This is a genomic window from Starkeya sp. ORNL1 (assembly GCF_012971745.1).
Taxonomy (GTDB): domain Bacteria; phylum Pseudomonadota; class Alphaproteobacteria; order Rhizobiales; family Xanthobacteraceae; genus Ancylobacter.
In genome coordinates this window covers 5471127-5586469 of record NZ_CP048834.1, presented here as the reverse complement: position 1 = coordinate 5586469, position 115343 = coordinate 5471127, and the positions used below count along the sequence as shown (strand labels likewise).

Here is a 115343-nt window from a genome sequence, read left to right as displayed (position 1 = left end):
GGAAGATCGTGTCATTCTTGCCCCACACAATCAATGTCGGCGGCTTGTGCTTGCGGAAGTACGCCTGCACCGCTGGGTAGAGCGGTAGGTTAGTGCGATAGTCATAGAATAGGTCCATCTGGATTTCAGCGTTGCCCGGGCGGTCGAGTAGCGCCTGATCGTGAATCCAATTGTCCGGCGAGATGCGGCTGATGTCAGCAACGCCGTCGGTGTACTGGAATTTCGTGGTCTCGGGGGCGACCAGAACGTGCAATGCCTTTCGATGGCTCTCCGAGTGATCGGACCAATACGCCTTGATCGGGTCCCAGAACTCTTTCAGTCCTTCATCATAAGCATTGCCATTTTGTACGATGAGGCCCGTTATCCGCTCAGGGTGTTTCAGGGCCAAACGCCAGCCTACTGGCGCTCCATAGTCCATTACATACATTGCATAGCGAGTAATGCCGAGCTGATCGAGCAGCCCGTCGACGAGCTCGCCGAAGCGATCGAACGTATAGTCGAACTTGGCACGATCGGGCGCCTCGCTTTGCCCATAGCCAGGATAGTCCGGGGCAATCACGCGATAGCGATCCGCCAACGCCGGAATGAGATTGCGGAACATATGCGACGATGTCGGGAAGCCGTGAAGCAACAGCACGACAGGAGCGTCTACAGGCCCCGCCTCGCGATAGAAGATGCCGACTCCTCCAACTGCCCTTGTCAGGTAGTGAGTCACAGCATGCGGCTGATCTGAAACTACATCGGCAGTCATGTCACTCTCCAATTCAAATAACGCTTGCGGTGCTGGTCAACCGACGGCCGGCTCGGCCCGAGGCTCTCAAGTTCTCTCGCGCACACATTCTTGTTCAGGTAGACGCGTACTCGTGAGCCCGGGGGCTCATTCCAGCGGTTACCGAGGCCCGGGAAACGATGAGCAACTGTAAGCGCTTCCGAGGCTCTCAAGCTCTCTCGCGCACACGTCCTTGCTCAGGCCCCCATTCACGATGAATCGATCGCACATTCCAACGGATGTGCAGAGAGTCAAAATAAGTGCGTAGCTCATTGACTTGCCTCGAAGTCGCCGCACACCGGGATCATCTATTGTCGACCGAGAAATGATACGTCGTTCATCCTGGAACGATTGCGTAATCGCACGTGATAATGGGAATACGCTACAGCATATGGGCCGGTCTATGAGGATGCACGTGTCTGGGCGAAATCATGATCTCGATAGAGGGCCGAGCAGCCCGCAGGACCCCAATTACGCGTGGCCTCACGACGTGACGTAAGGTCTGAAATGACCAGTTCGGAGACGGTTATAAAGATACGTCGCGCGCAGCCGGTTCGGCGCAAAGGGATTTGAGCGATCTGCCGCGCTCGAACCTCGCGAGGCTCTAGAATGTGTACCATGCGCAGATATCGATGAGACTTTCCGCTCGCAAGGATCTGCACGGCCGGCAAAGGTCACTCGCGGCCTCAGGCGACGGTTGTTGGAGCCTCGGGCAGAGCGATGTGAAATGCTGCCCCAGGCCCTTCATTGTGCTCCGCCCAGATCGAACCGCCATGCAACTCGACGATTGCCCGGCAGAGCGGCAGTCCGACCCCCATGCCGTTGGCTTTGGTGGTGAAGAAGGATTGAAACGGCCGATCGAGGTCTTCGCCGTCTATCCCGACGCCATTGTCCACGACCGATACGCAGATACCTCCGGCGCGCCATCGCGACCGAATACTAAGTTCGCGCGTCCGATCCTCGACGGGTGCCGTCGCGGCGAGACTGTTGCGCAGTAGATTGACAATCGCCTGGTTCAGCAATGTCCTGTCGCCCAACACGTACTGCGCCGCCGGCGGGAGGTCGATCCGCAGCCGCACTCTCCTCCGCATGAGCTCCGGTTTGATCTGCGAGACACTCGTTGCGATCACCTCATTGAGATCGAGCTTCATCAGGGTGAGCTCTCCGCTCCCCGAGAGCACGCGTATACAGCGAAGGATTTCACCGGCTCGCAGGGCACTCTGAACGATTTCGTGAATATTCGCACGGGCCTCGTCGCGGGGGACTTCGATGCGATCCAGCAAATGCTTGCCGACCTGTCCGTGCAGAGCGATCGCGGCGATTGGCTGAGCCAGTTCGTGAGCGATGGCGATGATCCAGCCCTCAGCTCTTGGCTGTTGCTCGCTCGACGTCTGCCGATCGAAGTACGGTGGGGAGGCAATGCCCGTGTCGTGCATGTCTAGCTCCCGAGATAGAAATGCTGGGCGCCAGGTCGGGATTGCCGTCGCCGGGGTGATCGGTTGGGCGACATATCCGGCTGGTCATTGCGCGACCCGGTCGAGATGGCGCTGCTGCGCTTGAGTGCCTGGCGACCGTCATCCGTCGTCAGCGCACTGATTCCGGCCTCCATTTCAGGGGTTGCCATATCAATCAGCCTCTCCAGCAATCATCGACCTTCGCGCGAAATGAATGACGCGAGCGGAGAGCGCGGCGTCCGCCGCCGCCGGAATGGACGCGGTGGCGGGCACGTGATGTGGGTACGCAGAGCGGCCATCTCCCTCGGGCCACCCGAGCAGGAGCCCTCGGCCGTCGATGCGGAGCCGTTTGTCGGTAACGCGATCGACTTTCACGCGAGCCTCCATGTCAGAAATCTCGATGTTGGTGCGGCTGGCCGTGGGCGCGATCACACACCCTCGTAGACCAGGCGCGTGAAAAAGCCGGGGTCGATGACGAAGTTGCCCCATTTGGCGTCAAAGGCAGCGGTGGGCCTGGCGGCGACGGCCTCGTCGCGCGACCTGCCTTGCTTCTTGAGCGTGGCCACGTTGTCCCGGATGGCCACGAGCATGTCGCGGAATTCCTTGAGCTCCGCCCTGTTGCTGACTGGCTTGCCGTGACCCGGAATGATGATGGTCTCGTTCGTCGTTGCCGCGAGATTGGCGTCGGATGCGGCGATCATCCCGTCAATGCTGCCGCCGGTCGAATAGTCGATGAAGGGATAGATGCCGTTCCAATAGGTGTCGGCGACGTGGACGATGTTGGCCTCGGCAAAGGTGACGGAGATATCGCCGTCGGTATGCGCCGGCCCGTAATATTTCAAATCGATCGACGAGCCGTTGAGCTTCAGATGGTGCTCGGTCGCAAAGACGTCAGCCGGGATCCCTCCCGAGGACAAGGGAAGGAAATTATAGTCCCAGTCCTCGACGCGCTGGATCTGCGAGAGATATTTGCGGGTATTGTCCTGCGCGATGATCCTGGCGCCTGCCGCATGCAGCCATTCATTGCCGTTGGCGTGGTCGAAGTGCCAGTGGGTATTGACGAGGTGGGTGATCGGATCGGCACCGAGTTCGGCAAGTGCCTTCACGATCTGCGGGCGGGACACGCCGATGCCGGCATCGATCAGCACCTTGCCGTCCGGGCCCGTCAGCACGGCGATGTTGCCGCCCGAGCCTTCGAGCACGCTGATATTGTTGCGCAGCTTGTGCGTGACGATGGGCGATACCGCGGCGCTGTCCTTGATCAGGCTGACGAGGCCGCGGGCCTCTGCGAAGGCCTCGCGAGGCGTGAGCCAGCCGCCGGTCGCGGCAAAGGTCGCGCTGCCGACGCAGCAAAGGCAGAAATGCCGGCGCGACAGTGCATGCTGCTGGATACTCATGGCGTCCTCATTCTGTTTCGCGAAGGCGCAACCGCCCCCGCATGCAGGCTCCCGAACCGAACGGCGTTCATGTTGCTCGGCAGGTGGGTTTGTCAGAAACGCGTCAGGCCTTGATGAAAGCCAGCAACTCGGCGTTGACGCGGTCCTTAAGGGTCGTGCAAAGGCCGTGCGGCGCGCCCTCATAGACGACCAACTTGGCCCCCTTGACGATCTGCGAGGAAAGCAGGGCGGAATCGGCAATCGGCACGATTTGGTCGTCGTCGCCATGCAGGATCAGAGTTGGAACGTTGATCTTCTTCAAGTCCTGGGTAAAGTCGGTCTCCGAGAATGCCTTTATGCAGAAATACGAGGCCGGGAAGCCCGCCATCATGCCTTGCAACCAGAAGGACTCCCGGACGCCTTCGGAGATCGTCGCACCCGGCCGGTTGTAGCTGTAGAAGGGCAGGCTGAGATCCTTCCAGAACTGCGAACGGTCCGCCTGCACGCCGGCACGCAGGCCGTCGAATACTTGGATCGGCAATCCACCCGGATTGGCCCCACTTTTGAGCATGACTGGGGGGATAGCGCCGATCAGGACTGTCTTGGCGACGCGCCGGGTGCCGTGGCGGCCGACGTAGCGAGCCACTTCTCCACCGCCCGTTGAATGCCCCACATGGATCGCGTCTTTCAGATCGAGCATTTCGACCAGCGTCGCCAGGTCGTCGGCATAGGTGTCCATGTCGTTTCCGTCCCATGACTGGCTGGAGCGACCGTGCCCGCGCCGATCATGGGCTATGCAGCGATAGCCGCTGCTGGCGAGGAAGAACATCTGATCCTCGAACGCATCTGCACTCAACGGCCAGCCATGACTGAACACGACCGGCTGTCCGACACCCCAGTCCTTGTAATAGATTTCGGTACCATCTCTCGCCCTGAAGATTGTCAAGTTCTCCACTCCCCGCAAGTGTTGCTGTCGAGGGCGCTCGTCTTCTGATGATAATGCTGGTCTTGTAGATTGGATATTTGCCAGTGCAGATGCACCGCTCGCTATATCGCGTCGCGCCGTAGTGCGGAATTTTTGCCCCTGGCCGTCCCCTGCCCCCGCTTGAACCAGCATATTGCCAAGGGCTTAGGGACAATCGCATCCCCGCGTCCTATCGTCTTTCCAGATCGCAACGTTGCCTGCCAGATTGCACGATCAACGTCCGGGCCCATCATCACCGATTGAGGGCGCGAACTGTGGCATCGTTCGGAACGGCGCGACCCGGCACGAGTGAATGTGTCGGCCGCGACTACAGTCGAGGAGGATCGGCGGGTCGTCGTCCGGTCAAGCCGACGCTGGTGTGTCCGACGAAATGTCCGTTCCGACAATGTGGGCGAGCGATGCGAGGCTGTCGCGCCAGGTTGCCATCTCATCCAGGTGATCGAGGCACATCACGTGAAGAACGCCGAACCCGCCGGACTCATGCTTCATTTGCTCGATCTGCTCAGCGACGGACTCTGCGGTGCCGATCATCCAGCAATGCCGGGCGCAATACTCAACCGTCACGTCGCTGTCCGCGACATCAGGATGATGCTTCAGCGCCGCGAGCATGCCGCTCCGGGCCAGCAGCGGAAGGAAGTTCTCGCGATAATAGCGACCCATCTCACCGTGAACTGTCCGCCTCAATGCCTCCGCCCAAGTCTCGGCGACGTAAACACCGCGACTGACCCGCCACGCGTCGCGCGGCGGCGGCGCGCGGCCAGCCTGCTCCGCTCCTTCGCACACTGCACGCCAATGACCGCGCAAATATCCAGTCGAATAACAAAAACTGATCGGAAGCCAGCCGCGCGCGCCCGCCAGCCGCAGTGTCGGCGATCCCTCGGACAGGCCAGTCACACCGATCGGCGGATAAGGCTTCTGCAACGGACGTATATGATACGAACACAACCCGTCCGGACTATCTTGTGGCCGCCTCGCGGTCCAGAATCGTCCCTTATATTCGAACGGTCCCTCGCTTTCCCAAAACCGGACCATGATGTCGATCGCTTCTTCCATCATCAGGCGATTGAGCCCGGATGGCACGTCGATGTTGAACATTTGCAGGTCGGGCGTGTTGCCTCCCGCGCCGATGCCGATCATCAGCCGGCCACGCGCTATATGGTCGAGCATACTGATGCGATGGGCGAGTTCGGCCGGATGATGAAACGGCAACATGAAGCCGCCGGGCGCCAGGACAATTCGCTTCGTACGAAGGACAGCTTGTGCAATGAGCAGATCTGGGGACGGATGAGGCTCGGCGGGCAAGTTATAGTGCTCACCAATCCATACCTCCCTGTAGCCAAGACGATCGAGATACTCGATGGTATCAAGATCGTGATAGTGCCCCTCTGCAAGACTGCGATAAGGGGGGTGGGCCGGCATCATGAACGCACCGAGTTCCATTTGCGTCTCGCTGTTACAGCTGCCGGTGTATACGTCAGGGGCGTTGCTTTACGTAAATGCAGTTCCGTCGTTTAGCTCACATTTGCACGCGCAGCCGCTCGCGGAACAACCTTTACCCGAAGCCAGTTCGCAAGTTCCAGGCCGTGCAGTGAGGGTTCGATTACTTCTCGGCTTAGTTCGTGGCGATGAATTAGATCTTCGCGGGCAGCGTCCTCGCTCACCGCGAGATAATCCGCCACCATCTGTTCCACCTCGCCGATACTGTGGATCAAGCCATCCGCAATCAAATGGCGCGCCGCTCGCCTGAGGAGCGCTGCCATTTGCCTCAGGTCATACTCAGGATGATATTGAACGCCCCAGAATGAACGTCCGTTTTCCTCGATCTCGGCTGCCTGAATGGCGCTATGGTCGTTGCCCGCGAGCAGCCTTGCTCCTGAAGGCAAGGTGCAGACCTCATCCTGATGGATGCACAACACGTCAAAGGCATCCGGCTTTCCCTGAAACATGCCGTGCGCGCGCCCGGCGGCGTTGAGCGTGATCCGCCGGCCGACTCCGAACTCGAGCCCTTTGAGATGCCGCCGAACGCGACCGCCGAGCGCCGCCGACATCACCTGAAGCCCCCAGCAACTGCCGAAACATGGCACTCCAGATTCGAACGCGGCTCTCGCGAACGCCATTTGGTGAAGGACGATTGGTTGATCGTCATACGCACTGAATGGCGAACCGGTCCATGCCACACCGTCCAGATCGGACAAAACCAGACCTGGCGGAAGGAAGTCGCCATCGCCGGCCGCAAGAGTGAGAAATTCAATCTCGGTAGCGATTCCCCCAGACTGCGATCGAAGAGCCTTGGTGTAGATCTCGCCGTGGGGCAAACCGCCATGTGCAATCAGCTCAGCTCGAGTGGTGGAAGGCGCACTGTCGACGATAAGCACCCGGGCTCTCATGAGATTTCGTCTCACGTCCGCGCGCGAGCGGATGGGTTGCATAGGGTAGAAATGCAATCACCTACAGTCGTGCCACAATGGAATTGAATTGACGGATTCATTTGTATAGCCACGATCTTTCGTACGCTCGGTCAGGCGCGGCTCTCGATAGTCAGGGTCGTTGACAACAATAGCACAAGGCGCCAAGACTTCTATCGATCAACTTCCCACGCATGAGCGTGGGAGATTGCTGGCGTTGCCCGAAGCCGCCCCTCTGGACCGCCGGCGGCCGCGGCGAAATATCGGGAGCGTCTGCCATCCCTACGTTGGTCAAGGCTGTTCTCTCTCTGCGACGACATCGCCGGGCCTTCGACTGGATTAGCCGTGTGCAAGGGCCACTGATCGGCCTTCTCGTGCTGTGCCTGCTTTTCGCGTGCGTCTCGCCGGTGTTCCTTAGTGTTCGCAATGCCTTGAACATATTGGATCAAGTCACCGTGCTAGGTATCCTGGCAATCGGCATGACCGGCGTCATCATCATTGGCGGGATCGATTTGTCGGTCGGCGCATTGCTGGCGGTCGCGACAATGACAATGGGTGCCGTCTGGCGGGATTTTGAAGCGCCATTCGGTGTGTGCATCATTCTCGGTCTTCTTGCCGGCTCTCTCGGCGGGCTGGTTAACGGTCTACTGATCACCCGCGCGAAGCTGCCCCCGTTCATTGCCACGCTGACGACGATGTCGGTTGCCCGCGGCATCGCCAACATTACTACCAACGGCGCGCAGGTTGTCGGTTTCCCCGACTGGTTCACATCGCTCGCCACCGTACGGCATTTCGGCTTTCTCTCGGTAACGGTCGGGCTTTTCATTGTGCTTGCCATCTGCGGATTCATGTACCTTCGATTTCGTGCCACCGGCCGCATGCTGTATGCGATCGGAGGTAATGCCGAGGTCGCACACTTGGCGGGCATCCGGGTGCAGCCGCTGACCCTCATGGTCTATGTCGCGTCCGGCCTATTGTCGGCCATTGCCGGCGTTGCGCTTTCGGCAAGGCTGGATTCCGCACAACCGAGTGACGGATTCGGCTACGAACTCGATACTATCGCAGCCGTCGTGATCGGCGGAGCGAGCCTGAGCGGCGGCGTCGGCAGTATCGGCGGCACCGTGGTTGGCGTGCTGATCATCGGCGTCCTCCATAACGGCCTCAACCTCGTCGGTGTCTCGCCGTTCGTACAGCAGGTGTTTATCGGCATTGCCATCGCGATCGCGGTCGCGATGGATAGGTTCAAACGGCAGGAAGCGTGAGCCACGCGCGGCAGCGCGGCGGCAGTCTTGGGAGATCCTTCACACCAGGGAGTCGAACAATGCAGACCGGGAAAATGATTGTCGCCGCAACGCTCGTTGGGCTCAGTGCCGTCGCTTGGCGCCCGGACTCGGCGCACGCACAGGAAGTCGGCCTTGCTGTCGCCAACCTCCAGTCCAACTTCTTCAACGAGATAAAGCAGGCCGTGGAGGCCGAGGCGAAGGCAAAGGGCGTGACCTTGACCGTTGTGGATGCACGTGGCGACAGTGCGACGCAAGTCAGCCAGGTCCAGGATTTGATCACCAGGGGGATCAAGGCGCTAATCTACATTCCGGCAGGCGCTACCGCAGCCGGGGTACCGGTGAGGGCCGCGCGCGCTGCGAATATTCCCGTGGTCGCAGTTGATCGCACCGCGCCGGATGAACCGGCGGAAACGTTTATCGCCACCGACAGCGTCGCTGCCGCACGCACGCTCGGCAATGAAGTTTGCGCTATCACCGGCGGCAAGGGCAACGTCGCGATTATCCAGGGGCAGCTAGGTACGACACCGGAAGTGGACCGGGACAATGGATTCAACACAGCGCTCGCAGCATGTCCGGGTTTGAAAGTGATCGCCAAGCAGGCCAGCAAAGGGTGGCACCGTGACGAAGGGTTTGCGATCGCTCAAGATATGCTGCAGCGCCATCCAGACATCACAGTTTTATTCGGGCGCGCGGACGCGTTGGCGCTTGGAGCAGCGCAGGCGGTGAAGGTCGCCAATCTCGACCACCAGGTTGTGATCGTCGGCTTTGACGGAGATACGTCCGGGCTGCTCGCGGTGCGAGACGGAACTCTCGCCGCGACAATGACGCAGAAGACGCAATTCATGGGGAAGCTCGCGCTGAATTCGGCACTTGATCTCATCAAGGGCGTCAAAGTGCCGGCAATGCAGTTGCTGCCAGCGGAGTTGACCACGAAAGCCAATGTTGCGCCGTTCATCGCTACGCATCCGTGAGCGAGATGGGCTCGCTGGCGGGCCTGCTGCAGCAGCCGGGCCATCGCACTGACCGTGACGTCCCAAGATTATCCTTGGTCGGCATGTGCAAGGCCTTCTCGGGCGTCGAAGTGCTGCGCAGCGTGGATCTCGACGTGCACGAGGGTGAGGTGGTGGCGCTGCTCGGCGAGAACGGTGCCGGCAAATCCACGCTCTCTGCGATCATCGCCGGTTCCATTCGTCCAGACGCCGGGAGCATGACGTTCGAGGGGCGACCCTATGCACCGAACGCGCCGCGCGCGGCGATCGACGCGGGCGTCGTGTTGATCCATCAGGAGGCCCGGCTGGCTCCGGATCTGACGATCGCGGAGAACGTATTTATCGGCCGGCAGCCGATCCGCGCCGGCCGGGTGGATCGCGCCTTCATGCGTGCGCGAACGCGAGAATTGCTCCTGCGGCTGGGCCTCGATGCGTCGCCGGATCGGCTTGTTCGCACGCTTGGCGTCGCCGGCCGACAACAGGTGGAGATTGCGAAGGCCGTCAATCGCAATGCTCGCCTGCTAATCCTCGACGAGCCGACCGCCCCCTTGGGCCGTGCCGAGACGGAGCGTCTGTTTGCGCAGATTGCGCGGCTCAAGGCCGACGGTGTTTCGCTCATTTACATAAGTCATCGGCTGGAGGAGATTGCCCGCATCGCCGACCGCGTCGTGGTGCTGCGCGACGGAAGTTGCGTGGCCCAGCATGCCAGTGCGGATGTACCTGTCGGCGTATTGCTGCGCGACATGGTCGGCCGAACCGTCGATCGGCTGTTTCCAGTCGCCAATCCGCCGCGACCGAATGAAGTTCTGCGCGTGGAAGGGTTCACCTCCAGGAGCGGCGCCTTCCGCGACATTTGCTTCTCCGTGAACGCCGGCGAGATCTTCGGGATCGCCGGCATCATCGGCGCCGGACGCACCGAATTGGTGCGTTCGATCGTGGCCGCCGATCCGCTGGCCAGCGGGCGCATTCTGATCGAGGGCGAGCCGCGGCATCTGGCCGACCCTGCTGCGGCGATCCACGCTGGTATCGTGCTGGTGCCGGAAGATCGAAAGCTGCAGGGCTTGATCTTGCAGCACAGCGTTGCCGACAATCTGACCCTTGGCAATTTCGACAAGGTCTCGCGACGTGGCTGGTTTCGGCCGACTGCCCAACTGGGCCTGGTGCAAGGCCTGATCGACAGGCTCGCCATCAAATGCAGCCCCGGGCAGCGCGTACAATATCTTTCCGGTGGCAACCAGCAGCGAACGATGATCGCGCGTTGGATCGCTCGCGAGCCAAAAGTGTTCATCCTTGACGAACCGACACGCGGAATCGATGTCGGCGCGCGCGCGGCGATATATGGTCAGATTGTCGATCTCGCACGGGCTGGTATAGCCGTGGTGATTGTCAGTTCGGACATCGAGGAAGTGCTGGGCTTGTCTCATCGTGTAATGGTGATGGCCCGTGGCCGTCAGATGGGCGTACTCGACACCGCCGCCGCCGATGCAGTTGCTGTGATGGCGCTGGCGACCGGGTGACACATTCCGTGACTCATGCCACCCGGCTTCGTGTCTGTCGCCAGGCGTGCGGTGGCTGACCGACGAAGCGCTTGAACACATTCGTAAAATGCGCCTGGGTCTGAAACCCGAGTTCAACTGCCACATCGATCACCGCCGCGTTCGGCGACAGCAGGAGCTGTTGCGCGCACTCCACGCGGCGGCGCAACAGGTATTCGTGCGGACGAAGACCCGTGGCGGCGCGGAACTGAGCGGCGAAATGCATTCGGGTCAGGCCGGTCGCAGCTGCTATCTCCGCCAGACCAATCGGCTCGCCCAGATGGGCCTCGATATAATCAAGGGCCCGCTTCAAGCGCCATCTTACCAGGCCGCTCGGGGCAGATCGCTCGGCGTCGGACACGGCCGGGCGTGACGCCAGCAATCGGCTGACAATAGCGATGCTGAGAGAGTCGGCGTAGATCGGCCCAAACGTGCCGCCAAGCTCGTCTGCAGTGAGCAATGCCAGGCCGAGCCGCTCAATGACCTGGTCCCGAAAGGGTGCGCCGTCGGCCATGAACAGGTGATTGCGTCTTTCTGGTGCCTTGCTCGCGCACTCGGCAACAAGGTCGTTCGAAATATGCAGATGAAGCTCGTCATAAGCGCCACGGAAGACACACTCTGTTGTCACTCCAGGGCGTGTCACTTGTATCATGCCGGGCGTCAGGACCCCATCGTGCACCGGCCGACCGGATACCGAAAGTCGGATATCCATCCGCCGAAGACCAATACACATGAAATGGAAATTGTCTGGCGTCTGGGCGCGCACGTGGCGCGTCTCGTCCTTCATCGACTGCCATCGAGTAGCCATCACCCTCGGCGGGGCCGCCCCTCCGAGTGGAATTGGCGGCGACGCGCGCCAGCCAACTTCTTCTTCAGACCGCGGTGCCAGCCGCAAGGCGGCGGTTGGGAAGTTGACGACGGTTCCGACGTGAGTGGCAGAATGTGTCATGGTTCACCTCCACGGTGAGACCTGCTTACATTGGGCCGGCTCTTCCTTCCTTGGGGAAGAACTGAGAAGAGCCAAGCATTTCTGAAGAATCCTGAAACCGCGGGCCACGGACCCGCCGCCCAGGTGCCGTGTTTGGGCAACACTGAACCTCGGTTCGCGCGGCGAATTCCTTGGGATGCCGGAGCAGATGTAACACCAGCTGCCGGGCCACGACCGAGCGCTCGCCCTCACTTCCCCTTCTTCGCCAGCCAGGCCTTCAGGAAAGCAATCTCTCTCTCCTGCGCCTTGATGATCTCTCCGGCTACCTTTTTCATTTCGCGATCTTTGCCGTATTGAAGCTCGACCTTCGCCATGTCGATCGCGCCCTGATGGTGCGGGATCATGCCCTGCGCGAAGTCGATGTCGCTGTCTCCGGTGTAGGACATCGTCATGTCCTGGTGCATGCGGGCACTGGCCTTCTCGAAAGCATCGGTCGAGGGGCTCGCCGCCGCGGTCGTGGCGCTGGGCTGCGTGTCGCCACCCTGGTTCATGCCAGGCATGGTCTGCGCCGACGCGACGCCTCCGAGTAGCAACAGGACTATGGCGCTGGCGGGTGCGGAACGAGTGAAGCTCATGATCTGATCCTCCTGAGTGGGGATGCGCGACGCGTACCGCCCTACGACGGTGGCGCGACGCGTCGCCGGATAAGCCATTGCGCAAACCCGCTCGCGAAGATGCGCGAGCGGCCGCTGATTTTCGTGGCACAAGTCATCATGGATCACCTCCACGGTGATCCCTGTTTACATGGCTCCTGCACCGATATCCTTGAGGAAGTACTGAGAAGACCCAAGCATTTCTGAAGATTCCTGAAATCGCGAACTAGCGGGCTCCCAGTCGGACGCCATTGCGGGTCAGTGGTGAACTTCACAGGAAGTGCGAGGCAAACTATGGTCGTGTCATCGTTGGATTTCGGGGAGCACATTGATGAGTTCCGAGGTTCAGGCCCCCCATTCTGCACTGCGCCCCGGGAACGTCGCGGTGGTGACGGGCGCGGCGAGCGGCATCGGCCGAGCGGCAGCGCGGCGATTTGCGGAGCTCGGCCTGCGAATTGTCCTCATCGATCACGCGGATGCGGTGCTGGACAGCGCGGCTGCCGAGATGACCAGCGTGGCACGCGGTGGTGCCGACGACGTCCTGCCAGTACAGGCGGATGTCGCCGATTATGCCGCGATGGCGCGGCTGCGCGACGTCGTGGCGGACAGGTTCGGTGATGTCTCAGTGCTCATGAACAACGCTGGCATCAACGACAATCCCGGCAACACCTGGTCCGGGCTGGATGGCTGGCGCCGGGTCATCGACGTAAATTTCTGGGGCGTCGCTCACGGCATTCACGCGTTCGTGCCATCGATGGTGGCTTCGGGCCAACCGGGATTGGTGATCAATACCGGCTCCAAGCAGGGTATTACCACGCCACCGGGTAATCCTGCCCACAACGCTTCGAAGGCCTGCGTGAAGGTCCTGACCGAGGCGTTGGCGCACGAGCTGCGGACTATCGAGGGATGCGGTGTGACCGCTCACCTGCTGATCCCCGGATTCACTTTCACCGCCATGACCGGACGCGCGGAGAAACCGCCCATGGCGTGGACTGCCGACGCGGTGATCGACTTCATGCTGGCCGGCCTGGCGAACGCGGAGTTCTACATTCTCTGCCCGGACCACGAGACGCCGCGCGCGCTCGACGAAAAGCGCATTCGGTGGGCGGCAGAAGATATGATCTGCAGTCGCCCCGCACTGTCGCGCTGGCACCCCGAGCACGCCGAGGCATACCGGCGCTTCATAAGCGACATATGACGGCGTATCAGCGCCTTACCGATCGCTTTGCCCGCATCGCCACGGTCAACGAGGCGTCGAGTGTGCTGCTATGGGACGCGGCGGTGATGATGCCGCCGGGCGGCGCCGCCGCCCGCGGCGACCAACTCGCGGTGCTTGCCAGTACGGCACATGCGCTGCTCACAGATCGCCGTGTCGCCGATGACCTCACGGACGCGGAGGCTGCGACCGGCTTAGCAAATGACCCGTGGCGGTTCGAGAATTTGCGCCTGATGCGCCACGCCCACACAAGGGCTGTTGCGCTGCCCGTGGATCTCGTGGAAGCTCGGACGCGCTCGAATTCAGCCTGCGAGACGGTCTGGCGCGATGCCCGGCGCGATGCCGATTTCGATCGCGTGCGGCCCTATATGGCTACGATGGTCAGGCTGGTTCGCGAGACAGCCTCGGCGCTGTCCGAAGCGCTTGAGATGTCACCCTATGACGCTTTGATAGACGGTTATCAACGCGGCATCGGAGAAGCGGACCTCGAGCCGGTATTCGCGGCCTATGACCGCTTCTTGCAGCATGCGTTGCCGCGTGCCGAGGCGTTGCAGGCGAGCCGACCCGCACCGCACGCGCCGCAAGGACCGTTTCCTATCAACGTGCAGGCGACACTATGTCGGCAGCTGGCAGCCACGGCTGGGCTGGATTTTGACCATGCTCGGCTCGATCGCTCGATCCATCCGTTCTGCCGCGGCGTGACCAGCGACGTGCGCATTACCACCCGGTACGACGAAGCCGACTTCGCCAAGAGCCTGCTGAGCGTGCTGCACGAGACGGGACACGCGGTGTACGAACTGCATTTGCCGACAGCTTTCGCGCGCCAGCCCGTCGGCCAGGCGGCCGGCGCCGCCGCGCATGAGAGCCAGGCATTGATCGTCGAAATGCAGGCGTGCCGATCAGATGCATACCTGACGTGGCTCGGTCCGGTGCTTCATCGACATTTCGGTGGTGACGCCCTGCCGTATGAACCGGAAAATCTCGGGCGCCTGTGGCGCCGCGTCTCACGCGGCTGCATCCGGGTCGGCGCTGACGAGCTGACATATCCGGCCCACGTGATCCTGCGTTTCCGCCTGGAGCGCGCGCTGATCGCCGGCAGCCTGAATGTGGCCGATCTGCCCGGAGCCTGGAACGACGCGATGCGCGCGCTGCTCGGCGTCGTGCCGCCGAATGACGCGTTGGGATGCCTTCAGGACATCCACTGGTACGATGGCGGCTATGGCTACTTTCCCAACTACACGCTGGGCGCCATGGCGGCAGCTCAATTGATGGCTGCTGTGCGGCGGGCTACGCCCGACCTTGACGACGCGCTAGGCCATGGTGACCTGTCGCCGCTACAAGACTGGCTCCGAAAGCATGTCCATGGACACGGCAGCTTGTTGGGTTTCAACGATCTCCTGCGCCACGCGACAGGAAAACCGCTGGACCCGACCGACTTCGAGACGCACCTCGCTGCGCGATATCTCTCATAAGCGCTACTCGGGCGATGACGAGGACGTGGACAGAAGTGACAGTGATCGCAAGCGTCACAGGCCGCCACGCGTGCCTAGATGGCCCCGGCCTCTTCGAGGAGTGAGCGGGCGGTGATCAGATCGACAGTATCGAAGCCCTCGGTAAAGCGCTCGTAGACTGCCCTCAAGGCGACGACTGCATCATCCGTCGAAGTTCCTGCGTACTGCAATCGGGCCAGACTGGTGGCGGCTCGGAGTTCCCAGAACAGTGCGCCCTGATTGCGTGCGTGTCCGATTGCCGCCTGGAAGGATCCGGCCGCCGCCGCTATTGCGCCCGGTGTGCCTGATTGCAGGATGATTTCTCCCTTGGTGCGGACTAACTCGGCGAAGCACCACATTTCGCCGTTACTTTCGGCGCGTCCGAGACCTTCGTCGATCATGCCAAGGGCTGTGGCTAGCTGCCCGGTTTTAGCGAGGCCGGTCGCGAGAACGCCGAGAAAGATCGGGAAACGCATCGACCAACCCGCCGATCGGAAAGAATTGAGAGACGAGCGGATAATCTCCATGCCGCGTGTCGTATCGCCGCCCTCGATCAGAAGGTTCCCTTCCAGACAACGGCCCCAATTTCCCCAGAAGTCGAGATGGTATTTGCTGGCAAGCCCGGTCAACATCGTGACCGCCTGCATGGCAGAGGAAAGATTTCCCGTCATGAGTGCAATGGGGCACAAGGCTTCGGCAAGCGCGTAGCATAGTGAAAGTACATGCCCGGAGGTTTGTGCGTCGTCGATGCTGGCCTCCGCGTGACGCAATGCCTGGTCGGCGTACCCCTGCAGCCATAGCACCCGGGCAAACATGGCGCGGGCCAGGATGTCCTGGTGATAATGAAAGCGCAGGACATGCTGTCCATCGCCTGGCGCAATATAATTGGCCAGAACATGTTCGAGATGCTGCCGGGCTTCGACCTGGCGTCCGCGATAGTGCATGGTCACGCCAAGCAGCCGCTCGCCGACAAACATGTCGGCCGGATTGGCGGCACGTCGCGCGACCTGAAGAAACCTTTGGGCAATCGGCTCAGCTGTCAGATTTTCTCCATTGTTGAAGCAGCAGGTCCATAGTGCCCATAATGCCTGTAGTTGATAGTTGGGATCGTCCAGTTCTGTTGCGATAGCGAGCGTTTTACTGAGTACCAGCTTGGTTTCGCGCTGCAGTCCGGTTGTGCTCAGCAGAGAGATGCCGAGCGCCGCGTGCAGTTGCAGCGTGACCCGGGGCCCCAGTTCGGTGTCCGGCGTGAGGGCGTTCAGCGCACGTTCGACCCGCTCTCGGCACTCGACGAGAAGCGACATGGCAAGCCAGACTGGAATTCCGCAGATCGTGAGTTGCGTTCCGATTGCGACGTCGCCTTGCGGCGAAAATGCCCAATCCAGAGCGGCGCGGATGTTGTTGATCTCGGGAGCCATCCGGGAGCCCCGCTCCGCGTCGAGCCGAGCAGTCAGTCGGTCGTCGGAGGCCGAGAGAAGCTTGACGCAGAATTCGGCGAGGCGTCGGAACTTGATGTCGAACTCCCCACTCTCTCGCAATCTTTCCAACGCGTAGACGCGCGTTGTTTCGAGAAGCCGCCACCGCTCCGGCGCACTCGTGCGATCGAGGTAGATCAGGGATTTTCCGACGAGGCTGGCGATATCGTCGACTGCAATCCGCTGATTGACTGCGCTGCGATCCGCTACGGCAACGGCCGCCTCCAACGTGAATCCCGCCGCAAAGACGGCAAGGCTCCGAAATAGCGCCCGCTCGCGTTCCGATAGCAGGTCGTAGCTCCAATCGAGGGTTGCCCGAAGCGTTTGGTGTCGCGGTAGGGCCGTACGACGCCCACTCGTCAGAAGTGTGAAGCGGTCGTCCAGGCGGCGCACGACCTCGCTCAGACCGAGCGTCGCCGCCCGCGCGGCTGCGAGTTCGATGGCAAGAGGGATTCCGTCGAGGCGTTTGCAGATCGTGGCGATATCGGCGAATTCGCTCGGGTTTATCTCATCACCCATGCCGCCCGATGCCTTGCTCCGTGCAATAAACAGTTGGACCGCGCTGTGATCGAGCATTTCGTTCGGGGCCAGCGACTCCCGTGCTGGCACGTCGAGCGCGCGGACGTGGAAGGCGAATTCCCCGTCGATTCGCAGCAATTCGCGGCTGGTTGTCAGTAGGGTTGCGTACGGACAATTGTGCACAACCGCTTCCGCCAACTGCGCCGCGGCTTCGACGACGTGCTCGCAATTGTCGAGCACCAGCAGGAGTGTTCTCTCTCCGATTGCACGAGCGACCGTTACTGGGGAAACACTGTCGCCTCCATGGGGCAATCCGAGCGCGCTTGCAAAGGCAGATATCACCAGGCTGGGATCGGACAGCGAGACCAATTCCACCACTGCGCAGTCGTGTCCATTACGTTGGCAGAATTGATGCGCCACCTCCATCGCCAGTCGTGTCTTGCCAATGCCGCCGGGCCCAGTCAGCGTCACCACCCGATATGCCGACAGGAGCTCGCTCAAACGTTGCATGTCGTTGGCGCGTCCGATCAACTCGGTGCCTGCCACTGGTAAGGCTCGCGCGACCAGTGGGATAGCGGGTGACAGCGTCTCCGTCTCGACGGATTCCGACATCGACTGCTCGGACCTTGTCGTCCAGTCACCCAGCAGACGGTAGCCACGGCCGGATGCCGTTTTCAGCAATCCACGATCTGCGCCGAGAGCTTTGCGGATTGCCGATATATGGACCTGGAGGGTGTTGTCATTGACGAAGGCACCCGGCCAGATGCGGTCCATGAGTTCCCCCTTGGTAACCATCGCGCCCGCCGACCTGACCAACACCTCGACGACTTCGAATGCGCGACTTCCCAAGGGAACCGGAACTCCTCCATGCCTCAGTTCCCGGCCCTTAAGATCGAGCTCCCATCGCGTGGAAGAACTGACGATGCCCTCACGATGATCGTTCACTTCGTTCCCCATGCGGGATTCTTGCAGTGACCTAGGGATCTGCTGGCAAGCAAGAAACTGGCCGATTTATCCTTAGTCTGCAATGATTTCGTCCGTTCTGATCGCCGCTCGACAGGCGTAGTGGACGAAGTCCGCCCGGATAAAGGTGCCGTTGCGGCGCTCGGTATCAAACACGGGGATGAGGGCAGAGCGGCCGTAACGACCCGGAGATCGCGAATGCGGCGATGGCGGAAGCGGCCTTCCGCGAAATGCGGCCAGAGCGCCCGTCGAGCAACGATCACCAGCGCCTTGCGTGGTCGATTCTCTCTGCGGCAAAACGGACGCCGGCCGTAGCAGAGGCGCGTCGAGGACGATCGCTGCTCTCTCAACGCTAATGCTCGACTGTAGCTTGCCTTTTATTTTCTGCCGCAAACTCCAACATCGTTCGCGTAAGCCGGCGCCACTTTCATCGCGGGAGACTTATTCTCAAGCTCGGCCTGTCTTGCAAACTCCAACTCCATGTCGATGCCGTAGAGCGCAAAGGCCGAGCGCGACCGCCGTCACGAGCCCGGCGAAAACCGGCCTAGTTTTGAGATCGGGCGAATCGGATCAGCGTGGCGGCCGGATGCCACTGTTCCGGCCGCAAATTGTCGAGTCAGTGAAACGAGCGATCCCGAGACCACACGTCACTGAACACCGCAGAGATCGGCGGCGCGGTCCAGCTGGCTAGTTCTGGAGGAAGCGTTGCCGCCAATGTTGAGGCTCGCCTCGTGAAGATGAGGAAGTTAGGAGGGCAGTGAGCGCGGCATTTTTTTGTCCGCTAACGTCCGTCAATGCGCGCAGGCCGATATTCGACGGATATTTGGTGCATCACCAGCGAAAGAGGCTAACCCCTTGCAATTGCTGGCGCTCCCAACCGGAATCGAACCGGTGTTTTCGCCGTGAGAGGGCGACGTCCTAGACCGCTAGACGATGGGAGCGTCGCGGCAGGCCGCCCTCTTAGGGCGAAACTCCTGACCGATCAAGGGGTGATCGACATATCCACCGAGAAACCCGCTTGCGCGCCTCGCCGCAGCTCACCACCTCACGGTTCCGGCGCAAAGCCGATGCGTCCGCGCGGGGCGTGGCTGCTTGCATCGAAGAACAGGGTCTCGACCATCCCGCCGTCGCGCTCCACCGTGACGGCGATGATATCGCCGGACGGGACGGCGGAGAGCACCTTCGCCCCCTTCGGCAGCAGGATCGTGCCGGAAACTTGAGCCGGCACGCTTTTCCATCCGGCCACGACCCTGTATCCGATGGCGCCGAACAGGGCGAGGAAGCCGAAGCCCATCAGCAGGCCGGAAAAGGCGGCGAAGCCGCGCAGCTTGCGCAGCACGCGCTCCGCTGCCGGATCGAGCTTCTCGTCTTGGTCAGGAGAATTCATGCAGTCACCGTCGGACGAGCCCCTGGAAGAATTGGATGACGCCGCGCCCGGCGCGGCGGAGGCGGCGCGCGTCGATATCATCGCCAGCCCGGATGATGAAGGGCTGCGGCTCGACCGCGTGCTGGCGAGGCACCTGCCCGAGCTGAGCCGCACCCGGATCCAGGCGCTGATCGCCGGCGGCCAGCTCTCGCGCGATGGCCGCGCGCTGACCGCCTCCTCCAGCAAGGTCGCGAGCGGCGAGCGCTTCGCGCTTACCCTGCCCGCTCCCGAGCCAGCCGAGCCCGAGCCGCAGGACATCCCCCTTGCGATCATGCATGAGGATGACGATCTCATAGTCATCGACAAGCCGGCTGGCATGGTGGTGCACCCGGCCCCCGGCAATCCCGACGGTACGCTGGTCAATGCCCTGCTGTTCCATTGCGGGGCCAGCCTCTCAGGCATAGGCGGCGTGCGGCGGCCAGGCATCGTGCACCGTCTCGACAAGGATACTTCCGGCCTGCTCGTGGTCGCCAAGAATGACGCCGCCCATCGCGCACTCGCCGCCCAATTCGCCGATCACGGCCGCACCGGGCCGCTGGAGCGCGCTTATGTCGCTTTTGCCTGGGGCGAGCCGTCGGCGCCGCGTGGCACGGTGGATGCGCCGATCGACCGCCACCCGGTCTCGCGCGACCGCATGGCGGTACGTGCCGGTGGGCGCTTCGCCATTACCCATTGGGAACGGCAGGCTGTCTATGCTGATTCACAGGGCCGTGCGGTCGCCTGCCGGCTGGAGTGCCGGCTGGAAACCGGACGCACGCATCAGATCCGCGTGCATATGGCGCATATCGGCCATCCATTATTGGGGGACGAGACCTACGGCATCAGTCACCGCACCAAGGCGTCACGGCTTACCACCGAGGCCCGCGTCGCGCTGGAAACCTTGAGCCGGCAAGCCTTGCACGCGGCACGGCTCGGTTTCGAGCATCCCGCGAGCGGGGAATTCCTGCTGTTCGAGAGCCCGCTGCCGGCCGATCTCGCGGTATTGGAAGCCGCTTTGGCGGGCTGAAACACGAGCTTGCCTCAACGCAACGTGACCATGGCAAACGTTGCGCTTTCCGGTTTTGTGTCACCTGCTGTATCATGCTTTCAGCGGCTGGCTGAATGCGGCCGCGACCTGGTCGCCCGTTTATGGGGACCGTACGAGAGGAAGGAGGGCGCTCAATGGCCCGTTCCGCAATCACTATCCCGTCCGCCGAGGGCGGGCTGTCCCACTATCTGGAAGAGATCCGCCGGTTCCCCATGCTGGAACCGCAGGAGGAATATATGCTCGCCAAGCGCTGGCGCGAGCATGAGGATCCCGAAGCGGCATCGCGCCTCGTCACCAGCCATCTGCGCCTCGTCGCCAAGATCGCCATGGGCTATCGCGGCTATGGCCTGCCCATATCCGAGGTGATCTCGGAAGGCAATGTCGGCCTGATGCAGGCGGTGAAGCGCTTCGAGCCGGACAAGGGCTTCCGCCTCGCCACCTACGCCATGTGGTGGATCAAGGCGTCGATCCAGGAATACATCCTGCGCTCCTGGAGCCTGGTGAAGATGGGCACCACGGCTGCGCAGAAGAAGCTGTTCTTCAACCTGCGCAAGGCCAAGAGCCAGATCTCCGCGCTGGAGGAAGGCGATTTGCGCCCCGACCAGGTGAAGCAGATCGCCACCAAGCTCGGCGTCGCCGAGCAGGACGTGATCGACATGAACCGCCGCCTGTCTGGCGACGCTTCGCTCAACGCGCCGATTCGCGGCGATGTCGAGGGCGGCGGCGAGTGGCAGGACTGGCTTGCCGACGATCGCGAGAGCCAGGAAGCGGTGCTGGTCGAGCACGAGGAACTGGACAATCGTCGCTCGGCGCTGGCCGGTGCGTTGTCGGTGCTGAACGACCGCGAGCGCCGCATCTTCGAGGCGCGCCGGCTGTCGGACGATCCGATGACGCTGGAAGATCTCGCCACCGAGTTCGGCGTGTCCCGCGAGCGGGTGCGCCAGATCGAGGTACGGGCCTTCGAAAAGGTGCAGAAGGCGGTCATCGATCGCGTGCGCCACATCGAAACGCCGGACGCGCGCGAGCATTCACCGGCGCTCTGAACTCCAAGGAAGCCATCCCGGAACGGCCGTAAGGCGGTTCCGGGAAGAACTCCCAGCCGCATCCTTCGCGGCCCGGCTTTGCCGGGCAGCTCAGGATAAGGTTGCTCCTGTAACCACGTCATCCTGAGGTGCTCGCGCAGCGAGCCTCGAAGGATGCTGAAGTAGGCGCGTCCACCCCCAGAATCGAGATGGCCGGCACGAGGCCGGCCATGACGTCACTCTGAGGGGTAGCGCGCCCTACGCCGACAGCGACATCCCGCCGGCACCACCACCCGCCTGCAGCACCGGCGAGACTTCCCGCGCCCGCCGCACATCGAAGGCGAGCACGTCGCGGATGCTCAGCACGCCGACCATCTGGTGATCTTCCAGTACCGGCAGATGGCGGATGTGATGGCTGTCCATCAGCGCCCGCACATGGTCGACGGTGTCTTCCATGGTGCAGGAGATCATGTTGCGCGACATCAGGTCGGCCACCCTGGCCTTCAGCCCGGCAGCGCCGCGCTCGGCAACGGCGCGCACCACGTCGCGCTCGGAGAAGATGCCGACCACGGTGTCGCCCTCGGAACCGCAGGCATCCTTCACCACCACGGCGCCGATGCGCTCGCGGTTCAGCAGCGTCGCCGCCATCTCGACCGTTTCGGTCATGCGGATGGTGGGAACGCGGGCGTTCTTCGATTTCATGAGATCCGCGACAAGCATGGCGACCTCCCTCTGGTTGCCGGGGCGACGCGTTCGAACTCTTAGTCTTTGGTCGAATTCTGGTATGCAATACACCTGACGTCAATGAAAACCGATTCCGCAATGCGGCAAACCTCTTCTTCAGTGCGCGGACAGCAAAAAGGCCGGGATTTCTCCCGGCCTTTGGTGTTGGTGAAGGTGTGTGTGGTCAGAGGTTTTTGACGATCTCTTCAACCATCTTCTTGGCGTCGGCGAACAGCATCATGGTGTTGTCCTTGAAGAACAGCTCGTTCTCCACACCGGCATAGCCCGAGCCCATGCCGCGCTTGATGAACAGCACCGTCTTGGCCCGCTCCACGTCGAGGATCGGCATGCCGAAGATCGGCGACTGCGGGTCGGTCTTCGCCGCCGGGTTGGTCACGTCGTTGGCGCCGATCACGAACGCCACGTCGGCCTGCGCGAACTCCGAGTTGATGTCCTCGAGCTCGAACACCTCGTCATACGGCACGTTCGCTTCCGCCAGCAGCACGTTCATGTGCCCGGGCATGCGCCCGGCCACCGGATGGATGGCGTAGGAGACCTCGACGCCCTCCTCCTTCAGCTTGTCCGCCATTTCCCTGAGCGCGTGCTGCGCCTGCGCCACCGCCATGCCGTAGCCCGGCACGATGATCACCTTGGCCGCGTTCTTCATGATGAACGCCGCGTCCTCCGCCGAGCCCTGCTTCACCGGACGGGTCTCCACCACGCCGGCAGGTCCCCCCGAGGTCTCGCCGCCGAAGCCGCCGAGGATCACCGAGATGAAGGAACGGTTCATCCCCTTGCACATGATGTAGGACAGGATCGCGCCGGAGGAGCCGACCAGCGCACCGGTGATGATCAGCGCGGTGTTGCCCAGCGTGAAGCCGATGCCCGCCGCCGCCCAGCCGGAGTACGAGTTCAGCATCGACACCACCACCGGCATGTCGGCGCCGCCGATCGGCACGATGATCAAGCCGCCCAGCACCAGGCTGACCAGCACGATCAGCCAGAACACCAAATGGCTCTCGGTCAGCACCAGCACCACGACCAGCACCACCAAGAGGATGGCGAGGCTGGCATTGATGACGTGGCGGCCCGGCAGCATGATCGGTTTGCCGCTCATATTGCCGTTCAGCTTGGCGAACGCGATCACCGAGCCGGTGAAGGTGATGGCGCCGATGGCGACGCCGAGGCTCATCTCCACCAGCGCCTGGCCGTGGATGGCGCCGACCGCGCCGATGCCGAAGGCTTCCGGCGCATAGAGCGCGGCGGCCGCCACCATCACCGCGGCGAGGCCCACCAGCGAGTGGAACGCGGCCACCAGCTGCGGCATCTGCGTCATGGCGATGCGCTTGGCGATGATGGCACCGGCGCCGCCGCCGATGGCGAGCCCGCCCAGCACCAGCGCCCAGCCCCATGCCCCGTGCGGCGGGCTCGCGCCCAGCGTGGTCAGGATGGCGATCCCCATGCCGACCATGCCGAACAGATTGCCCTGGCGCGACGTCACCGGGCTCGACAGCCCGCGCAGCGCCAGGATGAACAGCACCCCGGAGACGAGATACAGCAGAGCGACCAGATTGGCGTTCATTGTTCCCCGCCCCTCACTTCTTCTTCTGGTACATGGCGAGCATCCGGCTGGTGACCAGGAAGCCGCCGAAGATGTTCACGCTAGCCAGGATCAGCCCGATGAAGCCGAAGCCGCGGGCAAAGCCGGTGCCTTCCGCCGCCAGGTCCACCCCGACCGCCAGCAGCGCCCCGACCACGATCACCGAGGAGATGGCGTTGGTGACGCTCATCAACGGCGTGTGCAGCGCCGGCGTCACCGACCACACCACGTAATAGCCGACGAACACCGCCAGCACGAAGATCGCCAGCCGGAACACGAACGGGTCGATCGCCCCGCCCGACAGCCCGTGCGCCGCCGCTCCTGCCGCCGCCGCAGCAGCATCGGCGTATGCCGCCGCGGCTTCCGCCGCCTGCCGCGCCACTTCCGCCGCCGCCTTCGCCCCTTCCACAGCCTCGATCGCTGCCGGATTGGCCATGTTGCTCTCCCCGATCCTGCCGGGCCGGCCACCTCGGGCCGCCCGCCGCTTCCCTCTGTTCTTGGCTCGCCCTCATCCCGTCCCCGGGCTTCACCCGGGGATCAACCCGGCTCCGAAGCCCTGGGTGCCCGGATCAGGCCCGGGCATGAGGGTGGTGTTGGAAGACCCCTACGACGCCGGCGCGTCCGCCGCGACATCCGCAGGCTTGAACGACGGGTGCACCACCGCGCCGTCCTTGGTCAGCAGCGTCGCCTTCACCAGCTCGTCGTCCCACTTCACGGCGAGGCTCTTCGACGTCTTGTCGATCAGCGTCTCGACGAAGGCATAGAGGTTCTTGGCGTAGAGCTGCGACGAGGTCGCCGCCAGTCGCCCCGGCACGTTGAGGTAGCCGACGATCTTCGCCCCATTGGCCGTCGTCACCACCTCGCCGGGGACCGCACCCTCGACATTGCCGCCGCGCTCCACCGCGAGGTCGATCAGCACCGAGCCCGGCTTCATCGAGGCCACCATCGCCGCCGAGACCAGCTTCGGTGCCGGACGGCCCGGGATCAGCGCCGTGGTAATGACTATGTCCTGCTTGGCGATGTGGCTCGCCACCAGCGCCGCCTGCTTGGCCTGGTACTCCGCCGACATCGCCTTGGCGTAGCCGCCCGCGGTCTCCGCCTGCTTGAACTCCTCGTCCTCGACCGCGATGAACTTGCCGCCCAGGCTCTCCACCTGCTCCTTGGCCGCCGGCCGCACATCGGTCGCCGACACCACCGCGCCGAGCCGCCGTGCGGTGGCCACCGCCTGCAGCCCCGCCACGCCCGCGCCCATCACGAACACCCGCGCCGCCGGTACCGTGCCCGCCGCCGTCATCATCATCGGGAACGCCCGGCCGAACTCGCCCGCCGCATCCACCACCGCGCGGTAGCCGGCGAGGTTGGCCTGGCTCGACAGCACGTCCATCACCTGCGCCCGGGTGATGCGCGGCATCAGCTCCATCGCGAACAGCGAGGCCCCGGTCGCCGCGATCGCACCGAGTTCCGCCTCGTGGCCGTAGGGATCGGCGATCGCGATCACCAGCGCCCCCGGCTTCACGCCCGCAAGCTCCCCAGCCTCCGGCCGGCGCACCGCCAGGATCACGTCCGAGCCACTGATCGCCTCGGCATTGGAGGGCACGATCGTCGCCGCCACCGCCGCATAGTCCGCGTCCAGGATCCCCGACCGCAGTCCCGCCCCCGACGCCACCACAACCTCGGCCCCCAAGGCCGCAAACCGCTTCGCCGTGTCCGAAGACAAGGCTACCCGTGGCTCCAAATCAGAGCTCTCTTTGACAACCGCTATCCGCATGTTCCCTCCGACTTTCTTATTCTCACGCTTTGTCCCAGCTATTCTTCCAATACAACAAGCAAATCCTTGGCGTCGATCGAATTACCCGGCGATACCAGAATCTGCGCGACCGTACCGGCGCGCGGAGCATGCAGCGCGGTTTCCATCTTCATCGCCTCGATGGTGAGCAGCACGTCGCCGGCCTTCACCTCCTGCCCGGTATGCACGCCGAGCGAGGACACCGTGCCGGGCATCGGCGCGGCGACGTGCAGGTCGTTGCCCAGTTCCGCCTTCGGCCGGCCGGCAACCTTCGGCACCGCGGCGCGATCGGCGGTGACGATCATGCGCGGCTGGCCGTTCAGCTCGAAGAACACTTCGACGAGGCCGTCATCACGGGTCTCGCCCAGCGCAGTGAGGCGCACCAGCAGCGTCTTGCCGCGTTCGATCTCGATGGTGATCTCGTCGCCGGGCTTCATGCCATAGAAGAACACCGGCGTTGGCAGCGCGGACACCGGGCCGAACTTCGCCACCACCGGCGCGAAGTCGGAGAACACCTTCGGATACATCAGATAGGAGGCCAGTTCCTTGTCATCGGCGGTGTGGCCGACCAGCTTCGACACCTCGGCCCGCTCGGCCTCCAGATCGGCGTCGGCGAGCAGCGAGCCATAGCGCACCGTGATCGGCGGCTCGCCCTTCAGCGCCTTCTTCTGCAACGCCTCCGGCCAGCCACCGAGCGGCTGGCCATATTCGCCATGCAGCATCGCCACCGCAGATGCCGGGAAAGCGACATCGCGCTTCGGGTCGAGCACGTCTGCTGCGGAAAGCCCCTGGCTCACCATCATCAAAGCGAGATCGCCCACCACCTTGGAGGACGGCGTCACCTTGATGATGTCGCCGAACAGGTCGTTGGCATCGCGATAGGCCTTCGCCACCTCGTGCCAGCGGCTCTCCAGCCCCATGGAGCGCGCCTGCTCCTTGAGATTGGTGAACTGCCCGCCTGGCATTTCGTGCAGATAGACCTCCGAGGCCGGCCCCTTGAGGTCGCTCTCGAAGGCGGCGTACTGGGCACGCACGCCTTCCCAATAGAAGCTGATGCGGCGGATCGCTTCCGGATCGAGCCCGGTGTCGCGCTCCGAGCCGCGCAGCGCTTCGACGATGGAGCCGAGACAAGGCTGCGAGGTCATGCCGGACATGGCGTCCATGGCGAGGTCGACGGCATCGACCCCCGCATCCACCGCCGCCAGCACCGAGGCGCCGGAAACACCCGACGTGTCATGGGTGTGGAAGTGCACCGGCAGGCCGATCTCTTCCTTCAGCGCCTTGAACAGCACCTTGGCCGCCGCCGGCTTGACAAGGCCGCCCATGTCCTTGAGGCCGAGGATATGGATGCCGGTCTTCTCCAGCTCCTTGGCCATGGAGATGTAGTATTTGAGATCGTACTTCGACCGCGCAGGATCGAGCATGTCGCCGGCATAGCAGATCGCGCCTTCCACCAGCTTCCCGGTCTTCAGCGCCTCGTCGATCGAGACGCGCATATTCTCGATCCAGTTGAGGCAGTCGAAGACACGGAAGATATCCATGCCGGCATCCGCCGCCTGGCGGATGAAGAAGCGCACCACATTGTCGGGATAATTGGCGTAGCCGACGCCGTTGGCGCCGCGCACCAGCGTCTGCGTCAGGATGTTCGGCACGCTGGCGCGCACCTTGGCGAGCAGCTCCCACGGGTCTTCCGACAGGAACCGCATGGCGACATCAAATGCCGCGCCACCCCAGCATTCCAGCGACAGCAGCTCCGGCACGCCGCGCGCATAGGAATCCGCGACGCGGGCGATGTCATAGGTGCGCATGCGGGTGGCAAGCAGCGACTGGTGGGCATCGCGCATCGTGGTGTCGGTGATGAGCACCCGCTTTTGCGCCAGCATCCAGTCGGCGAAGCCCTTCGGGCCGAGCTGTTCCAGCAGCTGCCGCGTGCCCGACGGCGGCGCGTTGAGGAAGGCCGGCGGCTCCGGCACCCGTGCGGTGGCGGACGGCCGGGCGCGGCCCTTGGTCTCCGGATGGCCGTTCACCGTGACATCCGCGATCCAGGCCAGCAGCTTGGTGGCGCGGTCGCGGCGCGCACCGAAATCGAACAGCTCGGGTGTCGTGTCGATGAAGCGCGTGGTGTAGCGGCACGACGTGAAGTCGTCATGCGTCAGCACATTCTCGAGGAAAGGCAGGTTCGTGGCGACGCCGCGGATGCGGTATTCGCGCAGCGCCCGGTACATGCGCGCGATCACCTCTTCGGCGGTCGGCGCCCAGGCGGTGACCTTCTCCAGCATCGGGTCGTAGAAGCGCGTCACCACCGCGCCGGAATAGGCGGTGCCGCCATCGACGCGGATGCCGAAACCCATGGCGCCGCGATAGGCGGTGATGCGGCCATAGTCCGGGATGAAGTTGTTCTCCGGATCCTCGGTGGTGATCCGGCACTGCATCGCATGGCCGTTGAGATGGATGCCGTCCTGCGCCGGGATTCCGGTCTCGGTGACATCGCCGATGTGGCCGCCTTCGAGGATCTTGATCTGCGCCTTGATGAGGTCGAGGCCGGTGACGACTTCCGTCACCGTGTGCTCGACCTGGATGCGCGGATTGACCTCGATGAAATAATAGGCGCCGGTGTCGGAATCCATCAGGAACTCGACGGTGCCGGCGCCGATGTAATTCGTCGCCTTGCCGATGGCGAGCGCGGCATCGGTGAGTCCCTTGCGGGTCGCTTCGTCGACATAAGGCGCCGGGGCGCGCTCGATCACCTTCTGGTTGCGGCGCTGGATCGAGCAATCGCGCTCGAACAAGTGCACCAGATTGCCGTAAGTGTCGCCGAGGATCTGCACCTCGACGTGCCGGGCGCGGCGCACCAGCTTTTCGAGATAGACCTCGTCCTTGCCGAAGGCGGCCTTGGCCTCGCGCTTCGCGGTCATCACCGCGTCGAGCAGCTTGTCCTCGCTGTCGATCGGGCGCATGCCGCGCCCGCCACCGCCCCAGCTTGCCTTCAGCATTACCGGATAGCCAACCTGCGCGGCCTGCCGCAGCACCTCGGCCTTGTCGTCGGGGAGCGGATCGGTCGCCGGCATCACCGGCACGCCGACCGAGATCGCAAGGTTGCGCGCCGCCACCTTGTTGCCGAGGTCACGCATGGTTTGCGGCTTCGGCCCGATGAAGACGATGCCGGCCTCGGCGCAGGCTTCCGCGAATTCGGGGCTTTCGGACAGGAAGCCATAGCCGGGATGGATGGCGTCGACCCTGGCTTCCCTGGCGACGCGGATCACCTCATCGATCGAGAGGTAAGCGTCGATCGGGCCCAGCGGCTTCGCAAGCCATGGCCCGCGGCCGATCAGATAGGCTTCGTCCGCCTTGAAGCGGTGGAGCGAGAGCTTGTCCTCCTCCGCATAGATGGCGACCGTGGTGATGCCGAGCTCGGTCGCGGCGCGGAACACGCGGATCGCGATCTCGGATCGGTTGGCGACGAGGAGCTTCTTGATTTTCCGGGTCATGGGTGCGGCCAGCCTGTGATGATGCCTCGGCAATCGTTACGTGCGTAGACCTTCACCCGTGCGGCCGACCCGCCCTGAGCAGAGACGAGCCCCCGACATGACCCCGCCGCGGCAGGAAAACCGCGCGGTGTCAGGATGCAGGACGCAACTTGCGATGCACGAGGCATGCCGCGGCATGCGAGCGCATCCTCAGAGGCTTCCCGCGTCGGAGAATGTATTGGTATACAGAATTACGAATGCCAGCAAGAGGCCCCGGCCATTGTTCGAAAGTCGTACCCTTTGCCGGCTTCGTCGCCAAATCGACACGCTGCGGTGCAAGATAACTGCCGAGAGACAGCGCGCCGGTTTTGGTTCATATCAACACGTCGGCGGCAACGCGGACATCCGGCAGAAGCCGGTCACCAGACGGAGGAATCCATGCACAGCAGGCGGGAACGCGCGACCAAGATCGTGGCGACCCTCGGCCCCGCTTCTTCGAGCCCGGAGAAGATCAAGGCTCTCTTCGAGGCGGGCGTGGACGTCTTCCGGATGAATTTCAGCCATGGCACGCAGGCCGATCACGGCCGCATCTATGGCATCGTCCGGGCGCTGGAAAAGGAAACCGGCCGCCCGATCGGCGTGCTCGCCGACATGCAGGGTCCGAAGCTGCGCCTCGGCAAGTTCGTCGACGGTTTTATCACACTCACGCCCGGCACGACCGTTCGCTTCGACAGCGATTCGGCGCCGGGTGATGCCAAGCGCATCCCCATTCCGCATCCCGAGATTCTCGAGGCCCTGCATGAGGGCTCGACCGTGCTGCTCGACGACGGCAAGGTCCGCGTCCGTGTGGCGAAGAAGGGCCGCGGCTTTATCGAGGCCGAAGTGGTCGCCGGCACCCGGCTGTCCAACAACAAGGGCTTCAACGTTCCCGACGTGGTGCTGCCGGTCTCCTCGCTGACCGAGAAGGACAAGGGCGACCTCGCCTTCGCCCTGGACCTCGGCGTCGAATGGATCGCGCTGTCGTTCGTGCAGCGGCCCGAGGACATCCTCGAGGCCAAGGAACTCATCCAGGATCGCGCCGACGTCAATCTGAAGCTGGAGAAGCCGGCGGCGGTCGAGCACCTCACCGAGATCATCGAGCTGTCCGACAGCATCATGTTCGCCCGCGGCGACCTCGGCGTCGAGCTCTCGCTCCCCGAATTGCCGGCGCTGCAGAAGCGCGTCATCCGCGAGTCACGCCGCCTCGGCAAGCCGGTCATCGTCGCCACCCAGATGCTGGAATCGATGATCACCGCGCCGGTGCCGACCCGCGCCGAAGTCTCCGACGTCGCCAACGCCGTCTATGAGGGCGCGGACGCCGTGATGCTCTCCGCCGAGAGCGCGGCCGGCCAGTATCCGGTCGAGGCGGTGGCGATGATGGACCAGATCATCAAGCAGGTGGAATGCGACCCTGGCTATCGCGCCATCATCGATTCGCAGCGCCCCGAGCCCGGCCACTCGATTGCCGACGCGGTGACGCAGGCCGCCTACCACGCCGCCAACGCCATCAACGCTGCCGCCATCGTCACCTACACGCTGTCGGGCACCACGACGCTGCACGCCGCGCGTGAGCGCCCGCGCATCCCGATCATCGGCATTGCCAGCCGCCTCGCCACCGCGCGCAAGCTGGTGATGTCCTACGGCGTGCATGTCGTGCATGCGCCGGAGGAGATCCACACCTTCGCCGAGATCGCCAGCAAGGCGACCCACATCGCCACCGACCAGGGCTTCGCCGGTCCGGGCGATCGTCTCGCCATCACCGCCGGCGTGCCCTTCGCCCAACCCGGCACCACCAATGTGCTGCGCCTCGTGACCATCGAGAAGAAGGCGGAGAAGTCGAAGCCGGACTCCAGCGCGGCCACCAGCCACAAGCGTGCGGCAGCGAAGAAGGCCGGCGGCACTGAAGCGGCAGTGAAGAAGTCCCCTGCCCGCAAGACCGCCGCCCGCCGCAGCGCGGGCACCCGGCGGGGGTGAGGCGCCATCGCCTAGATCGCAGGAACACCGTCATCCCCGGCCTCGTGCCGGGGATTTCGTTTTCAGGCTTCAATCGTCGTCATCCCCGCCGCAGCGAAGCGGAGAGCCGGGATCGCAAGAAGGTGTCGCTCGACACTTTCCTACGATCCCGGATCGGCCTTCGGCCGTCCGGGATGACGGCAATTGGGGAAGGCCTACCCCTCCAGCGCCCGCAAATGGCGGATCGGGCGGCCCGGCGAGATCGATTGCGCCGCGGCGACGATGGCGTTGGCGTCGATGCCGTAGTGCTTGTAGAGATCCGCGATAGTCCCGGTCTGGCCGAAATGCTCGACGCCGAGCGTGCGGGTGCGATGCCCCGCCACTGCGCCGAGCCAGCCGAGCGTCGCCGGATGCCCGTCCAGCACCGTCACCAGCCCGCAATCGTGCGGCACCTCGGCCAATAGCCGCTCGATGTGGCTGCGGGCCTTGACGAGGCCGCGCTCGCGCGCCCGTGCCGAAGCGGTCCAGCCGGCATTGAGCCGGTCGGCGGAGGTCACGGCGAGCAACCCGACATCCTTGCGGTCCTCGGCCATCAGCCCGACCGCCTCCATCGCTTCCGGCGCGACGACGCCAGTATAGACCACCACCACCTGCGCATTCGGCCCCGGCCGGCGCACCCAATAGGCGCCGTCGATCATGTCGCGCGCGAGTTCCGGCGTGATGGTGCGCGAGGGCTGCGCCAGCGTACGCGTCGACAGCCGGAAATAGACCGAGCCGCCGGTCTCGTCGCGCAGCCAGCTCTGCTCCTCGACCTCGGAGGCCGGTCCATCTTCGCGCTGCATGTAGTCGAACGCCCAGCGCAGGATGACGGACAGTTCGTCGACATAGGCCGGCTCGAAGGCGGCAAGTCCGTCCTGCGCCATGCCGATCAAAGGCGTGCCGATCGACTGGTGGGCCCCGCCCTCCGGCGCCAGCGTCAGGCCCGACGGCGTGGCGACGAGGATAAAGCGCGCATCCTGGTAGCAGGCATAGTTCAGCGCATCGAGCCCGCGCTGGATGAACGGGTCATAGAGCGTGCCGATGGGGATCAGCCGCGCTCCGAACAGCGAATGCGACAGGCCGAGCGCGCCGAGCAGGATGAACAGGTTCATCTCGGCAATGCCGAGTTCCATGTGCTGGCCCTTGGGCGAGAAGGTCCAGTCGAAGGTCGAGGGGATGCGCTCCTGCCGGAACAGGTCCGCCACCGCCTCGCGTGCGAACAACCCGCGCCGATTCACCCAGCCGCCGAGATTGGTGGAGACAGTGACGTCCGGCGAGGTGGTGACGATACGATCCGCCAGCGGGCCACCGATCCGCGCGATCTCCGCCATCAGCAGGCCGAAGCCCTGCTGGGTGGAGAGTTCGCCTTGCTTCAGCGCCGGCAGCTCGGTCGGCACCTCGATGCTCGCCGCCTCATAGCGCCGCTTGCCGAGCGCATTGAACGGCACCCTGGCGAGGAAATCGTCGAACGCGGCCGACGCCACGTCGAGCCCTTCATGCGGGTCCCATTCATGGCCCGGCCGCACCTTCATGGCAGTACGGAAAACATCCATCTGCGCTGGCGTCATCAGCCCGGCGTGATTGTCCTTATGGCCGGCGAGCGGCAGGCCGTAGCCCTTGATGGTGTAGGTGATGAACAGCACCGGCCGGTCATGGTCGATGCGATCGAAAGCTTCGATCAGCGTCGGCAGGTCGTGCCCACCGAGATTGGTCATCAGCGCGGAGAGCTCGGCATCGGAGCGGCGCTCGAGCAGTGCGGTGACCGGGCCCTGGTCGCCGAGGTCGTCGAGCAGGCGCTTGCGCCACGCCGCCCCGCCCTGGAAGGTCAGCGCCGAATAGAGTTGGTTCGGCGCACGGTCGATCCAGTCGCGCAGCCGCTCGCCGCCGGGCTCATTGAAGGCCTCGATGAGCTTGGCGCCGTATTTCAGCGTGACGACGTCCCAGCCAAAGGCGCGGAACAGCGCCTCCAGCCGCGCCGGCAGACCTTCGCGGATGACGGCGTCGAGGCTCTGGCGGTTGTAGTCGAGAATCCACCAGCAATTGCGCAGGCCCTGCTTCCAGCCCTCCAGCAGCGCCTCATAGATGTTGCCCTCGTCCATCTCGGCGTCGCCGACCAGCGCGATCATCCGGCCTTCAGGCATCTCCCGCCCGAATTTGTGGGCGCGGACATAGTCCTGCACCAGGCTGGCGAACAGCGTCTGCGCCACGCCGAGGCCGACCGAGCCGGTGGAGAAATCGACGTCGTCAATGTCCTTGGTGCGCGAGGGATAGGATTGCGCGCCCTTGTAGCCGCGATAGGCCTCCAGCTTCTCGCGGGTCTGGTGGCCGAGCAGATACTGGATGGCATGGAAGATCGGGCTGGCATGCGGCTTCACCGCGACGCGATCCTGCGGCCGCAGCACCTTGAAATAGAGCGCGGTGAGGATAGTGGAGAGCGAGGCGGAGGAGGCCTGATGACCGCCCACCTTCAGCCCATCGGCGCTCGCCCGTACATGGTTGGCGTGGTGGATGGTCCAGGCGGAGAGCCAGGACACTTTCCGCTCCAGCGCGGCGAGAATGGCGAAATCCGTAGTCCGGGTACGCGCGTCGCTCATCGGCCCGACCTTCCCATGAAGTCGGCCTGAGAATGCGCTCGCCGCTATTGCGCAGGCAATACATAGTTCCTCGATTGCAGACCGTACCTTCGTGTAGATACGAAAATGTGCCCCGCCATACCGGAGCTTTCATGCGCACCCTGATCGCCCTCCTCGCCTGTCTCCTCACCCTTGCGAGTGCCCGCGCCGAGCCGGTCGAGGCGACGCCGCGCATCGCCGTGCTGTCGGCCTATGAGCCGGAGTGGAAGGCGCTCCAGGCCGTGGTCGAGGCGCCGCAAGCGCAGACCTACAAAGGCGTCAACGTCGTGCTCGGCCGTATCGAGGGCAAGCCGGTGGTGCTCGGCCTCACCGGCGTCAGCATGGTCAACGCCGCGATGACCACGCAGATGATCCTCGATCGCTACAATGTCACCCGCATCGTGGTCACGGGCGTTGCCGGCGGCGTCGATCCGTCGCTGAACATCGGCGATGTCGCGGTGCCCGAGCGCTGGGGCGAATATCTCGACATGATCCTCGCCCGCGAGACGCCGGCCGGCTACCAGCTGCCGGCATGGGCGGAACGCGATTTTGCGAATTTCGGCATGATATTTCCGCAGAACGTCGAGGTTGTCCGCGCCGGCCAGGATGGCCCCAAGCCGCAATTCTGGTTCCCGGCCGATGAGGCGATGCTCGCAGTCGCGCACAAGGCGGAAGGCGTCGCCTTGCAGAACTGCACCACGGCGACGGTGAATGTCTGCCTGCTGCACAAGCCGAAGGTCGTCGTCGGCGGGCAGGGCGTCTCCGGCTCCGCCTTTGTCGACCATGCCGGGTTCCGGTCCTATGTGTTCGACACCTTCAAGGCGCGGGTGCTGGACATGGAGACCGCCGCCATCGGCCATGTCGCGGCCACCAACAATGTGCCCTACATCGCCTTCCGCTCGCTGTCCGACCTTGCCGGCGGCGGACCGGGCGAGAACCAGATCGAGATTTTCGAGCAACTCGCCGCCGACAATTCGGTGAGCGTGATGCGCGCCTTCCTGAAGGCGCTGCCGGACTGAAGGACGGCGTGATTTAACCGGCGATTAACCATAAGCCGCCGATGCTGCGCCAAGCCTGAATCAGGGCGGGCGGGGATCGATCATGACGCGGCACAGGCAGGCGAAAGCGACCGGCGCGGCGGTTCCGCTTGCGGTTCTTGCCTGGCTGGTCGCGCCGGCCTCGGCCGCCGACATCGCCTGCCAGCTCACCGCCGCCGCACTGCAATGCGGAGGCACCGCGGCCGGCACGCAATCCACCGCTGTCGGCGATGGCTCGCAGGCAACTGAGCCCAACACCACGGCAGTCGGCCAGCAGGCGACCGGCTTCGGCGCGAACTCCTCCGCCTTCGGTCAGCTCGCCGTCGCCAATGGCGTTTCCTCCACCGCCATCGGCCAGAACGCCAACGCCAATCTCGACTACACCACCGCCATCGGCGCCGATGCGGCGGCGCAGGGCGAGGATGCCTCCGCCTTTGGCCAGGGCGCCAAGGCCAATGCGGCTGGCGCCACCGCGGTCGGCCAGGATGCCATCGCCAGCAAGACGCAATCCACCGCCGTCGGCCGCAGCGCGCGGGCGAGCGAGGTGGCCTCCACCGCCATCGGCGAGGACGCCATCGCCAGCGCCGCAAATTCAACTGCGCTCGGCCAGGGTTCGCGGGCCAATTCCACCGCCTCGACCGCGCTCGGCCAGAAGGCGATCGCCAACGGCGTGAACGCGACCGCGGTCGGCCAGAACGCCACCGCCAATGCCGACGGTTCGACCGCGCTCGGCATGACCGCGGCGGCCAATGCGGTGAATTCCACCGCGGTCGGCTACAATGCGACCGCCAACGGTGTCGGCGCCACTGCTGTTGGCCAGGGCTCGATCGCCGCGGCCGCCGGGTCGACCGCGCTCGGCCAAAGCGCCAATGCCTCGGCTGCGCATGCCACGGCGATCGGCGACGGCGCCAATGCCTCCTTCGCCAATTCCGCCGCCATCGGCACCGGCGCCACCGCGACCCGCGCCGACCAGATGGCGTTCGGCACCGGCTCCAGCACCTATACGTTCGAGGGGATCACCTCCTCCGCCAGCCGCGCCGCGCAGTCCGGCCCGGTGCAGATCGTCACCACCGATGCCAACGGCAACCTCGCCAGCGCCGACGTATCCGACCTGTTCGACGTCCGCCCGATCATGAAACAGATCGACGAGGTCAATGAAGGCGTCGCCATGGCGATGGCCATGGGCACGCCGACGCTGCCCGACAGCAAGAACGTGGCGGTGAGCGCGCAGTGGGGCACGTTCGGCAGCGAGAATGCCGTGGCGATCTCCGGCATCGCCCGGCTGATGGACGACAGCCTGTTCCTCACCGGCGGCATCGGCTTCGGCCTCAACCAGGGATCGATCGGCGGCAAGGCCGGCGTGATGCTGGCATGGTAAGCCGGCTCATTAATAGGTTGCGCATCGCCGCTCTGACAGTGGCGCTGCTCGCGCCCGCCCTTCCCGCGCGGGCGACGGAAATGCCGTCTCCGGCGGTGCTGCTCGCACTGTTGCGCGGCACGCTGAGCGCGCTGAACCAGGCCAACGTAACCGGCAATTATTCGGTGCTGCGCGATCTCGGCGCGCCGGCGTTCCGCGACGCCAATTCCAGCGCCGCATTGGCAGACCGCTTCCGCATGTGGCGCGAGCGCAAGCTCGACTTCGCTGCCGTGCTGCTGCTCGACGCCCAGCTCGCCCGCGCGCCCGCAATAGGGCCGGACGGCGCGCTGCGGCTGTCGGGACATTTCCCGACCGCGCCGCTGCGCGTCGATTTTGACCTCGCCTACCAGCCGGTCGGCGGCAATTGGCGCCTCGTCGCCATCGATGCCGATGTGAGCGCCGCCGATCCCGAAGTCACCGGGTCGATCCCAACCACGGCTCCCAAGCCGGCACGGGTGGCGCAGCAGCCGGCGCTTCCCGATCTCACGCCGCCGCGCATCGCCATCCCCACCCCGCCCGGCGACCGGCCGCGGATTTAAGGTATGTCGTCATCCCGGCCGCAGCGAAGCGGAGAGCCGGGATCGCGTGACGAGAGCGCACCTTACCTTCCTGCGATCCCGGATCGGCCTGCGGCCGTCCGGGATGACGCGAGCAGGTTGGAATCCTCACTGCGGTGCCGGCACCGTCGGGTAGCCTTCGATCGGCGTCGAAGGCGGGCCGCTATCGAGCGTCTCCTGTCGCGAGGAGACGCTGCGCGAGCGCGCCGGGCGCGGCGGAACGGGCTCTGGGCCCATATAGCCGTCGAGCACCGTGCCGTCGCCCTGGATCCCGGTGGGATAGGTGAGCGGACCGCCCGGGCGGCCGAGCCCCTCGGACTCCGGGAGCGGGCGGCCATAAGGCTGCCAGCCGCGCGGCAGATAATAGCCGTTGATGCTGTAGCGATACATGATTCCGAGCAGGCTCTGCTCGGTAGCTCCGGTCTGGCAAAGCCTGAGCTTCACCGTCAGCACGCCGCGATCGCGCGACACCGGGCTGAGTGACACCTGCGATTCGATGCGCTGCCACGCATAGATGCACAGGTCGTTCGACCCGGCGCGGCCGATGGCATAGCCGAACGGCCCATAGCGGTTCTGCACGAAGAAGGTGGAGGTGTGCATGGCAACGCCGGGCAGCACCTCCTCCATTTCGTCGGCTAGGCTTTCTTCCGAAAGCCGGTCGTCTTTCCGGTAGTTGTCGCGGCCGGTACGCCCGTCGATCGGACCGAAGAAGATGACGTGGAAAGAGTTCTGCCCCGGCGCCGTGGATCGCGTGCCGAGCACGACTTCCTGCTCGAGCGCATTGAGATAGCGCGTCTCCAGCACCGTCAGCACGCTCGGCCCACCCGGCTCGGGCAGGATCAGCGATTGCGAAGCCGGCACCTCGATCGTCATGGTGGCGACCTTGGGATCCTCGCCGCGCAGCGAAAGTGCGCAGCCGCTGGAGGCGAGCGCGAAGCCCAGCATGGCGCCAGTCGCCGTCCGCCTGGTCCGCCGGAGAGCCCGTGGAGGGCCGCACCGCCCGGCGTTGAGACCGCCGCTGGTTTCGCTCTTCGCCACGTCGCAGGTTCGCCTGGTTCGATCGACAGGAAGCCACGGCGCAAGAGCACCGAATCAATCAGTGACTCTGACTTTAGCCTGAGGATTCCCGTGGTGGAATCGAGCGGGACGGGAGAAAAGCGCTTAAATCGGATAGATTTCCCTAACCTCTCCGTCCTAGAATCGGTGAGTGGTGCCGGTCTCCGGCAGAAAGTCGGCAAACAGGGACCCGAAGCACAATGCGTAAGGCATGGATCGCCGGTCTATGGGCCATCGCCTCGCTGGTCATTGTCTTTCTCATCACGCTACCAATCAGTCTTCAGGCGCATCTCATCGCCGGCTGTATCGTGGTACTAGTAATTATACTTTTGAAGATGTTTGCGCCGGTCGGCGCGCCGCGCATGATCGCGCTGGCCCTCGGCACCGCCATCGTGCTGCGCTACGTTTATTGGCGTACTACCAGTACCTTACCGCCGATCGGCCAGATCGAGGACTTCATCCCCGGCTTCCTGCTCTACGCGGCGGAGATGTATAGCGTGGGAATGCTCGCGCTCAGCCTGTTCGTGGTCTCGATGCCGCTGCCGCAGCGCAAGGCGCCGGCGATTCCTGCCGACAAGGTGCCCACGGTCGAGATCTTCGTGCCGAGCTACAATGAAGACGCGACGCTGCTCGCCTCCACCCTCGCCGCTGCGAAGGGCATTGATTACCCCGTCGACAAATTCACCGTCTGGCTGCTCGACGATGGCGGCACCGACCAGAAGTGCAACCAGGACAATCCCGCCGCCGCGCAGGAAGCGCAGGACCGCCGCAAGGAGCTGACCGCGCTCTGCGAGGGGCTCGGCGTGCGCTATCTCACCCGCGCCCGCAACGAGCACGCCAAAGCCGGCAACCTCAATAATGGCCTCCAGCACTCCACCGGCGACCTGATCGTGGTGTTCGATGCCGACCACGCCCCGGCGCGCTCCTTCCTGAAGGAGACGGTCGGCTATTTCCTGCAGGACCCAAAGTTGTTCCTGGTGCAGACCCCGCACTTCTTCATCAATCCCGACCCGCTGGAACGCAATCTCGGCACCTGGGACCACATGCCGTCGGAGAACGAGATGTTCTACGGCATCATCCAGCGCGGCCTCGACAAATGGGACGCCGCCTTCTTCTGCGGCTCGGCGGCGGTGCTGCGGCGCGAGGCGCTGAACGAGACCAACGGCTTCTCCGGCGTCTCCATTACCGAGGATTGCGAAACCGCGCTGGAACTGCATACCCGCGGCTGGCACAGCGTCTATGTCGACACCCCCTTGATCGCCGGCTTGCAGCCGGAGACCTTCGCCAGCTTCATCGGCCAGCGCTCACGCTGGGCGCAGGGCATGTACCAGATCCTGCGCTACCGCTTCCCGCCGGGCCGCCGTGGCCTGACGCTGCCGCAGCGGCTCTGCTACATGTCGAGCACGCTGTTCTGGTTCTTCCCGATCTCGCGCATGATCTTCCTGATCTCGCCGCTGTTCTATCTCTTGTTCTCGCTGGAGATCTTCAACGCGTCCGGCGCCGAGTTCCTGGCCTATACGTCGACATATATGCTCGTGAACCTCTTGATGCAGAACTATCTCTATGGCCGCTACCGTTGGCCTTGGATTTCCGAACTCTACGAGTATATCCAGTCGATCTATCTGTTCCCTGCGCTGATGTCGGTGATCGCCAATCCGAGCAAGCCGACCTTCAAGGTCACCGCCAAGGGCGAGACGCTGGACGAGAGCCACATCTCGGAGATCGGCAAGCCGTTCTTTGTCATCTTCGCGCTGCAGATCGTCGCCGTGCTGCTGACCTTCTGGCGCATCTTCACCGAGCCCTACACCGCCGACGTCACGATCGTGGTCGGCGGCTGGAACATGCTCAACCTCATCATTTCCGGCTGCGCGCTCGGCGTGGTCTCGGAGCGTGCCAATCGTCGCCGCAGCCACCGCGTGAACGTGGCGCGCCGCTGCGAATTGATGATCGACGGCAAGACCGTGCCGGCAGTGGTGGAAGATGTCTCCATCGGCGGCGCCAGCATCCGCGCGCCGGCCTCCGGGCTCGGCGACATCACCCGCGGCAACATCGCCACCATCCGCTTCAAGCCGCAATCGGATATCGGTATCGACACGCTGCCGCTCAGCATCCGCAGCATCAAGCACGATCCGGATGGCCAATTGCTCGGTGTCCAGTTCCACCCGGAAGTGCCGCTGCATCACCGCCTGATCGCCGACCTGATCTTCGCCAACGCCGATGAGTGGAAGAAATTCCAGTATTCCCGCCGCAACAATCCCGGCGTGCTGCGCGGAACCATCCGCTTCTTCATCATCGCGCTGTACCAGACCGGCCGCGGGCTCTCCTATCTCATGCATCTGCACAAGCTGCGCCGCGCCGGCGCGCGTCCTCCCGTCGTCGAAGCCAAGCAATCATGATCCACGCCCGCTTCGTCTTCGATCTCGGACGGGGGTTCGCCCTCGCCTGCCTGCTCGCCTTGGCCGCAGGCAATGCCGAGGCGCAGCCCGCCTTCAACATAAGCCCGCCGGGCGGAGCCCCGGCAGCGACGGCGCCGCCCGCTGCGCAACCCTTCGGCATGCCGCCCGGCAATGCGCCCTCGCAGGGCAGCACACCGGCGGCGCCGGGCACCTCGCCATTCCCGATGGGCGCGCAGACGGGACAATCGGCAGTTCCGCCCCAGCCCTACCAGCCGCCGGCTCCTTCTTCGGCCCAGCCGCCCGCACAGGCGCAGTCCCCCGCCGCGCCCACGCCTTTCCAGATGCGGCCGGGACAGCCCGCGCCGCCAGCCGCGGTCTCCGCCCCGGCAGCGACGCCCGGCACCGCGCATGCGATGCGTACGCCCGATCGATACATCGTGCCGCTGAAGCGGCTCCGCTTTGAGGGCGAGATCGATTCCCGCGCCTGGGTGACCAATGTCAGCGAGGAGGAGGCCGGCCGCGCCGCCACGCTGCTGGTCGGCTACACCAATGCCGTCGTCGTCATGCCGGAGGCCTCCCGGCTGCGCGTCACCATCAACGGCCAGAGCATCATCGAGACGCCGATCACCTCCTCGCAGGAGGTCACCCAGATCGTGGCGCCGATCCGCGCCGGCGTGCTGCGCGCCGGCGCCAATCTGGTGCGCTTCGAGGTGACCCAGCGCCACCGCACCGACTGCTCGGTCGCCTCCACCTATGAGCTGTGGACCGACATAAACAATGCCGCGACCGGCATCGCCTATGCCGGCGGCCTGCCGCCCTTGACGGGCGGGCTCGACGATCTGCCCGCGGTCGGTGTCGACGAGAATGGCGCCACCCGCATCCGCGTCGTCACCCCCGGCCCGCTGGAGGGCGGCGGTAGCGCCCGCGTGCTGCGCGCGGTGCAGGGCATCGCCTTGCGCGGCCGCTTTCCGCACCCCGTCGTCTCGGTTTCCGACGGCGCCGCCGGCCCGACCCCGCGCGGCACTGTCACCCTGGTGCTCGGCACCGCCGTGGAGTTGCCCCGCCTGATGGGCTCGCCGCCGGCGGAAGCCGCGATGCAGCCGGTGGCGCGCTTCGTCGCCGACCGCCGGCTGGGCGGGCCGACCCTGGTGGTCGCCGGCCCGCTCGCGAGCGACGTCGACACCGCCATCGACCGCTTGAACACGCTGCCGGTAAGCGCGCGCAACAGCGTCGCCACCTCCGGGCGCTTCGCCCCGGATGCCCCGCTCTTCACCGGCGCACGGCGGGTGCGGCTCGCCGATCTCGGGGTGTCGACGCAGGAATTCTCCGGCCGCCGCTTCCGCGTGCGCTTCGGCATCGCCTTGCCGGCCGACTTCTATGCCACCGCCTATGGCCAGGCGCTGCTGCTGATCGACGCCGCCTACACCGCCGCGGTCCGTCCCGGCAGCCATGTCGACGTCTATGTGAACGACCAGATCGCCTCGACGCTGACCATCGGCACGCGCGGCGGCGGACTGTTCCAGCGCCAGCCACTGAAGATCCCGCTGACCAATTTCCGTCCCGGCATCAATCGCGTGTGGATCGAGGTGGTGCTCGACACCGAGGCCGACGCGCGCTGCCTGCCCGGTGCCACGCTGCCGGGCGACGACCGCTTCGTGCTGTTCGATTCCTCCGAATTCGTCATGGACGGCTTCGCCCGCATCGGCCGCACGCCGGACCTCGCCGCCTTCGCGGCGCGGGCTTTCCCCTATCGGATGGACGTCAATCCGCTCGCCGTGGTGCTGGCCCGGCACGATGCGCCGACCGTCTCCTCCGGCGCGACGCTGATGGCGCGCCTCGCGCTCGCCAAGGGCGAGCCGATTCCGATCGACTCCTCGCCGGCGTCCTCGACGCTCGGCGAACGGCCTGCCATCTTCGTCGGCGCCATCGGCCAGATCGCTCCGGGCATTCTCGGCCAGGTCGGCATCGCCGAGGCGACACGCGTCAACTGGGTCGCCGGGCCGGGCGATGACGCCGCGGCCCGGCCACCGGGCAGCGACGCCAGCTATGACGATGTGCTGCAGCGCTTCCGCAGCCGCCAGAAGCCGGGAGGCGACGGCAGCGCCGCTCCGGAGCCGGGCACGACTACACCCGACGACACGCCGGAAGTGTATGAGCGCTGGCGCGAGAATCTTTCCGGCGGCGGCGGGATCGGCGGCATGCTCACCAGCTTCGAGGGCTGGACCAAGCGCACCTTCGGCATCTCCTATTCCTCGCTGCGCATCGGGGAGGCTGAACAGACCCTGTTCGAACCGCCACCACGCACCTCGGTGCTGCTGGCGCAGGGCCTCGCCCCGAATGGCTCCTCGACCTGGACGCTGGTGTCCGGCCGCACTGCCGAAGGGCTGGCCGCCGGCATGGACAGCTTCACCGCGCAGGAGGTGTGGACCCGCATCTCCGGCCAGGCCGTCGCCTACCAGGCCGCAACCGGCACGCTGGAGCAGCGGGACGCGGCGCAATATCGCTTCGTCATCACCGAGCCATTGGGCTTCGCCAATTTCCGTATGGTGGCGGCCAATTGGCTGTCCATCAACATCCTGCCCTATGCGCTGATCCTGGTGTTCTGCGGCATCGTGCTCGGGACCGCGACGACCTTCCTGCTCCGCCGGCTGGGACGCACCGCATGATCCGCTTTGTCTTCGTCGTGCTGGCCGTGCTGTGTGCCGGCCTGCCGGCGCGTGCGCAGGCTCCCAACATGATCGCCCCCGATGCATGGACCGCCTATCTCGCCCGGTTCGTCGATGCCAGCGGGCGCGTCGTAGATGACGGCAATGGCGGCATCAGCCACAGCGAGGGGCAAGGCTACGGCATGCTGCTCGCGTACCTGGCCGGTGACCGGGCTGCCTTCGAGCGCATCTGGACCTTCACCCGCACCGAACTCTTGATCCGCGACGACGGCCTCGCTGCGTGGCGCTGGGACCCCAAGGCCAATCCGCACATCACCGACATCAATGCCGCAAGCGATGGCGACATACTGATCGCCTATGCGCTGGCCCGTGCCGGGCGCGCCTGGAACGAGCCGGGCTATCTCTCGGGCGCCACCCGCATCGCCAAGGCGATCGGCAAGCAGGCGGTGAAGCGCGAGGGCGGCCGTCTGGTGCTGATGCCCGGCGTCACCGGCTTCTCCACCAGGGAGCGCAAGGACGGCCCGGTCCTTAACTTGTCCTACTGGATCTTCGAGGCCTTCCCGGTGCTGGCGCAGCTCGCCCCCGAGGTCGACTGGGCCGGGCTTTCCAAGAGCGGCCAGGCGCTGATCGCGGCCGCCCGCCTCGGCCCGGCCAAGCTGCCGCCGGACTGGCTCTCGGCCCCCGCGGGAGGCGCGCTGGTCCCGGCGCAGGGCTTCGAACCCGTGTTCGGTTACAATTCATTAAGGATAGTTCTTTACCTTTTGCGGGCAGACATAAAGGACGCGGGCACTCTCGAAGTCTTCAAGCGGAACTGGATCGTCGAGAACGCGGGCAGGCCCGCAATCGTCAACATACCGACCGGGCGCGTGCTCACGAGGCTCGACGAGCCCGGTTACCGTATGCTCGCCGCGGCGCTCTCCTGCGCGCTCGACGGGGCGGCGATTCCCGACGACCTGCGCCGCTTCGAGCCGACGCTGTATTACCCGTCCACCCTTTATCTGCTGGGCATGTCGATGGTGGCTGAGAAATATCCGCGATGTCTTTGAAGAAAGCCGTTCTGCTGTTCTTGCTCGGGGGCGCCGTAGTCCCCGCCATAGGCCAGCAGATCGATCTTCCCGGCACTGCCAAGACACCTGCATCGCCCGCCAATCCCGCTACCGCCAACGCGCCGAGGCCAAAGGTCGACGAGACCGCGCTGCGCTATTTCGCCTCGCAGGGCGACACGCGCCGGCTTGAGGCCGAGACCGCCCGGCTGCGCGCGCTCTACCCGGACTGGACCCCACCGACCGACCTGTTCGGCCCGGCGACACGCTCCGATCCGGAGCTCGAGCGCATGTGGCAGCTTTATGCCGACGGTAAATATGGTGATGTCCGCAGCGCCATCGCCGCGCGCCAGGCATCCGAGCCTGCCTGGGTGGTGCCGCCGGAATTGCTGGCCCGGCTCGACGAGGGCGAGGCGCGTCGCCGCATCGTCAACGCCTCGGACGCCCAGCAATGGGGCACGGTGCTGCGCGTCGCCACCGAGACGCCGGGCGTGCTGACCTGCGCCAATGTCGACGTGCTCTGGCGCGTCGCCGAGGCCTTCGGCAAGACCAACGCGCCGGACCGCGCGCAGGATGTCTATGGCTATGTGCTGAACACGTGCACCGACACCGGGGAGCGTGTCGCCACGCTGCAGAAGGCGATCCAGCTGCTCGATGAGCCGCGTGTCGCCGTGCTGATCAAGCTGGAGCGGCCCGGCCCGGATGGCCAGGGCGAGTTCGCCGTGCTGCGCGACGATCTGGTGCGGGCCCGCATGGGCCGCGCCGCGCAGGACGAGAAGCAGACCGTCCCGGCCGACGACATCGCCACCATGGAGCGGCTCGCCAAGGCCGGCACCACGCCGGACGACGCGCTGCTGCTCGGCTGGTATCTCTACCGCCATAACGAGCCGGCGCGCGCACTCGACTGGTTCAAGATCGCGCTCGACCGCAATGGCGGCGCCAAGGCCGCCGAAGGCTATGTGCTCACCCTGATGTCGGGTGGCCGGGCGCTGGAAGCCGAACCCGTCGCCTATCAATGGCGCGATGCCACGCCGGAGAACCGCAAGGCCTATCTCGACGTGGTGGTGAGCCTGCTTGCCGCCGATCCGCCGCCGCGGCTCGATGCCGGCATCCTCGCCCGCTTCTCCCCGGTGGTGATCGCCGACAAATATGTCTCGGGCGCGCAGGCCATCGGCTGGTACGCCTACAATACCGGCCAGCTGCGCACCGCCGCCACCTGGTTCCGCACCGCGGTCGACTGGGCACCGGACGACGAGCCTTCGGCCTATGGCCTCGCCGTCACCAGCCTGCGCCTGAAGGACAAGGCGACGCTGGACGCCATCGTCGCCCGCTGGCGCACCCGCTCCGAGCGCATCCTTGCCCTGGTCTCGCCGGAGGTCCGGCGCCGGCTGGAACGCCAGGGCGGAATGGCTGTTGCCGGGCTCGCGCCGCAGCCCGCCCAGCAAGCACTGCCGCCGCTCGCTCCTGTCGCGCCAGTTGCCAGCCGAAACGCGCCGCTGCCGCCGTTCGATCCCCCACCCGCCGCTCCGGCGCCGCGACCGCGTGTCGCCGCGGCGCCCATCGATCTCGCACCCGAGGTCGACGACTACGCCGCGCCGGTCTCGAAGTCCGAACGTCGCAGCTATGGCGCGTCTTCAGGTGGGTCGGTGTCCGGCACCGGCGCCGCGGCCGCGCTGCAATCCAAGCGCTTCGGCCAGTGCGTCGCCATCACCGATGCCGGCTTCCGCGCCGGACGCCTCGCGCCGGCCGATGCACTGGCCCGCGGCTGGTGCCTGATGGAGCTGCTGCGCCCGATGGAGGCCGCGGCCGCCTTCGACCTCGCCATCAAATACGGCTCTGGCAAGACCGCGGAAGACGCCGCCTATGGCAAGTCGCTCGCCTATCTGCGCAAGGGCATGACCAATGCCGCGCAGGTCGCCGCTATCGAGGCGCCGCAGGATCCGCGACGCTCGACCCAGTTGAGCGCCGACATCCTCGCCCAGCGTGCGCAGGCGGCCTACAATGACGAGCGCTTTGTCGAGGCGATCATCGCGCTGGATGAGCGCAGCCGCCTCGTCCCCGAGCAGCAGGACCTGATGATGCTGCGCGGCTGGTCCTACTACCATCTGCGCGATCTGCAGTCGGCCGACCGCATCTTCAAGGCGCTCGCCGCTACTGGCAATCCCGACGCACAGGCCGGCGTCAGCGCCATTCTTGCGCTGACCAAGAAGGTGCGCGACGGCTAGCCCCCACTCGCTTGTTTCCCTCTCCCCATTGGGGTGGCCCGCGAAGCGGGTCGGTGAGGGGGAGCACGATTGTGGAGTGGCGAAGACCCCTCACCCCAACCCTCTCCCCCGACGGGGAGAGGGAGCTTACCCCCGACGAGTGCGGGCGGATGGCGGAAGAGAGTGGGAGTCGAACCCACCAAGGACCGTCTCGCGGCCCCTCCCGGATTTGAAGTCCGGACGCCCCACCAGGGACGACTCTCTTCCATCTCGCTGCTGCGCCGGCTCATCTTCACCAGGCGGACCGAACAGGTCCAGCCGATGCGGATTGATGCGGCGCAGATCGCCGCGGCGCAGCGTCACGCCATGGCGGTCCAGGAATTCCAGGATCTGGATCGCGACCTTGCGGCCGACGCCGTGAACCTTCCCTTCACCGGCGCCCTCGATGCGATCGCGGAAGCGGGCGGCGGTGAACTCGCCCCTCTCGCCCTCGGCGGCAAGCTCGCGGGCGATGCCGACCAGTTCGGCGACAGTGGCGCGCAGGAAGAAATGATCGTGCGCCACCTCGTCGGCCCGCCCCATGCGGCCCAGCAGCCGCAGCAGGCGGCGCACCTCGGGCTCGGCCTCGTCCAGCATGCCGGCAATGTCGCGCACCCGCGGCGGACGCAAGCGCTCCGCACCGCCAAGCCGTGGGCGGATTTCCTCCCACAGCACCTCATCCTTGGGCGTCAGCCGTACCTCATGGCCGGCGAGCCTTACCCAGGCGCCTTCGAGCGCGAGCACATCGCGCTTCGCCAGCATCTGGAGGATGGCGGCGAACACCGGCTTGCCGAGCGTGCGGTCGAGCGCGAGGCGCAGCTTCTCCACGCCGATGCCCGGCAGATCGGGATTCTCGGCGTGGAAGATGCCGAGCGTCTCGATGAGGGCGGTGGTCACCTGCTTCCAGCGTATGGCGGAGAGCACCGTCACCACGCCGCCCGTCGTGATCGCCGCGAGATCAAGCTGTGCAACCAGCGCGTCGACCGCATCCGCGGACAACGCCCGATCGCGCGCAAAGGCGGTGAGGTCGAGATGGAAGGGGGAAGCGGCGAGCAGCGCCGTAACCGCCTCCGCAGCATCGGGGATGGCGTGCGCCGTCACCTGCGCCAGCCGCTCCGGCGTGCGCCGCTTGCGGGCGGGAGCGCGCAGATCGACGAGGCGTCCGCCGCCGATGGTGCGTTGGGCCGAGGTGTCGCGAATGACGTAGCGGTCGCCCGCCGCGGCCGCGATCGGCCGCTCCAGCACCAGCTGGACCAGCGCCCGGCCGCCCGGCCTCACCGTCTCGGCGTCGAGCGGAACGATGCGCGCGCCGACCTCCGCACTGGCGTGATGGAACCGTACCGGGAACCACTGGCCGATCGCTTTCGGTTCACTTGCCAGCACGCGCAGCGTGGCGTCGATGCGCTCGGTCGGCGCGTGCAGGGTCGGGTCGAGCACCATGTCGCCGCGCTTGATCGCCTCGTGAGTGATGTCCTCGCCCGCGAGGTTCAGCGCGCAGCGGTCACCGGCCCGTCCGGTCTCCGCCGGCCGGTTCTGCGCATGGATCGAGCGCACCCGCGCGCTGAGGCCCGACGGGCTCACCGTGACCCGCTCGCCCACCGCGATGTGTCCGCTGAGCACAGTGCCGGTAACCACCGTGCCGGCTCCGCTGAGTGAGAAGCTGCGGTCCACCGCCAGCCGGAAGCGTCCATCGGCGCCACGCGCCGACAAGGCGCCCGCGGCTGCAATGAGGCGGGCACGCAGTTCCTCGACACCCTCCCCGGTGATGGACGACACCGGCAGGATGTCCGCGCCATCAAGGCTGGTATCCGCCAGCGCCGCTCGTATCTCGGCCTCCACCGCGCCGCGCCGGTCGGCGTCTGCGAGGTCGGCCTTGGTCAGCACGACGATGCCGTTGGCGATTCCGAGCAGATCGAGGATGGCAAGATGCTCGCGGGTCTGCGGCATCACGCCATCGTCGGTGGCCACCACCAGCAGCGCGAAATCGATGCTGCCGGCGCCGGCCAGCATGGTGTGGATGAAGCGCTCATGGCCCGGCACATCGATGAAGCCGATAATGCCGGCATCGGTCGGAAGATAGGCGAAGCCGAGATCGATGGAGATGCCGCGCGCCTTCTCCTCCTTCAGCCGGTCGGTATCGACCCCCGTGAGCCGCCCGACGAGAGCGGTCTTGCCGTGGTCGATATGGCCGGCAGTGCCGACGATCATGAACGCACCTCCGCACCGCGCAGCGCGTCCATCTCGCGCAATGTGTCCAGCCCGCGCAGCGTCTCGAGGAAGCCGGCCTCGTCCTCCAGGCAGCGCAGGTCGAGCAGCAGCGCGCCGTCATTGATGCGCCCGATCACCGGCACGTCGAGCCGGCGCAGCGCGCTCGCGAGTTCGTCGAGCACCCGCCCCTCGGCGCGCAGCGAACGGATGGCGAGCCCGGCGCTCGGCAGCATCTCCAGCGGCAGCGCACCGGAGCCGATCTGGCTGCTGCACGGCGCGACCTCGACGGTGAAATCCGCCCCGAGCGCTCCGGAGACTGCCGGCACCAGCGCGCGGCCGCGCTCTGCGATCTCGCCGGCGGGAAGCGCCAGCAGGCGCAGCGTCGGCAGCCGGGCGGCCAGCCGATCGGGATCGCGATAGAGCCGCAGCGTCGCCTCCAGCGCCGCGAGCCGGACCTTATCGACCCGCAGCGCGCGCTTCAGCGGGTTCCTGTTGATGGCGACGATCAGGTCGCGCCGGCCGACGATGAAGCCGGTCTGCGGTCCGCCGAGCAGCTTGTCGCCGGAGAAGGTGACAAGGTCGGCGCCGTCGGCCACCGCCTCGCGCACCGTCGGCTCATGGGCGAGGCCATAGCGGGCGAGGTCGGCGAGCGTGCCGGAGCCGAGATCGTTCACCAGCGGCACGCGCTTGGCGCGGGCGATCTCCGCCAGTTCGCGCGCCGGCACCTGCTTGGTGAAGCCCTCGATGCGGTAGTTCGAGGTGTGCACCTTCAGCACCAGCCCGGTGGCGGCATTGATGGCGCCGTCATAGTCGCGCGGATGGGTGCGGTTGGTGGTGCCGACCTCAACCAGTTGCGCCCCGGCGCGCGCCATGATGTCCGGCATGCGGAAGGCGCCGCCGATCTCGATCAGTTCGCCGCGCGAGACGATGGCCTCGCGGCCATTGCCCAGCGTATTGATGACGAGCAGCACCGCCGCGGCATTGTTGTTGACGACGGTGGCGTCCTCGGCGCCGGTCAACTCGCACAACAGGCCGCGCACATGGTCGTCGCGCTCGCCGCGCCGGCCGCCGTCGAGATTGAACTCCAGCGCCACGGCAGAGCGCATGGCGGCGACCGCCGCCGCGATCGCCTCTTCGGCCAGCAGCGCGCGGCCGAGATTGGTGTGCAGCACCGTGCCGGTGAGGTTGAACACCGGACGCAGCGAGGGCTGCGCATCCGCAACCAGGGCGGCGAGCGCCGCATTGGCGATGTGCTCGGCGTCCGGTACGGCGGTCAGATGCTCCGCGTGCCGGCGCACCTCGGTGAGCGCGGCGCGCACCGCGCGTGTGGTCTCCAGCCGGCCGAAGCGATCGATGGCGGCGAGCGCGGCAGGCGCCTTCAGCACCGTGTCGACCGCGGGCAGCGCACGCAGCGAATGATTGGCGTCCTCGCTCATCCCCACCTCCTCAATAGCCGAGCAGGAACGGGTTGAAGGCGGCGCGGCGATACGGCCCCTCGCGCATCAGCAGATCGAGCGCGAGGCTGGCGACATCGTCGGCCAACGGCTCGATGCCCACATCCTTGTGCTGGTGCAGCACCTTCACATAGGTGCGGCACTCGTCGCAGGTCTCGGCCTTGATGGTGCCCTGCCCGCCCTCGATCTCCTGGTAGCCGATGCCCTTGGTCGAGCCGCACGAGGTGCAGCGGATGCGGACATAGTTCCACAGCGTGCCGCACAGCGCGCAGGCGCAGAAGCGCGAGCCATGCGCGGTCGGCCATTCGACGATGAGCGAGGCGACCGGCGGCCCGCCGCAGACCGGGCAGAGACCATCGCCCACCGCGACCAGCTGGCTCACATCGAGGCGGGACGCCAGCCGGGCGAAATGCACCTGGAGCGCGGCAGCGACATAGACGTGCTCGGCGAGCGCTTCGACCGGGATGGCATGGCCCAGCACGTTCGACACCATCTCCGCGCGGGCGATGGCGTCGGCGCGGGAAACGCGGCCGAGCGCGTTCGCCGCGGTCTCCGGCTTCGGCACGGCGCGCACGGCATCGAACAGCGCGTCGAGCGTCGTCTCCACCACCTCGTCGAGCGCGAAGCGGGTGCGGTCGAGCGGCGGCATCTCGAATTCGCGGGCGCGGGCGAGTGCCTCGACGTCCGGTCGTTCCGGTTCCGGCAGGCCGGGCAGGATGGCGGCCTGCGCCTCCACGATGCCGGCGACGAAATCGAGATAGGGTGCCATCTCGCTCACGGCGCTGAGCTCGCGCAGCCGCCGGGCGCGGTTGGTGAAGAGCACAAGTGGATCGGGAAGGACGGCGAAGGGCGGCGTCGAGACGTCGCCGATTGCGGTCGGGTCTGGCTGGATCAGGCTGGACATCGGAACCTCACGAACCGCACGGGCCACGTGTACGAATACACAACCTTAAGGCGCTATTCCGGCCGGCACGCGTATGTGCCGGTGTCGGCTGCCAATCCTGGATCGTCGCAGCGTTCTGGATGACGCTGTAGAAACGACTTTATTCCGCCGGCGTTCCCGAGGAACCGCCCGGCTTGCGGACCAGTTCGCGCAGCCATTTGCGGTGATGCCGCCACGCCCAGCCGCCGCTCACATGGCCGCGGGTCATGGCGCTGAAGGTGCCGCGCACCCAGATCGCCGCATAGACATGGATGATCCAGACGCAGATCGCGAACACCGCCGTCGCCGCATGTATCAGGATGGCGATACGCTTCTGCTCGATGGTGGTGAACTGGAAAAAGTACTGGTCCCAGATCACGATGCCGCTGGTGATCAGCACGATGATCAGGGCCGACATCGACCAGAACACGAATTTCTGGCCGGCATTGTACTTGCCGACCTCAGGCAACCGCTCCTCGTGGCCGGAAAGCACATCGGAGATGCGGGCGAGCCAGGTGCCGTCCTCGCGCTTCGGCAGGTTCGCCCGCCAGAAGCGGAAGAACAGGCCGGAGAAGGAGAAGAACAGCACCACGCCGATCCAGGGATGGATGATGCGGGTGGTCTGCCCACCGCCGAACAGGCCGGTGAGGAAGAACAGCTTCGGCGTGAACAGCGCCATTCCCGACAAGGCGAGCAGCACCAAGCTGATCGCGGTGATCCAGTGATTGACGCGAGCGCCGGCCGAGTAGCGGTCCACTGTCATCGGAGGACCGGGATGCACGCTGTCGCCGGGCTCGACATCGTCCGGCGCATTGGCTTTGGGATCGAGGTCGGTCATGTCCGCCCTCCTTCGGTGAGCTTCTCCGCATTCTCCTCATCCTGTTCCGAGACCTTGTTGGGCCCGGCGATGAGGTGATGGAAGAAGCCGGCCGCCACCGCGAAGCCCATGGCGGCAAGGCCGACATATTTGGTCATGCCCTTCCAGGTCTCGACGATCGGCGATATGCGCGGATTGTCCGGCAGGCCGGCATAGAGCGAAGGCTGGTCGGCATGCTGCAGCACATACATCACATGGGTGCCGCCGACGCCTTGCGGATCATAGAGGCCGGCATTGGCATAGCCACGCGACTTCAGGTCCTTGATGCGCCCATCGGCCCAGCCCTTCATCTCCTCCTTGGTGCCGAACACGATGGCCTGCGTCGGGCACGCCTTCTGGCAGGCGGGGCCCTGACCGACGGCCACCCGGTCCGAGCAGAGCGTGCACTTGTAGGCGGTGTGGTCGACCTTGGAGATGCGCGGGATGTTGAACGGGCAGCCCTTGATGCAGTAGCCGCAGCCGATGCAGTTCTCGTGGATGAAGTCCACGATTCCGTTGGAATACTGCACGATGGCGCCGGGCGACGGGCATGCCTTCAGGCAGCCCGGGTCCTCGCAATGCATGCAGCCGTCCTTGCGGATGAGCCATTCGAGATTGTCGGTCTCGGGATTCACCCACTCGGTGAAGCGCATCAGCGTGAAGGTGTTCTCGGTCAGGTCGTGCGGGTTGGTGTAGCTGCCCGTATTGAACCCGATCTCCTCATGGAGCTGGTTCCATTCGAGGCAGGCCGCCTGGCACGCCTTGCAACCAATGCACTTCGACACGTCGATCAGCTTCGCCACCTCGGTGAGGCGCGTGGCCGGCGGCGTCACATCGGACGCCGACCGCCGAATCAGGTCCTGCTCGCCGAATTTCGGCGGCTGGGACGGGGCGACGGAGGGATTTGGAATAGGCGGGAACATCTCTATCCTCCTCCCCTCAAGCCGTTGCCGGACCAGTGGACGCTTCGATATTCACGCAGAACGCCTTGAACTCCGGCGTCTCGATATTGGCGTCGCCGACATAGGGCGTGAGCACGTTCGCCCCGAAGCCCTTGCGTGCGGCGCCGACGAAGCCCCAATGGATCGGGATGCCGACGATATGGACGGGCTTGCCGTCGCAGATCAGCGGGCGGATGCGCTTCGTCACCACGGCTTTCGCGAACACCGAGCCGCGCTTCGACCAGACACGGACCCAGCCGCCGCCGGTGATGCCCTTCTCCTTGGCCAGTTCCTCCGAGATCTCGACGAAGAATTCCGGCTGCAGGACCGAGTTCACATGATTGTTCTTGGTCCAGTAGTGGAAATGCTCGGTGAGACGATAGGAGGTCGCGGCATAGGGGAATTCCGGCGAGGCCACTGGAGCGAAGGTCGGCAGGTCGTCCTTGAACACGCGAGCGGCAGGATTCGACTGCACCTTGGGCGAGATCAGGTTCACCACCGGCGATTCGAACGGCTCGTAATGCGCCGGGAACGGTCCCTCCCGCATCAGGCCGCGCGCAAACAGCCGCGAGACCCCTTCCGCGTTCATGATGAACGGCCCGACATCCTGCGGCTTGGCGGTCGGCGCGATGTCCGGCACGTCGTAGCCGCTCCACTTGGAGCCGTCCCACTCGATCAGCTTGCGTGAGGGATCCCACGGCTTGCCGTTGATGTCGCAGGACGCGCGGTTGTAGAGGATGCGTCGGTTGGCCGGCCAGGAGAACGCCCATTTCGAATAGGCGCCGGTATTGTCCGGGTCGGAATTGTCGCGGCGCGCCATCATGTTGCCGGCTTCGGTGAAGGAGCCGGAATAGATCCAGCACGCGCCGGAGGTGGTGCCGTCGTCGCGATAGGCGCCGAAGCCGGCAAGTTGCTTGCCCGCTTCGAGCAGCTTCTTGGTCGGATCGTTCGGATCGGCCACGTCGACGAGAGCCGAGCCGTTCATCTCCTTCGAGAGCTCGGCCGGCGTCGGCTCGTCCGGGTCCTTGTAGTTCCAGGTGAGGTTGAGGATCGGGTCCGGGAACGGCCCGCCCTCCTTCTGGTACAGGGCCTTCAGGCGCTTATAGATCTGCGACATGATCCAGACGTCGCTCTTGGCGTCGCCCGGAGGCGTGCCGCCGGGCCAGTGCCATTGCAGCCAGCGGCCGGAATTTACCAGCGAGCCCTCATCCTCCGCGAAGCAGGTGGAGGGCAGCTGGATCACCTCGGTCTGGATCTTGGCCGTATCAACCTGATTGTAGACGCCGTGATTCTCCCAGAAGCGCGCGGTCTCGGTCTGCAGCGGGTCCATGACGACCAGCAGCTTCAGCTTGGCGAGCGCCTCGGCGAGCTTCCCCTTGTTAGGGAAGGCCTGCAAGGGATTGAAGCCCTGGCAGAAATACACGTTCATCTTGCCGTTCTTCATCAGCTCGAAGGCGCGCAGGATGTCGTAGGCAGGCACGTCGAGCTTGGGCAGATAGGCATAGGCCCAGTCGTTCTCCACCGTCGCCACCGGGCCCCACATGGACTTCTGGAAGCTGACGAAGAACTTCCGGTAGTTCTGCCAGTAGCTCATCTGGTTCGGCCGCAGCGGCTTGAAGGCCCGCGTCGACATATAGGTGGTGAGGTCCTTCTCCTTCTCCGTCGGGAGATTGAGATAGCCGGGGATCATGTTCGACATCAGCCCGACGTCGGTCAGCCCCTGGATGTTGGAGTGGCCGCGCAAGGCATTCATGCCGCCGCCGCGCACGCCGATATTGCCGAGCAGGAGCTGCAGCATCGCCATGGTGCGGATGTTCTGCGAACCCTTGGAATGCTGGGTCCAGCCAAGCGCATACATGGAGGTCATGGTCTTGGTCGGCGTCGAGCACTCGCCGATCATCTCGCACACCTTCAGGAACTTGTCCTTGGGCGTGCCGGTGATGCGCGAGACCATCTCGGGCGTGTAAACCGAGACATGCTCTTTCAACAGGTTCCACACGCAGCGCGGATTCTGCAGCGTGTCGTCGACCTGCGCGAAGCCGTCCGCGCCGATGACATAGTCCCAGGTCGACTTGTCATAGTCGCGCTTGGTCTCGTCATAGCCGGTGAACAGGCCATCCTTATAGGCGAAGCCGTCCTTGACGATGTAGGAGGCGTTGGTGAACGCCTTCACATAGTCCCATTGGATCTTGTTGTTCTGGATGCAGTAATTGATGACGCCGAGCAGGAAGGCGATATCGGTGCCCTGCCGGATCGGCGCGTAATAGTCGGACACCGCCGCGGAGCGCGTGAAGCGCGGATCGACGACGATGAGTTTGGCGCCACGATTGGCTTTCGCCTCCGTGACCCACTTGAATCCGCAAGGGTGCGCCTCGGCGGCGTTACCACCCATGATGATGACGAGATCCGTGTTCCGAATATCGGTCCACGAATTGGTCATTGCGCCACGGCCGAATGTTGGGCCCAAACTGGACACCGTAGGGCCGTGTCAGACACGCGCTTGGTTGTCGAACACCAGCATGCCGGCGGAGCGCACCACCTTGTAGGTGCACCACGCGGTCTCGTTCGTCGTGGCGGAGGCGGCGAGGAAGCCGGTGGTGGTCCATCGGTTCACCGTCAGGCCGTCCTTGTTGGTCGCGATGAAATTGGCGTCGCGATCGTCCTTCATGGCGCGCGCGATCTTGTCGAGCGCCTCGCTCCAGGCGATCGGCTCGAACTTGTCGGATCCGGGTTTGCGCACCATCGGCTGGGTCAGGCGGGACTTCGACTTGACGATGTCGAGCAGCGCCGCGCCCTTTGGGCATAGCGTGCCACGATTCGTCGGATGGTCGCTGTCACCCTCGATATGGGTGATGTCGGCCTTCTCACCCTTCCGAAGGTCGCCCTTCGAAAACAGGATGATGCCGCAGGCCACCGAGCAATAGGTGCAGGTGTTGCGTGTCTCTGTCGTATTGGCGAGCCGGAAGGGTTTTACGTGCGCGATTTGCGCCGCCTCGACCGCATCGAAGCCCATGGCTCCGAGCGAAGTACCCGCAAGACCCGCACCCGCTGTGCGCAGAAACGCGCGCCGCGAGAGCTCCATATTCATTCCAGTTCCTCCCAATACCGCCGACGACGCGTGGTCGAGAACTGCCCCGCACGGGGGACCGATGGGAGGAAGCTATTTTTTAGCTGCTCCAATGTCAAACAAACGAAGGTATGAGAAAGACAAATTCCGTTGACTTTACAAATGCTTCGTTTGCTGCGCCGCACACACATGCCCTCGTGCCGCGCGAAGGTCGGCGAGGACTACCCTTGGGTAATACGGCCCGATTGACTAACCCCATCGGACCATTACAAAATTACCCGGTGCAGCTTCCTTCGGCTCCCGCGTGGCGGGGCTCCGAACGAAAATTCCGCAACGGCGCCGCGGGTTCCATCCTCGCTGCGGTGCTTATCATGCTGGCTCCCGCCACCGATGCGTGGAGCGCCGAGTCCGCGCGTCCAGCTCCCGAACTCACCCTCTCCGCGCTCGACGGCATGTCTCGCAGCCTCGAATCCGTGCGTGGACGCCTGATTCTGATTCACTTCTTCGCGACATGGTGCGAGCCGTGCCGCGACGAAATGGCCGCGCTCGACCGGCTCTCCGTCCGCATGAAGGATCGCCTCGCCATCCTCGCCGTCGATGTCGGCGAGCCGGAGGTGCGGGTGCGCCGCTTCTTCGACAAGCAGAAGGTGAGCTTCCCGATCCTGCTCGACGAGGATCGCGCCACCATGAAGCGCTGGGCGGTGAATGCCTTTCCCACCAGCTTCCTGATCGATGGCACGAACGCCGGCCTGCCGATCCGGCTGAGCGCCACTATTCCGGTCGACTGGGACGACCCTGCCGCCATCCGCATTATCGAGCACCTCGTCGCTGGCGAGGCGCCCGGCACCGAACCACTTCCCACGCTCAAGGAACAACCCTCGGGAGAAAGCCAATGACCACGCGTCGCGATGTCCTGAAAGCCGGCGCCGCCCTCGGTGCCGCGCTCGCGCTTCCCGAATTCGCCTACGCCCAGGCGGCGGCAACGCCGGCCACGGCCGCCGCCCCGGTGGTGTTCGATCCCAAGCCCGGCGCCTGGCGCAATTTCGCCGTGGTGACGACGCTGGATGTGAAGGCGCCTGAGGGCAAATCCGGCCCGGTGCAGGCCTGGATGCCGGTGCCCGCCTTCAAGGCGGACGAGTGGTTCAAGCCCGCCGGCAGCACCTGGACTACCAACGCCGTGACGGCGGAACTGGTGACGGACCCGCATTATGGCGCGCAATTGCTGCACCTCACCTGGAAGGACGGAGAGGCGGCGCCGACCGCCGCCATCACTTCGAAGTTCGCGACCCGTGACCGCGCGACGGACCTCACCAGGCCCGGCACCGCCGCCCCACTGAGCGCCGCGGACCGCACGCGCTTTACTGCTGCCACCGACCTGATCCCGACCGACGGCATCGTGAAGGCGACTTCCGACAAGATCGTCGCCGGCAAGACCGGCGAAGTGGAGAAGGTGCGCGCCATCTATGAATGGGTGGTCGACAACACCTATCGCAACGCCGCCACCCGCGGCTGCGGCGTCGGCGATGTCGCCTCGCTGCTGCAGAGTGGCAATCTCGGCGGCAAGTGCGCCGACCTCAATGCGCTGTTCGTCGGCCTCGTCCGCGCGCAAGGCATTCCGGCGCGCGACATCTATGGCCTGCGCGTCGCGCCCTCGAAGTTCGGCTACAAGAGCCTAGGGGCCAATACGGAAGTCGTCAGCAAGGCGCAGCATTGCCGCTCCGAAGTCTATCTGGAAGGCTTCGGCTGGGTCGCCACCGATCCGGCGGATGTGCGCAAGGTCGTGCTGGAGGAGCCGCCGGGCAAGCTCGCCATCGACGACGCCAAGGTGGTCGCCGCCCGCAAGGCGCTGTTCGGCGCCTGGGAGGGCAATTGGCTCGCTTATAATGACGGCCATGACATCGCCCTGCCCGGCTCGAACGGCCCGAAGCTTGGCTTCCTGATGTACCCGCAGGCGGAAGTCGCCGGAGCGCGGCTGGATTGCCTCGACCCGGACGCGTTCAAATATACGATCAAGTCGTCCGAAGTGACGGCGTAGGTGCTCGTGCGCCCGTAGAGCAACGTCATCCCCGGCCTTGTGCCGGGGATCTCGGTTACTGACGGCGCATCGGGGATCGAGCTGGCCGGGACAAGCCCGGCCATGACGACTTTGAATCCGGGTACCGAACGGAAGGACCCACCATGCTCGACAAACCGAACGAAGCCGCCCCGTTCCGCCTGACCTCCCTCGCCCATGGCGGCGGGTGCGGGTGCAAGCTGGCGCCCTCGGTGCTGCGCGAACTCCTGTCCGAGCAGCCGGCCGCCGGCCCGTTCGCCCAGCTTCTGGTTGGCACAGAGACCGGCGACGACGCCGCGGTGTGGGATCTCGACGGCGAGAACTGCCTGATCGCCACCACCGACTTCTTCATGCCGATGGTCGACGACCCGTTCGAGTTCGGCCGTATCGCCGCCACCAACGCCATTTCCGACGTCTATGCCATGGGTGGCCGGCCGGTGATGGCACTGGCGATCCTCGGCATGCCGCTCGGCAAGATCTCCACCGAGATGGTGCGCGAGATACTGAAGGGCGGCGCCAGCATCGCCGCCGAGGCCGGCATCCCGATCGCCGGCGGTCATTCCATCGATTGCCCGGAGCCGGTCTATGGCCTCGCGGTGATGGGGACAGTGAAGAAGGCCGACATCCGCCGCAACTCCGAGGCCCGCCCCGGCGACGCGCTGATCCTGACCAAGGCGCTCGGCGTCGGCATCTATTCCGCCGCCTTCAAGAAGGAGGCGCTCTCTGCCCCCGCCTATGCCGAAATGGTCGGTTCCATGACGCTATTGAACAAGGTCGGCACCCAGCTCGGCAAGGATCCGGCAGTGCACGCCGTCACCGACGTCACCGGCTTCGGCATCCTCGGCCACGGGCTGGAGGTCGCGCGCGGCGCCGGGCTCACTTTGGAAATCGATGCCAGCCGCCTGCCTTTCCTCAAAGAGGCCGCCGAGCTGTCGCAGCAGGGCTTTGTCACCGGCGCCTCGCACCGTAACTGGGCGAGCTATGGCGAGGAGGTCACCTTGCCGGACGGCTTCCCGGACTGGCGCCGCCATTTGCTCACCGACCCGCAGACCTCCGGCGGCCTGCTGGTGGCCTGCGCACCGGAAGCGGCAGAGCGCATCCTCGTGGAAATCAAAACGGCCGGCTATCCGAACGCGGTGATCATCGGCCGGGCCATTGAAGGCAAGGCGGGAATCATCATCGGCAACGGCTGAGCTTCATTTCTCGCCGAGATAGCGGAACAGCGTCTGCTTCCACCAGTCGGAGCGGATGATTTCGAGCAGCGCAATGTCGAGTTCGCGGCGTAGCGGGCTGCCGAGCGGCAGCGCGATGCCATAATTCTGCGGATCGAACACCACCTCCAGCATCTCCGCCGACGAAGAGAAATTCTGCAGCACGATCCAGGCGAGCAGCGGCTTGTCATAGACGAAGGCGTCGATGCGCTTGTCGGCCATTGCCTTCAGCCCATCCTGCGGGCTGGCAAAGCTGTGGTAGCGAATGCGCTGGCCGACCAGATAATCGATGGTCGCCGAGCCCTGGACCGCGCCGACGCGTACCTTGCCGAGATCGCTCGCATTGTTCACCAGCCCCTGGAGCTGGCGCGTGGTCAGCGCCGAAGTGACGCCCGCGGTGAACACCGCCAGCGCAATGATCGACACCACCATCCACAACACTGCCAGCGCCCGCCCCGGCAGCGTCTTCGGAGCGATGTACCCGGTGCTGGCCTGCGTCATCGCTTCGGTCGACCACCAGATGCTGGTGCCGATGCCCTTGGCCGCCGGCCCGCTGAAATCCTCATTGTGCCGGCGCTCGAACAGCCAGATCAGCACGCCGACCAGCAGCGTCAGCCCCAGCAGTGCGCCGACCGCCTGCAGGAAGCCGAACGAGGCCAGCGTGTTGATGATCGATGTCCAGAATGAAGGCGAGGTCGACGGCACTGCGATACCAAGCCCGGTGACATAGAAAGGCTGGCTGAAGTCGAGGAGGCGCGCCCGTGGCCCGGTAATGGTCAGCGCCGCCACCGAGGCGTCGTATTTGCCGGCGCCGGTGCCGTCGATCAGCGCCTGCACGGTGGGCTCTTCCACCAGCCGGTAATCGAGCTTCAATTGCTCGGCGATGCGCTTCCACAAATCGATGCTGATGCCCGACCAGCTGCCATCCGCCGCCTTCATCGCAAACGGAGCCGCCTCCTTGGTGCCGATGACGAGCTGCCGACCGGACACGGGCGCCGGCTCCTGAGCGCGCACTGCTGCGACACTGGCGAAGAGGTTTAAAAGCAGCAGAAAAACCAGACGCATAGACGACCACGCAGCCTTCACGCCGCCGGCTCAATTCCGGGACGGCCGCATCCTGCCATCGCCCGCTCCACAGGGCAAAGTTGGCAGCCGGAGCGCGGGCGCCTAGTCTCCGCGCCCCGCTACGATTCACGAGATCCGAATGGCCGCCGACGCCCGCACCGCCGCCTCCATTGCCCGCATCATTGCCAGCGAGATCGCCGCCCGCCCGGACCAGGTGTCCGCCGCCGTCGCCTTGCTCGATGAGGGCGCCACCGTTCCCTTCGTGGCGCGCTACCGCAAGGAGGCGACTGGCGGGCTGGACGACACCCAGTTGCGCACGCTGGAGGAGCGGCTCTCCTATTTGCGCGAGCTGGAGGCGCGCCGCGCCGCGGTGCTGGAATCGATCCGCAGCCAGGAGAAGCTGACCCCGGAGCTGGAGGCAAAGATCGCCGCGGTCGTCACCAAGGCCGAGCTTGAGGACATCTACCTGCCCTTCAAGCCGAAGCGCCGCACCCGCGCCGAGATCGCCCGCGAGCGCGGCCTCGCCCCGCTGGCCGAGGCGATCCTCGGGGACCGCCGCAAGGTGCCGGCCGAACTCGCGGCCACCTACCTCACCGACCAGGTGCCGGATACCAAGGCGGCGCTGGAAGGCGCCCGCGACATCGTGGTCGAAGGCCTTGCCGAGAATGCCGACCTGCTCGGCCGGCTGCGCACCCACATGAAGGAGCGCGCCATGCTCCGTGCCCGCGTGGTGGACGGCAAGCAGGAAGCGGGCGCCAAGTTCTCGGACTATTTCGACCATTCCGAGCGCTGGTCGACCGCGCCGAGCCATCGTGCGCTCGCTATGCTGCGTGGCCGCAATGAGGACATCCTCACCGTCGACCTCGAGGTCGATGCCGACGACGCCGCGCCGATGAAGCCGGTGGAGCGGATCATCGCCACAGTGCTGAACGTCGCCGCCGACGGCGCGCCTGGCAATACTTGGCTGATGGAGGTGGGGCGCTGGGCGTGGCGGGTGCGGCTCTCGCTCAACCTCTCGGTCGACCTGATGACCGAACTGCGCGAGCGCGCCGAGGAAGAGGCCATCCGCGTATTCGCCCGCAACCTCAAGGACCTGCTGCTGGCCGCTCCCGCCGGCTCGCGCGCCACCATGGGGCTCGATCCCGGTATCCGCACCGGCGTCAAGGTCGCCGTCATCGACCAAACCGGCAAGCTGCTCGACACCGCGACAGTCTATCCATTCCAGCCGCGCAATGATGTGCAAGGCGCGCAAGCAGCACTTGCGGTGCTGATCGCCAGGCACAAGGTCGAACTGGTCGCCATAGGCAACGGCACGGCGAGCCGCGAGACCGACAAGCTCACCGCCGACCTCATCGCCCAGCTTCCGACCGACCGGCGACCGATCAAGGTGGTGGTGAGCGAGGCCGGCGCCTCAGTCTATTCCGCCTCCGCCGCCGCTGCCGCCGAATTCCCGGACCTCGACGTCTCGCTGCGCGGTGCCGTCTCCATTGCCCGCCGCCTACAGGATCCGCTGGCGGAGCTAGTGAAGATCGAGCCGAAATCCATCGGCGTCGGCCAGTATCAGCACGATGTCGACCAGTCCCGCCTCGCCCGCGCGCTCGACGCGGTGGTGGAGGATGCGGTGAACGCGGTCGGCGTCGATCTCAACACCGCCTCGGCTTCGCTGCTGGCTCGCGTCTCCGGCCTCGGCGCCTCTCTGGCGGAGGCGATCGTCGCCCATCGCGACGCCAACGGCCCGTTCGCGGCGCGGCGCGAGCTATTGAAGGTCGCCCGCCTCGGGCCGCGCACCTTCGAGCAATGTGCCGGCTTCCTGCGTATTGCCGACGGCAAGGAACCGCTCGACGCCTCGTCCGTGCATCCGGAAGCCTATGGCGTGGCGGCCAAGATCGTCGCCGCCTGCGGGCGCGATGTGCGCACATTGATGGGCGACAGCGCCAAGCTGCGCGCGCTCGATCCGCGTACCTTCGTCGACGAGCGCTTCGGCCTGCCCACGGTGCGCGACATCATCGCCGAGCTGGAAAAGCCCGGCCGCGACCCGCGCCCGGAGTTCAAGACCGCCTCCTTCGCCGACGGCGTCGACGATATCAAGCAGTTGCGCCCGGGCATGCTGCTGGAAGGCACCGTCACCAATGTCGCGGCGTTCGGCGCCTTCGTCGATATCGGCGTGCACCAGGACGGGCTGGTGCATGTCTCCCAGCTCGCCGACCGCTTCATCAAGGACGCCCATGAGGTGGTCAAAGCCGGCGACGTGGTGAAGGTGCGGGTGCTGGAGGTCGATGTGCCGCGCAAGCGCATCTCGCTCACCATGCGCAAGGATGGCGCCGCCGCCGCAAGCCGCCCTGCGCCGGAAGCCAAGGGCGAGCGCCGCTCCGGCCCGATGCCGCCGCGCAAGCCTGAGCCGGCACCGCAAGGCGCATTCGGCGCAGCGCTGGCGGAAGCGATGAAGCGGAAATAGTTCCCCAATAGTCACGGCGTGCACGCCCTCCCCCTCTCCCCATCGGGAGAGGGGGAGGGGTTAGGGGGAATGCGCTACGCGATCCTGAGCGTTCAGGCCCCTCACCCGCCGCTACGCGGCGACCTCTCCCCGCCGGGGAGAGGTTAGTCGAAGCTCCTCACGCCGCCTCTGCCCGCGCTGCCATCGCCTCGCGGGCCTCTTTGATGCGCGGATGGTACTCGCCAGCCCAGGCCACCAGCGCACTGAGCGGCACCATCAGCGAGCGGCCGAGATCGGTCAGCGTATACTCGACCCGCGGCGGCACGGTCGGAAACACCCGTCGCGAGATCAGGCCGTCCGCCTCCAGGTGCCGCACCGTCTGCGACAGCATGCGCTGCGAGATGTCGGGGACGGCGCGGCGCAACTCGCTGAAGCGCCGCGTGCCATTGGCGAGTTCGCTCAGCACCAGCACGGTCCAGCGGTCGCCGATGCGGTCGAGCACGTCGCGCACCGGGCAGCATTGGAACTCCGATTTCGTCACCCGCACCAGCTTTCTCCCGACGTCAAGTCAGACGGTTAAGTCAGACGGTTACTTGGCAGTCACCCACGCACTTCAAAAACCCTTCTTGTGCAAAAACTCTCAGATTGCAACCTGCTCTCGATAAGTAACCAAGGTGTCGTCCCGAGAGCGGGACGGCCGATCGAAGGAGTTCCAGGATGATTGTCATCTCTGCTGCCGGCGGCAAACTCGGCACCGCGCTCGCCGACGAGTTGGTGCAACGCGGCAAGGCGACCGGCGTTCGCCTCGCCACCCGCGCGCCCGAGAAGCGCGGCCACCGCATCGCGCAGGGCTTCGAGGTGGTGCGCGCCGATTATGAGGATCCAGCCAGCCTCAAGGCCGCCTATGCGGGCGCGGACATCGTGCTGGTGATCTCCGGCGAAGGTCCCAACGAGGCACGCATCGTCCAGCACCGCAACGCCTTCGAGGCAGCGAAGGCCTCCGGTGCCCGCCGCATCGTCTATACCAGCACCGTCAATCCGACATCGGCGAGCCGCTTCGACTGGGCCAAGGCGCACGAAGCGAGCGAAGCGTGGCTGAAGACGGCGGGCGTGGCCTACACCATCCTTCGCGACAATTCCTATTATTCGAACATTGCCGCGTTGCTGACGCAGGCGAAGGAAAGCGGCACCCTGCCCTTCCCCGGCATCACGGCGAAGGTCGCCTATGTCGACCATAAGGACGTCGCCGGCGCTCTGGCAGGCGCGCTGCTCGGTGAGGGCCACGCCAACAGGATCTATGAGATTTCCGGCGCCGATGCCTACTCCGTCACCGATCTCGCCGCGCTGCTCAGCGAGGTGGCGGGGCGCGAGGTGACGGCGGTGGAAGCACCGCTTTCCGCATTCAAGGAGAATTTCCGCGCCATGGGCTGGCCGGAATTCGTCGTCGAAGGCGTCGGCGGCTTCTTCGCCGCGATGGGTGCAGGTGAATTTGCGGCGACCTCGACCGATGTCGAGCGCCTGTCAGGCCATCCCTCGACGACGGCACGGGAGTATTTGAAGACGCTGGAATGAAGCGTCGTCAGCTCGCGAGATCCATCGTTGTCCGCCCGCCCGCGCGGGCGTTCAGGTGCGCCTCCAGCCGGGCGAGTTCGGCCCCGGTGCGCCTTTGCTCATCGGCGCAGCGCTGCAGCTTGCGGGCGCAGTCGGTGCGCGTGGTCTCGAACAGCCACGATGCCACCGTGGCGTAGCGGCCGGCGGTGAAGCCGAGCGCGGTCTGCGCCGCTGCGGCGAGCGCGGTGTCGAGGACCCGGGAGTCGGCGATCTCACCGTGAAGCTCCTCGGCCTCGATCAATATGCCATCGATCGCCGGGCACTCGACGGCGCAGGCCGACCCGCCATCCAGCCGGAAGATCTCCTCGATCTTCAGCATCTGTTGCTGGCCGGCGGCCAGTTGCGCGTCGAGGGCGCGCTTCAGCAGCGGATCGCCGGCCTTGGCGATCATGTCCGGCAGCACCTTCGTCATGCGCTTTTCGGCATAATAAAGCTCACCAAGCACATGTCGGCAGAGATCATCGAGCGTTTTGATATCCTTTGAAAAGAACCCCATGGCGTTGTCCTCGCTTGCGGCTCGGGCGTCGACACGCACCCCTGCGCGGATGCCCAACGCCCGTCGCGAAGGATGGTTCCGAAGAATGATTCGGCTGTCATGCCGCAGCTCGCGGCGTCAAGCATGCTATCGCAATACCGGCCATCCGCCTTGAGATGTGCTTGTTGCGACCACCCCGGAGCGACCGGACCACGAAGCTCCGAACAGCAAAAAAGGCCGGGATTTCTCCCGGCCTTTGGTGTTGGTGAAGGTGTGTGTGGTCAGAGGTTTTTGACGATCTCTTCGACCATCTTCTTGGCGTCGGCGAACAGCATCATGGTGTTGTCCTTGAAGAACAGCTCGTTCTCCACACCGGCATAGCCCGAGCCCATGCCGCGCTTGATGAACAGCACCGTCTTGGCCCGCTCCACGTCGAGGATCGGCATGCCGAAGATCGGCGACTGCGGGTCGGTCTTCGCCGCCGGGTTGGTCACGTCGTTGGCGCCGATCACGAACGCCACGTCGGCCTGCGCGAACTCCGAGTTGATGTCCTCGAGCTCGAACACCTCGTCATACGGCACGTTCGCTTCCGCCAGCAGCACGTTCATGTGCCCGGGCATGCGCCCGGCCACCGGATGGATGGCGTAGGAGACCTCGACGCCCTCCTCCTTCAGCTTGTCCGCCATTTCCCTGAGCGCGTGCTGCGCCTGCGCCACCGCCATGCCGTAGCCCGGCACGATGATCACCTTGGCCGCGTTCTTCATGATGAACGCCGCGTCCTCCGCCGAGCCCTGCTTCACCGGACGGGTCTCCACCACGCCGGCAGGTCCCCCCGAGGTCTCGCCGCCGAAGCCGCCGAGGATCACCGAGATGAAGGAACGGTTCATCCCCTTGCACATGATGTAGGACAGGATCGCGCCGGAGGAGCCGACCAGCGCACCGGTGATGATCAGCGCGGTGTTGCCCAGCGTGAAGCCGATGCCCGCCGCCGCCCAGCCGGAGTACGAGTTCAGCATCGACACCACCACCGGCATGTCGGCGCCCCCGATCGGCACGATGATCAGACCGCCCAGCACCAGGCTGACCAGCACGATCAGCCAGAACACCAGATGGCTCTCGGTCAGCACCAGCACCACGACCAGCACCACCAGCAGAATGGCGAGGCTGGCATTGATGACGTGGCGGCCCGGCAGCATGATCGGCTTGCCGCTCATATTGCCGTTCAGCTTGGCGAACGCGATCACCGAGCCGGTGAAGGTGATGGCGCCGATGGCGACGCCGAGGCTCATCTCCACCAGCGCCTGGCCATGGATGGCGCCGACCGCGCCGATGCCGAAGGCTTCCGGCGCATAGAGCGCGGCGGCCGCCACCATCACCGCGGCGAGGCCCACCAGCGAGTGGAACGCGGCCACCAGCTGCGGCATCTGCGTCATGGCGATGCGCTTGGCGATGATGGCACCGGCGCCGCCGCCGATGGCGAGCCCGCCCAGCACCAGCGCCCAGCCCCATGCCCCGTGCGGCGGGCTCGCGCCCAGCGTGGTCAGGATGGCGATCCCCATGCCGACCATGCCGAACAGATTGCCCTGGCGCGACGTCACCGGGCTCGACAGCCCGCGCAGCGCCAGGATGAACAGCACCCCGGAGACGAGATACAGCAGAGCGACCAGATTGGCGTTCATTGTTCCCCGCCCCTCACTTCTTCTTCTGGTACATGGCGAGCATCCGGCTGGTGACCAGGAAGCCGCCGAAGATGTTCACGCTAGCCAGGATCAGCCCGATGAAGCCGCCGCGGGCAAAGCCGGTGCCTTCCGCCGCCAGGTCCACCCCGACCGCCAGCAGCGCCCCGACCACGATCACCGAGGAGATGGCATTGGTGACGCTCATCAACGGCGTGTGCAGCGCCGGCGTCACCGACCACACCACGTAATAGCCGACGAACACCGCCAGCACGAAGATCGCCAGCCGGAACACGAACGGGTCGATCGCCCCGCCCGACAGCCCGTGCGCCGCCGCTCCTGCCGCCGCCGCAGCAGCATCGGCGTACGCCGCCGCGGCTTCCGCCGCCTGCCGCGCCACTTCCGCCGCCGCCTTCGCCCCTTCCACAGCCTCGATCGCTGCCGGATTGGCCATGTTGCTCTCCCCGATCCTGCCGGGCCGGCCACCTCGGGCCGCCCGCCGCTTCCCTCTGTTCTTGGCTCGCCCTCATCCCGTCCCCGGGCTTCACCCGGGGATCAACCCGGCTCCGAAGCCCTGGGTGCCCGGATCAGGCCCGGGCATGAGGGTGGTGTTGGAAGACCCCTACGACGCCGGCGCGTCCGCCGCGACATCCGCAGGCTTGAACGACGGGTGCACCACCGCGCCGTCCTTGGTCAGCAGCGTCGCCTTCACCAGCTCGTCGTCCCACTTCACGGCGAGGCTCTTCGACGTCTTGTCGATCAGCGTCTCGACGAAGGCATAGAGGTTCTTGGCGTAGAGCTGCGACGAGGTCGCCGCCAGTCGCCCCGGCACGTTGAGGTAGCCGACGATCTTCGCCCCATTGGCCGTCGTCACCACCTCGCCGGGGACCGCACCCTCGACATTGCCGCCGCGCTCCACCGCGAGGTCGATCAGCACCGAGCCCGGCTTCATCGAGGCCACCATCGCCGCCGAGACCAGCTTCGGTGCCGGACGGCCCGGGATCAGCGCCGTGGTAATGACTATGTCCTGCTTGGCGATGTGGCTCGCCACCAGCGCCGCCTGCTTGGCCTGGTACTCCGCCGACATCGCCTTGGCGTAGCCGCCCGCGGTCTCCGCCTGCTTGAACTCCTCGTCCTCGACCGCGATGAACTTGCCGCCCAGGCTCTCCACCTGCTCCTTGGCCGCCGGCCGCACATCGGTCGCCGACACCACCGCGCCGAGCCGCCGTGCGGTGGCCACCGCCTGCAGCCCCGCCACGCCCGCGCCCATCACGAACACCCGCGCCGCCGGTACCGTGCCCGCCGCCGTCATCATCATCGGGAACGCCCGGCCGAACTCGCCCGCCGCATCCACCACCGCGCGGTAGCCGGCGAGGTTGGCCTGGCTCGACAGCACGTCCATCACCTGCGCCCGGGTGATGCGCGGCATCAGCTCCATCGCGAACAGCGAGGCCCCGGTCGCCGCGATCGCACCGAGTTCCGCCTCGTGGCCGTAGGGATCGGCGATCGCGATCACCAGCGCCCCCGGCTTCACGCCCGCAAGCTCCCCAGCCTCCGGCCGGCGCACCGCCAGGATCACGTCCGAGCCACTGATCGCCTCGGCATTGGAGGGCACGATCGTCGCCGCCACCGCCGCATAGTCCGCGTCCAGGATCCCCGACCGCAGCCCCGCCCCCGACGCCACCACAACCTCGGCCCCCAAGGCCGCAAACCGCTTCGCCGTGTCCGAAGACAAGGCTACCCGTGGCTCCAAATCAGAGCTCTCTTTGACAACCGCTATCCGCATGGCTGGGCTCAGGAAGTGACAATGAGAAGGAACAGCAGGACCAGCAGCACGGCGCCCATGAGGCCCGGACGGCCGGTCTGCGAGGCGAGGCCAATGGAGGTCGTCACCAGGACCGCCAGCGTGCCGATGGTGAACAGACCCCAATGGCCGTTCACCCCGCCAATGGCGAGCGACACCATCAGGCTGACCAGAGCGAGGGTGCTGACGAGGGTCAGCTTGGTGAAGAAGGCATAGGTGCCTTCGTGTTCGGCATAGTCGTTGCCGTCAGCCGTGGCGTATTCCGGCGCTCCGTGATCGGCCATGACGACCCCTCCTTATGGATAAGTGTGGCAGACCGCTTTAACGGAAGAGATGGCGCCCGGCAACGGCGAACGGCCGCTCCGTCAGGCGAGTCCGGCCTTCGCCAGCGCGGCGCCTTGACGCGCTGCGACTTTCTGCACCGAAAAATCGGCGATTGCCGCTTCGAACAAGCGGTGGAAGTTCAATTCCGCCTTGAGGTGCAGGAACACTCCGCCGAGCCCGATGGCGGCGCGGTCCATGAAGACGAATTCGCGCGGCACCGTCACCGGCCCCTTCTCCTTCAGCGCCCTGTGCACCCGGAACGCCTCGCGCCGGCCATATTCGCCCGGCGCCACGCCGTCGGCGATGGTGCGCACCCGGTCGTCGAGCAGTGGGCCATAGATGAAGCGCGCCCAGATGTTGAGCACATCGATCAGCTCGCGCTTCAGGCCCTGGAAGCCCCAGGTCTCATAGGCATGGACGACGCGGGCATCATCGCCGCGCTTCAACCCCTCATAGAGATCGACCACGCCACCGACAAAGGAGGGCGGGAAGATGCGGATGCAGCCATAATCGAGCAGATTGATGCCGCCCGCCGCGCCATCATCCTCGAACACCGTGTAGTTGCCGAGATGCGGGTCGCCATGGATAGTGCCGAAGCGGCTGAAGGGCAGCCACCACGCTGCGAACATTGCCTGCGCGATGCGGTTGCGCACTTCGAGGCTCTCGCCGGTGAATTCCAGCAGCCGCCGGCCTTCCAGCCAGTCGAGCGTCAGCAGCCGCCCGGTGGACAGCTCCGGCCAGACCCGCGGCACCCGTACGCCCGCCTCGTCCGCCAGCATGTGGGCATAGAGCGCGGCATGCTTGGCCTCGCGACGATAATCCAGTTCCTCGCGCACCCGTTCGCCGATTTCCTTGGCGATTTCGCGGGTGTCGATGGCCGGATCCATGCGCCGATGCAGCGCGAAGATGAAATCGAGCTGGCCGAGGTCCGCCTCCACCGCCGACTGCATATCCGGATACTGCAGCTTCGCCGCCAGCGGCCGGCCGTCGAGCGAGGTGGCGCGGTGCACCTGGCCCAGCGAGGCGGCGGCAGCCGGCTCGCGCTGGAACGAGCCGAAGCGCCCCATCCAGTCGGCGCCAAGCTCGGCCATCATGCGGCGCTTCACGAAGGCCCATCCCATGGGCGGCGCCTCACTCTGCAATTTGGCGAGCTCGACGGCATATTCCGGCGGCAGCGCTTCGGGAATGGTCGCCATCAGCTGGGCGACCTTCATGATCGGGCCTTTCAGGCCGCCGAGCGCGCTGGCGAGCGCCGCGGCATTGCTGCCGCGCTGGCCCTCCAGACCGAACAGCCTTGTGCCGGCGATACGGGCGGCGACGCCGCCGACCTGGGTGCCGACGCGGGCATAGCGGGCGGCGCGGGCGGTGAGACGATTGGCTTCGCGGTCAGTGGGAGGCGACATGGGCGCCATATAGGCACGAAAGCTGCGCCGCCTACAGCAGGCGGTACATGACATTTCAGTCAGCCGCGATCCGCGCCAGGGCGGCCGCCACCGCGTCGCGATGCTCGGTGAGCCCCTTGTAGGCCAGTTGCTCCGGATCGAGCGCGAGGATCTGTTCGCGCAGCGACGCCGCCAGCCGCGCACCTTCCGGGTGGCGGCGGAAGGCGTCGAACGGATCGACATGGATGCGCACGGTGAACAGGATGTCGCCGCTTGCCGGCAGGCGCCGCAAAGTCTGCCGCTCGACCCGGACAAAGGCCTCGGGCGCAAGGTCGTCCTCATTGAACCAGTCGCGCGGGCGTTCCTTGGATTCCGGATGGTGCAGTTCGTCATCCGGAAAGATCGACCAGTTCACCCGCCACACCGGCTGCTCGACCTTCAGATTGTCGAAGATGCGGTTCATCACCCGGGCAAGCTTGTCCGGATAGCCGGGCACCGCAGCGTGCAGCGCATCGAGCGACTGGCCGAACTTCTCGGTGAGCGACCAGGCGGAGGGAAAGCACAGCACCCCCGCCACCAGCCGGTAGCCGCCCTCGCCGGCACGCATCATCAACAGGTCGTCCGAGACGAGGCGTGCCGCGGTAACGAGTGGCGCCTCGCTGGGATCGTCGAGATCGATCACCGCCCCGGCTGGGGCGATGACGATGCGGCTGCCGTCGCGCCGGTAGATGTCCGGCTGGCGCGCCACCACATGCTCCGCGATCAGCGCCAGCGCTTCGCGCTGCGCCTCGCTTGTACCGGGCTCCTCGCGCATGACGACGTCGCGGTGCGATGCCAGCAGCTGGTCCTTCTGCTGCAACGTCGCCACGAGCCGACGATCGGGCTCGATCCAGTCGGCGAGGTCGAGCGGCGCCAGCCCAACGGTGAAGGGCTTGCGCGATCCGTCATAGGGCGTGTGGCGCAGATCTTCGTCAGGATCCTCTGCAAACCCTTCCGTCAGGCTCATGCCGCTTCCATCGCCTCCAGCTCGACGATCATGCGCTCGATCAGCGACAGGCCGGTCTGCCAGAACGCCGGATCACGGGCATCGAGGCCGAACGGCGCCAGCAATTCGGAATGATGCTTGGTGCCGCCGGCTGAGAGCATGGCGAAATAACGCTCGGCGAAGCCCTCGGACGACTGCTCGTAGACCGCATAGAGCGAGTTCACCAGGCAGTCACCGAAGGCGTAAGCGTAGACATAGAATGGCGAATGGATGAAGTGGCCGATATAGACCCAGTAATTCTCATAACCCGGGCCGAGGTGGATGCCCTCGCCGAGGCTCTCGGCCTGCACTTCCTTCCAGATCGTGCAGATGCGCTCGGCGGTCAGTTCGCCCTGCTTGCGCTCGGTGTGGATGCGGCGCTCGAATGTATAGAAGGCGATCTGCCGGACCACGGTGTTGATCATGTCCTCGACCTTCGAGGCCAGCATCGCCTTGCGCGCCGCCTTGTCGGGCGCCGCCGCCAGCAGCCGGCGGAAGGTCAGCATCTCGCCGAACACCGAGGCGGTCTCGGCCAGCGTCAGCGGCGTCGGCGCCATCAGCGCGCCGTTCGGCGCCGCCAGCACCTGGTGCACGCCATGGCCGAGTTCATGGGCGAGCGTCATCACGTCCCGCGGCTTGCCCATGTAATTGAGCAGCACATAGGGGTGCGCGGACGGCACGGTCGGATGGGCGAACGCACCCGGCGCCTTGCCCGGCCGCACCCCGGCGTCGATCCATTGCCGGTCGAAGAAGTCGCGGGCAATCTCCGCCATGCGCGGCGAGAAGGTGGAATAGGCGCCCAGCACGGTGTCGCGCGCCTCGTCCCAGGCAATCGGGCTGGTGTCGACCTTGGGCAGCGGCGCATTGCGGTCCCAATATTCCAGCTTCTCCTTGCCGAACCACTTGGCCTTCAGCTTGTAGTAGCGATGCGCAAGGCGCGGGTGGGCCTCGTTCACGGCGGAGACCATCGCATCGACCACCTCACGCTCGACCCGGTTGGCGAGGTGCCGTGAATCCGTGATGTCCTCGAAGCCGCGCCAGCGGTCGGAAATCTCCTTGTCCTTGGTGAGCGTGTTGGTGACGAGGGTGAACAGCCGCAGATTCTCGCCGAACACCTTGGCGAGCGCCTCGGCGGCCTCGCGGCGCTTGGCCTCTTCCGGCTCCTGCAGCAGGTTCAGAGTCTGCTCCAGCGGCAGCGACTGGCCGCCGACCTCGAAGCGCAGGCCGGCAATGGTCTCGTCGAACAGCCGGTTCCACGCGCCGCGGCCGGTGACGCCCTTCTCGTGGAACAGCTGCTCGATGCGGTCTTCCAGCTGGTAGGGCTTCTCGCGGCGGACATCCTCGATCCAGGGCCGGTACTTGCCGAAGCCCGGGAATTCAAGAGCCGCGTCCATCGCGGCATCGTCGAGCCGGTTCAGCTCCAGCGTGAAGAACAGCAGGTGGGTCGAGGCGTCGGTCAGCTTCTCCTGCACGTCGCCGTAGAATTTCGCCCGCACCGGATCGGTGGTGTCGCCGGCATAGACCAGGCCGGCATAGGAATAGATGCGGCCGAGCAGATCCTCGATCTTCTCATAGCGCGACACCGCGGCCGCCATTTGCGGACCAGCGCCCTCGCCGGTGATGCGGCGCTCCAGCGTGCCCTTGTAATCGGTCTCGAACGCGGCGCACTCGGTGGCGGCGCGCTCCATGTCCGCCTTCAGTTCGGGGGCATCGAGGCCGTCATAGAGATCGGTGAGGTCCCATTGCGGCAGCAGGCCGAGGCCGGGAAGCGCGGCAGCCTCCGCCGGAGCGGCGTTGGCGGCGGGAAACGGCGAGCGCGAGGCGGGCAAACGGGACATGACAACTCCGGGGAAGGCAGGCAGGACCCAACAGATATCGTGCCAAGCCGCAACGGATCAACGTTGCCCCTGTCGAATTCGCCGGGCCGGCGGCCTGAAACGGGGAACGTCCGGAATGTGACCGCCATCACAGAACCCGGTGGCGGCACGGCCTAACCTCATCATCAGTTCCGGACAGGACCGGAACCTGATCTCGGGGAGACGAACATGACCAGGACCCACACCGCACCGCGGATGGAATCCGGCAAAGGCGTGCTTTCGATGATTCATGCGGTGTTTCACGGCTTCCGCTTCGAGCGTGCCGAGGAACCTCAGACCGCCGCCCCGCCGCGCCAGGCGACGGAGATCGATATCGCCCGCGCCGAACTGATGGTGGCGGCGATCCACGCGCGCTCCGTCAAGAGAATGAACTGATCACCGCGCGGCCGTTCATCCTGTGACGGCCGTGCCTGCTAGGACGACTTGCCTGCTAGGACGACTTGCCTGCTAGGACGACTTGCCCGCCGCACGCGGTAGTACGAACTGCTCGATAGCGTGGGCAACACCGTCCTCGTCATTGCTTGTGGTGACGAAGTTCGCCTGTCCCTTCACCGCATCCGAGGCATTGCCCATGGCGATGGAGAGCCCCCCGACTTCGAACATCGGCAGGTCATTGACCATGTCGCCGATCACCGCAACCTCGTCGAGCGGCACCCCGAAATGGGCGGCGAAGGCTCGCACCGCATAGCCCTTGGTCGGTGCCAGGCGGGGAGGTCGAGATAATAGTTCTGCGAGCGCCGCGCCGAGGCGCCATCCCCGAGCAGGCCTTGCAGCTCGGCCTCGCAGGCCGCCAGCATCTCGAAATCCGACGAGGATCCCACGATCTTGCCGGCTCGGGCGATATGGTCGCCGAAATCGCTCACCACGGTCGGCTGGAACTGCACCGTGCGGATTTCCCGGGCGACATAGCTGTTGTCCGGATCGGTGATGTACCACTCATTGTCGGCGAACACCCAGATATACGCGCCGCGCGCCTTCATCACCTCGGTGCCGGTTCGCGCCGCATCGAGCTTCACATAGTGTTCCTCCACCGGGGTGTAATCGGCGCGCACGATCGAGCCGCCATTGAAGCCGCCGAACAGCTCCAGCTTGAGCGGCTCGATCAGCAGTTTCATGCCACGCGGCGGGCGGCTCGACACAGCCGCGAACGGCACGCCCGCCTCGCGCAGCCGCCGCACCGCCTCGACCGTTGCCGGCGCCACCTGCTTGTCGTGGTTCACCAAAGTGCCGTCGACGTCCGATACCATGAGCGAGATGCGCTGGGACGGCGCCCTCAAGGTCGGGCTTTCGGATACGCTCATGGTGCGGGTTCCCTTTCCAGCGGCAGCCACTGGAAGCCGTCCTGCGCCAGCATGACGTCGGACATTGCCGGTCCGCTGCTGCCGGCGGAATAGAATTGCACGTCGTCATCACCGGCAGAGACCGCCTCTATGATCGACTCTACCGCTTCCCAGCCGGCCTCGATGGTGTCGGCGCGCTGGAACAGCGTCGGGTCGCCGCACAGGCAGTCATAGATCAGCGTCTCATAGCCGGTGGACGGCGCCGCCTTGAAATAATCGGCGTATTTGAAGTCCATCTCGACATCGGAAAGCCGGACCTTGCGGCCCGGCACCTTTGCGGCAAAGCGCAGCGAGATGCCCTCGTGCGGCTGCACATGGATCACCAGGAGGTTCGGCTTGAGCGCCGCCGGCATGTTGCGGAACAGCACGCCGGGCGCCCGCTTGAACTGGATGGCGATCTCGGTGCGACGCGTGGCCAGGGCCTTGCCGGTGCGCACATAGAAGGGCACGCCGTTCCAGCGCCAGCTGTCGACGAAGCATTTGAGCGCGACATAGGTCTCGGTGCGGCTGTTCGAGGCGACGTCGTTCTCGGCGCGATAGTCCTTGACCGGCTGCCCATTGACGAAGCCCGCCCGATACTGGCCACGCACCGCCGTGCCGATGGCGTCGCTCGGCTTGATGTGGCGGATCGCCTCGATCACCTTGGTCTTCTCGGTGCGCACCGCATCGGCGTCGAACGAGTTCGGCGGCTCCATCGCGGTCATGGCGAGGAGCTGGAACATGTGATTCGGCACCATGTCACGCAGCGCGCCGGTGGCGTCGTAGAAGCGCCCGCGCTGCTCCACGCTCACCGTCTCGGCCGCGGTGATCTGCACGTGGTCGATGTATTCCTTGCTCCAGATCGGCTCGAATATGCCGTTGCCGAAGCGCAGCGCCATCATGTTCTGGACCGTTTCCTTGCCGAGGAAATGGTCGATCCGGTAGATCTGCCGTTCCGCCGCCACAGCGAGCAGCCGTGCGTTGAGCGCCTTGGCGGACGGCAGGTCGGTGCCGAACGGCTTCTCCACCACGATGTGGCGGAACGCCGTGTCGTCTTCCTTCAGCAGCCCGGCGGCGCCGAGCTGCTCGGAGATGGTGCCGAAGAAGCGCGGCGCCACCGCGAGGTAGAACACCGCATTGCCGGTGATCTTGGCCCGCTCCGCCAGCCGCTCGCCGATGCCGCCATAGGTCTGCGGATCCTCGAAATCGCCGGTGATGTAGCTGACCCGGCTCATCAGCCAGGACCAGGTATCGCCGCTGGTATCACACACCCCCGGCAGGCTCGCCGCCGCCTCGGTGAGATAGGCGCGGTACTCCTCGTCGCTGGACGGCGTGTGATCGACGCCGAAAATGGCGAAGCCGTCGTCCAGCACGCCCTCGTGCGCAAGATTATAGAGCGAGGGCAGCAGCAGGCGCTTGGTCAGGTCGCCGGACGCACCGAAGATGAACAGCGTGGAGGCCGGTGCCGGCGCGGTATCCGGCGCCAGCACCTTCTGCCCGAGGACGACGTTCTCGCTCCCCATCGCTCAGTTGCCCGGCTTCTGTTCGACATGGCCGCCGAACTGGAAGCGCATGGCGGAGAGCATCTTCTCGCCGAAGGTATGGTCCTGGCGGGAGCGGAAGCGGGTATAGAGCGCCGCGGTCAGCACCTCGGCGGAGACCGCCTCCTCCACCGCCGCCATCACCGTCCAGCGGCCTTCGCCGGAATCCGCCACTTCGCCGGAGTAATTGGTGAGCTCCTCATTCTGCGCCAGTGCGATCGAGGTGAGGTCGAGCAGCCAGGAGGAGATGACGCTGCCGCGGCGCCATACTTCGGCGATGTCCGGCATGTTGAGCGTATAGCGCTCATTCTCCGGCAGCTCGGTTGAAGACTTGTTCTTGAGGATGTCGAAGCCCTCGGCATAGGCCTGCATCAGGCCGTACTCGATGCCGTTATGGACCATTTTGACAAAGTGTCCCGCACCCGCCGGCCCGGCATGGATATAGCCCTGCTCGGCGCGGTGATCGCGGCCCTCGCGGCCGGGGGTCAGCGGGATGTCGCCCTTGCCGGGCGCCAGCGTGGCGAAGATCGGATCCAGATGATCGACCGCCTGCTTGGTGCCGCCGATCATCATGCAATAACCGCGCTCCAGGCCCCACACGCCGCCGGAGGTGCCGACGTCGACATAGTGGATGCCCTTGGGCTCCAGGCTCGCGGCGCGGCGGATGTCGTCCTTGTAGAAGCTGTTGCCGCCATCGATGATGATGTCGCCGGGCGATAGGATCTCCGCCAGCGCGGTGACGGTCGCCTCGGTTGGGCCGCCGGCGGGCAGCATCACCCACACCGCGCGCGGCGCGGTGAGCTTGGCGACCACGTCGGTGAGGTCGGCGGCGCCCGTCATGCCTTCACCGGCAAGCTCGGTCACCGCACCGCTATTGCGGTCCCAGACAACACAGGAATGACCAGCCTGGGTTAGGCGCCGCGCAATATTCCCACCCATGCGGCCGAGGCCGATGACACCGAGCTGCATATTCCACTCCCTGATCCGGTCGTCCCACTCGAACGCCCCGCGGCTAGCCGCCGGTGCGCCCGAAACGAATGCGCTGTTGAAACCTCAAGATAGCGATCGGCATGGAATACCGCGCGAAGTTCACAGCTCGATTACCGAATTCGTAAATCGTCCGGCGCCGAAGCAGAAGCGGCGATTGACCGTTTGCTGAATCTTTCGCAACGTTCGTGAACCGGGCGGCGCCAACCGCCTGCGAAACCGGAAAGGTCGAACCCGTGAAACGCGCGGGTCTCATTGTGGTGCGGACGCCGACTCATCGCCGTCGCGAGCATCACTCCATCTTTACCGTAAGATAGTCCAAACGTTGCGCGGGTGTCGCCACCCGCCGCAGATGCATTCGATCGTCCGTTCAAGGACGACGCAAGGGGAGGCAAGCCGATGACGGAAACCAACGCCCAAGTGCCGCCCGGCGGTCCCGGCATGCCCGCCCGCTGGACCTCGAGCGCCAAGAGCGGCGTCGGCACCGCCAAGACTGCGGCGAGCCGCATCTGGTTCACGCTCAGCCACGGCATATTGAACGAGATCTATTATCCGCGGGTCGACACCGCCTGCACTCGCGATTTCGGCTTCATGGTCGCCGGACCGGACAATTACTTCGCCGAGGAAAAGCGCGACACCGAGCACGAGATCGCGATTCTCGAGCACGGCGTGCCCGCCTATCATCTTATGAACACGGCGCGCGATGGGCGCTGGCGCATCGAGAAGCAGATCCTCGCCGACCCGATGCGTGAATCGCTGCTGCAGCAGATCTCCTTCGAGGCGCTCATCGGCGACGTATCGGACTATCGGCTCTTCGGCCTGCTCTCCCCGCACCTTGTCAATGCCGGAGCCGACAACACCGCCTGGGTCGGCGACTACAAGGGCAACCCGATGCTGTTCGCCACCGGCCGCTATGGCGTGTCGGTCGCGCTCGCCTCCTCCGTGCCGTGGAAGGCGCGCTCGGTCGGCTATGTCGGCACCTCGGACGGCTGGCAGTTGCTCACCCGGAACGGTGCGCTCGACGAAAGCTACCAGCGCGCCGAGAAGGGCAATGTCGCGCTCACCGGGGAGATCGATCTGCCGGCCTGCGATGGGCGGGTGCTGCTCGCGCTCGGCTTCGGCTCGCGGCCGGAGGAAGCCGGCTTCCGCGCTCTTTCCAGCCTCCAGGATGGCTTCGATGCCGCCCGCAAGCACTATGTGCAAGGCTGGCGCGCGTGGCAGAGCCCGCTGCTGCCGCTCGACCGGCCGGAAGGCCCCTCGAACATCAACACCTATCGCGTCAGCACCACGGTGCTGGCGACCCACCAGCCCAATTCCTTCCCCGGCGCCATCATTGCCAGCCTCTCCATCCCCTGGGGCTTCAACAAGGGCGACGAGGATCTCGGCGGCTACCACCTGGTCTGGCCGCGCGACCTCGTGGAGAATGCCGGCGGCCTGCTCGCCGCCGGCGCGGTGGACGACGCCAAGGCGGTGCTGAATTATCTCGCCACCATCCAGGAAGCCGATGGGCACTGGTCGCAGAATGTCTGGCTCGACGGCGTGCCCTACTGGGGCGGCGTACAGATGGACGAATGCGCCTTTCCGATCCTGCTCGCCGACATGCTCCGGCGCGGCGGGCATTTCTCACTCGCGGAGTTCGAGCGCTACACACTGATGATCGAGCGCGCCGCCAGCTTCGTGGTGCGCAACGGGCCGGTCACCGGGCAGGACCGCTGGGAGGAGGATGCCGGCTATTCCCCCTTCACCCTCGCCGTCGAGATCGCGGCGCTGCTCGCCGCCGCCGACATGATGGAGATGACCGGCAAGCGCGGGCAGGCGCATTATCTGCGGGAGACCGCCGACAGCTGGAACGACGAGATCGAGCGCTGGACCTTCGCCACCGGCACCGAGCTCGCCGAGAAGCTCGGTATCCGCGGCTATTATGTCCGCGTCGCCCCGCCGGAGACCGCCGACGCCGCCTCCCCGCTCGACGGCTTCGTGCCGGTGAAGAACCGCCCGCCATCGGATACCAACCGCCCGGCCGCCCAGCTCATCAGCCCGGACGCGCTGGCTCTGGTGCGCTTCGGCCTGCGCGCGCCGGACGACCCGCGCATCCTCGACACCGTCAAGGCGATCGACGCCATATTGCGGGTGGAACTGCCGCAGGGCCCGGTCTGGTATCGCTATAATGGCGACGGCTATGGCGAGCATGAGGACGGCTCGGCCTTCGACGGCACCGGCATCGGCCGCGCCTGGCCGCTGCTCACCGGGGAGCGCGCGCATTATGAGCTCGCCGCCGGCCGCCATGAGCGCGCCGAGCAGCTATTGGTGACGCTGGAGGATTCCGCCGGCCCCGGTGGATTGCTGCCCGAACAGGTGTGGGACAGCGACGACATCCCGGCGCGCGAACTGTTCCGCGGCCGTCCCTCCGGCAGTGCCATGCCGCTGGTCTGGGCCCATGCCGAGCACATCAAGCTGCTGCGGTCGCTGCGCGACGGGCGGGTGTTCGACATGCCGCCGCAGACCGTGCAGCGCTACCAGAAGGACAAGGTGACCTCGCCGCGCCGGCTGTGGCGCTTCAACCAGAAGCTCCGCTCGCTGCCCGCCGGCCGCGCGCTGCGCATCGAATTGCCGGCCCCGGCGCTGATCCACTGGACGCTCGACGGCTGGAACACCGCCCACGACACCACGACCACCACCAACGGTTTCGGCATCAATCTCGCCGACCTCCCCACCGTGAAGGCCGACGAAGGCAAGCATCTGCGCTTCACCTTTTACTGGCTGGAGGCCGAGCGGTGGGAGGGCACCGATTTCGAGGTCGCGGTCGACGATGAAGGCTCGCTCTTCCATGGGGCGAAGCACGGATACAAGGGCCATCATGTCAGCCGGCGCGATGCCGAGCCGGCCGAGACCTGATCATCAGACAAGCCAAGGGAGCGGAACGTGGCGGGTACAGGCAAGGCAGGCATTCTCGCCGTCGACATCGGCGGCACCGGGCTGAAATGTGCGGTCATCGACGATGAGGGCGGGATGCTCTCCGAGCGGGCGCGGGTGGAGACGCCCCATCCCTGTCCGCCGCAGGTGCTGCTCGACGCCTTTGCCGGCATGGTGAAGCCGTTCCCGGCGTTCGACCGCATCGCCATCGGCTTCCCCGGCGTGGTACGCGACGGCAAGGTGCTGACGGCGCCAAATCTCGGCACGCCGGATTGGGCGGGCTTCGCGCTCGCCGACGAAATGTCGAAGCGCCTCGGCGGCCACCCAGCCCGCCTGATCAACGACGCCGAGATGCAGGGCCTCGCCGTCGTCTCCGGCAAGGGGCTGGAACTGGTGGTGACGCTCGGAACCGGCGTCGGCACCGCGCTGTTCCGCAATGGCGCGCTGATGCCGCACATGGAACTGGCGCACCATCCGATCCATGACGACAAGACCTATGACGAATATCTCGGCAATGCGGCGCTCGAGGAAAAGGGCAAGAAGCACTGGAACGAGCGCCTCGAGAAGGTGATCGGCGTGCTCTACACGCTGCTGCACTATGACCGCCTCTACTTCGGCGGCGGCAATGCCAAGAAGGTCACGCTGAAGCTGCCCGAGAACGTCACCATCGCCTCCAACGACGCCGGCCTGAAGGGCGGCGCGGAGCTGTGGAGGGCGCGGGGGTAGAATCCTCCCGGGCTTGCAGCGAATTGCCAGGAGGGCTGCCCGCCTGGCAGGTATCGGCTCGCGCGTGATTCCCTGAGCACCTGTCGAGCGTGTCTGGCAAGCAACCCCTCTCCATTGACGCACGAACGCCAAACATGCTCGCTATGGTTCGGTCGGAATTGGGAGACTACTTGGATGTACACTCGGCTCCTTGCGGGCGCAGCAGCGCTGCTGACCATTACGTCTGTCGTTCACGCCAAGACACCGGGCGATGTCGCCGACCTGGTCGGTTCACGCGCCCCCGGCGCCGAGAGCCAGATGCAGGCGCGCGGCTATGTGGATGTGAAGAACAATACGTGGTGGAACGCCAGCACCAACACCTGCGTCCGCGTCCATGTCTCGCAGGGCAATTATGCGGGCATTTCGCAGGTCAAGGCGTCGACCTGCGGTCAGGGCGCCGGCGGCGCGACAGCGTGCCCGCCCGATCTGTCACAGGCAGACCTGTCCAAGCACCCAGGCTGCAGCCTTTAGTGGCTGGGCCGGGCGTCCGGCCAGTTCCGCTCCCCTGATCGCATCTTCGACTGATGCGTCGAGCCAGTCCTGTCGGGCGGGGCGAAAAAATCGATGCCGATCGTATCATCCGTGCACACGAACTCATGCGACGCATCCGTGCCGGGCCGGAAGCGCTGAGATAGATGATGTTGTGCGATACTTGGAGTATCGACGTTTTCGCGTCGATGCTCCAGACGGTGAGTACGCGTCCAACGTCACCATAGGTCGCAAGACGCCGACCGCCGATTGGCCGTCCGCGAGCTCCAAACTCGCCACCGCTAGCTGTTCGCTCAATCCGATGGATCGGTAAAAATCTGCCAGATTCTCTTGGCGCAATCGACGATTTGCTCAGACGATGATGCGATGTCGCCACCCCCTGCGCCTAACCTTAGAGCATTGCGCCGAGTGGCTTCGGCTTGAACAATTATTGCCGTAAGCGCATCAGCAATCTTGCCGTGCGTATTGCGATCAACGGACGACGGAGTGAAAGCAGCGCAGTCCTCGTGCGCCTGAGATTCAGGTCGAACTCGGCAAAATGGCGAGTTAGCTTTGATTGCCGTAACCGTGCCCGACGCGCTCGGGTGGATAGGCGGAGCCGGGGATACCAGGTTGCAATGTTTCATGTGGGCGAGGCCCCAATACTGAGTTGAGGCTTTAACGTATCGGCCTTCTCACATCACGGGTGTAAAACGTTGCAAATTGTGGATGCACACGCGCGGTATGCAGGTCAGTCACCGCGCTTGCGCCTGGGAGATTACGGGCGAGAGGAAAGCGGGTTCACACCGGTTGCGCGGATTGCGATGATTTCTCTCGCTGCCCGTTGATGCAGGGGCAATTCCCGCGGCATCGATCTTCCCAATGTCCCCCCAGGCCGCGCTATCTCTCTCTTAGGCCTCGGCGAACCTTCAACTCCAATTCGCCAAACTTCACAATATTTGTGGCCGCCTCCAAGGCATCTGTTAGCTCAATTACCTCGTTCAACAATGGCTGGTCCGCGCCGCCTTCGAACCTGTCGATCAGCGGCGTGAGCAGAGCCTTGGCCTCTCGGGCGCGGTTCTGTCGCTGCCATAGACGCGCGAGACTCATCGCGGCCTTGATCTCCCAAAAGAAAGAGTCTTGTTCCCGCGCCAGATTCAAGGCGGTCATAAGTTGTTGCTCCGCCACATCTACGGCGTCGGGCCCGCCCTTCAACGCGGCAAACTCCCCGGAAAGCCGCCAAAGTTCAGGAGCAAACCAGCCTTCTTCATTCTGCTTTGAGCGCGCGAGGGCGTCTTCGAGGCAGGAGTTGGCCCGCTCGAACTCACCGACCTCGGCCAAAGTCTGAGCATACTCGGCCAGGAAGAAAATATAGTAGACACCGTAGCCAATATTCCGCAGCCGACCGAGAGCGTCGCCTAAACTCTTTAAACCCGCGGAACTGTCTCCTTCCCGAATCTTGAGGACAGCGGTGAAGCACTGCCCCCAAACCTGCCAGAACTCGATCGCGTCTCGCGCGGACTCCTCGACGAGCATGGTGACGAACCGGCGAGCTCGGACGAGGTCGTTGGCGAACAGCGCAACTGGGCATGCCGCCTGAACAAGAACTTGGCAGAGGGTGAGCCGGTCGTCAGCGCCTTCGGCACTTGCGACGATGTCGTCGACTTCGGCGATGGCTGCATCGAAGGAACCTTGCAACCAGAGGATCCGGGCGAGGAAACACCGACCCGTCGCCTTCTGCTCAAATACGAAGCGGATGATTTGGGAACCCGCAATGGGAGCGACGTAGCCCTTGACCATCAGTTCGAGATATCGCCGAGCTTCCGTCTGCCGGCCAAGCAAGTGGAGAATATAGCCGATCATGCGGTAGCCGATATAACTGTCATTCAGGTCGCTTCGCCGGGCTGCGACGTCTGCGAAGCGATGTGCCAGAGCCAAGGCTTCCCTGAACCGGCTCTGATTGAGGAGGCCGGACCACAGACCCCACAGGGCACGCAACTGGTAGTCCGTGTCGTCGATGCTCTCGGCGAGTTCAAGTGTCCGCTCCCAGGCAGTGCGGGTTTCGTCGACCTGCCCCCTGATCTGCATCAGCGACCAGGCAAGCACGGCCTGCAGACGCATCTGGCTGTGTGGATCCCGGTTTGAGCCACCGCTCGCAAGGGCCAGGCGTGTCTGCTGATGAGCTTCGGCAATAAGCTGAAGCTGGAACCAGAGCGGCACCGCACCAAGCGCGAGCGCCACCCCGATCTCCGCGTCTCCGCTTGGCGAGAACGCCCATTCCAAAGCCGCGCGCACGTTGTCGATCAAATGCCAATGATCGTGAATCCACGCCGGCGCCGGTTGGATCTCCCAACCCAAATTCGCTTTGCGAAGGGCCTCCCCGAAAATCTCTGCGTGCCGGCGCCGCAACAGTGCGGCTTTGCCGCTCTCCGCCAGCTTCACGGCGGCATAGGCCCGAGTCGTGTCGAGCAGCCGGTAGTGCGCCTGTTGACTGCGCACGTCGGCGGCGATCAGCGACTTCTCAACGAGATTAGCGACGGCATTTACGATCTCGGCGTCCGTAGCCTCGTCGTCTGCAATGATGGCCACCGCATCGTCCATGGTGAAATTGCCGACCAGAATCGCTAGCTGTCTTAGGACGAGCTGTTCGAAGGCCGGAAGGAGTGCATAGCTCCAATCAAGCAGCGTGCTCAGCGTCTGATGTCGGCGGAGCGCCGTTCGGCGCCCCTGGAGTTGGAGACGGAAACGGTCGTCGAGTCGGCTTGCCAGGCCGGCAACGCCCAAGCCTTCGACACGACCCGCCGCGATCTCGATCGCAAGCGCGATGCCATCCAATCTGCGGCAGAGATCGGCGACTACGGGTGCTTCTGCGTCGGTGAACTGAAAGCCGTCAAAACTTGCTGCGGCCCGCTCGACAAATAATTGCACCGCCGGGTACGCGAGGGCCTCCGCGCTTGAAATGCTCGCCGCCGGTGGAGGCACATCGAGTGGCGATAATCGATGAATGCGCTCCCCCTTGACGCGCAGCGGCTCCCGGCTAGTGGCGAGAATGTGAAGCCCGTCGCCCCCACTGCTGAAAAGCTGTTCAGCCAGGGGCGAAGCGGTCTCGATAACGTGTTCGCAGCTGTCGAGAAGGAGAAGCAGTCGGCGTGATCGCGTTGCGGCGATTAAGCTCTGCATCGGCGATTCTGAGCGCAGGCCGACGCCAAGCGCGGCGGCGACCGCTGCAGGGACTAGTTGCGGATCGCTAAGCGCGGACAAGTCAACGAAGCAGACGCCGTCGCTGAAGCTGCTCAGCATTTCATACGCGACGCCGACGGCCGCGGTCGATTTGCCAATGCCGCCCGGCCCGACAAGCGACACGAAACGCTGTTCTCTCAACAGCGCGGCCACGAGTTGGACAGTCTCGCTGCGGCCGACGATGCGGGTGGGAGCCGGGGGCAGGCCCGAATTGTCGGAGTTCGGCTCCGGCGGTATCTCCCGGACCCGGGCAGCATTCGATCGTTCCACAGGGCAGACGAAGGAGTAGCCGCGGCCCGGGATGTTTACGATGTATCTGCGCCCGTCGTGGCCGTCCCCGAGCGCTCGCCTAAGGGCTCCGATATGTACCCTGAGGTTGGCCTCTTCCACGAACGTATCCGGCCACGCACGTTGAATTAGCTGCGTCTTATTAATGACCTCGCCCTGATGATCGAGAAGGGCCAGCAGAATCGCCCGCGCCCGGCTTCCGAGGCTGACGGGAGTTTCGCCCTCCACCAGGAGCTGCCGCCCTGGGAAGAATGTGAAGGGCCCAAAGGACAGCTGCCCGACTGAAGCTGCGTCCCGCTCAATCACCGCGTTTCCACTAGTATCATCAATGTGCCTGGAACTCTTGGCGCCTTATATCACTCGGATCGGATGCGCGCGACGGACTGCGCCTGAAGACGTAGGGTCATGTCACCCCTAGGCTTCGGCGAAGACCGCGCACCATATACCTCTGGAATCCGCAGAATATGAACAGTACGGGCAGGCTTGCCATGAGAACGGCCCCCATGACGTCCGGCCAGTCGACTGCATATCTCCCAGCGGTCAGCGCGTTGACCTGGAGCGGAAGCGTGAAATTGGCCGGGCTCCGCAGCAGCGTGAGCGCTAGCACGAATTCGTTGAACGCGGTGATGAAAGCGAAGGTCGCCGTTACCGCCACAGCGGGCAGAGAGAGGGGGAGTGCGACCGACCAGATTATTCGCAGCCGCGATGCTCCGTCGAGCCGCGCCGCCTCTTCGATCTCTATGGGAATCGCGTCAAAATAGCCGCGGAGCATCCAGACGGCAAACGGCACTTGGAAGGCCGAATAGAGCAACACCAGCGCGAGCCGGGTGTCCGTGAGGCCCAATCCTGAAACCATTTGCGAAAGGCCCAATACAAGCATGATGGGTGCGAGCATCTGTGAACCGAGGAGGACCTCGGAAGCTGCGCGCTTTCCCCGGAAGCGGAAGCGGGAAAGGGCGTATGCCGCAGGCAAAGCGATAAGAGTGGATGCAACAGCGGTCGAAATGGCGACGGTGAGGCTGTTAAGGAGGGATATTCCGAGATCGGTTCTTTGCAGCATGGGCGCCCAGAAGGCGACCGCATCTGCTACATTCCTATCACCGGCGCGATAGATTGTGTGAAGCGCTACAACAAATGGAAGAAGATTCAAGCAGATGAGCGGAAGGAGAGCGAGCCAGGAGACCAAACTTCGCCTAAGCATAGTCTGACCGCTCAATCATACGCAGCATGAGAACGGTCACCACCCCGAGCCCACAAAGCATGACAAGCGAAAGTGCTGCGGCTTCCCCGAGACGGCCAAATGTAAATGCTAACTTATAGAGGTAGGTTATAAGAATATCGGTGCGATGCGCTGGACCGCCCTGCGTGAGGATCCAAATGATCGGAAATGAATTCGTGACGTAAGCGACGTTGAAGATGAGAACGACCCATATGAAGGGCCGAAGCAAGGGCAATGTCAGATATTTCAACTTACCAATGGCGCCTGCGCCCGCTAGGCGGGCCGCATCGTCGAGGTCGGTCGGTATCGAAGATAGTCCAGCAAGAAAGATTACAGTACTAAAGGGCACGGATACCAGAATAGCAATTAAAATCTCGAAGCTGAAACTGAGAGAGGTCGAACCCAGCCATGTGATCGAGGGGTCGGAGAATCCGATCGTGGAGGCCAATCTGTTTACCAGTCCCGCCTCGTCACCAAGAGCGCGCCGCCAGACAACTGCCATCGAGGTTACTGATATTGCCCACGGTGCGAGAATGAGGAACTGGGCCAATCCTCTGCCGAAGAAGGGCCGATTGAGAATTAGCGCGGTCGGTAGCGCGATGAGGATAGTGCCGGCAACCACCGACACGGTCCACAGGCCTGTCCGAAGCGCAATGTCGGGCAGGGCCGGATCTTCGGCCAGGCGTATGAAATTCGCCAACCCTATGTAATCGCCGATCTTACCGAAACGCGATATCTGAGAGACGGACATCCGGACCAGGAGCAGTACAGGTATCAGGGCGATAACTGCAGTCACGATGGCACTTGGGGCAATAAGCAGAAGAAGCGTGTGCCGATTCTGTAGCGCTTCACCATCAAGGCCGAGCGAGGACTTCGTCGATTTGCCGCGCTGCATCGGTCATCGCCTCCGTTGGTGTCCGCTGGCCAAGGTACATGGTCTGTAGAGCGCGAACTGTGATATCCGAGATTTCAGGCCAGCCTTTGACCGTAGGGAAGAAGCGCGCGTATGCGAGCCCGGCTGCGAATGCCGCGATGTCTGGATTGTCCTTGTAATAGCTACTCGCTGCTTCCGAGACTGTGACAGGAAGGAGCCCCTCCGCGCGATCGAACTCGGCGCGATACTTGTCACCGTATAGGAACTGCGCGAACTCCCAGGCGACCTGCTTGTTCTTCGAGGAACTCGACAGCGTCAAGACGTCGGTTACCCCTAGCGTAACCGGCTTGGTCTCGACCGGAAACGGCATGACGGCATAGTGAAGCTTAGGCGCTTCTTCTTTCAGCTGCGGGATCAGCATCGGATAGGTAAAGATAATTCCAATGCGGCCCTCCTTGAAGAGCTTGAAGACATCCTCGCGGCTGTGCGCCGTCGGTGCCGGCTCGGTCGCCTTGTCGTTGATGAGCGACATATAGGCGGTCGCTGCGCGAATGGCCTCTGGAGCCGCGAGGCCGCTCCGTCCGTCCTTCAGGATTTCCCCGCCAAACGCCCAGAGTGCGTAGTAAAAATACGTATCGACCTCGACCTCTTTGCCGGGAAGCCCGAACCCATAGGTGTCAGGTAAGGCGGCGACAAGCCGGGCGGCCTCCTTGAGCGACTCCCATGTCTTCGGCTCGGGTGCGCCTGCCCGGCTGAGGAGATCCGTGTTCACAACCATCGCCCGAGCCGAGGCGGCCGCTGGCAAACCAAGGAGATGGCCATCAACGGTGGCCGGCACCAGGAACGCTGGTATGAACTTCGACTTGAATTCGGGTGTCGCCAACGCATCGAGGGGTTCAAGAAGGCGGTCGGATGCGAGGTCGGACACCCACATGGTCGGAACGATCGCTAGATCGGGTTGATCGCCGCCGCTGATGTCGGTCGTGAGCTTTTGCAGGTAGCTGTCCCACGGGATGACCTCAATTTGGATGCGTGTTCCAGGGTGAAGCGCTTCGAAGTCGCGAGCCGCGCGCTCGAGGAACGGACGTGTAAAGCCGGAGTATTCGCCGGCCGTGAACCGAATATCGGCCGCCCAGGCACCAGAAATCCCGAGCGGGAACGATATAAGCGCAAGCGTGAACAAGGTTCTGACCAGGCGCATCATTGCTATCCCCCCGAGAACAGATGAGCTTAAATATGAAGTTAGCGAGTATGGGCCGCAAAAGAAAGATACTGCAGGCCGCGGCATGCCGCCCACGGTAATGTGCTCTACGGGTGCCGCCCCCTTGCGCTGCAAACGAAACCTTCCATCCCGGCTCGAATGTCTCATCAGCCTCACTTACCAGGAGCGTGCAGAGGCCATGTTCGTCGTCACTGCGATGGCAAGCGGAATTGTAGTGGCTCTCGCCATCGTGATGATTTTCCTGATCGAACTAGCCAGGAACGCGTCGAGGATGAGAATGCACCAAGCGCCAATCTCGACTGTGATCGTAGTGCTCGACGAGAATGATGAGGTCGTATTGGAGCTTCCGGTGGCCGAGGCTCTGACTGTTAATCCAGCCGGCAGGAGGCGCATTGAGGTGGCGGCCGCGACCCTCGATCCAGCATGAGCGCGGGCACCACCGGCTCGTCCGACTCAAGAGCGACTTTGCGGGTGCTGACGATTATGTTCGGCAAGGACGGCCATCACCAAGCCACCAAGCTGATGCGTCTGGCGCCGCGTACGAGATCACGCTACCAGCGACCGCCACGCCTCTCGGCACGGCTTCACAGCGTGAATTTCTATTGTCACCGGTTCATGCCAACCTAACCCCATCTTCCAAAAAGTCTCCCAATCGGCGTTGAACTGGCTGGCGGTGCTTGGGTCCGCAGTTGCTTCACTCCGAAAATGGCGGCTTTATTCTCGAACGGGTGCGGCTAATAATCCGGGCATCCAAAAGGATCCCTGATTTGTCGATCGCAGCGCCGCCAGAAAATGCCGGCCATCGCATTGCCCGCGAGATCACGTTCGGACCCTTTCGCCTTCAACCGGAGCGGCAGCTTCTGCTGGAGGGCGATAAGCCGGTCCGAATTGGTGGCCGCGCGCTCGAGATCCTGATTGCCCTCGTCGAACGGCCGGGTGAACTCCTCGCCAAAGACGAACTGATGGCGCGGGCATGGCCCAACGTCGTAGTCGACGAGGGAAATCTTCGCACCCAGATGGCATTGTTGCGGCGCGCGCTGAACGACGGACGCGCGAGCGCCCGCTACGTGGTCGCCGTGCCCGGCCACGGCTATCGCTTCGTGGCGCCGGTCGCGCACTCGATGCCGCCGACGGCGTTACCGGCCGTCGCGCCCGTCATCGCGGAACGCAGTCAGCGGCTACCCCAGTCGATATCACGGGTGATCGGCCGCGATGGCGTGGTGGCGGACGCGGTCAAGCGTCTCGAACACCGCCGTCTTCTCACGATCGTCGGTCCCGGCGGTATCGGCAAGACGACGGTAGCTCTCACAATCGCCCAGCAAGTGACGGCGGCCTACACCGACGGAGTGTTCTTTATCGACCTTGCGGCGGTCTCGAATTCTATCGCGCTGTCGAGCGTCGTGGCGGCGACGCTCGGGCTCGCCGTGACATCGGACGATCCGATCTCGGAAGTCGTCGATTTCCTGCATAGCCGCCGGGTCCTGCTCGTGCTTGATAGTTGCGAGCACGTCCTTCAGGCAGCCTGCGCCCTCGCCGAGGCGGTCCTGAGCGGCACAACCGACTTGCGCGTGCTCGCCACCAGCCGCGAGTTGCTACGGGCGGAAGGCGAGAACGTTCATCACCTCGAACCGCTCGACACACCGCCGGAAGCGGCAGTCCTGACCGCACGGCAAGCACTCGCCTTCCCGGCGGTCGAGTTGTTCGTCGAGCGTGCAAGGTCGAGCGCCGAAGCCTTCGACGTCACGGACGAGACCGTATGGCTCGTCTCCAGCATCTGCCGCAAGCTTGACGGCATGGCGCTGGCCATCGAACTCGCCGCCAGCCGTGTGGATACGTTCGGTCTGAAAGATCTGGCCTCGCAATTGAACAACCGCTTCCGCCTTCTCATGCGCGGGCGGCGCACGGCCTTGGAACGGCATAGCACTCTGACGGCGGCGCTGGACTGGAGCTACCAGTATCTCGACCCGACCGAGCAGATGGTGCTGCGCCGCCTCGCCGTCTTCGCGGGCGGCTTTACGCTCCAGACAGCGCAAGCAATTGTCATCGGCAAGGAGGACGATGCAGCGGATGTAATCCGGGCGATTGCCGATCTGGTCGCCAAGTCGCTGGTCTCCGTGAATGGCAAAGGCCAAACGCCAATCTACCGCCTGCTGGACACGACACGCGCCTACACCCTGGAGAAGCTGGTCGAGAGCGGCGAGTTCGCCTCAACCGCACGCCGCCATGCCGAACATTATCGCGCGGTGCTCATTCGCGCCGGCTTCGACGTCGAGGTGATGGGTCGCGACGAGTGGCTCGCGACCTATGGACACCAGATCGACAATGTCCGCAAGGCGCTGGACTGGGCCTTCTCGTCCGGCGACGACGCGATGCTGGGCGTTGCTATGACCGAGGCCGCGCTGCCTTTATGGATGCACCTGTCACTGATGAACGAATGCCGATCGCGCGTCGCGCAATCGCTGTCGGTTCTGACCTCCAGCGCGCAACGTGACCCGCGTCTCGAGCTTCAGTTTCAGCATGCCCTCGGCGCGGTGCTTCTCAACATTGAGGCTTGGGGTCCAGAGCTGGAAGCAGCGCTGAGCCAAGCGCTCAGGATCGCCGAGACCCTTGACGACATCGACTACAAGCTTCGCGTACTGTGGTGTCTGTGGTGCCATGCCCACAATCGTGGGTCCTTTCGGGAGGCGTTGGCGCTGGCCGATCGATTTTGCGACGTCGCAACCCACTCGAGCGACCCCGTCGATCCGCTGACCGGCGAACGCATGCGTGGCTTCACGGCCCACTTTCTCGGCGACCAGCGGACCGCCCGACGGCAGATCGAATATATGCTGAGCCACTACGTGGCGCCCGTGCATCGCGCCCACATCATCCGCTTTCAGTTCGACCAGAAGGTCACCGCTCGGAATTTTCTGGTGACTATCCTCTGGCTGCAAGGCTTCGTCACCCAGGCCCTGACGATGAACGCCGCCAACGTCGAGGAAGCGCTGGCGCTCGACCACACGCTTACCCTCTGCAACTCGTTGACCAAGGGCGCGTGCCCCCTCTCGTTGATCGCCAACGATCTGCCTGGCGCGCAGCACTATATAGACCTCTTGCTCAACCGCTCGGTTCGAGAAGGTCTGGCTATCTGGCATTCCTGGGGCAAATGCTTTCAAGGGATATTGCTGATCAAGCAAGGCGATCTCGCGCGCGGTCTGGATCTGCTTCGAACGACGCTGCACAGGCTTCCGGAGAACCGCTTCTCGTTGCGCCACACCTGGGTGTATGCGGAATATGCCGACGGACTACGGCTGGCAAACCGCATCAACGAGGGGCAGCAGATCATCGACAAGGCTCTCACCATGTGCGAACGAGACGAAGAACTCTGGTGCATCGCCGAGGTCCTGCGCGTCAGAGGCGAGCTTCTCCAAGCAGAAGGTGGCAGGACGGCCGATAGCGCGGCCGAGGAGCAATTCCAACAATCGCTGGGCTGGGCGCGCCGGCAGGAAGCTCTGTCGTGGGAGCTTCGCACAGCGTTGAGCCTGGCCCGACACTATCAGAGAAACGGCCGGCGACGCGACGCCCGCAGTCTCCTCGCGCCGATCTACGGGCGATTCACCGAGGGCTTCGAGACGGCTGATCTACGACACGCCAAGGCGCTTATTGACGAGCTATCCGGCAAGGAAGACAGCTGAGCCGGGTACACGCCGCCTCAATTGGCCGCGCTCTGCAGTTTCTCCGCCATTTTCACCAGGTCTACGAACGAACGCGTGTTCATTTTGCGCATCACCTGACCACGGTGCGCCTTCACGGTAATCTCGCTGATGCCGAGCTTGCCGCCGACCTGCTTATTCAGGAGGCCGGACGCGACCAGCGCCATGACCTGGCGTTCGCGGGGGCTAAGGGTAGCATAGCTCTCGTGGATCGAACGATAAGCCATGCTCTCCCGCAATCTGCTTTCGCTCTGCGTCAGGGCGTCTTGGATGGCATCGACCAGGAGGTCGGAGCGCACCGGCTTGGGCAGGACGTCGACGGCGCCGGCCTTCATTGCCCGCACTGTCATCGGCACGTCGGCAACGCCGGTAATGCACACGACCGGCGTCCCAGGGCGTTCGGCGGCAAGGCATTTCTGAAAATAAAGTTCGCCATACGTGGGCAGCGAGACGTCGAGCACGAGGCAGTTCGGCACAGTGGCAACCGGCTCAGTCAGGAGGGCTCTCGCTGACGAAAGGTCCTTCGCATGCCACCCCATATCATGGACGGCCGCAATTAGTGCCTGGCGCGTAAACGTATCGCTGACGGCGATGAATATGATGGGTGCCGCCGGCGCGATCGGCGAAAGACCGGCAAACGTCGGAATTGGATGGCGTGTACCGATGGATAGGTCTGGCGATAGGGGCATGGCGCATTCTCCCGCTGATTGACCTGCACTGTGGCGGCGCCGTCACCGCCGGCGGACTGCAAGCGAAACCCGGTCTTGCTTCGGGATGACGTCTCTTCGCTCGGCCCACAGACGTTGCGCCGTTTCCAGGCGGACCGCGAATGAATCGTTGTGAATAGTTGTTAAAGCGACCGCCCTCGACTACCGAAGGCCGGCAGCGCTTCGGCTCTGCAAAGGAGCAAGGGCTAACGGCGCCCTGTACCGTTCGCTTTGACGGTCAGAAGTCGCCTGCGGATATCGACCGTGATACGGCGGTTGCGATCCACCACCTCTTGATGCGGTCTTAGCCTCGCCGGGCTTCGGCAAGTGGGTTGCTGACCGACGAGGCAGGGCGCGATCGGGTCGCGGTGCCGGACAATGGAGGAGCGGGCGCGGATCGTCGACGAGACGTTGGTTCCTTGCGCCAACGGCTGCGCTATCGCGCGCCGTCATGCGTGACGCCGCGGCAACTGCTCATGCCGCGGCGAGAGGCCCGAAAGCGGCGCAGGAGCCGGTTCCAGCGCTCGTGCCTGTGGTAATACCGAAACGCTTGCCGATTGCTTCGGGATCGCCGGTGCCGCAATCAGTACCGGGTCTCTTCAACCGCCGCGAACAAACTCCGATGCCGGAATAAAGCTGCAGTTTCGTCAATCGAAACCCGCCGTTTCCACGAGCGTGGGCCGCATTGCGGCAATTGAACCAACGATTTCTGCAGTGCTCACAATGGCATTGGCGTAGTTGGGCATATTTACGTCGAGCGCAGCATGCATCGCCTCCTCGGTGTAATCGGCGGTTGCATCCCTGACTACCGTGACATCGTACCCAAGCTCGGCAGCATAGCGAACGGTCGCCTCGACGCAGGTATGTGCGACGAGTCCGATGACAATCAACTGGTGGATACCGTGCTTCTTGAGCTCGAGATCCAGGTCGGTGTTGGCGAAGCCGCTGGAGCACCAGTGCTCTGCGACGATCGTCTCGCCCGGCAGAGGCTGGAATTCCGCGCGGATCTCCCCACCCCACGTCCCGAATTCGAAGCTCTTGCGCTTCCAGGCGGCCTTCTGGATTGGCGCGATATACTTCCAGCCCTCATAGTCGCCCGGACGATAGCGGTGGTGCATTGCATAGAATACCCGGATCCGGGAGTTCCGTGCCGCAGTCAAAACCTGCAGCATATGAGGAACGCATCCGTTCGCCTCGGCGACGGCCTGAAGGCGTGGCCATATCTTGCCACCTTCGGAGATGAAGTCGTTATAGGGATCGATCACCAAAAGCGCAGTGATCTCGGGGTCATACCCGTGGATCGCCATGTCACGCCCTCCTCTGCCCAGCGACCACGACCGTCTCGGTCTGGCCGGATCGCCGCGCGGCTCGCTCGATACTGGCGGCAAAGAAAGGAGTTTCACTCTTGTTGTGAGCAATCGACATGGGCTGACGCTGCGAGCGAAACACGTCCAGGGGAATGCCCTGGCGATCGATGAACTTCATGAATTCGTCGGTCGCCTTGGTCCGCACATGGTTCGTGAACTCACAGGTCCGGCTGTCCAGGGCTTTGACTCTTAGTTCCCAGAGAACGTGGATCGTCGTTCGACCGGCAGGGGTGAAGACATCGGAAATCGATTCCAGTACGAGGTGGTCTTTCCTCCCAAGCGTTTCGACATAATGCTGCACCATCAGGCTGCCGCCAATGATCTCCACATTGATCGACATGCGCTTGCCGTCCGGCGCCGTCGTGAAGCCCGCCGCGATGTGAGCAGGCGAGCAGCCCTGATACTCCTCCTCGGACAGCGTGAAGCACCAGGCGGGAATATCGATGCCGTCGATCGGAGCGTTGATGATCGCGGTAAAGTTTGAGCTGACGATCTCGTGGTCTTCCATGGCAATTCTCCTTGTCCCGTACCGAACCAGATCATTGATTGCGGTCGGAATGCCATTGCACGATGGTGTCGCTGATACCTTCGGATTGGCTTCGGCAAGCGTCGGGCCAGCACTCCGCCTCACACCCTCGATTGATACCATCGTGTCGTCGGCACCAAGGTCCAAGTGACAGGGCTGGCTTCCCTTCTCCTAATGCTGACGATTTCAACCGGCTGACCTTAAGGAGACGAGAGATGAAGGTCCTGATGGTGCTGACCTCGCACGACAAGCTCGGCGACACTGGACGCAAAACCGGCTTTTGGCTCGAGGAGTTCGCGGCGCCCTACTATGTTTTCCGAGACGCCGGGATTGAATTGACGCTTGCCTCAGTCAAGGGCGGACAGCCGCCGATCGATCCAAAGAGCGATCTCCCGGAAAATCAAACCTCCGCCATGACACGGTTCAAGTCGGACCCGGCGGCACGGAAAGAACTCGCAAGCACCGTGGTGCTCAAAGGCATGCGGTCGGCGGATTTCGATGCCGTCTTCTATCCCGGGGGCCATGGGCCGATGTGGGATCTTGCCGATGACGCCGACTCAATTGCGCTGATCGAATCCTTCTACAACTCGGGCAAGCCGGTGGCGGCTGTCTGCCATGCACCGGCGGCGCTGCATCGGGCCATGTATCGGGGCGAGCCTATCGTGAAAGGCAAGCGCGTCACCGGCTTCACCAACACCGAGGAAGAAGAAGTCCAGTTGACCCACGTCGTCCCGTTTCTTGTAGAGGATGAGTTGAAGCGCCTCGGCGGGCTCTTCGAGAAGGCGCCGAACTGGGAAAGCTTCGTCATTACCGACGGGCGTCTCATCACGGGCCAGAATCCGAGTTCTTCAACCGCTGGGGCCCAGGCCCTGCTGAAGCTCCTATCCGACACGCAGCCCGCGGCCCGCGGCTCGAGCGCAGCGTGATAGCCAAGGCTGGTCACGGATTTCGCCTTCAGCTCGGCGACGGATCCGCCGCCCTCTAACGGAGGCTACCATGCCGATCGTCACCATCCAGGTCACCCGCGAAGGATCGAGTCCCGAACGTGATGCCGTCACCGCGGAGGAGAAGGCCGATCTCATCGCGGGCGTCAGTCAGCTCCTGCTCGACGTGCTCCACAAGCCCATCGACTCGACCTTCGTCGTCATCGAGGAGGTTGAAATCGAGAATTGGGGTTGGGGCGGCCTGCCGGTGCGGACATTCCGCGAGCGCCGCACCGCCGGCCGCTAGAGCCCTTCCCGTTCGGATGGAATCATCCGAACGACAGATGAGTGCTCTAGATTCAATAGACTGGGGTAATTCCTCTTCGATCAGATGATTCCATCTGATCGGGAAATGCTCTACCGCGTTGATTTGACAAAGGCAGTCGGGTCAGATCGCGGTGTGCGGCCGCGCAGCGTGCGCGATCGAGAAGGATATACGGCGCCATCAGTGCGATGCCAGACCAGAAGCGGCGAGCGAGGAATCGGGCAGCGCGCCGTAACGCGAAACCTCGCCGCGCTCGATGAGGTAGTTCTCGTCGGCGAAGGAGCGCAGCAGGCTGGGGTTCGACTCGGTGATTAGCAGGGCGATGTCGCGATCGGCCTCGCGCAGCGCTCGCAGCGCCGCGCCGTACTGCTGCGCGAGGACCGGCGCCAGGCCCTGGAAGGGCTCGTCCAGCAGGACCAGCCGGGCGCCGGCGACCAGCGCGCGACCGAGCGCGACCATCTTGCCCTGCCCGCCCGACAGGCCGGCGGCCGGCCGCTTCCGCATGCCCTGCAATTCGGGCAGGACCGCGTAGACCAAATCGAGCCGCCGCGACAGTTCCGCTGCTGAAAGCCGCATCACCTCGCCCGGAAAGCGCAGATTCTCCTCGAGCGTGAACGAGCCGTAGAGCCGGCGATCTTCCGGCGCATAGCCAATGCCCATAAACGGGCGGTGATGCGCCGGCACCTCGACCAGGTCATGACCGTCGAAGCTGATCCGCCCGGAGTTGAGCTTCAGGAAGCCCATGATCGAGCGCAGCACGCTGGTTTTGCCGGCACCGTTGCGGCCGATCAGGGCGACAGTGCCGCCCCTGGCAATCTCGAGGCTGGCCTCGCGAACCACAGTGACCCCGTCGATCTCAGCTGAGACCCGTTCGAGCCGAAGCATCTCAGACACCGATCACGTTCTTGCGGACGTCGGGGTCGTTAAGGACCTCGTCTGGCGTCCCCTCCAGGCTGATACGCCCGCCCGACCAGACCGCGACCTTGTCGGCGTAGCGCGACACCACATCCATGTCGTGCTCGACGAAGACCGCCGTCGTCGCATTGTGCTGGAGTGCCCGCACCACGATGTCCATGATCGCAAACTTCTCCTTGCTGGAGACACCGCTGGTTGGCTCGTCCATGAAGATGAGTCGTGGCTTCAGGGCGAGCGCCATGGCGATGTCGATCAGCTTGCGCATGCCTTCGGGCAATTCGCGCGCGGGCCGGTGTGCCACGTCGACGAGCCCGATCACCGTCAGCAGTTCGAACATCTCGCCGCGCTTGGGGTGGCGATCCAGCGGCATCCAGGCATTCCAGATGCCTTCCCGCGCCGCCAGTGCCACCAGCAGATTCTCGATCACGGTGTTCTCAAGGAAGAGCTGCGGCAACTGAAAGGACCGGCCTATTCCTCCGCGCGCGATCCGGCGCGGCGCAACCCCGGTAATGTCGCGCCCCTCGAACAGCACAGAGCCCGATTGCGGCGTCAAATAGCCCGTGCAGATGTTGACGAAGGTGGTCTTGCCGGCGCCGTTCGGCCCGATGATCGCCATCCGCTGGCCGCTCGCGATCGACAGCGACGCGTCATCGGCCGCAGCGACGCCCCCGAAATTGATACGCAGGTTGCGCGCTTCCATAATTGGTGTCGGGGTCATGGCGGCGCCCTCTTCTTCCTGCGGAAGCGCAGCTGGCTCAGCCCATCGGGTGCGAACAAGATGATGGCGATGAGCGACAGACCGAGGATCGTCTGCCAGTAGTCGGCGGCGAAGGCGGCCGCATAGTTGCGAATGACTTCGAAGACGACCGAGCCCGCGAACGCGCCCAGCACATTGCCGGCGCCACCGAGGATCGAAATGAAGACGAACTCGCCCGAGCGCACCCAATAGGCGAACTCAGGTGAGACATGGCCATTGACGATGGCGATTATCGCCCCGCTCACGCCGGCGAGCGCAGCCGAGATTGCATAGGCAATATGAAGGACACGGTTGCTGGAGACGCCAAGATATTCAAGCCGCGTCTCGTTATTCTTGACGGCCTCGAGCGCCTTGCCCAGAGGCGAGGCGAGATAGCGCGAGACCAGGAAAGCGGCGAGCGCCGTGGTCGCCAGCGTCAGATGGAACATCCAGGCCTCGAAGGCGATGCGGCCGAAGCGGACGCCGGCGAGCGTCGGGCGCGCCACGTTCATGCCGTCGCCGCCGCCGGTGATGTGGTAGAGCTTCTCGAGCAGCGAGAAGGCGACCATCGACATCGATAGATTGATCATCGCGAAGAAGATGTCGCGATAGCGCACGACGAAGAAGCCGCAGGCGACCGCGATTAGCGTCGCAACCAGGCCGCCTACCGGGATCAGGATCAGGGCGTCAAGCGAGAGCCGCGCGTTGACCAGAAAGGCGACCGTGTAGGCCCCGGCCGCGTAATAGAGGCCGTGCCCGAACGAGATCTGCCCGGCGCGCAGCAACACGACGATGCCGAGCACCGTCAGGCCGACGGCGAGCGCAATCGTGAGCATCACTGCCGTCCAGGGCGCGAGCACCGGAACCATGGCCAACGCTGCCGCAGCGACCATCCCGATCAGTAATTCAGGACGCATCACACTTTCCTGGTCTGCGGGACGCTGAACAGGCCTTTGGGCTTGAAGAGCAGAACCACAAACATGATCAGATACGGCACCACGGCGTCGAACTCGGGCGCTATGTAGACGGCGATCGAACGGCCAAGCCCGATCATCAGCGCAGCCACAGCTGCCCCTTCGATCCGGCCGAGACCGGCTGTCGCCGCGACTGCGAAGGAAAGGATGATCATCCCCGCCCCCATCCCGGGCACCAGCGAGGTCGCTCCCGAGGCCAAAGCTCCGCCGAAGGCCGCAAGCGAGGCGCCGGTCATGAAGGTGAGAAGATAGACCCTGGTCGCGTCGACACCCATCGCCGCCGAGGTCTCGCGGTCGTCCGCCACCGCCGTCACGATCCGGCCTATTCGGGTGTGCCGCAGGATATAGCGCAGGCTGACGAGCACGATCACCGCGACGAGCGGCACCACCACCAGCTGGTAAATCGAATAATTGATGCCGAGAATGTTCGCCGTGCCAAGCAGGCTGAGCGGCGTGTTGACAAAAAAGGGCGTGACGCCCCAAACGGCCTTCTGCAGATCCTCCAGGATCATGAAGACGGCGAAGGTCAACAGCAGCTGGAGAACCTGCTCCTGGCCGTATATGCGCCGCAAAAGGCTGACCTCGAGCGCGCCACCGACAATGATACCGACGAGGCAGGCCGACAAAGCCATCGCCGGAAAGGTCAGCCACGGGCTCCAGCCGGCGGCGGCAATGAATAAGCCGAACGTCGCCGTCACATAGGCGCCGATGGCATAGAGGCTGCCATGGGCGACATTGACGATCCGCAGGACGCCAAAGATCAAGGACAACCCTACGGCGACGAGAAAGACTTGGGCGCCATAGGAAAGTCCGTCCAGCGCGGCCAGGAGGACGGTTTGAATAAACACCGTGCGATGACCTGTTCTGCTACCTTTGGGCCGCAAAGGTTTCGATCGACGGGTCGTTTGCCATCTCAGGCTTGATCTTCGCCAGCCAGTCGGCCGACCTTTGACCCATCGGCGGGGTGACAAGCTTGGCGGGGTAGATCGACATCCGGTCCAGGATCGCGAAGCCATATTCGGGCGACCACAGCGTCGTACCTATCAGCTGGTCCTCCAGACCCTGATTATCCTCGCGGATTGAAATTTCACTGGTAAGGCCGCGGAACTTGAGGTCGCGGAAAGCCGCCATCAGTTGTTCCTTAGATGGCCAGGGGACGTCATTGGCCTTCGAGGCCTTCTCATAGGCGCCCGTGAGTGCCGAGATCGCCTGCGCCATGTGGAACACCGGATAGATCGGATAGGCATGCGTCTTCTCGCGGTAACTCTTCACGAAATTCTGGAAGTCGACGTCCTGCATATATTTGGGATGCCGGAAATAATGATCGCCACGAGCGCCAATGATGACACCGGACGGCATTGCATTGCCGAGACGCTCAAGCGAACTCTCGCCGAGGGGAAACACGTAAGTTGCCTGTGTCATGACGCCCCGCGCCGCTGCCTGCTGGACGAAAGTGTCTAGATCGCCTCCCCATGAGGTATTGACAATCACATCAGGGCGCAGCGCCTGAAGGCGGGAGATCTCGGTAGAATAGTCAGGGGCGCCGAATTTTGGAAAAAGCTCGGCGACGACCTGAATATCGGGCTTCATTGACTTCAGAGCGGTAATGAAGAGCGCCCATTGGTCGCGGCCGGCGGCATAGTCCTGATTGACGCCGGCAACAGTCTTGAAATCGGGCTTGTTCTTGACGAGGTACAGGGCCGCGGCGAGCATTTCGGCCCCGGTGTGCGCCTGCGTGCGTACATTGTATTTGTAGTTGTTGTCCTCGAAGATGCGCGGTGAGCTGCAATCCCATAGAATGTTCGGGACTTCGAGATCCTCAGCGACCGGCGCCAGCGCCAGGCAGCTCGTGCTCGAGATGGAGGCCAGCATCACTTCGGCCTTTTCGTTCAGCACGACACGGCGATACTCCGACATGAGTTGATTGGCGCCGGCTCCCTCATCGATGAAGATCGCACGCAGTGGCACGCCAAGAATGCCGCCCTTGGCATTAAGGTTCGCTATCAACAGATCCGCAGCGTTCTTGCCGGGAACGCCGAACACGGAGGCCGGCCCGGACAGGAAGGTGGTGATTCCCACCACCAGTTCCTTCGGTTTGTCTGCAGCGAGCGTCGGCGAAATCCACAGCCAGACGGCGCACAACGCGCCAAGGGACCTTCTGAGCATCATACTATCCCCTACCTGGATATTGCTCGGACGAGCTGCGTCACCGTCGGGGCCCCGACGGTGAAGGCGATTGTCAAACGATCGTGCTTCGCAAGGAGGAGCTCCTGTTTCCTTGGACAGTAGCGCCTCCTAATCGGACATGCCCGACTCCCAGAGTGGCGGCCCCAGCGCGGACGCTTCCGCCTTCGCGTAATTCGGCCGGTCTTTTATTGGCGCCGCGCGCAACGACTGCCAGTGAGCCATCGCGTCGGGTTCGCTACAACGTAGCATTTCCAACTCGCGCGCAAGCCTACCGTTTGTCCGCAGAAAACGGGCGAACGTAAATCGCCCTCTCTATCAGTCTGGCCGAACGACGCCGTCGGCCCCATCGCCCGTGAGCTTGCCGCAGATTTGACGCCGATGCGAGTGCGCCAAAACACACTTGGAATCCTTGATAGGGCCAAATCGGCCGCCCACCAGCTCATTTGAGAAATGCTCAGAGCTGTATGAGCAGCGCGACAAACAGCGTCGGCATGAGCCGCGATGTGATGATCGAGGCATGCGCGCCTTCATGAAACGCGCCGAGGCTGCTCAAGGCCAAGCCCGGCCGACCGGCCAGTTCAGCATCAGCCTTTATTCGGCTTTCGTCGACGCGGGCCACGTCGAGGTTCTGGCCCCTGCGGCGGCCAGGAGGCGTGGCGCTGGCCCTCCGACGACAAGGGCGAATCCTCGCTTGGGGCCGCCACGCTCGCCACAACTTGATCGATAGATGCAAGATCGTGGAAGTCACGACCTGAATTGCGCATGTAGTGCGAATAGAGCGTGCACGCTTCCTCAGTAGACGCGCTCTTTGGGCGGGATCGAAGTGATCTCGTGCGATAAGGGCTGCAGATGGACAGGTCTGTAGTCGATCGAGACACGCCCTAGATGGTCGAGCCAGGAGTAAGTGTGCTTCAACCAGTTCTTATCGTCGCGCTGGGGGAAATCTTCGCGTGCATGCGAGCCTCGGCTTTCGGTCCGAGCAATCGCCGAGCGAAGGCTGACGACCGATTGAGCCACCATGTTGTCAAGCTCAAGCGCCTCGACGAGGTCCGTATTGCAGATCATGGAACGATCCGTGACGCGAAGGTCGTCACGGAGCACCCTGGCGATTTCCTCGAGCCGGATTGAGCCCTCGCCCAGCAGAGGACCGTCGCGGAAGACAGCGCAGTGCCTTTGCATCACCTGCTGCATAGCCAGACGGATTGCGCCGGCGCCGGTGCCGCCATTGGACCAGCGAATGCGATCAAAACGGGAAATCGCCCGATCGGTCGCTTCCTTTGGAACCGGTGCATGTCTTTCGCCGGCCCGGATGCTTGAGGCCGCACGCTTCGCCGCGGCACGGCCAAAGACAATGATGTCGAGCAGCGAGTTCGAGCCAAGGCGATTGGCGCCATGGACGGACACGCACGCGGCTTCGCCGATCGCCATGAGCCCGGAGACGACGGCTTCCGGGTTGTCATTGCGCGTGGTGACCGCCTCGCCGTGGAGATTGGTGGGTATCCCGCCCATATTGTAGTGGACGGTCGGCAGCACCGGGATCGGCTCGCGCGTCACATCGATTCCGGCGAAGATCTTCGCGGTCTCGCTGATTCCCGGCAGGCGCTGATGCAGCAGATCGGCGCCAAGGTGCTCAAGGTGAAGATCGATGTGGTCCTTCCGCTCGCCGCATCCTCGCCCTTCATTGATTTCGATCGTCATGGCGCGGCAGACGACGTCGCGGCCGGCAAGGTCTTTCGCGCTGGGCGCATAGCGCTCCATGAACCGCTCGCCCGCGGCGTTGGTGAGATAGCCCCCCTCACCTCGAGCCCCCTCGGTGATGAGGCATCCGGATCCATAGATGCCGGTGGGATGGAATTGGGTGAATTCCATATCCTCCAGCGGCAGGCCGGCGCGGAGTGCCATGGCGTTGCCGTCACCGGTGCAGGTATGGGCGGCGGTGCATGAGGAATAGACCCGGCCATAGCCGCCGGTCGCGAGCACGGTGCGGTGGGCGTGGAAGCGATGCAAGGTGCCTGCTTCCAGGTTCCAGGCGATGAGACCGCGGCAAGCCCCTTCACCGTCCATCAGGAGATCGAGGGCAATGTATTCGACGAAGAACTCGGTCCGATGCTGCAAGCATTGCTGATAGAGCGCGTGGAGGATCGCGTGACCGGTGCGATCTGCGGCGGCGCAGGTTCGCTGCGCCATGCTTTTCCCATAAGCGATGGTTTGGCCGCCGAACGGCCTCTGGTAGATATTTCCATCGTCGGTTCGGGAGAAGGGAACGCCGTAATGCTCAAGCTCGAGCACGGCCGGGACAGCCTCGCGGCACATGAATTCGATGGCATCCTGGTCGCCGAGCCAGTCGGATCCCTTTACCGTGTCGTACATGTGGTAGCGCCAGTCGTCGCCGTCGCCCATGTTGCCGAGTGACGCCGCCATGCCACCTTGAGCGGCTACGGTGTGGCTGCGAGTGGGAAAGACTTTGGTTATGCAGGCGGTCTTCAGCCCGGAAGCTGCCATCCCCAAAGCCGCACGCAGGCCGGCGCCGCCGGCGCCGACAATCACTACGTCATGAAAATGTTCTTCAATCTCGTAGGCTTGGGTCATTGCGGCGCCTGTCAACGTCAGTGGCCAGCGCTCTGTCCACCATCGACGTGGAGGATCTCTCCCGTCACGAACGGGGCCGATTCAAGGTACAGCACCGCCTGCACGACGTCCGATATCTCGCCCATGTGTCCCAGCGGGTGCATCCGATCGAGCGCCGCATGGGTCTCGATCGGATGCATCGACGTCTTGACGATCCCGGGCGCCACGGCATTCACACGGATGCCACGCCCGGCATATTCGATGGCCAGAGCTTTTGTCGCGGAATTGAGCCCGCCCTTGGTCAATGACGCTAGGACCGCGGGCACCTTCGAATTCGCCTGTTCAGCCAGCGTCGTGGTGATCTGAACCACATGGCCGCTGTTACGCTTCTCCATTTCCGCAATTGCGAGCTGCGTGATGTGGAAGAAGCCGGATGTATTGACAGCGATAACCGCGTTGTAATCCGCCTCGGTGTAATCGGTGAAGGGTTTGGCGATGAAAATTCCGGCGTTATTGACCAGCGTGTCGATGCGTCCGAAACGTGCGATGCCCTCTGAAATGGCGCGCTCGGCCGTCCTGCGGTCGGCGATGTCGCCGGGAACGGCCAGGATGTCCTGATCATCCGTCGCCTTCACCGACCGTGCCGTCGCCACGACCCTGTAGCCACTATTGCGATAGGCGGCGACCAGCGCGGCGCCCATTCCCTGCGAGGCTCCCGTGATGACGGCGACCTTCCTGTCCATGGCAGCACCTCAGATTCCGATCTGACCGACGTAGTGACCAAGCCTGGCTTCGACGTCGCCGGGCTTGTGAAAGCCGCGCTCCATCAACCTCTTGATTCGAGCCTGCGCTGCAGGGCGACTGAGAGAGCCGAGGAAGGCGTCCCACTCGGGTGCGATTTCTGAATCCGTCGGCAGGCTCGCAACGTTGACGAGGCGCTTTGTCTCGGCGATGGCCTGCCTGTCAAAGGTCGCAATCCTGTTTGCAAGCGCATCGACAAAGGCATCAAGCTCCGCATCCGGAAATGAGCGGTTCACGTAGCCGTAATCTGCGGCGAGTTCGCCATTGATGTCGTCTGCTCCAAGCAGCACTTCGAGTGCCCGGCCGCGACCGATCAACCGAGGCAGTCGAGCCATCGGGCCACCGCCCGGCACCAGCCCCGCGCCCACTTCCCACTGCGACAGGATCGCCTTTTCCCGGCTGGCGAAACGCATATCGCTTGCAAGGGCAAGCTCGCTGCCGACACCGGTCGCTCGTCCGCGAATCTTGGCGATCGAAACCACCGGCGCACGGCTGATACGTACCAGCATGTCGGGAAGCTGCGGCAAGCCGGTAGGCCCTGGCGGCAGACCGAGCGTCTCTTCCGGCTTTGCCAGGAAATTGTAGTGGGTGATGAAGTAGCCCTCCACCGCACTGTCGAAAACGACGACCTTCACATCGGGATCGGTCTCCAGCGCAGTTACAATTGCGTTCAGCTGCGGCAGGGTCTCGGGCCCGAATATATTCAAGGGCGGAATATCGAAAATGACGTGCCAGAGCGCCGGCGAACGTCGTTCAAGGTGAATCTGCTTTTTGTCGGTCACATCTGCCTCCTGTGGAGAATCCGCTGGAAAAGGCCCGCAAGACTTAGATTGCAGACTTCAGCAATATGCTCCATGGCACCAAGGTATCGCCGATACCTTGGTATTGGATTTTGCCGAATATATTCAATCGGTTGTAATATTCGCGCCCCGATCTTTTATCAGCTTTGAGATTTTCGGCCCCGGTGGAGCCGGGGAATGCATTGCCGCCCGACATCAAGGTATCGGGGACACCATAGTGCAATCGCCACGCCGCAGCTGATGGGCAACGATCATCGAAGAAACGTGCTCACCCAGCCGCTTGGGTGGCTGCAGAGGAGAACCGCCATGCTGGAACCCAGGCCATCCCCTACGCGGCGCGACGTGCTCATCGCCGCCGCTGCCGCCGGAGTAGCTACCATGATGCCCACCCCGCTCAATGCCGCAGCCGACGAGATTCGTCCCTTCCAGGTCCGCTTTTCCGACGACGCGCTCACCGATCTTCGCCGGCGGATCGCCGCCACGAAGTGGCCGACGCAAGAACTGGTCGGCGACTCCTCACAAGGTGTGCAACTCGCCACCATGCGCAAACTTGCACAGTATTGGCAGGCAGATCATGACTGGCGGAAGGTCGAGGCGCGATTGAACGCCATGCCGATGTTCCTGGTCGAGATCGATGGGCTGGATATTCACTTTATCCACGTCCGCTCGAAGCATCGCAATGCACTGCCGGTGATCATCACTCATGGCTGGCCCGGTTCGGTAATCGAGCAGATGAAGATCATCGGCCCCCTGACCGATCCGACCGCTTATGGCGGAACGGCAGAGGACGCGTTCGACGTGGTGATCCCCTCGCTGCCGGGCCACGGCTTCTCGGCCAAGCCGACCGCCACCGGCTGGAATCCCCAGCGCGTCGCTCGTGCCTGGACTGTATTGATGAAGCGCCTGGGCTATACTCAGTTTGTCGCCCAGGGTGGCGACTGGGGAGATGCAGTCTCCGAGCAGATGGCGGTTCAAGCGCCGCCGGAACTTCTCGCAATTCACACCAACATGCCGGCAACCGTCCCGGACGATATCGCCAAGGCTCTGGCCGCCGGCGGCCCGGCGCCGGCCGGCTTGCCCGCGGATGAGAAGAATGCCTACGACCAGCTCGATTTCTTCTACAAGCACGGGCTTGGCTACGCGCAGGAGATGTCGAACCGCCCGCAGAGCCTGTACGCGCTCGAAGATTCACCGATCGGGCTCGCTGCCTGGATGCTCGACCATGACGCGCGCAGCTATGAGCTCATCGTAAGGGTCTTCAATGGTGAGACCGAGGGCCTGACGCGCGATGACATCCTCGACAACATCACGCTGTACTGGTTGACCGGCACGGCGGTCTCGTCTGCCCGGCTTTACTGGGAGAACAAGCTGGCCTTCTTCGCTCCCAAGCACATCACCATCCCGGTCGCCGTCAGCGTCTTTCCTGACGAGATTTATGCCGCGCCACGGAGCTGGGCTGAGAAGGCCTTCCCGAAGCTGATCCATTTCAACCGCCTGGCCAAGGGCGGGCACTTTGCAGCCTGGGAGCAGCCTGCCGCTTTCAGCGCCGAGTTACGCGGCGCTTTCCGCGGCGTGCGGGCGTAAGCGCGCCAACGTGCAGCGGCCGGCGGCGTGCCGGCCGATTGGTTCGCCGTTTCTCGACACCCCTCTCATCCCAGAGGAAGCCATGAACGAGCAGAGCAAGTTACTTTACACGGCCAAGGTCCATACGACGGGAGGCCGCGAAGGCGGCGCATCCCGAAGCCCGGTCACCTGGAACGGGTGAAGCGGCGGGCAACCGCGATGGTTCGCGTGTGCACGCCCCCCCTCGCTCGCGCGCTAGCCGGGCGCATCACGTTGGGAGAATGAACATGGCGAATTCCACCAGGGGCACCGCTTTGGTGACGGGCGCCTCCTCCGGGATCGGAGCGATTTATGCCGATCGACTGGCCCGTCGGGGATTCGATCTCATTCTGGTGGCTCGCAGCCAGGTCCAACTCGATGGGGTCGCCAGGGAGATTTCCGACGCGACGGGTCGATCGATCCAGGTGGTCGCCGCCGATCTCACGAAGCACGATGATGTGCGACGGATCGAAACACTCCTCCAGAGCGACGGAGAGATCACCGTGCTCGTCAACAACGCGGGTGTCGGCGCTGTTGCGCCTCTTCTACAGGCAAACGTCGATGACATGGAAACGATGATCGAGCTGAATGTCACGGCGTTGACGCGGCTGACCTATGCCGCCGTCCCCGCATTCGTGGCGCGCGGACACGGCACTGTCATCAATGTCGGGTCCGCCATCGCCCCGGAGTTCCTCAACGGAGTCTATGGGGGGACGAAAGCGTTCGTGCTCGCTTTTAGCCTCTCCCTGATCAAGGAACTCGCCGACAGCAATGTGCGTATCCAGGCTGTGCTGCCGGGCGCAACGGCGACGAACTTCTGGGATGTGGCCGGAGGGTCGCTGGATGTTCTGCCGAGCGCGATGGTGATGGAGCCGAACGAGCTTGTCGATGCGGCGCTGTCGGGCCTCGATCAAGGGGAACTGGTGACTATCCCGTCGCTTCCCGACAGTGCGGACTGGGCTGCGTACGAGGCAGCACGCAGGAAGCTCATTCCGCGGATTTCCCTCAGCGTTCCCGCTTCGCGCTACGGCATTCCGGCGGCGTCTTAAGCGAGGATACCTGGTGCCTGGCGACCGTCGCAGGCAGTCCGACATCGGAATTGCTCAATATCATGAAGCGCCCTGCAGCATGCAGCGTAGCGGGAGATCGACATGCCAGAGATTGATAAGTGCGAAGCCGTCGATCGTCGCCGGCGTCTTTTCCTTGGCACGGCAGCAGCCGCCATCGGAGTCATTGAGCTCGGCAGGAGTGTTCCGGCAAAGGCTGCGTGCCAGGTAACCGATCTGCCACGGAGGGTCGCGAGCAGCGGGCCCCCAAAGTCTTTCGATCCGGCAAGGCAGATCGATGCTGGACCGCTGAACATCGGCTATGTCGAACTGGGATCGCCAACAGGCCAGACGGTCATTCTCCTTCATGGCTGGCCATATGACATTCACACATATGTTGAAGTCGCGCCGATACTCGCGTCAGCTGGCTTTCGCGTCCTCGTGCCCTATCTGCGTGGCTATGGCACCACGTGCTTCCGGTCAGCAGGCACCATGCGCAACGCACAGCAGTCGGCGCTCGCCGCCGACGTGATCGCCCTCATGGATGCGTTGGATATCCGCCAGGCGATCATTGGTGGCTGCGACTGGGGAGCACGGACGGCGAACATCGTGGCTGCGTTGTGGCCATCCCGCTGCAAGGCGATGGTTTCGGTGAGCGGCTATCTGATCGGAAGCCAGGAAGCCAATCGCCGGCCGTTACCTCCGCCCGCCGAGCAGGCTTGGTGGTATCAATATTACTTCGCGACCGAGCGGGGCGTGGCCGGCTACAGGCAGAATACCCGTGAATTCGCGAAGTTGATCTGGCAGACGGCCTCGCCGCAATGGATGTTCGACGATCCCACCTTCGTTCGGAGCGCGGCCTCCTTCGACAATCCCGATCACGTCGACATCGTCATCCACAATTACCGTTGGCGCCTCGGCCTGGCGGAGGGTGAAGCGCGCTATGACGAGTTCGAGAAGCGCCTTGCCGCAGCACCGGAGATTTTCGCACCCACAATCACGCTGGAAGGCGATGCGAATGGCGCGCCGCACCCGTCTCCCGAATCCTATGCCAGAAAATTCTCGGGCAAGTACGAGCATAGAACCGTCCGAGGCGGGGTCGGCCATAATCTGCCGCAAGAAGCGCCTCAGGCATTTGCAAAAGCGATCATCGACGTCGACCGACTCTGACACGCGAGGCATGGTTGCATGAAAAACCCGGTTTGCTACCGCACCATCGATATCGACGGCTTGCCGATCTTCTATCGAGAGGCGGGGCCGCATGACGCGCAGGTGCTTCTGCTGCTACATGGATTGCCGTCCTCGTCGCGGATGTACGAACCTCTGCTTGCCCGCCTCTCGGAAAGCTTTCGCCTCATCGCACCGGACTATCCAGGCTTCGGTCATAGCGCGGCGCCCGCACCCGGTGAATTTGCCTATACCTTTGACCATCTGGCCGAAGTCATGATCCGCTTCACCGAGATGCTTGGCCTTACCCGCTACAGCCTTTTCATGCAGGATTATGGCGGTCCGGTCGGCTTTCGAATGGCGATGGCCCATCCGGAACGGCTGAGGTCGCTGATCATTCAGAATGCCGTCGCGCACGATAGCGGCCTCAGCGCGCTCTGGGGGCCCCGCCGCGCCTTCTGGGCCGACCGTGCGGCTCACGAGGAGTCGCTCCGCAAAAACCTGCTATCGCTCGAAGCGACGCGCCGCCGCCATGTCGGCAGCGATCCCGATGTCGAGCGTTACGACCCCGATCTGTGGATCGACGAGTTCGCTTTCCTCAACCAGCCCGGCCAGGCGGATATCCAGACGGAGTTGTTCTACGACTACCGCAGTAACGTCGCAGCCTATCCGAAGTGGCAGGAATGGATGCGCACATATCATCCGCGCCTGCTGGTACTTTGGGGCAAATACGACCCCTCCTTCGACATCTCCGAGGCCGAAGCTTACCGTCGGGATGTATCCGATGCCGAGGTGCATATATTGGAGGCCGGGCATTTTGCTTTGGACACCGCGGCCGATCAGATTGCCGAGCGCGTCCGCGGCTTCCTCTGACGAGCCAAAGGCACGCGGCCATCTGGCCGACGCCGATAGGCAATGAGGTAATTAACGATGCCTGTGGCGCGTCGATCCATGCCAGCACGCTGTGGACAGCCAGCCTTCGCGGCGGCCCAATCCAGGAGGATTCACGAGCGCCGGCTCGACCTACCCCAACACCAACGACGGCAGTCGACCGGCGACGTCGGCCAGTTGCGTCGTAAACGGCGTGTCACCTTCGGGCACCGGCCCGGTCAGCCGGGTGGTCACTTCCTGAATGATCCAACCGTTGTCATCCGGATCGCTGAACGAGGCATAGCTCGCATAGCTTTTCCGCTGCGGATTGGGCCCACTGGTGAGGCGCCCTTTCTCCACATGGTGGAAGATCCCACCAGCGTCGTGGAAGAGATCGCTGATCGCGACACCTCGGCCGAGCAGATCTGCTCGCGCAGCCTCGATGTCCTCCACGATCAGGTGTAGTCCCTTCAGGGATCCAGGCTTCGCCGCGGAGACATTCTCACCAAATATGATCGAACAGTTCGAACCGGGCGGCGTGAACTGGATGACGCGGTAGTCGTCGTCATCGGTGAAGTCGATGTCGAGCCTCCAACCGAGGTTGCCATAAAAGCGCTTGGCGCGGTCGACATCCGACACCGGGACGACGACGACCTCAAGTGTCATGCATGGGACGGCCCTGACGGACGGACCCTGGGCGGCAAGATGGCTCATCTGTGCGTCCTTTTGAGGTTTTCCAGCGTCCATGACGCTTCGCGACACTAAAGTCACAGTGACGTCGACACGATTGGACTTAGGTGTCGCCAACACCTTGGTGTCGGCGATTGTGACACTTGGTACGGCCCCTCCTGTCTCTGTCGGAAGTGCGCGGTAGTCTCCAATCCGAACAGCAGAACATCCTCGCCCGCTAACACCCCGCACAGGTTACGGATGTATTGGACATCTGGTCTGGCGATGATGGCGCAAGTGGCGCCCAGGCGTAGAAGATTTCGAGCGGATGTTCGGCCGTGGGAGGATGGCGGCGACCTCGCCAGGGGGGAGCATCCTGCTGCCCAACACGACACATCGAGGCGCTATTGGCTCGCCGTCGCCCCGCAGCTAGGCCGATAGTGTCATTGGGCTCGGCTATGGTTCTGACGGCTGGGCTAGCATTCATAACGCGATCGCGGTGCGAGCCCGTAAACCAGACATCGGGAAAGACCGTATTGGGTCTGGCGTGGCCTCTTGGCGGTCTGCGGTTAACGAAGAATGGCCGTGGCCGTCGCACCTATGCGCTCGAAATCGATCTCGACGCCGAGGCCTGGCTCATCTGGGACGCGGACCATGCCCTTCTGATCGACGACCAGATCATCGACCAGCCCGTACTTCTGCACGTCGTCCGGAAGTATCACCTCGAAGAACTCCGAGTTCGGAATGCCGCACATGATGTGGAGATTGGCGACATTGTTCAGCGAATTGCCGCCATGGTGGATCTCAAAGGTCATCCTGAACGCCTCGGCGAGATGGGCCGTCTTCACGCAGGCGGTGATGCCGCCTTTCACCGCGACGTCGCCGCGCAGATAGTCGGTCGCGTGGGCCGTGATCCACGGTGCATAGGCATGAAACCCCCCAGGCGAGAACTCGGTCGCAAGGATCGGAATGTCGAGCTTCTGGCGCAGCTTTGCGCTGTTGTAGATGTCTTCTTCGGCGAGCGGATCCTCGAACCAATAGAAGCCCATTTCCTCGATGGCTCGACCGACGCGCACTGCCTCGGTATAGGTGTACATCCAGGTTGAATCCAGCATCAGACGGTAGTCATTACCGACCGCCTTTCGAACCGCGGCGCACACCGCGATATCACCTTGCCAGCCCGTGCGAGGCGGGTGGATCTTGTAGGCATGATAGCCGCGCGCCTTGGTTTCCAGCGCTTCCTCGACGTACTCGGCGATCTCGTTGTGGCCAGGCGAACTGGCATAGGCAGGGACCGCGGTGCGATAGCCGCCGATCATCCTGTATATGGGCAGTCCGGCGATCTTTCCGGCAAGATCCCAGAGGGCGACGTCGACCGCCCCGATGCAGCGCCATGTCGTCGAGCGGAACCGCTTGCAGATTACCTGGTGCAGCGCTTCACGATCGAGCGGATCGCGGCCCACGAGAATCGGCTTCAGCGTCTGCACCAGCGAGAGGGCATCGAGTTCCGACGATTTGGTGATCGAACCGAGGAAGGCGTGACCTTCCAGTCCCGCATCGGTGCTGATCGTCACGAGCCCGAGCGTCGAGGTTCCCGTGGTCGCCGCATTGTGCGGGCCGAAGGTTAGCGCCCGTATGCCGCGCTGCTCGAACTGAGTAACTGTGAGGTCGGTGATCTTCATGGCGCCGACCGAGCTTTCGACTGGATGGCCGGCTCGAGGATGGACGATGGCGGCTCAGCGCCGACCTCGCGAGCGGCCGCGACGATGTCGGACCAACTCTTCGCATCGATGGGTATGCCGTTGGCGTGACGCTCGGCCGTGGTCGTGGCTTCGACGTCGCCGGGCAGTAGCACGCCGGCATTATCGCCGCTTCGCACCCAGCCGACAAAAGTGTCGATCTCGGGCGAGAGCGTGTCTGCCGTGCCCAGCCGTTCCGGCGAGATGAGGATCGACAGCATGCAGTTGATGGTCGCGTTGCGCCGCTTCGGCCCGGATTGCGTCTTTCCGCCGGTCAGCGCGGCACCGAGCAACTCGCAGGCAAATGACAGGCCCCAACCCTTGTGATCGCCAAAGGGTAGGAGGATGCCCTTGGGCTGGCCGAACAAGATCGATGGATCGGTGGTCGGCTCGCCGGCGGCCGTCAGCAGTGCGCCGGCCGGCAGGGGCTTGCCCTGGTTCATGGCGACTCTCACCTTGCCGACCGCGAGCTTGCTGGTCGCGAAATCGAGGATGACGGGACGCTTGCCGTCGCGCGGAATACCCACAGAGAACGGGTTCGTGCCGACCCGCGCGGCGACGCCACCAAAGGGTGCGACGGAGGGATCGCTGACCACATTGACGAAATGTATCGATACCAGCCCGGCCTCGGCGCATTGCTCGGCCCAGTGACCGATGCGGCCGACATGGTGGCTGTTGCGCAAGCCGACCAGCGCTACGCCACTCTGCCGCGCCTTCGTGATGCCGATCGCGACGGCATCGTAGGCCATCACCTGCCCATAGCCGCCATTACCGTCGCAGATCAGGAAACTGTTGGTCTCGCTGACCCGGGTCAGTGTCTGGTTCGCCAGCAGGTCACCGCATTTCAGATTGCGGATATAGACTGGAATCGAGCCGACACCGTGCGAGTCGTGACCGCGCAGGTTGGAGGTAACGAGGTGTTGTGCGATGAGCGCCGCCTCGTCCTCGGACGAGCCGGCGGCACGGAAGATGTCGACGACGAAGTCGTGCAGCTTGGTCTCGTCGACGAGGACGTTCTGCATCGCCACGATAAGGCTCCTGTACGATAGGATCGGCCGGCACCGCGGGTGGCCGTACGCTTGATGGCGATGCCGAGCCTCGGGCAGGATGTCCCTGCCCGCCGCCGACCCCGCAAAGATCGCGCTCAGTTCACGGTGATCGAGGCGAGGTAAGGTGCCTCGATCGGCGAGAACTGCAGGCCGGATATGTTGGAGCGCGCCGCATAGACGATCTTCAGGTCGCCCCAGAAGATTCCGACCGCGTCCTCCCAGATGATCTTGGTAGCTTTCGCGTAGAGTTCCTTGCGCTTGTTCTGATCACTCTCGGCCTTGGCTGCCAGCAGCAGCTTGTCGAGCTCCGGATTGGCGTAGTTCATCTCCTTGTTGGCGGAGTAATAGAGGCGGCCAACGGTGTAGTCGGCGTCCAACGTCAGCGCCGGGTTGGACGACAGCACCATGTCCCAGTTCATCTCGCGGAAGTTCTGGGTGAAAATGGCGCGCTCCTGTTCGAGCGGCCGCACCTTCACGCCGATCGCATCCCAATAGGAAATGAAGGTCTGGGCGAAATCGGAGATGCCGGGGAAGAAGTTCTGGCCAAACAGAATGCTGGTCTGGAAGCCTTTCGGCAGCCCGGCCTCGGCGAGAAGCGCCTTCGCCTTCGCTGGATCATAGGTATAGGGATCGAGAGGCGTGAAGCCGAACACGGTCTCCGGGATGACGTTGCCCGCGGGCGTACCCGTCTCGGGCTTGAGATCGCGCAGCACCTTGGTGGTGTCGATGGCGTGCCACATGGCCCGACGCACCCGCGCATCGTCGAACGGCTTGCGGGCCGCGTTGAACCAAGCATAGCCATAGGTGGCGCTTGGCACGACGTCGACCTTCACCGCCTTATCACCACGCAATTGGGCGAGTTCGTCGTCGGAAAAAGCCCAGGCGATGTCGACCTCGCCGTTAAGAATTGCCGTCACGCGCGCGGTCTGCTCGGGAATATTGACGAACTGCAGGCCTTCAATCTTTGGCTTCTTGCCCCAATAGTCCGAGTTCGTCGCCAGGGTCAGACTGTCGCCGGGCGCGAAGTTCTTGATCTTGAACGGACCGGTGCCGGGCAGCACGACGCCCGCGCCGTATTCGTCCGGCCCCTTGGCAGCGAGCACCTCCGATGGGGCGATCGACAGGAACGAGGTGATGCGCAGGAATGGACCAACCGGATTCTTGAGATGGAAGACGACGGTCTGCTTGTCCGGCGTATCGACGCTTTCCAACACCTTCCACTGGCTGGCGAGGCCCCCCTTTGCGCGCGACAGGCGCTCGGCCGAGGCTTTGACGTCAGCGGAATCGAAAGCGGTGCCGTCATGGAATTTCACGCCAGGTCGCAGCTTGAATTCCCAGGTCTTATCGTCGATCTGCTTCCAGCTCTCTGCCAGAACCGGGACAGGCTGGTCGCCGTCGAACTTGACCAGGGTCTCGAAGATCTGGCGCGCGACCAGCACAGATTCGCGCAGCAGCGCGTTTGGCCCATGCGGATCGATGTCGATGATCGTGCGCGGCGGCGACACTTTTACCACCTGGGCCGAGGCAGCCGTCGTGACCAGTGCCGCAACCAAGGCGAACAGAAGCCTCCTCATCGTGTTCCTCCCAGCATCTTTTTTGGTCGCCGGCGCGCGGCGAGAAGCGAACTCAAACGTATTTGTCGCAGAAATGTCAAGCCGCGCCCTAAAAATTGTTTGTTATTTGTAATATGGTTGTCTAATGGCAGACAAACCAAGGCAAAGGTTGGCACTTAACGAGCCATTGCGGTACTCAAACGCACTTTGGATAATGCAGGCCGTACAACTCTGACAAATTGGTGCAAATATGCAAAGCAAGGGTCCCATTGTGCAGGTCGGAGCCTTGCCGGACCGTGCAGTCGCGGCACTTCGAGCCAGATTTGACCTCGTCGCCTTTGCGGACGGCGCTACGGCAGTAGCAGCGCCAGCGCAACTCGCCGCCATAGAGGGGCTGGCGACGAACGGAAAGACGCCGATCGGCGCAACCCTGCTGGAACGCCTCCCGGCACTGAAGATCATTGCGTGCCTCGGCGCCGGCACGGACGGCATCGACGCCGAAGCAGCGAAGATGCGCGGCATCGAAGTGAGAACGACGTCGCATGTGCTGGCCGGCGACGTCGCCGATATCGCGATGGGCCTGATCATAACGACGGCGCGCGATCTTCTCGGTGCCGACCGCTTCGTTCGCTCGGGCGGGTGGACGGCCGGCAAATATCCGCTCGCACGTTCGATCAACGGGGCGCGGCTCGGCATTGTCGGGCTAGGTGGGATCGGGAGCGCTCTGGCTGATCGCGCAGCAGCGTTTGACATGGCAATTGGCTATCACACGCGCCGTATCGTGCCTCGCTCGCCACACCGGCATTTCGACAGCGTGACGGAACTCGCGGCCTGGTGCGATTTCCTTGCCTTGTGCTGTCCCGGCGGGTCGGCGACTTACCACATTGTGGATGCACAGGTGCTCGGCGCGCTAGGGTCCAAGGGCTTTCTGATCAATGTCTCGCGCGGCTCGGTCGTCGATGAGGCGGCGCTGGCGGAGGCATTGCACACAGGCGCGATCGCCGGAGCGGGCCTCGATGTATTCGAGGACGAACCGCACCCATGCCCTGCCCTGCTCGACAACCCGAAGACCGTGCTCCTGCCACATATCGGCAGCGCGACGACAGAAACACGTGACGCCATGGTTTGCGCCATGGTGGATGCACTGGTCGAGAAGTTGTGCAGGAACGCCTGACGCGAATGGTCTCTGCCGGTGGGCGCCTGCGCGACGCTCACATATCACCCGTCACGGGAATCCGGTTGATCATGTACTCGTAGGCGCTCTGGATGTGATAGCGCATGTACTCGCGCGCATCATCGGCGAGGCGGCGTTCGATGAGGCGCAGGATCTCGCGATGCTCGCCATTGATCCGAGTGCGGTGTGCCACGGGGTCCGGTGCCTTGGTGGCACTGCACAGCCTGAGATAGACTTGGAAGCCCGGCTGCGAGATGACCATCTGCATCGACTTTTCAAGAAACGGATTGTCGGCCGCAGCCACCACCGCCTGGTGGAAGTCGAACGCTTCGAGCGGCTGCTGGCTGAACGCCGGGAAATCGTACGTCGGCGGGTAGACGCATTCGCTGATACGCTTCAGCGATGCCGGGCCGTGGCGCAGCGCCGCGAAATAGGCTGCATCGCTCTCAATCAGCAGACGAAACTCGAAGCAGCGCTGCAGGTCACGCACACTCGAGCCCTGCAGTACTTCCTTGCGCTTCGTCACGCCGCTTTCGCTTTCGTGGATGACGATCGTGCCCGACCCCTGCACCGAGCGCACAAGT

General features: G+C 64.2%; 90 protein-coding genes, 2 tRNA genes and 1 pseudogene (2 of these 93 cut by a window edge). 33 read left to right on the top strand and 60 right to left on the bottom strand.

All coding sequences use genetic code 11. From position 1 onward, the window contains the following. The 6 genes from G3545_RS26220 to G3545_RS26195 all read right to left on the bottom strand — a co-directional run. Positions 1 to 751, bottom strand: the 5' portion of a protein-coding gene (locus tag G3545_RS26220) for an alpha/beta hydrolase (protein WP_170017194.1). 170 nt of this gene lie to the left of the window's left edge; the window shows 751 of its 921 coding nt (coding positions 1–751); the start codon lies at positions 749 to 751; the stop codon falls past the left edge of the window. A gap of 704 nt (positions 752 to 1455) precedes the next feature. After that, entirely contained in the window at positions 1456 to 2205 is a 750-nt protein-coding gene (locus G3545_RS26215; RefSeq protein WP_170017192.1) for a HAMP domain-containing sensor histidine kinase, read from the bottom strand. Between the two features lie 446 nt (positions 2206 to 2651). Next, positions 2652 to 3620, bottom strand: a complete 969-nt coding sequence (locus G3545_RS26210) for an MBL fold metallo-hydrolase (RefSeq protein WP_170017190.1) — start codon at positions 3618 to 3620, stop codon at positions 2652 to 2654. A 103-nt stretch (positions 3621 to 3723) separates the two neighbouring features. Then, the gene (locus G3545_RS26205) at positions 3724 to 4545 is read right to left on the bottom strand and encodes an alpha/beta hydrolase (protein ID WP_170017188.1); all 822 of its coding nucleotides are present in this window, start codon (positions 4543 to 4545) and stop codon (positions 3724 to 3726) included. Positions 4546 to 4926: 381 nt separating this feature from the next. Continuing rightward, on the bottom strand, positions 4927 to 6024 hold the full coding sequence (locus G3545_RS26200; RefSeq protein WP_170017186.1) for an LLM class flavin-dependent oxidoreductase: 1098 nt from the start codon (positions 6022 to 6024) through the stop codon (positions 4927 to 4929). 71 nt (positions 6025 to 6095) lie between these two features. Further along, the gene (locus G3545_RS26195; protein ID WP_170017184.1) at positions 6096 to 6959 is read right to left on the bottom strand and encodes a type 1 glutamine amidotransferase; all 864 of its coding nucleotides are present in this window, start codon (positions 6957 to 6959) and stop codon (positions 6096 to 6098) included. A gap of 377 nt (positions 6960 to 7336) precedes the next feature. Here G3545_RS26195 and G3545_RS26190 point away from each other — a divergent pair, with 377 nt between their 5' ends. Genes G3545_RS26190 through G3545_RS26180 form a run of 3 tightly spaced genes read left to right on the top strand, consistent with a single transcriptional unit; the run spans position 7337 to position 10778 of the window. Next, on the top strand, positions 7337 to 8251 hold the full coding sequence (locus G3545_RS26190; protein WP_348644604.1) for an ABC transporter permease: 915 nt from the start codon (positions 7337 to 7339) through the stop codon (positions 8249 to 8251). Between the two features lie 59 nt (positions 8252 to 8310). After that, positions 8311 to 9243: a sugar ABC transporter substrate-binding protein gene (locus G3545_RS26185; protein WP_170017180.1), complete on the top strand. Its 933-nt coding sequence runs from the start codon at positions 8311 to 8313 to the stop codon at positions 9241 to 9243. A gap of 5 nt (positions 9244 to 9248) precedes the next feature. Beyond that, positions 9249 to 10778 (top strand): sugar ABC transporter ATP-binding protein, encoded by a 1530-nt coding sequence (locus G3545_RS26180; RefSeq protein ID WP_170018286.1) that lies wholly within the window; start codon positions 9249 to 9251, stop codon positions 10776 to 10778. A 13-nt stretch (positions 10779 to 10791) separates the two neighbouring features. Here G3545_RS26180 and G3545_RS26175 read toward each other — a convergent pair whose 3' ends face one another. Both G3545_RS26175 and G3545_RS26170 read right to left on the bottom strand, forming a co-directional pair. Further along, the gene (locus tag G3545_RS26175; RefSeq protein WP_170017178.1) at positions 10792 to 11583 is read right to left on the bottom strand and encodes an AraC family transcriptional regulator; all 792 of its coding nucleotides are present in this window, start codon (positions 11581 to 11583) and stop codon (positions 10792 to 10794) included. 389 nt (positions 11584 to 11972) lie between these two features. Next, on the bottom strand, positions 11973 to 12284 hold the full coding sequence (locus tag G3545_RS26170; RefSeq protein WP_348644660.1) for a DUF305 domain-containing protein: 312 nt from the start codon (positions 12282 to 12284) through the stop codon (positions 11973 to 11975). A 424-nt stretch (positions 12285 to 12708) separates the two neighbouring features. Here G3545_RS26170 and G3545_RS26165 point away from each other — a divergent pair, with 424 nt between their 5' ends. Beyond that, positions 12709 to 13575, top strand: coding sequence for an SDR family NAD(P)-dependent oxidoreductase (locus tag G3545_RS26165; protein WP_170017176.1), 867 nt, complete (start codon positions 12709 to 12711; stop codon positions 13573 to 13575). Then, complete coding sequence (locus tag G3545_RS26160) at positions 13572 to 15065, top strand: carboxypeptidase M32 (protein ID WP_170017174.1); 1494 nt, start codon at positions 13572 to 13574, stop codon at positions 15063 to 15065. The genes G3545_RS26165 and G3545_RS26160 overlap by 4 nt, the downstream gene beginning before the upstream one ends. 74 nt (positions 15066 to 15139) lie before the next feature. Here the strand turns inward: G3545_RS26160 and G3545_RS26155 are convergent, their stop codons facing one another. The 3 genes from G3545_RS26155 to G3545_RS26145 form a co-directional block, all read right to left on the bottom strand. After that, complete coding sequence (locus G3545_RS26155; protein ID WP_170017172.1) at positions 15140 to 18034, bottom strand: winged helix-turn-helix domain-containing protein; 2895 nt, start codon at positions 18032 to 18034, stop codon at positions 15140 to 15142. Positions 18035 to 18905: 871 nt separating this feature from the next. After that, positions 18906 to 18981, bottom strand: a tRNA-Glu gene (locus G3545_RS26150). Between the two features lie 104 nt (positions 18982 to 19085). Beyond that, on the bottom strand, positions 19086 to 19427 hold the full coding sequence (locus G3545_RS26145) for a hypothetical protein (RefSeq protein WP_170017170.1): 342 nt from the start codon (positions 19425 to 19427) through the stop codon (positions 19086 to 19088). Here G3545_RS26145 and G3545_RS26140 point away from each other — a divergent pair. Both G3545_RS26140 and rpoH read left to right on the top strand, forming a co-directional pair. After that, a complete protein-coding gene (locus G3545_RS26140; RefSeq protein WP_170017168.1) occupies positions 19426 to 20472 on the top strand; it encodes an RluA family pseudouridine synthase in 1047 nt (348 codons plus the stop codon). The genes G3545_RS26145 and G3545_RS26140 overlap by 2 nt on opposite strands. Positions 20473 to 20627: 155 nt before the next feature. Then, entirely contained in the window at positions 20628 to 21536 is a 909-nt protein-coding gene (gene rpoH, locus G3545_RS26135; protein WP_170017166.1) for an RNA polymerase sigma factor RpoH, read from the top strand. Between the two features lie 237 nt (positions 21537 to 21773). On the opposite strand, the gene G3545_RS26130 is transcribed toward rpoH, so the two are convergent. From G3545_RS26130 to pyc, 5 genes are all read right to left on the bottom strand, one after another. After that, complete coding sequence (locus G3545_RS26130) at positions 21774 to 22235, bottom strand: CBS domain-containing protein (RefSeq protein ID WP_170017164.1); 462 nt, start codon at positions 22233 to 22235, stop codon at positions 21774 to 21776. A 187-nt stretch (positions 22236 to 22422) separates the two neighbouring features. Then, on the bottom strand, positions 22423 to 23820 hold the full coding sequence (locus G3545_RS26125) for an NAD(P)(+) transhydrogenase (Re/Si-specific) subunit beta (protein ID WP_170017118.1): 1398 nt from the start codon (positions 23818 to 23820) through the stop codon (positions 22423 to 22425). 13 nt (positions 23821 to 23833) lie between these two features. Next, a complete protein-coding gene (locus G3545_RS26120) occupies positions 23834 to 24274 on the bottom strand; it encodes a proton-translocating transhydrogenase family protein (protein WP_170017162.1) in 441 nt (146 codons plus the stop codon). 168 nt (positions 24275 to 24442) lie between these two features. Next, the gene (locus G3545_RS26115; protein WP_170017114.1) at positions 24443 to 25606 is read right to left on the bottom strand and encodes a Re/Si-specific NAD(P)(+) transhydrogenase subunit alpha; all 1164 of its coding nucleotides are present in this window, start codon (positions 25604 to 25606) and stop codon (positions 24443 to 24445) included. Positions 25607 to 25644: 38 nt separating this feature from the next. Next, a complete protein-coding gene (gene pyc, locus G3545_RS26110; protein WP_170017160.1) occupies positions 25645 to 29112 on the bottom strand; it encodes a pyruvate carboxylase in 3468 nt (1155 codons plus the stop codon). Between the two features lie 417 nt (positions 29113 to 29529). Here pyc and pyk point away from each other — a divergent pair, with 417 nt between their 5' ends. Next, positions 29530 to 31104 (top strand): pyruvate kinase, encoded by a 1575-nt coding sequence (pyk, locus tag G3545_RS26105; protein WP_170017158.1) that lies wholly within the window; start codon positions 29530 to 29532, stop codon positions 31102 to 31104. A 194-nt stretch (positions 31105 to 31298) separates the two neighbouring features. Here pyk and G3545_RS26100 read toward each other — a convergent pair whose 3' ends face one another. After that, positions 31299 to 33716, bottom strand: a complete 2418-nt coding sequence (locus tag G3545_RS26100; protein ID WP_170017156.1) for a transketolase — start codon at positions 33714 to 33716, stop codon at positions 31299 to 31301. Positions 33717 to 33847: 131 nt separating this feature from the next. On the opposite strand from G3545_RS26100, the gene G3545_RS26095 reads away from it, so the two are divergent. The 3 genes from G3545_RS26095 to G3545_RS26085 all read left to right on the top strand — a co-directional run bounded on the left by G3545_RS26095 (position 33848) and on the right by G3545_RS26085 (position 36727). Next, positions 33848 to 34753 carry a 5'-methylthioadenosine/S-adenosylhomocysteine nucleosidase gene (locus G3545_RS26095; RefSeq protein ID WP_170017154.1) on the top strand — a complete coding sequence of 302 codons (906 nt, stop codon included), beginning with the start codon at positions 33848 to 33850 and terminating at the stop codon, positions 34751 to 34753. Between the two features lie 82 nt (positions 34754 to 34835). Continuing rightward, positions 34836 to 36149, top strand: coding sequence for a hypothetical protein (locus G3545_RS26090; protein ID WP_170017152.1), 1314 nt, complete (start codon positions 34836 to 34838; stop codon positions 36147 to 36149). After that, complete coding sequence (locus G3545_RS26085; RefSeq protein WP_170017150.1) at positions 36143 to 36727, top strand: hypothetical protein; 585 nt, start codon at positions 36143 to 36145, stop codon at positions 36725 to 36727. Before G3545_RS26090 ends, G3545_RS26085 begins: the two co-directional genes overlap by 7 nt. Positions 36728 to 36853: 126 nt before the next feature. Here the strand turns inward: G3545_RS26085 and bcsN are convergent, their stop codons facing one another. Beyond that, the gene (gene bcsN / locus G3545_RS26080; protein WP_170017148.1) at positions 36854 to 37690 is read right to left on the bottom strand and encodes a cellulose biosynthesis protein BcsN; all 837 of its coding nucleotides are present in this window, start codon (positions 37688 to 37690) and stop codon (positions 36854 to 36856) included. Positions 37691 to 38001: 311 nt separating this feature from the next. Between bcsN and bcsA the strand changes: the two genes are divergently transcribed. The 4 genes from bcsA to G3545_RS26060 are packed head-to-tail and all read left to right on the top strand — an operon-like array spanning position 38002 to position 46131. Beyond that, positions 38002 to 40197 (top strand): UDP-forming cellulose synthase catalytic subunit, encoded by a 2196-nt coding sequence (bcsA, locus tag G3545_RS26075; RefSeq protein ID WP_170017146.1) that lies wholly within the window; start codon positions 38002 to 38004, stop codon positions 40195 to 40197. Beyond that, entirely contained in the window at positions 40194 to 42863 is a 2670-nt protein-coding gene (locus G3545_RS26070; RefSeq protein WP_170017144.1) for a cellulose biosynthesis cyclic di-GMP-binding regulatory protein BcsB, read from the top strand. The genes bcsA and G3545_RS26070 overlap by 4 nt, the downstream gene beginning before the upstream one ends. Beyond that, a complete protein-coding gene (locus G3545_RS26065; RefSeq protein WP_246702571.1) occupies positions 42860 to 43909 on the top strand; it encodes a glycosyl hydrolase family 8 in 1050 nt (349 codons plus the stop codon). The genes G3545_RS26070 and G3545_RS26065 overlap by 4 nt, the downstream gene beginning before the upstream one ends. Then, complete coding sequence (locus G3545_RS26060) at positions 43900 to 46131, top strand: hypothetical protein (protein ID WP_170017142.1); 2232 nt, start codon at positions 43900 to 43902, stop codon at positions 46129 to 46131. The genes G3545_RS26065 and G3545_RS26060 overlap by 10 nt, the downstream gene beginning before the upstream one ends. Positions 46132 to 46281: 150 nt before the next feature. Here the strand turns inward: G3545_RS26060 and G3545_RS26055 are convergent. From G3545_RS26055 to fdnG, 7 genes and pseudogenes are all read right to left on the bottom strand, one after another. After that, positions 46282 to 46377, bottom strand: a tRNA-Sec gene (locus G3545_RS26055). A gap of 124 nt (positions 46378 to 46501) precedes the next feature. Beyond that, positions 46502 to 48357: pseudogene (gene selB / locus G3545_RS26050) on the bottom strand (selenocysteine-specific translation elongation factor); the annotation flags it as partial. Next, complete coding sequence (gene selA, locus G3545_RS26045; protein WP_170017140.1) at positions 48354 to 49793, bottom strand: L-seryl-tRNA(Sec) selenium transferase; 1440 nt, start codon at positions 49791 to 49793, stop codon at positions 48354 to 48356. The pseudogene selB and the gene selA, both read right to left, overlap by 4 nt. Positions 49794 to 49803: 10 nt before the next feature. After that, positions 49804 to 50715, bottom strand: a complete 912-nt coding sequence (gene fdhE / locus G3545_RS26040; RefSeq protein WP_170017138.1) for a formate dehydrogenase accessory protein FdhE — start codon at positions 50713 to 50715, stop codon at positions 49804 to 49806. 139 nt (positions 50716 to 50854) lie between these two features. Next, a complete protein-coding gene (locus tag G3545_RS26035; protein ID WP_246702570.1) occupies positions 50855 to 51571 on the bottom strand; it encodes a formate dehydrogenase subunit gamma in 717 nt (238 codons plus the stop codon). Then, the gene (gene fdxH / locus G3545_RS26030) at positions 51568 to 52512 is read right to left on the bottom strand and encodes a formate dehydrogenase subunit beta (protein WP_170017136.1); all 945 of its coding nucleotides are present in this window, start codon (positions 52510 to 52512) and stop codon (positions 51568 to 51570) included. The genes G3545_RS26035 and fdxH overlap by 4 nt, the downstream gene beginning before the upstream one ends. A gap of 16 nt (positions 52513 to 52528) precedes the next feature. Further along, on the bottom strand, positions 52529 to 55618 hold the full coding sequence (gene fdnG, locus G3545_RS26025; protein WP_170017134.1) for a formate dehydrogenase-N subunit alpha: 3090 nt from the start codon (positions 55616 to 55618) through the stop codon (positions 52529 to 52531). 206 nt (positions 55619 to 55824) lie between these two features. Between fdnG and G3545_RS26020 the strand changes: the two genes are divergently transcribed. From G3545_RS26020 to selD, 3 genes are all read left to right on the top strand, one after another. Beyond that, positions 55825 to 56493: a TlpA disulfide reductase family protein gene (locus G3545_RS26020; RefSeq protein WP_170017132.1), complete on the top strand. Its 669-nt coding sequence runs from the start codon at positions 55825 to 55827 to the stop codon at positions 56491 to 56493. After that, positions 56490 to 57632, top strand: a complete 1143-nt coding sequence (locus G3545_RS26015; RefSeq protein WP_170017130.1) for a transglutaminase domain-containing protein — start codon at positions 56490 to 56492, stop codon at positions 57630 to 57632. The genes G3545_RS26020 and G3545_RS26015 overlap by 4 nt, the downstream gene beginning before the upstream one ends. A 143-nt stretch (positions 57633 to 57775) precedes the next feature. Next, entirely contained in the window at positions 57776 to 58843 is a 1068-nt protein-coding gene (gene selD, locus G3545_RS26010; protein ID WP_170017128.1) for a selenide, water dikinase SelD, read from the top strand. A gap of 3 nt (positions 58844 to 58846) precedes the next feature. Here the strand turns inward: selD and G3545_RS26005 are convergent, their stop codons facing one another. After that, entirely contained in the window at positions 58847 to 59851 is a 1005-nt protein-coding gene (locus G3545_RS26005) for a transporter substrate-binding domain-containing protein (RefSeq protein WP_348644603.1), read from the bottom strand. A 214-nt stretch (positions 59852 to 60065) separates the two neighbouring features. On the opposite strand from G3545_RS26005, the gene G3545_RS26000 reads away from it, so the two are divergent. After that, the gene (locus tag G3545_RS26000) at positions 60066 to 62381 is read left to right on the top strand and encodes a Tex family protein (RefSeq protein ID WP_170017124.1); all 2316 of its coding nucleotides are present in this window, start codon (positions 60066 to 60068) and stop codon (positions 62379 to 62381) included. 157 nt (positions 62382 to 62538) lie between these two features. Here G3545_RS26000 and G3545_RS25995 read toward each other — a convergent pair whose 3' ends face one another. Then, entirely contained in the window at positions 62539 to 62907 is a 369-nt protein-coding gene (locus G3545_RS25995) for a helix-turn-helix domain-containing protein (RefSeq protein ID WP_246702569.1), read from the bottom strand. 170 nt (positions 62908 to 63077) lie between these two features. Here G3545_RS25995 and G3545_RS25990 point away from each other — a divergent pair, with 170 nt between their 5' ends. Then, a complete protein-coding gene (locus G3545_RS25990; RefSeq protein WP_170017122.1) occupies positions 63078 to 63932 on the top strand; it encodes an NAD(P)H-binding protein in 855 nt (284 codons plus the stop codon). A 7-nt stretch (positions 63933 to 63939) separates the two neighbouring features. Here the strand turns inward: G3545_RS25990 and G3545_RS25985 are convergent, their stop codons facing one another. The 8 genes from G3545_RS25985 to G3545_RS25950 all read right to left on the bottom strand — a co-directional run bounded on the left by G3545_RS25985 (position 63940) and on the right by G3545_RS25950 (position 72494). Next, a complete protein-coding gene (locus tag G3545_RS25985) occupies positions 63940 to 64467 on the bottom strand; it encodes a DUF892 family protein (protein ID WP_170017120.1) in 528 nt (175 codons plus the stop codon). Between the two features lie 260 nt (positions 64468 to 64727). Continuing rightward, the gene (locus tag G3545_RS25980) at positions 64728 to 66125 is read right to left on the bottom strand and encodes an NAD(P)(+) transhydrogenase (Re/Si-specific) subunit beta (protein WP_170017118.1); all 1398 of its coding nucleotides are present in this window, start codon (positions 66123 to 66125) and stop codon (positions 64728 to 64730) included. A gap of 13 nt (positions 66126 to 66138) precedes the next feature. After that, the gene (locus tag G3545_RS25975) at positions 66139 to 66576 is read right to left on the bottom strand and encodes a proton-translocating transhydrogenase family protein (protein ID WP_170017116.1); all 438 of its coding nucleotides are present in this window, start codon (positions 66574 to 66576) and stop codon (positions 66139 to 66141) included. 168 nt (positions 66577 to 66744) lie between these two features. Continuing rightward, positions 66745 to 67908: a Re/Si-specific NAD(P)(+) transhydrogenase subunit alpha gene (locus G3545_RS25970; protein ID WP_170017114.1), complete on the bottom strand. Its 1164-nt coding sequence runs from the start codon at positions 67906 to 67908 to the stop codon at positions 66745 to 66747. 8 nt (positions 67909 to 67916) lie between these two features. Further along, complete coding sequence (locus tag G3545_RS25965) at positions 67917 to 68210, bottom strand: aa3-type cytochrome c oxidase subunit IV (RefSeq protein ID WP_170017112.1); 294 nt, start codon at positions 68208 to 68210, stop codon at positions 67917 to 67919. 81 nt (positions 68211 to 68291) lie between these two features. Continuing rightward, positions 68292 to 69653 carry an AarF/ABC1/UbiB kinase family protein gene (locus tag G3545_RS25960; protein WP_170017110.1) on the bottom strand — a complete coding sequence of 454 codons (1362 nt, stop codon included), beginning with the start codon at positions 69651 to 69653 and terminating at the stop codon, positions 68292 to 68294. A 55-nt stretch (positions 69654 to 69708) separates the two neighbouring features. Beyond that, complete coding sequence (locus G3545_RS25955; RefSeq protein ID WP_170017108.1) at positions 69709 to 70638, bottom strand: DUF3445 domain-containing protein; 930 nt, start codon at positions 70636 to 70638, stop codon at positions 69709 to 69711. Further along, positions 70635 to 72494, bottom strand: a complete 1860-nt coding sequence (locus tag G3545_RS25950; protein WP_170017106.1) for a M3 family oligoendopeptidase — start codon at positions 72492 to 72494, stop codon at positions 70635 to 70637. Before G3545_RS25950 ends, G3545_RS25955 begins: the two co-directional genes overlap by 4 nt. Positions 72495 to 72701: 207 nt before the next feature. Between G3545_RS25950 and G3545_RS25945 the strand changes: the two genes are divergently transcribed. Further along, positions 72702 to 72908 carry a hypothetical protein gene (locus G3545_RS25945; RefSeq protein WP_170017104.1) on the top strand — a complete coding sequence of 69 codons (207 nt, stop codon included), beginning with the start codon at positions 72702 to 72704 and terminating at the stop codon, positions 72906 to 72908. A gap of 72 nt (positions 72909 to 72980) precedes the next feature. Here G3545_RS25945 and G3545_RS30000 read toward each other — a convergent pair whose 3' ends face one another. Genes G3545_RS30000 through gnd form a run of 4 tightly spaced genes read right to left on the bottom strand, consistent with a single transcriptional unit; the run spans position 72981 to position 76362 of the window. Then, positions 72981 to 73187, bottom strand: coding sequence for an HAD hydrolase family protein (locus G3545_RS30000; protein ID WP_348644659.1), 207 nt, complete (start codon positions 73185 to 73187; stop codon positions 72981 to 72983). Then, a complete protein-coding gene (locus tag G3545_RS25940) occupies positions 73163 to 73834 on the bottom strand; it encodes an HAD hydrolase family protein (RefSeq protein WP_348644602.1) in 672 nt (223 codons plus the stop codon). The genes G3545_RS30000 and G3545_RS25940 overlap by 25 nt, the downstream gene beginning before the upstream one ends. Further along, positions 73831 to 75375: a glucose-6-phosphate dehydrogenase gene (gene zwf, locus G3545_RS25935; RefSeq protein WP_170017102.1), complete on the bottom strand. Its 1545-nt coding sequence runs from the start codon at positions 75373 to 75375 to the stop codon at positions 73831 to 73833. Before zwf ends, G3545_RS25940 begins: the two co-directional genes overlap by 4 nt. Positions 75376 to 75378: 3 nt before the next feature. Next, positions 75379 to 76362, bottom strand: coding sequence for a phosphogluconate dehydrogenase (NAD(+)-dependent, decarboxylating) (gene gnd / locus G3545_RS25930; RefSeq protein WP_170017100.1), 984 nt, complete (start codon positions 76360 to 76362; stop codon positions 75379 to 75381). A gap of 417 nt (positions 76363 to 76779) precedes the next feature. Here gnd and G3545_RS25925 point away from each other — a divergent pair, with 417 nt between their 5' ends. The 3 genes from G3545_RS25925 (at position 76780) to G3545_RS25915 (ending at position 80529) form a co-directional block, all read left to right on the top strand. Continuing rightward, on the top strand, positions 76780 to 79275 hold the full coding sequence (locus G3545_RS25925; protein WP_170017098.1) for a glucan 1,4-alpha-glucosidase: 2496 nt from the start codon (positions 76780 to 76782) through the stop codon (positions 79273 to 79275). Between the two features lie 27 nt (positions 79276 to 79302). After that, the gene (locus G3545_RS25920; protein WP_170017096.1) at positions 79303 to 80019 is read left to right on the top strand and encodes an ROK family protein; all 717 of its coding nucleotides are present in this window, start codon (positions 79303 to 79305) and stop codon (positions 80017 to 80019) included. 174 nt (positions 80020 to 80193) lie between these two features. Next, positions 80194 to 80529, top strand: coding sequence for a hypothetical protein (locus tag G3545_RS25915; RefSeq protein WP_170017094.1), 336 nt, complete (start codon positions 80194 to 80196; stop codon positions 80527 to 80529). An 897-nt stretch (positions 80530 to 81426) separates the two neighbouring features. On the opposite strand, the gene G3545_RS25910 is transcribed toward G3545_RS25915, so the two are convergent. The 4 genes from G3545_RS25910 to G3545_RS25895 form a co-directional block, all read right to left on the bottom strand. Continuing rightward, a complete protein-coding gene (locus G3545_RS25910; protein ID WP_170017092.1) occupies positions 81427 to 84282 on the bottom strand; it encodes a winged helix-turn-helix domain-containing protein in 2856 nt (951 codons plus the stop codon). 175 nt (positions 84283 to 84457) lie between these two features. Then, the gene (locus tag G3545_RS25905; protein WP_246702568.1) at positions 84458 to 85114 is read right to left on the bottom strand and encodes a carbohydrate ABC transporter permease; all 657 of its coding nucleotides are present in this window, start codon (positions 85112 to 85114) and stop codon (positions 84458 to 84460) included. 133 nt (positions 85115 to 85247) lie between these two features. Further along, positions 85248 to 86168: a sugar ABC transporter permease gene (locus G3545_RS25900; protein WP_170017088.1), complete on the bottom strand. Its 921-nt coding sequence runs from the start codon at positions 86166 to 86168 to the stop codon at positions 85248 to 85250. After that, the gene (locus tag G3545_RS25895) at positions 86128 to 87351 is read right to left on the bottom strand and encodes a sugar ABC transporter substrate-binding protein (protein WP_170017086.1); all 1224 of its coding nucleotides are present in this window, start codon (positions 87349 to 87351) and stop codon (positions 86128 to 86130) included. Before G3545_RS25895 ends, G3545_RS25900 begins: the two co-directional genes overlap by 41 nt. A gap of 196 nt (positions 87352 to 87547) precedes the next feature. On the opposite strand from G3545_RS25895, the gene G3545_RS25890 reads away from it, so the two are divergent. Continuing rightward, complete coding sequence (locus G3545_RS25890) at positions 87548 to 87796, top strand: hypothetical protein (RefSeq protein WP_170017084.1); 249 nt, start codon at positions 87548 to 87550, stop codon at positions 87794 to 87796. Between the two features lie 340 nt (positions 87797 to 88136). Next, positions 88137 to 91043, top strand: a complete 2907-nt coding sequence (locus G3545_RS25885; protein WP_170017082.1) for a winged helix-turn-helix domain-containing protein — start codon at positions 88137 to 88139, stop codon at positions 91041 to 91043. A 17-nt stretch (positions 91044 to 91060) separates the two neighbouring features. On the opposite strand, the gene G3545_RS25880 is transcribed toward G3545_RS25885, so the two are convergent. The 3 genes from G3545_RS25880 to G3545_RS25870 all read right to left on the bottom strand — a co-directional run bounded on the left by G3545_RS25880 (position 91061) and on the right by G3545_RS25870 (position 93643). Continuing rightward, positions 91061 to 91750: a LuxR C-terminal-related transcriptional regulator gene (locus G3545_RS25880; protein WP_170017080.1), complete on the bottom strand. Its 690-nt coding sequence runs from the start codon at positions 91748 to 91750 to the stop codon at positions 91061 to 91063. A gap of 665 nt (positions 91751 to 92415) precedes the next feature. Then, entirely contained in the window at positions 92416 to 93075 is a 660-nt protein-coding gene (locus G3545_RS25875) for an isochorismatase family cysteine hydrolase (RefSeq protein WP_170017078.1), read from the bottom strand. 1 nt (position 93076) lies between these two features. Next, a complete protein-coding gene (locus G3545_RS25870) occupies positions 93077 to 93643 on the bottom strand; it encodes a hypothetical protein (protein ID WP_170017076.1) in 567 nt (188 codons plus the stop codon). Between the two features lie 233 nt (positions 93644 to 93876). On the opposite strand from G3545_RS25870, the gene G3545_RS25865 reads away from it, so the two are divergent. Together G3545_RS25865 and G3545_RS25860 are read left to right on the top strand one after the other, a co-directional pair. Next, positions 93877 to 94587 carry a type 1 glutamine amidotransferase domain-containing protein gene (locus G3545_RS25865; protein ID WP_170017074.1) on the top strand — a complete coding sequence of 237 codons (711 nt, stop codon included), beginning with the start codon at positions 93877 to 93879 and terminating at the stop codon, positions 94585 to 94587. Between the two features lie 70 nt (positions 94588 to 94657). Then, entirely contained in the window at positions 94658 to 94891 is a 234-nt protein-coding gene (locus tag G3545_RS25860; protein ID WP_170017071.1) for a 4-oxalocrotonate tautomerase family protein, read from the top strand. A 198-nt stretch (positions 94892 to 95089) separates the two neighbouring features. On the opposite strand, the gene G3545_RS25855 is transcribed toward G3545_RS25860, so the two are convergent. The 9 genes from G3545_RS25855 to G3545_RS25815 form a co-directional block, all read right to left on the bottom strand. After that, a complete protein-coding gene (locus G3545_RS25855) occupies positions 95090 to 95794 on the bottom strand; it encodes an ATP-binding cassette domain-containing protein (RefSeq protein WP_170017069.1) in 705 nt (234 codons plus the stop codon). Position 95795: 1 nt separating this feature from the next. After that, positions 95796 to 96542 (bottom strand): ABC transporter ATP-binding protein, encoded by a 747-nt coding sequence (locus G3545_RS25850; RefSeq protein WP_170017067.1) that lies wholly within the window; start codon positions 96540 to 96542, stop codon positions 95796 to 95798. Then, entirely contained in the window at positions 96539 to 97477 is a 939-nt protein-coding gene (locus tag G3545_RS25845) for a branched-chain amino acid ABC transporter permease (RefSeq protein ID WP_170017065.1), read from the bottom strand. Before G3545_RS25845 ends, G3545_RS25850 begins: the two co-directional genes overlap by 4 nt. Then, entirely contained in the window at positions 97477 to 98382 is a 906-nt protein-coding gene (locus G3545_RS25840) for a branched-chain amino acid ABC transporter permease (RefSeq protein WP_170017063.1), read from the bottom strand. The genes G3545_RS25845 and G3545_RS25840 overlap by 1 nt, the downstream gene beginning before the upstream one ends. 19 nt (positions 98383 to 98401) lie before the next feature. After that, positions 98402 to 99700, bottom strand: a complete 1299-nt coding sequence (locus G3545_RS25835; protein WP_246702567.1) for an ABC transporter substrate-binding protein — start codon at positions 99698 to 99700, stop codon at positions 98402 to 98404. 475 nt (positions 99701 to 100175) lie between these two features. After that, a complete protein-coding gene (locus G3545_RS25830) occupies positions 100176 to 100340 on the bottom strand; it encodes a hypothetical protein (protein ID WP_170017059.1) in 165 nt (54 codons plus the stop codon). A gap of 173 nt (positions 100341 to 100513) precedes the next feature. Further along, a complete protein-coding gene (sdhA, locus tag G3545_RS25825) occupies positions 100514 to 102310 on the bottom strand; it encodes a succinate dehydrogenase flavoprotein subunit (protein ID WP_170017057.1) in 1797 nt (598 codons plus the stop codon). Positions 102311 to 102327: 17 nt separating this feature from the next. Further along, positions 102328 to 103032: an SDR family oxidoreductase gene (locus G3545_RS25820; RefSeq protein WP_170017054.1), complete on the bottom strand. Its 705-nt coding sequence runs from the start codon at positions 103030 to 103032 to the stop codon at positions 102328 to 102330. 9 nt (positions 103033 to 103041) lie between these two features. Then, positions 103042 to 103872, bottom strand: a complete 831-nt coding sequence (locus G3545_RS25815; protein ID WP_170017052.1) for an enoyl-CoA hydratase/isomerase family protein — start codon at positions 103870 to 103872, stop codon at positions 103042 to 103044. 324 nt (positions 103873 to 104196) lie between these two features. On the opposite strand from G3545_RS25815, the gene G3545_RS25810 reads away from it, so the two are divergent. The 4 genes from G3545_RS25810 to G3545_RS25795 all read left to right on the top strand — a co-directional run bounded on the left by G3545_RS25810 (position 104197) and on the right by G3545_RS25795 (position 108578). Continuing rightward, complete coding sequence (locus tag G3545_RS25810; RefSeq protein ID WP_170017050.1) at positions 104197 to 105474, top strand: epoxide hydrolase family protein; 1278 nt, start codon at positions 104197 to 104199, stop codon at positions 105472 to 105474. Positions 105475 to 105740: 266 nt separating this feature from the next. Then, a complete protein-coding gene (locus G3545_RS25805) occupies positions 105741 to 106541 on the top strand; it encodes an SDR family oxidoreductase (protein WP_170017048.1) in 801 nt (266 codons plus the stop codon). 102 nt (positions 106542 to 106643) lie between these two features. Beyond that, positions 106644 to 107708 (top strand): alpha/beta hydrolase, encoded by a 1065-nt coding sequence (locus tag G3545_RS25800; RefSeq protein ID WP_170017046.1) that lies wholly within the window; start codon positions 106644 to 106646, stop codon positions 107706 to 107708. Positions 107709 to 107726: 18 nt separating this feature from the next. Continuing rightward, positions 107727 to 108578 (top strand): alpha/beta hydrolase, encoded by an 852-nt coding sequence (locus tag G3545_RS25795; RefSeq protein ID WP_170017044.1) that lies wholly within the window; start codon positions 107727 to 107729, stop codon positions 108576 to 108578. Between the two features lie 150 nt (positions 108579 to 108728). Here G3545_RS25795 and G3545_RS25790 read toward each other — a convergent pair whose 3' ends face one another. The 4 genes from G3545_RS25790 to G3545_RS25775 all read right to left on the bottom strand — a co-directional run bounded on the left by G3545_RS25790 (position 108729) and on the right by G3545_RS25775 (position 113606). Then, entirely contained in the window at positions 108729 to 109289 is a 561-nt protein-coding gene (locus G3545_RS25790; RefSeq protein WP_170017042.1) for a VOC family protein, read from the bottom strand. A 524-nt stretch (positions 109290 to 109813) separates the two neighbouring features. Then, on the bottom strand, positions 109814 to 110926 hold the full coding sequence (locus G3545_RS25785; protein WP_170017040.1) for an enolase C-terminal domain-like protein: 1113 nt from the start codon (positions 110924 to 110926) through the stop codon (positions 109814 to 109816). Further along, positions 110923 to 112005, bottom strand: a complete 1083-nt coding sequence (locus G3545_RS25780) for a malate/lactate/ureidoglycolate dehydrogenase (protein WP_170018281.1) — start codon at positions 112003 to 112005, stop codon at positions 110923 to 110925. Before G3545_RS25780 ends, G3545_RS25785 begins: the two co-directional genes overlap by 4 nt. A 122-nt stretch (positions 112006 to 112127) precedes the next feature. Further along, entirely contained in the window at positions 112128 to 113606 is a 1479-nt protein-coding gene (locus tag G3545_RS25775) for an ABC transporter substrate-binding protein (RefSeq protein WP_170017038.1), read from the bottom strand. A 229-nt stretch (positions 113607 to 113835) separates the two neighbouring features. On the opposite strand from G3545_RS25775, the gene G3545_RS25770 reads away from it, so the two are divergent. Beyond that, positions 113836 to 114759, top strand: coding sequence for a 2-hydroxyacid dehydrogenase (locus G3545_RS25770; protein WP_170017036.1), 924 nt, complete (start codon positions 113836 to 113838; stop codon positions 114757 to 114759). Positions 114760 to 114796: 37 nt separating this feature from the next. Here the strand turns inward: G3545_RS25770 and G3545_RS25765 are convergent, their stop codons facing one another. After that, positions 114797 to 115343, bottom strand: partial view of a GntR family transcriptional regulator gene (locus G3545_RS25765; protein ID WP_170017033.1) — the 3' portion only. It continues 200 nt past the right edge of the window; 547 of the gene's 747 nt are visible here — the last part of the coding sequence; its start codon lies beyond the right edge, outside the window; it ends in the stop codon at positions 114797 to 114799.

What these genes read in the sequence shown, in the direction of transcription:
- G3545_RS26215 (WP_170017192.1), bottom strand. Translation starts at nt 2,205, where the DNA reads ATGCACGACACGGGCATTGCCTCCCCACCGTACTTCGATCGGCAGACG.
- G3545_RS26210 (WP_170017190.1), bottom strand. Translation starts at nt 3,620, where the DNA reads ATGAGTATCCAGCAGCATGCACTGTCGCGCCGGCATTTCTGCCTTTGC.
- G3545_RS26200 (WP_170017186.1), bottom strand. Translation starts at nt 6,024, where the DNA reads ATGGAACTCGGTGCGTTCATGATGCCGGCCCACCCCCCTTATCGCAGT.
- G3545_RS26185 (WP_170017180.1), top strand. Translation starts at nt 8,311, where the DNA reads ATGCAGACCGGGAAAATGATTGTCGCCGCAACGCTCGTTGGGCTCAGT.
- G3545_RS26180 (WP_170018286.1), top strand. Translation starts at nt 9,249, where the DNA reads ATGGGCTCGCTGGCGGGCCTGCTGCAGCAGCCGGGCCATCGCACTGAC.
- G3545_RS26175 (WP_170017178.1), bottom strand. Translation starts at nt 11,583, where the DNA reads ATGAAGGACGAGACGCGCCACGTGCGCGCCCAGACGCCAGACAATTTC.
- G3545_RS26170 (WP_348644660.1), bottom strand. Translation starts at nt 12,284, where the DNA reads ATGCCTGGCATGAACCAGGGTGGCGACACGCAGCCCAGCGCCACGACC.
- G3545_RS26165 (WP_170017176.1), top strand. Translation starts at nt 12,709, where the DNA reads ATGAGTTCCGAGGTTCAGGCCCCCCATTCTGCACTGCGCCCCGGGAAC.
- G3545_RS26160 (WP_170017174.1), top strand. Translation starts at nt 13,572, where the DNA reads ATGACGGCGTATCAGCGCCTTACCGATCGCTTTGCCCGCATCGCCACG.
- G3545_RS26155 (WP_170017172.1), bottom strand. Translation starts at nt 18,034, where the DNA reads ATGGGGAACGAAGTGAACGATCATCGTGAGGGCATCGTCAGTTCTTCC.
- G3545_RS26140 (WP_170017168.1), top strand. Translation starts at nt 19,426, where the DNA reads ATGCAGTCACCGTCGGACGAGCCCCTGGAAGAATTGGATGACGCCGCG.
- G3545_RS26145 (WP_170017170.1), bottom strand. Translation starts at nt 19,427, where the DNA reads ATGAATTCTCCTGACCAAGACGAGAAGCTCGATCCGGCAGCGGAGCGC.
- rpoH (WP_170017166.1), top strand. Translation starts at nt 20,628, where the DNA reads ATGGCCCGTTCCGCAATCACTATCCCGTCCGCCGAGGGCGGGCTGTCC.
- G3545_RS26130 (WP_170017164.1), bottom strand. Translation starts at nt 22,235, where the DNA reads ATGCTTGTCGCGGATCTCATGAAATCGAAGAACGCCCGCGTTCCCACC.
- G3545_RS26125 (WP_170017118.1), bottom strand. Translation starts at nt 23,820, where the DNA reads ATGAACGCCAATCTGGTCGCTCTGCTGTATCTCGTCTCCGGGGTGCTG.
- G3545_RS26120 (WP_170017162.1), bottom strand. Translation starts at nt 24,274, where the DNA reads ATGGCCAATCCGGCAGCGATCGAGGCTGTGGAAGGGGCGAAGGCGGCG.
- G3545_RS26115 (WP_170017114.1), bottom strand. Translation starts at nt 25,606, where the DNA reads ATGCGGATAGCGGTTGTCAAAGAGAGCTCTGATTTGGAGCCACGGGTA.
- pyc (WP_170017160.1), bottom strand. Translation starts at nt 29,112, where the DNA reads ATGACCCGGAAAATCAAGAAGCTCCTCGTCGCCAACCGATCCGAGATC.
- pyk (WP_170017158.1), top strand. Translation starts at nt 29,530, where the DNA reads ATGCACAGCAGGCGGGAACGCGCGACCAAGATCGTGGCGACCCTCGGC.
- G3545_RS26100 (WP_170017156.1), bottom strand. Translation starts at nt 33,716, where the DNA reads ATGAGCGACGCGCGTACCCGGACTACGGATTTCGCCATTCTCGCCGCG.
- G3545_RS26095 (WP_170017154.1), top strand. Translation starts at nt 33,848, where the DNA reads ATGCGCACCCTGATCGCCCTCCTCGCCTGTCTCCTCACCCTTGCGAGT.
- G3545_RS26090 (WP_170017152.1), top strand. Translation starts at nt 34,836, where the DNA reads ATGACGCGGCACAGGCAGGCGAAAGCGACCGGCGCGGCGGTTCCGCTT.
- G3545_RS26085 (WP_170017150.1), top strand. Translation starts at nt 36,143, where the DNA reads ATGGTAAGCCGGCTCATTAATAGGTTGCGCATCGCCGCTCTGACAGTG.
- bcsN (WP_170017148.1), bottom strand. Translation starts at nt 37,690, where the DNA reads ATGCTGGGCTTCGCGCTCGCCTCCAGCGGCTGCGCACTTTCGCTGCGC.
- bcsA (WP_170017146.1), top strand. Translation starts at nt 38,002, where the DNA reads ATGCGTAAGGCATGGATCGCCGGTCTATGGGCCATCGCCTCGCTGGTC.
- G3545_RS26070 (WP_170017144.1), top strand. Translation starts at nt 40,194, where the DNA reads ATGATCCACGCCCGCTTCGTCTTCGATCTCGGACGGGGGTTCGCCCTC.
- G3545_RS26065 (WP_246702571.1), top strand. Translation starts at nt 42,860, where the DNA reads ATGATCCGCTTTGTCTTCGTCGTGCTGGCCGTGCTGTGTGCCGGCCTG.
- G3545_RS26060 (WP_170017142.1), top strand. Translation starts at nt 43,900, where the DNA reads ATGTCTTTGAAGAAAGCCGTTCTGCTGTTCTTGCTCGGGGGCGCCGTA.
- selA (WP_170017140.1), bottom strand. Translation starts at nt 49,793, where the DNA reads ATGAGCGAGGACGCCAATCATTCGCTGCGTGCGCTGCCCGCGGTCGAC.
- fdhE (WP_170017138.1), bottom strand. Translation starts at nt 50,715, where the DNA reads ATGTCCAGCCTGATCCAGCCAGACCCGACCGCAATCGGCGACGTCTCG.
- G3545_RS26035 (WP_246702570.1), bottom strand. Translation starts at nt 51,571, where the DNA reads ATGACCGACCTCGATCCCAAAGCCAATGCGCCGGACGATGTCGAGCCC.
- fdxH (WP_170017136.1), bottom strand. Translation starts at nt 52,512, where the DNA reads ATGTTCCCGCCTATTCCAAATCCCTCCGTCGCCCCGTCCCAGCCGCCG.
- G3545_RS26015 (WP_170017130.1), top strand. Translation starts at nt 56,490, where the DNA reads ATGACCACGCGTCGCGATGTCCTGAAAGCCGGCGCCGCCCTCGGTGCC.
- selD (WP_170017128.1), top strand. Translation starts at nt 57,776, where the DNA reads ATGCTCGACAAACCGAACGAAGCCGCCCCGTTCCGCCTGACCTCCCTC.
- G3545_RS26000 (WP_170017124.1), top strand. Translation starts at nt 60,066, where the DNA reads ATGGCCGCCGACGCCCGCACCGCCGCCTCCATTGCCCGCATCATTGCC.
- G3545_RS25990 (WP_170017122.1), top strand. Translation starts at nt 63,078, where the DNA reads ATGATTGTCATCTCTGCTGCCGGCGGCAAACTCGGCACCGCGCTCGCC.
- G3545_RS25985 (WP_170017120.1), bottom strand. Translation starts at nt 64,467, where the DNA reads ATGGGGTTCTTTTCAAAGGATATCAAAACGCTCGATGATCTCTGCCGA.
- G3545_RS25980 (WP_170017118.1), bottom strand. Translation starts at nt 66,125, where the DNA reads ATGAACGCCAATCTGGTCGCTCTGCTGTATCTCGTCTCCGGGGTGCTG.
- G3545_RS25975 (WP_170017116.1), bottom strand. Translation starts at nt 66,576, where the DNA reads ATGGCCAATCCGGCAGCGATCGAGGCTGTGGAAGGGGCGAAGGCGGCG.
- G3545_RS25970 (WP_170017114.1), bottom strand. Translation starts at nt 67,908, where the DNA reads ATGCGGATAGCGGTTGTCAAAGAGAGCTCTGATTTGGAGCCACGGGTA.
- G3545_RS25965 (WP_170017112.1), bottom strand. Translation starts at nt 68,210, where the DNA reads ATGGCCGATCACGGAGCGCCGGAATACGCCACGGCTGACGGCAACGAC.
- G3545_RS25960 (WP_170017110.1), bottom strand. Translation starts at nt 69,653, where the DNA reads ATGTCGCCTCCCACTGACCGCGAAGCCAATCGTCTCACCGCCCGCGCC.
- G3545_RS25955 (WP_170017108.1), bottom strand. Translation starts at nt 70,638, where the DNA reads ATGAGCCTGACGGAAGGGTTTGCAGAGGATCCTGACGAAGATCTGCGC.
- G3545_RS25950 (WP_170017106.1), bottom strand. Translation starts at nt 72,494, where the DNA reads ATGTCCCGTTTGCCCGCCTCGCGCTCGCCGTTTCCCGCCGCCAACGCC.
- G3545_RS25945 (WP_170017104.1), top strand. Translation starts at nt 72,702, where the DNA reads ATGACCAGGACCCACACCGCACCGCGGATGGAATCCGGCAAAGGCGTG.
- G3545_RS25940 (WP_348644602.1), bottom strand. Translation starts at nt 73,834, where the DNA reads ATGAGCGTATCCGAAAGCCCGACCTTGAGGGCGCCGTCCCAGCGCATC.
- zwf (WP_170017102.1), bottom strand. Translation starts at nt 75,375, where the DNA reads ATGGGGAGCGAGAACGTCGTCCTCGGGCAGAAGGTGCTGGCGCCGGAT.
- gnd (WP_170017100.1), bottom strand. Translation starts at nt 76,362, where the DNA reads ATGCAGCTCGGTGTCATCGGCCTCGGCCGCATGGGTGGGAATATTGCG.
- G3545_RS25925 (WP_170017098.1), top strand. Translation starts at nt 76,780, where the DNA reads ATGACGGAAACCAACGCCCAAGTGCCGCCCGGCGGTCCCGGCATGCCC.
- G3545_RS25915 (WP_170017094.1), top strand. Translation starts at nt 80,194, where the DNA reads ATGTACACTCGGCTCCTTGCGGGCGCAGCAGCGCTGCTGACCATTACG.
- G3545_RS25905 (WP_246702568.1), bottom strand. Translation starts at nt 85,114, where the DNA reads ATGCTGCAAAGAACCGATCTCGGAATATCCCTCCTTAACAGCCTCACC.
- G3545_RS25900 (WP_170017088.1), bottom strand. Translation starts at nt 86,168, where the DNA reads ATGCAGCGCGGCAAATCGACGAAGTCCTCGCTCGGCCTTGATGGTGAA.
- G3545_RS25895 (WP_170017086.1), bottom strand. Translation starts at nt 87,351, where the DNA reads ATGATGCGCCTGGTCAGAACCTTGTTCACGCTTGCGCTTATATCGTTC.
- G3545_RS25890 (WP_170017084.1), top strand. Translation starts at nt 87,548, where the DNA reads ATGTTCGTCGTCACTGCGATGGCAAGCGGAATTGTAGTGGCTCTCGCC.
- G3545_RS25880 (WP_170017080.1), bottom strand. Translation starts at nt 91,750, where the DNA reads ATGCCCCTATCGCCAGACCTATCCATCGGTACACGCCATCCAATTCCG.
- G3545_RS25875 (WP_170017078.1), bottom strand. Translation starts at nt 93,075, where the DNA reads ATGGCGATCCACGGGTATGACCCCGAGATCACTGCGCTTTTGGTGATC.
- G3545_RS25870 (WP_170017076.1), bottom strand. Translation starts at nt 93,643, where the DNA reads ATGGAAGACCACGAGATCGTCAGCTCAAACTTTACCGCGATCATCAAC.
- G3545_RS25865 (WP_170017074.1), top strand. Translation starts at nt 93,877, where the DNA reads ATGAAGGTCCTGATGGTGCTGACCTCGCACGACAAGCTCGGCGACACT.
- G3545_RS25860 (WP_170017071.1), top strand. Translation starts at nt 94,658, where the DNA reads ATGCCGATCGTCACCATCCAGGTCACCCGCGAAGGATCGAGTCCCGAA.
- G3545_RS25855 (WP_170017069.1), bottom strand. Translation starts at nt 95,794, where the DNA reads ATGCTTCGGCTCGAACGGGTCTCAGCTGAGATCGACGGGGTCACTGTG.
- G3545_RS25850 (WP_170017067.1), bottom strand. Translation starts at nt 96,542, where the DNA reads ATGACCCCGACACCAATTATGGAAGCGCGCAACCTGCGTATCAATTTC.
- G3545_RS25845 (WP_170017065.1), bottom strand. Translation starts at nt 97,477, where the DNA reads ATGCGTCCTGAATTACTGATCGGGATGGTCGCTGCGGCAGCGTTGGCC.
- G3545_RS25835 (WP_246702567.1), bottom strand. Translation starts at nt 99,700, where the DNA reads ATGCTCAGAAGGTCCCTTGGCGCGTTGTGCGCCGTCTGGCTGTGGATT.
- sdhA (WP_170017057.1), bottom strand. Translation starts at nt 102,310, where the DNA reads ATGACCCAAGCCTACGAGATTGAAGAACATTTTCATGACGTAGTGATT.
- G3545_RS25820 (WP_170017054.1), bottom strand. Translation starts at nt 103,032, where the DNA reads ATGGACAGGAAGGTCGCCGTCATCACGGGAGCCTCGCAGGGAATGGGC.
- G3545_RS25810 (WP_170017050.1), top strand. Translation starts at nt 104,197, where the DNA reads ATGCTGGAACCCAGGCCATCCCCTACGCGGCGCGACGTGCTCATCGCC.
- G3545_RS25805 (WP_170017048.1), top strand. Translation starts at nt 105,741, where the DNA reads ATGGCGAATTCCACCAGGGGCACCGCTTTGGTGACGGGCGCCTCCTCC.
- G3545_RS25800 (WP_170017046.1), top strand. Translation starts at nt 106,644, where the DNA reads ATGCCAGAGATTGATAAGTGCGAAGCCGTCGATCGTCGCCGGCGTCTT.
- G3545_RS25795 (WP_170017044.1), top strand. Translation starts at nt 107,727, where the DNA reads ATGAAAAACCCGGTTTGCTACCGCACCATCGATATCGACGGCTTGCCG.
- G3545_RS25790 (WP_170017042.1), bottom strand. Translation starts at nt 109,289, where the DNA reads ATGAGCCATCTTGCCGCCCAGGGTCCGTCCGTCAGGGCCGTCCCATGC.
- G3545_RS25785 (WP_170017040.1), bottom strand. Translation starts at nt 110,926, where the DNA reads ATGAAGATCACCGACCTCACAGTTACTCAGTTCGAGCAGCGCGGCATA.
- G3545_RS25780 (WP_170018281.1), bottom strand. Translation starts at nt 112,005, where the DNA reads ATGCAGAACGTCCTCGTCGACGAGACCAAGCTGCACGACTTCGTCGTC.
- G3545_RS25775 (WP_170017038.1), bottom strand. Translation starts at nt 113,606, where the DNA reads ATGAGGAGGCTTCTGTTCGCCTTGGTTGCGGCACTGGTCACGACGGCT.
- G3545_RS25770 (WP_170017036.1), top strand. Translation starts at nt 113,836, where the DNA reads ATGCAAAGCAAGGGTCCCATTGTGCAGGTCGGAGCCTTGCCGGACCGT.